101 protein-coding genes and 1 pseudogene are annotated in these 115,343 nt (G+C 44.0%); 54 read left to right on the top strand and 48 right to left on the bottom strand.

Annotation, left to right across the window (positions count from 1 at the left end; genetic code table 11):
• Positions 1-70 precede the first annotated feature (70 nt).
• Entirely contained in the window at positions 71-649 is a 579-nt protein-coding gene (locus tag C0J08_RS19940) for a DNA-J related domain-containing protein (RefSeq protein WP_212653639.1), read from the bottom strand.
• A gap of 110 nt (positions 650-759) precedes the next feature.
• Here C0J08_RS19940 and C0J08_RS19935 point away from each other — a divergent pair, with 110 nt between their 5' ends.
• Together C0J08_RS19935 and C0J08_RS19930 are read left to right on the top strand one after the other, a co-directional pair.
• Complete coding sequence (locus C0J08_RS19935) at positions 760-1,437, top strand: zinc metallopeptidase (RefSeq protein ID WP_212653638.1); 678 nt, start codon at positions 760-762, stop codon at positions 1,435-1,437.
• 227 nt (positions 1,438-1,664) lie between these two features.
• On the top strand, positions 1,665-3,599 hold the full coding sequence (locus tag C0J08_RS19930; RefSeq protein WP_212653637.1) for a bifunctional 2',3'-cyclic-nucleotide 2'-phosphodiesterase/3'-nucleotidase: 1,935 nt from the start codon (positions 1,665-1,667) through the stop codon (positions 3,597-3,599).
• 81 nt (positions 3,600-3,680) lie between these two features.
• On the opposite strand, the gene C0J08_RS19925 is transcribed toward C0J08_RS19930, so the two are convergent.
• From C0J08_RS19925 to C0J08_RS19910, 4 genes are all read right to left on the bottom strand, one after another.
• Entirely contained in the window at positions 3,681-4,556 is an 876-nt protein-coding gene (locus C0J08_RS19925; protein WP_212653636.1) for a hypothetical protein, read from the bottom strand.
• A gap of 193 nt (positions 4,557-4,749) precedes the next feature.
• On the bottom strand, positions 4,750-6,432 hold the full coding sequence (betA, locus tag C0J08_RS19920; RefSeq protein WP_212653635.1) for a choline dehydrogenase: 1,683 nt from the start codon (positions 6,430-6,432) through the stop codon (positions 4,750-4,752).
• 28 nt (positions 6,433-6,460) lie between these two features.
• Positions 6,461-7,918, bottom strand: a complete 1,458-nt coding sequence (gene betB / locus C0J08_RS19915) for a betaine-aldehyde dehydrogenase (RefSeq protein WP_212653634.1) — start codon at positions 7,916-7,918, stop codon at positions 6,461-6,463.
• A gap of 301 nt (positions 7,919-8,219) precedes the next feature.
• The gene (locus C0J08_RS19910; protein ID WP_212653633.1) at positions 8,220-8,525 is read right to left on the bottom strand and encodes an isoamylase early set domain-containing protein; all 306 of its coding nucleotides are present in this window, start codon (positions 8,523-8,525) and stop codon (positions 8,220-8,222) included.
• Positions 8,526-8,865: 340 nt separating this feature from the next.
• Between C0J08_RS19910 and C0J08_RS19905 the strand changes: the two genes are divergently transcribed.
• A complete protein-coding gene (locus tag C0J08_RS19905) occupies positions 8,866-9,024 on the top strand; it encodes a hypothetical protein (RefSeq protein WP_212653632.1) in 159 nt (52 codons plus the stop codon).
• 7 nt (positions 9,025-9,031) lie between these two features.
• On the opposite strand, the gene olsF is transcribed toward C0J08_RS19905, so the two are convergent.
• The 3 genes from olsF to C0J08_RS19890 form a co-directional block, all read right to left on the bottom strand.
• Positions 9,032-10,762 carry a bifunctional ornithine lipid synthase OlsF gene (gene olsF / locus C0J08_RS19900; protein WP_212653631.1) on the bottom strand — a complete coding sequence of 577 codons (1,731 nt, stop codon included), beginning with the start codon at positions 10,760-10,762 and terminating at the stop codon, positions 9,032-9,034.
• Between the two features lie 249 nt (positions 10,763-11,011).
• Positions 11,012-12,136, bottom strand: coding sequence for a histone deacetylase-like amidohydrolase (locus tag C0J08_RS19895; protein WP_212653630.1), 1,125 nt, complete (start codon positions 12,134-12,136; stop codon positions 11,012-11,014).
• A gap of 11 nt (positions 12,137-12,147) precedes the next feature.
• Positions 12,148-13,596, bottom strand: coding sequence for a Na+/H+ antiporter NhaC family protein (locus tag C0J08_RS19890; protein WP_212653629.1), 1,449 nt, complete (start codon positions 13,594-13,596; stop codon positions 12,148-12,150).
• 272 nt (positions 13,597-13,868) lie between these two features.
• Here C0J08_RS19890 and C0J08_RS19885 point away from each other — a divergent pair, with 272 nt between their 5' ends.
• Positions 13,869-14,690 carry a helix-turn-helix transcriptional regulator gene (locus tag C0J08_RS19885; RefSeq protein WP_212653628.1) on the top strand — a complete coding sequence of 274 codons (822 nt, stop codon included), beginning with the start codon at positions 13,869-13,871 and terminating at the stop codon, positions 14,688-14,690.
• Positions 14,691-14,872: 182 nt separating this feature from the next.
• On the opposite strand, the gene C0J08_RS19880 is transcribed toward C0J08_RS19885, so the two are convergent.
• The 5 genes from C0J08_RS19880 to C0J08_RS19860 all read right to left on the bottom strand — a co-directional run bounded on the left by C0J08_RS19880 (position 14,873) and on the right by C0J08_RS19860 (position 21,818).
• The gene (locus C0J08_RS19880) at positions 14,873-16,375 is read right to left on the bottom strand and encodes a CoA-acylating methylmalonate-semialdehyde dehydrogenase (RefSeq protein ID WP_212653627.1); all 1,503 of its coding nucleotides are present in this window, start codon (positions 16,373-16,375) and stop codon (positions 14,873-14,875) included.
• 82 nt (positions 16,376-16,457) lie between these two features.
• Entirely contained in the window at positions 16,458-17,357 is a 900-nt protein-coding gene (iolE, locus tag C0J08_RS19875; RefSeq protein WP_212653626.1) for a myo-inosose-2 dehydratase, read from the bottom strand.
• 109 nt (positions 17,358-17,466) lie between these two features.
• Positions 17,467-19,317: a 3D-(3,5/4)-trihydroxycyclohexane-1,2-dione acylhydrolase (decyclizing) gene (iolD, locus tag C0J08_RS19870; RefSeq protein ID WP_212653625.1), complete on the bottom strand. Its 1,851-nt coding sequence runs from the start codon at positions 19,315-19,317 to the stop codon at positions 17,467-17,469.
• A gap of 12 nt (positions 19,318-19,329) precedes the next feature.
• Positions 19,330-21,267 (bottom strand): bifunctional 5-dehydro-2-deoxygluconokinase/5-dehydro-2-deoxyphosphogluconate aldolase, encoded by a 1,938-nt coding sequence (locus tag C0J08_RS19865; RefSeq protein WP_212653624.1) that lies wholly within the window; start codon positions 21,265-21,267, stop codon positions 19,330-19,332.
• Positions 21,268-21,611: 344 nt separating this feature from the next.
• Positions 21,612-21,818, bottom strand: coding sequence for a hypothetical protein (locus tag C0J08_RS19860; protein WP_212653623.1), 207 nt, complete (start codon positions 21,816-21,818; stop codon positions 21,612-21,614).
• A gap of 201 nt (positions 21,819-22,019) precedes the next feature.
• Between C0J08_RS19860 and C0J08_RS19855 the strand changes: the two genes are divergently transcribed.
• Positions 22,020-22,862 carry a MurR/RpiR family transcriptional regulator gene (locus C0J08_RS19855; protein ID WP_212653622.1) on the top strand — a complete coding sequence of 281 codons (843 nt, stop codon included), beginning with the start codon at positions 22,020-22,022 and terminating at the stop codon, positions 22,860-22,862.
• Positions 22,863-22,944: 82 nt separating this feature from the next.
• On the opposite strand, the gene C0J08_RS19850 is transcribed toward C0J08_RS19855, so the two are convergent.
• The 3 genes from C0J08_RS19850 to C0J08_RS19840 form a co-directional block, all read right to left on the bottom strand.
• Positions 22,945-23,127: a PFL_1563 family small protein gene (locus C0J08_RS19850; protein ID WP_212653621.1), complete on the bottom strand. Its 183-nt coding sequence runs from the start codon at positions 23,125-23,127 to the stop codon at positions 22,945-22,947.
• Between the two features lie 129 nt (positions 23,128-23,256).
• Positions 23,257-23,949, bottom strand: a complete 693-nt coding sequence (locus C0J08_RS19845; protein ID WP_212653620.1) for a ChrR family anti-sigma-E factor — start codon at positions 23,947-23,949, stop codon at positions 23,257-23,259.
• Between the two features lie 5 nt (positions 23,950-23,954).
• Positions 23,955-24,530, bottom strand: a complete 576-nt coding sequence (locus tag C0J08_RS19840; protein ID WP_212653619.1) for an RNA polymerase sigma factor — start codon at positions 24,528-24,530, stop codon at positions 23,955-23,957.
• Between the two features lie 244 nt (positions 24,531-24,774).
• On the opposite strand from C0J08_RS19840, the gene C0J08_RS19835 reads away from it, so the two are divergent.
• The 10 genes from C0J08_RS19835 to C0J08_RS19790 all read left to right on the top strand — a co-directional run bounded on the left by C0J08_RS19835 (position 24,775) and on the right by C0J08_RS19790 (position 33,468).
• Positions 24,775-25,218 carry a nuclear transport factor 2 family protein gene (locus C0J08_RS19835; protein ID WP_249344395.1) on the top strand — a complete coding sequence of 148 codons (444 nt, stop codon included), beginning with the start codon at positions 24,775-24,777 and terminating at the stop codon, positions 25,216-25,218.
• Positions 25,219-25,228: 10 nt separating this feature from the next.
• A complete protein-coding gene (locus C0J08_RS19830) occupies positions 25,229-25,978 on the top strand; it encodes an SDR family NAD(P)-dependent oxidoreductase (RefSeq protein ID WP_212653618.1) in 750 nt (249 codons plus the stop codon).
• Between the two features lie 66 nt (positions 25,979-26,044).
• Entirely contained in the window at positions 26,045-27,295 is a 1,251-nt protein-coding gene (locus tag C0J08_RS19825; protein WP_212653617.1) for an NAD(P)/FAD-dependent oxidoreductase, read from the top strand.
• Complete coding sequence (locus C0J08_RS19820; protein WP_212653616.1) at positions 27,289-28,074, top strand: DUF1365 domain-containing protein; 786 nt, start codon at positions 27,289-27,291, stop codon at positions 28,072-28,074. Before C0J08_RS19825 ends, C0J08_RS19820 begins: the two co-directional genes overlap by 7 nt.
• 37 nt (positions 28,075-28,111) lie before the next feature.
• Positions 28,112-29,380, top strand: coding sequence for an SAM-dependent methyltransferase (locus C0J08_RS19815; protein WP_212653615.1), 1,269 nt, complete (start codon positions 28,112-28,114; stop codon positions 29,378-29,380).
• 13 nt (positions 29,381-29,393) lie between these two features.
• Positions 29,394-29,918, top strand: coding sequence for a DUF2878 domain-containing protein (locus tag C0J08_RS19810; RefSeq protein ID WP_212653614.1), 525 nt, complete (start codon positions 29,394-29,396; stop codon positions 29,916-29,918).
• Positions 29,918-30,646, top strand: coding sequence for a hypothetical protein (locus C0J08_RS19805; protein ID WP_212656362.1), 729 nt, complete (start codon positions 29,918-29,920; stop codon positions 30,644-30,646). The genes C0J08_RS19810 and C0J08_RS19805 overlap by 1 nt, the downstream gene beginning before the upstream one ends.
• Positions 30,647-30,676: 30 nt before the next feature.
• Positions 30,677-31,228 carry a DUF3833 domain-containing protein gene (locus tag C0J08_RS19800; RefSeq protein WP_212653613.1) on the top strand — a complete coding sequence of 184 codons (552 nt, stop codon included), beginning with the start codon at positions 30,677-30,679 and terminating at the stop codon, positions 31,226-31,228.
• Positions 31,229-31,477: 249 nt separating this feature from the next.
• Positions 31,478-33,031 carry an EAL domain-containing protein gene (locus C0J08_RS19795; RefSeq protein WP_212653612.1) on the top strand — a complete coding sequence of 518 codons (1,554 nt, stop codon included), beginning with the start codon at positions 31,478-31,480 and terminating at the stop codon, positions 33,029-33,031.
• An 86-nt stretch (positions 33,032-33,117) separates the two neighbouring features.
• Positions 33,118-33,468 (top strand): DUF6164 family protein, encoded by a 351-nt coding sequence (locus tag C0J08_RS19790; RefSeq protein ID WP_212653611.1) that lies wholly within the window; start codon positions 33,118-33,120, stop codon positions 33,466-33,468.
• A gap of 27 nt (positions 33,469-33,495) precedes the next feature.
• Here the strand turns inward: C0J08_RS19790 and C0J08_RS19785 are convergent, their stop codons facing one another.
• Entirely contained in the window at positions 33,496-34,461 is a 966-nt protein-coding gene (locus C0J08_RS19785; RefSeq protein ID WP_212653610.1) for a DMT family transporter, read from the bottom strand.
• Between the two features lie 112 nt (positions 34,462-34,573).
• Between C0J08_RS19785 and C0J08_RS19780 the strand changes: the two genes are divergently transcribed.
• From C0J08_RS19780 to C0J08_RS19765, 4 genes are all read left to right on the top strand, one after another.
• Positions 34,574-35,506, top strand: a complete 933-nt coding sequence (locus tag C0J08_RS19780) for a LysR family transcriptional regulator (RefSeq protein WP_212653609.1) — start codon at positions 34,574-34,576, stop codon at positions 35,504-35,506.
• Between the two features lie 88 nt (positions 35,507-35,594).
• Positions 35,595-36,578 (top strand): 23S rRNA (adenine(1618)-N(6))-methyltransferase RlmF, encoded by a 984-nt coding sequence (gene rlmF, locus C0J08_RS19775; RefSeq protein WP_212653608.1) that lies wholly within the window; start codon positions 35,595-35,597, stop codon positions 36,576-36,578.
• Positions 36,579-36,693: 115 nt separating this feature from the next.
• Positions 36,694-39,000 carry a putative bifunctional diguanylate cyclase/phosphodiesterase gene (locus C0J08_RS19770; RefSeq protein ID WP_212653607.1) on the top strand — a complete coding sequence of 769 codons (2,307 nt, stop codon included), beginning with the start codon at positions 36,694-36,696 and terminating at the stop codon, positions 38,998-39,000.
• A gap of 45 nt (positions 39,001-39,045) precedes the next feature.
• Positions 39,046-39,777: a 1-acylglycerol-3-phosphate O-acyltransferase gene (locus C0J08_RS19765; RefSeq protein WP_212653606.1), complete on the top strand. Its 732-nt coding sequence runs from the start codon at positions 39,046-39,048 to the stop codon at positions 39,775-39,777.
• Here the strand turns inward: C0J08_RS19765 and C0J08_RS19760 are convergent.
• Both C0J08_RS19760 and C0J08_RS19755 read right to left on the bottom strand, forming a co-directional pair.
• On the bottom strand, positions 39,774-41,132 hold the full coding sequence (locus C0J08_RS19760; protein ID WP_212653605.1) for a DUF3482 domain-containing protein: 1,359 nt from the start codon (positions 41,130-41,132) through the stop codon (positions 39,774-39,776). The two genes, C0J08_RS19765 and C0J08_RS19760, sit on opposite strands and share 4 nt — an antisense overlap.
• A 3-nt stretch (positions 41,133-41,135) precedes the next feature.
• The gene (locus tag C0J08_RS19755) at positions 41,136-42,458 is read right to left on the bottom strand and encodes a DUF2868 domain-containing protein (RefSeq protein WP_212653604.1); all 1,323 of its coding nucleotides are present in this window, start codon (positions 42,456-42,458) and stop codon (positions 41,136-41,138) included.
• Between the two features lie 338 nt (positions 42,459-42,796).
• Here C0J08_RS19755 and C0J08_RS19750 point away from each other — a divergent pair, with 338 nt between their 5' ends.
• Entirely contained in the window at positions 42,797-44,410 is a 1,614-nt protein-coding gene (locus C0J08_RS19750; protein ID WP_212653603.1) for a methyl-accepting chemotaxis protein, read from the top strand.
• A 75-nt stretch (positions 44,411-44,485) separates the two neighbouring features.
• Here the strand turns inward: C0J08_RS19750 and C0J08_RS19745 are convergent, their stop codons facing one another.
• The gene (locus tag C0J08_RS19745; protein ID WP_212653602.1) at positions 44,486-44,947 is read right to left on the bottom strand and encodes an Lrp/AsnC family transcriptional regulator; all 462 of its coding nucleotides are present in this window, start codon (positions 44,945-44,947) and stop codon (positions 44,486-44,488) included.
• A 137-nt stretch (positions 44,948-45,084) separates the two neighbouring features.
• Here C0J08_RS19745 and C0J08_RS19740 point away from each other — a divergent pair, with 137 nt between their 5' ends.
• The gene (locus C0J08_RS19740) at positions 45,085-46,041 is read left to right on the top strand and encodes a DMT family transporter (protein ID WP_212653601.1); all 957 of its coding nucleotides are present in this window, start codon (positions 45,085-45,087) and stop codon (positions 46,039-46,041) included.
• Positions 46,042-46,121: 80 nt separating this feature from the next.
• Here C0J08_RS19740 and ettA read toward each other — a convergent pair whose 3' ends face one another.
• The gene (gene ettA / locus C0J08_RS19735; protein WP_212653600.1) at positions 46,122-47,783 is read right to left on the bottom strand and encodes an energy-dependent translational throttle protein EttA; all 1,662 of its coding nucleotides are present in this window, start codon (positions 47,781-47,783) and stop codon (positions 46,122-46,124) included.
• Between the two features lie 201 nt (positions 47,784-47,984).
• Positions 47,985-48,890, bottom strand: a complete 906-nt coding sequence (locus tag C0J08_RS19730) for a DMT family transporter (RefSeq protein ID WP_212653599.1) — start codon at positions 48,888-48,890, stop codon at positions 47,985-47,987.
• 162 nt (positions 48,891-49,052) lie between these two features.
• Between C0J08_RS19730 and nrdR the strand changes: the two genes are divergently transcribed.
• The 6 genes from nrdR (at position 49,053) to C0J08_RS19700 (ending at position 53,658) form a co-directional block, all read left to right on the top strand.
• A complete protein-coding gene (nrdR, locus tag C0J08_RS19725) occupies positions 49,053-49,541 on the top strand; it encodes a transcriptional regulator NrdR (protein WP_212653598.1) in 489 nt (162 codons plus the stop codon).
• Complete coding sequence (gene ribD, locus C0J08_RS19720) at positions 49,538-50,692, top strand: bifunctional diaminohydroxyphosphoribosylaminopyrimidine deaminase/5-amino-6-(5-phosphoribosylamino)uracil reductase RibD (protein ID WP_212653597.1); 1,155 nt, start codon at positions 49,538-49,540, stop codon at positions 50,690-50,692. Before nrdR ends, ribD begins: the two co-directional genes overlap by 4 nt.
• Before the next feature lie 275 nt (positions 50,693-50,967).
• On the top strand, positions 50,968-51,492 hold the full coding sequence (gene nusB, locus C0J08_RS19715) for a transcription antitermination factor NusB (RefSeq protein WP_212653596.1): 525 nt from the start codon (positions 50,968-50,970) through the stop codon (positions 51,490-51,492).
• A gap of 202 nt (positions 51,493-51,694) precedes the next feature.
• Positions 51,695-51,988 (top strand): DUF6172 family protein, encoded by a 294-nt coding sequence (locus C0J08_RS19710; RefSeq protein ID WP_212653595.1) that lies wholly within the window; start codon positions 51,695-51,697, stop codon positions 51,986-51,988.
• Positions 51,989-52,166: 178 nt separating this feature from the next.
• Positions 52,167-53,117: a thiamine-phosphate kinase gene (gene thiL, locus C0J08_RS19705; protein WP_212653594.1), complete on the top strand. Its 951-nt coding sequence runs from the start codon at positions 52,167-52,169 to the stop codon at positions 53,115-53,117.
• A 58-nt stretch (positions 53,118-53,175) separates the two neighbouring features.
• Positions 53,176-53,658: a phosphatidylglycerophosphatase A family protein gene (locus C0J08_RS19700; RefSeq protein ID WP_212653593.1), complete on the top strand. Its 483-nt coding sequence runs from the start codon at positions 53,176-53,178 to the stop codon at positions 53,656-53,658.
• 71 nt (positions 53,659-53,729) lie between these two features.
• Here C0J08_RS19700 and C0J08_RS19695 read toward each other — a convergent pair whose 3' ends face one another.
• The 4 genes from C0J08_RS19695 to C0J08_RS19680 form a co-directional block, all read right to left on the bottom strand.
• A complete protein-coding gene (locus C0J08_RS19695) occupies positions 53,730-54,629 on the bottom strand; it encodes a LysR substrate-binding domain-containing protein (RefSeq protein ID WP_212653592.1) in 900 nt (299 codons plus the stop codon).
• A gap of 211 nt (positions 54,630-54,840) precedes the next feature.
• Entirely contained in the window at positions 54,841-56,337 is a 1,497-nt protein-coding gene (locus C0J08_RS19690; RefSeq protein WP_212653591.1) for a CoA-acylating methylmalonate-semialdehyde dehydrogenase, read from the bottom strand.
• 54 nt (positions 56,338-56,391) lie between these two features.
• Positions 56,392-57,552 (bottom strand): iron-containing alcohol dehydrogenase, encoded by a 1,161-nt coding sequence (locus C0J08_RS19685; RefSeq protein WP_212653590.1) that lies wholly within the window; start codon positions 57,550-57,552, stop codon positions 56,392-56,394.
• Between the two features lie 112 nt (positions 57,553-57,664).
• Positions 57,665-59,245, bottom strand: coding sequence for a BCCT family transporter (locus C0J08_RS19680; RefSeq protein ID WP_212656361.1), 1,581 nt, complete (start codon positions 59,243-59,245; stop codon positions 57,665-57,667).
• 506 nt (positions 59,246-59,751) lie between these two features.
• On the opposite strand from C0J08_RS19680, the gene C0J08_RS19675 reads away from it, so the two are divergent.
• Positions 59,752-62,265, top strand: a complete 2,514-nt coding sequence (locus C0J08_RS19675; protein WP_212653589.1) for a CoA transferase — start codon at positions 59,752-59,754, stop codon at positions 62,263-62,265.
• Between the two features lie 147 nt (positions 62,266-62,412).
• Here the strand turns inward: C0J08_RS19675 and hydA are convergent, their stop codons facing one another.
• The 3 genes from hydA to C0J08_RS19660 form a co-directional block, all read right to left on the bottom strand.
• On the bottom strand, positions 62,413-63,852 hold the full coding sequence (hydA, locus tag C0J08_RS19670; RefSeq protein WP_212653588.1) for a dihydropyrimidinase: 1,440 nt from the start codon (positions 63,850-63,852) through the stop codon (positions 62,413-62,415).
• Between the two features lie 118 nt (positions 63,853-63,970).
• A complete protein-coding gene (locus C0J08_RS19665; protein WP_212653587.1) occupies positions 63,971-65,455 on the bottom strand; it encodes an NCS1 family nucleobase:cation symporter-1 in 1,485 nt (494 codons plus the stop codon).
• A 78-nt stretch (positions 65,456-65,533) separates the two neighbouring features.
• The gene (locus C0J08_RS19660; protein WP_212653586.1) at positions 65,534-66,775 is read right to left on the bottom strand and encodes a Zn-dependent hydrolase; all 1,242 of its coding nucleotides are present in this window, start codon (positions 66,773-66,775) and stop codon (positions 65,534-65,536) included.
• Between the two features lie 249 nt (positions 66,776-67,024).
• On the opposite strand from C0J08_RS19660, the gene C0J08_RS19655 reads away from it, so the two are divergent.
• From C0J08_RS19655 to C0J08_RS19615, 9 genes are all read left to right on the top strand, one after another.
• Positions 67,025-67,672, top strand: a complete 648-nt coding sequence (locus C0J08_RS19655) for a TetR/AcrR family transcriptional regulator (protein ID WP_212653585.1) — start codon at positions 67,025-67,027, stop codon at positions 67,670-67,672.
• A gap of 271 nt (positions 67,673-67,943) precedes the next feature.
• On the top strand, positions 67,944-69,074 hold the full coding sequence (gene cofG, locus C0J08_RS19650) for a 7,8-didemethyl-8-hydroxy-5-deazariboflavin synthase CofG (protein WP_212653584.1): 1,131 nt from the start codon (positions 67,944-67,946) through the stop codon (positions 69,072-69,074).
• Complete coding sequence (gene cofH, locus C0J08_RS19645; protein WP_212653583.1) at positions 69,071-70,276, top strand: 5-amino-6-(D-ribitylamino)uracil--L-tyrosine 4-hydroxyphenyl transferase CofH; 1,206 nt, start codon at positions 69,071-69,073, stop codon at positions 70,274-70,276. The genes cofG and cofH overlap by 4 nt, the downstream gene beginning before the upstream one ends.
• Positions 70,276-71,235 (top strand): 2-phospho-L-lactate transferase, encoded by a 960-nt coding sequence (cofD, locus tag C0J08_RS19640; protein WP_212653582.1) that lies wholly within the window; start codon positions 70,276-70,278, stop codon positions 71,233-71,235. Before cofH ends, cofD begins: the two co-directional genes overlap by 1 nt.
• Positions 71,235-71,951, top strand: a complete 717-nt coding sequence (gene cofC / locus C0J08_RS19635; protein ID WP_212653581.1) for a 2-phospho-L-lactate guanylyltransferase — start codon at positions 71,235-71,237, stop codon at positions 71,949-71,951. The genes cofD and cofC overlap by 1 nt, the downstream gene beginning before the upstream one ends.
• The gene (gene cofE / locus C0J08_RS19630) at positions 71,944-72,717 is read left to right on the top strand and encodes a coenzyme F420-0:L-glutamate ligase (RefSeq protein WP_212653580.1); all 774 of its coding nucleotides are present in this window, start codon (positions 71,944-71,946) and stop codon (positions 72,715-72,717) included. Before cofC ends, cofE begins: the two co-directional genes overlap by 8 nt.
• Positions 72,718-72,758: 41 nt before the next feature.
• A complete protein-coding gene (npdG, locus tag C0J08_RS19625; protein WP_212653579.1) occupies positions 72,759-73,451 on the top strand; it encodes an NADPH-dependent F420 reductase in 693 nt (230 codons plus the stop codon).
• Between the two features lie 90 nt (positions 73,452-73,541).
• On the top strand, positions 73,542-74,546 hold the full coding sequence (locus tag C0J08_RS19620; protein ID WP_212653578.1) for a TIGR03842 family LLM class F420-dependent oxidoreductase: 1,005 nt from the start codon (positions 73,542-73,544) through the stop codon (positions 74,544-74,546).
• A 303-nt stretch (positions 74,547-74,849) separates the two neighbouring features.
• Positions 74,850-75,794 (top strand): hypothetical protein, encoded by a 945-nt coding sequence (locus tag C0J08_RS19615; RefSeq protein ID WP_212653577.1) that lies wholly within the window; start codon positions 74,850-74,852, stop codon positions 75,792-75,794.
• Here the strand turns inward: C0J08_RS19615 and C0J08_RS19610 are convergent, their stop codons facing one another.
• Positions 75,795-76,601 (bottom strand): amino acid ABC transporter permease, encoded by an 807-nt coding sequence (locus C0J08_RS19610; protein ID WP_212653576.1) that lies wholly within the window; start codon positions 76,599-76,601, stop codon positions 75,795-75,797.
• Between the two features lie 111 nt (positions 76,602-76,712).
• The gene (locus C0J08_RS19605) at positions 76,713-77,501 is read right to left on the bottom strand and encodes a transporter substrate-binding domain-containing protein (protein ID WP_212653575.1); all 789 of its coding nucleotides are present in this window, start codon (positions 77,499-77,501) and stop codon (positions 76,713-76,715) included.
• Positions 77,502-77,687: 186 nt separating this feature from the next.
• On the opposite strand from C0J08_RS19605, the gene C0J08_RS19600 reads away from it, so the two are divergent.
• The 8 genes from C0J08_RS19600 (at position 77,688) to lplA (ending at position 87,415) form a co-directional block, all read left to right on the top strand.
• Positions 77,688-78,509, top strand: coding sequence for a hypothetical protein (locus C0J08_RS19600; protein WP_212653574.1), 822 nt, complete (start codon positions 77,688-77,690; stop codon positions 78,507-78,509).
• Between the two features lie 32 nt (positions 78,510-78,541).
• Positions 78,542-79,003 (top strand): ribosomal protein S18-alanine N-acetyltransferase, encoded by a 462-nt coding sequence (rimI, locus tag C0J08_RS19595; protein ID WP_212653573.1) that lies wholly within the window; start codon positions 78,542-78,544, stop codon positions 79,001-79,003.
• 51 nt (positions 79,004-79,054) lie between these two features.
• Positions 79,055-79,606 (top strand): DJ-1 family glyoxalase III, encoded by a 552-nt coding sequence (locus tag C0J08_RS19590; protein ID WP_212653572.1) that lies wholly within the window; start codon positions 79,055-79,057, stop codon positions 79,604-79,606.
• A 260-nt stretch (positions 79,607-79,866) separates the two neighbouring features.
• A complete protein-coding gene (gene carA, locus C0J08_RS19585) occupies positions 79,867-80,997 on the top strand; it encodes a glutamine-hydrolyzing carbamoyl-phosphate synthase small subunit (protein ID WP_212653571.1) in 1,131 nt (376 codons plus the stop codon).
• A 23-nt stretch (positions 80,998-81,020) separates the two neighbouring features.
• Positions 81,021-84,236: a carbamoyl-phosphate synthase large subunit gene (carB, locus tag C0J08_RS19580; RefSeq protein ID WP_212653570.1), complete on the top strand. Its 3,216-nt coding sequence runs from the start codon at positions 81,021-81,023 to the stop codon at positions 84,234-84,236.
• The gene (greA, locus tag C0J08_RS19575) at positions 84,236-84,712 is read left to right on the top strand and encodes a transcription elongation factor GreA (RefSeq protein WP_212653569.1); all 477 of its coding nucleotides are present in this window, start codon (positions 84,236-84,238) and stop codon (positions 84,710-84,712) included. Before carB ends, greA begins: the two co-directional genes overlap by 1 nt.
• Positions 84,713-85,266: 554 nt before the next feature.
• Positions 85,267-86,208 carry a tripartite tricarboxylate transporter substrate binding protein gene (locus C0J08_RS19570; RefSeq protein ID WP_212653568.1) on the top strand — a complete coding sequence of 314 codons (942 nt, stop codon included), beginning with the start codon at positions 85,267-85,269 and terminating at the stop codon, positions 86,206-86,208.
• 193 nt (positions 86,209-86,401) lie between these two features.
• Positions 86,402-87,415: a lipoate--protein ligase gene (gene lplA, locus C0J08_RS19565; RefSeq protein WP_212653567.1), complete on the top strand. Its 1,014-nt coding sequence runs from the start codon at positions 86,402-86,404 to the stop codon at positions 87,413-87,415.
• Positions 87,416-87,651: 236 nt separating this feature from the next.
• Here the strand turns inward: lplA and C0J08_RS22775 are convergent, their stop codons facing one another.
• From C0J08_RS22775 to C0J08_RS19555, 3 genes are all read right to left on the bottom strand, one after another.
• On the bottom strand, positions 87,652-87,777 hold the full coding sequence (locus C0J08_RS22775) for a hypothetical protein (RefSeq protein WP_283247123.1): 126 nt from the start codon (positions 87,775-87,777) through the stop codon (positions 87,652-87,654).
• Between the two features lie 43 nt (positions 87,778-87,820).
• Positions 87,821-88,156, bottom strand: a complete 336-nt coding sequence (locus tag C0J08_RS19560; protein WP_212653566.1) for a hypothetical protein — start codon at positions 88,154-88,156, stop codon at positions 87,821-87,823.
• Between the two features lie 88 nt (positions 88,157-88,244).
• Positions 88,245-88,508 carry a DUF7709 family protein gene (locus C0J08_RS19555; protein ID WP_249344391.1) on the bottom strand — a complete coding sequence of 88 codons (264 nt, stop codon included), beginning with the start codon at positions 88,506-88,508 and terminating at the stop codon, positions 88,245-88,247.
• A gap of 99 nt (positions 88,509-88,607) precedes the next feature.
• Between C0J08_RS19555 and C0J08_RS19550 the strand changes: the two genes are divergently transcribed.
• Together C0J08_RS19550 and C0J08_RS19545 are read left to right on the top strand one after the other, a co-directional pair.
• Complete coding sequence (locus C0J08_RS19550; protein WP_249344389.1) at positions 88,608-89,390, top strand: AraC family transcriptional regulator; 783 nt, start codon at positions 88,608-88,610, stop codon at positions 89,388-89,390.
• 20 nt (positions 89,391-89,410) lie between these two features.
• Positions 89,411-89,591, top strand: a pseudogene (locus C0J08_RS19545) (Txe/YoeB family addiction module toxin); the annotation flags it as partial.
• 27 nt (positions 89,592-89,618) lie between these two features.
• Here the strand turns inward: C0J08_RS19545 and C0J08_RS19540 are convergent.
• The 11 genes from C0J08_RS19540 to dksA all read right to left on the bottom strand — a co-directional run bounded on the left by C0J08_RS19540 (position 89,619) and on the right by dksA (position 100,560).
• Positions 89,619-89,849, bottom strand: coding sequence for a type II toxin-antitoxin system RelE/ParE family toxin (locus tag C0J08_RS19540; RefSeq protein WP_349304793.1), 231 nt, complete (start codon positions 89,847-89,849; stop codon positions 89,619-89,621).
• A gap of 63 nt (positions 89,850-89,912) precedes the next feature.
• The gene (locus C0J08_RS19535; RefSeq protein WP_212653565.1) at positions 89,913-90,128 is read right to left on the bottom strand and encodes an addiction module protein; all 216 of its coding nucleotides are present in this window, start codon (positions 90,126-90,128) and stop codon (positions 89,913-89,915) included.
• Between the two features lie 335 nt (positions 90,129-90,463).
• On the bottom strand, positions 90,464-91,525 hold the full coding sequence (locus C0J08_RS19530; protein WP_212653564.1) for a hypothetical protein: 1,062 nt from the start codon (positions 91,523-91,525) through the stop codon (positions 90,464-90,466).
• 320 nt (positions 91,526-91,845) lie between these two features.
• Complete coding sequence (pgi, locus tag C0J08_RS19525; RefSeq protein WP_212653563.1) at positions 91,846-93,492, bottom strand: glucose-6-phosphate isomerase; 1,647 nt, start codon at positions 93,490-93,492, stop codon at positions 91,846-91,848.
• A gap of 25 nt (positions 93,493-93,517) precedes the next feature.
• Positions 93,518-94,366 (bottom strand): pantoate--beta-alanine ligase, encoded by an 849-nt coding sequence (panC, locus tag C0J08_RS19520; RefSeq protein ID WP_212653562.1) that lies wholly within the window; start codon positions 94,364-94,366, stop codon positions 93,518-93,520.
• Entirely contained in the window at positions 94,366-95,190 is an 825-nt protein-coding gene (gene panB / locus C0J08_RS19515) for a 3-methyl-2-oxobutanoate hydroxymethyltransferase (RefSeq protein ID WP_212653561.1), read from the bottom strand. Before panB ends, panC begins: the two co-directional genes overlap by 1 nt.
• Positions 95,191-95,193: 3 nt before the next feature.
• Entirely contained in the window at positions 95,194-95,676 is a 483-nt protein-coding gene (folK, locus tag C0J08_RS19510) for a 2-amino-4-hydroxy-6-hydroxymethyldihydropteridine diphosphokinase (RefSeq protein ID WP_212656357.1), read from the bottom strand.
• Positions 95,677-95,690: 14 nt separating this feature from the next.
• Positions 95,691-97,136, bottom strand: coding sequence for a polynucleotide adenylyltransferase PcnB (pcnB, locus tag C0J08_RS19505; RefSeq protein ID WP_212653560.1), 1,446 nt, complete (start codon positions 97,134-97,136; stop codon positions 95,691-95,693).
• A gap of 561 nt (positions 97,137-97,697) precedes the next feature.
• A complete protein-coding gene (locus tag C0J08_RS19500) occupies positions 97,698-99,098 on the bottom strand; it encodes a sigma-54-dependent transcriptional regulator (protein WP_212653559.1) in 1,401 nt (466 codons plus the stop codon).
• A gap of 92 nt (positions 99,099-99,190) precedes the next feature.
• Complete coding sequence (gene gluQRS / locus C0J08_RS19495) at positions 99,191-100,093, bottom strand: tRNA glutamyl-Q(34) synthetase GluQRS (protein ID WP_212653558.1); 903 nt, start codon at positions 100,091-100,093, stop codon at positions 99,191-99,193.
• A 32-nt stretch (positions 100,094-100,125) separates the two neighbouring features.
• Positions 100,126-100,560 carry an RNA polymerase-binding protein DksA gene (dksA, locus tag C0J08_RS19490; protein WP_502711638.1) on the bottom strand — a complete coding sequence of 145 codons (435 nt, stop codon included), beginning with the start codon at positions 100,558-100,560 and terminating at the stop codon, positions 100,126-100,128.
• A 171-nt stretch (positions 100,561-100,731) separates the two neighbouring features.
• Here dksA and C0J08_RS19485 point away from each other — a divergent pair, with 171 nt between their 5' ends.
• Positions 100,732-101,901 carry an aminotransferase class I/II-fold pyridoxal phosphate-dependent enzyme gene (locus C0J08_RS19485; RefSeq protein ID WP_212653557.1) on the top strand — a complete coding sequence of 390 codons (1,170 nt, stop codon included), beginning with the start codon at positions 100,732-100,734 and terminating at the stop codon, positions 101,899-101,901.
• Positions 101,902-101,922: 21 nt separating this feature from the next.
• Here C0J08_RS19485 and lptG read toward each other — a convergent pair whose 3' ends face one another.
• Both lptG and lptF read right to left on the bottom strand, forming a co-directional pair.
• Positions 101,923-102,984, bottom strand: coding sequence for an LPS export ABC transporter permease LptG (gene lptG / locus C0J08_RS19480; protein WP_212653556.1), 1,062 nt, complete (start codon positions 102,982-102,984; stop codon positions 101,923-101,925).
• Positions 102,985-102,991: 7 nt separating this feature from the next.
• On the bottom strand, positions 102,992-104,110 hold the full coding sequence (lptF, locus tag C0J08_RS19475) for an LPS export ABC transporter permease LptF (RefSeq protein ID WP_249344385.1): 1,119 nt from the start codon (positions 104,108-104,110) through the stop codon (positions 102,992-102,994).
• A 267-nt stretch (positions 104,111-104,377) separates the two neighbouring features.
• Between lptF and C0J08_RS19470 the strand changes: the two genes are divergently transcribed.
• The 4 genes from C0J08_RS19470 (at position 104,378) to C0J08_RS19455 (ending at position 109,803) form a co-directional block, all read left to right on the top strand.
• Entirely contained in the window at positions 104,378-105,838 is a 1,461-nt protein-coding gene (locus C0J08_RS19470; RefSeq protein ID WP_212653554.1) for a leucyl aminopeptidase, read from the top strand.
• A 264-nt stretch (positions 105,839-106,102) separates the two neighbouring features.
• Positions 106,103-106,531, top strand: a complete 429-nt coding sequence (locus C0J08_RS19465) for a hypothetical protein (RefSeq protein ID WP_212653553.1) — start codon at positions 106,103-106,105, stop codon at positions 106,529-106,531.
• A gap of 140 nt (positions 106,532-106,671) precedes the next feature.
• The gene (locus tag C0J08_RS19460; protein WP_212653552.1) at positions 106,672-109,455 is read left to right on the top strand and encodes a valine--tRNA ligase; all 2,784 of its coding nucleotides are present in this window, start codon (positions 106,672-106,674) and stop codon (positions 109,453-109,455) included.
• A gap of 90 nt (positions 109,456-109,545) precedes the next feature.
• Complete coding sequence (locus C0J08_RS19455) at positions 109,546-109,803, top strand: cold-shock protein (protein ID WP_212653551.1); 258 nt, start codon at positions 109,546-109,548, stop codon at positions 109,801-109,803.
• Position 109,804: 1 nt separating this feature from the next.
• On the opposite strand, the gene C0J08_RS19450 is transcribed toward C0J08_RS19455, so the two are convergent.
• A complete protein-coding gene (locus C0J08_RS19450; protein ID WP_212653550.1) occupies positions 109,805-110,227 on the bottom strand; it encodes a CBS domain-containing protein in 423 nt (140 codons plus the stop codon).
• Between the two features lie 94 nt (positions 110,228-110,321).
• Between C0J08_RS19450 and tadA the strand changes: the two genes are divergently transcribed.
• Together tadA and purL are read left to right on the top strand one after the other, a co-directional pair.
• On the top strand, positions 110,322-110,810 hold the full coding sequence (tadA, locus tag C0J08_RS19445) for a tRNA adenosine(34) deaminase TadA (RefSeq protein ID WP_212653549.1): 489 nt from the start codon (positions 110,322-110,324) through the stop codon (positions 110,808-110,810).
• 117 nt (positions 110,811-110,927) lie between these two features.
• Positions 110,928-114,827: a phosphoribosylformylglycinamidine synthase gene (purL, locus tag C0J08_RS19440; RefSeq protein ID WP_212653548.1), complete on the top strand. Its 3,900-nt coding sequence runs from the start codon at positions 110,928-110,930 to the stop codon at positions 114,825-114,827.
• The last annotated feature ends 516 nt before the right edge of the window (positions 114,828-115,343 follow it).

The following is a 115,343-nucleotide window of genomic DNA, read 5'->3' as shown; positions in this document are numbered from 1 at the left end:
ATCTTGAGTTTTTATAGAAATGAAAGCAACGATAGAGTAATAGTTTTACACTTTGACAATATCAAAGCGATTAGAACATCAAGTATTCATAGGCTTCTCTGAGGCCAATGAAGACTTCTTGGTCACCACCTCTGTCTGGGTGATGTTTTTGAGCCAGTTTTCGGTATTGCTGCTTGATGATGGCTTTTGTTGGGTTAGTGTTATCAATTTGCAGGGTTTTGAGTGCCGAATCACGGTTGCCCGATAGGCTGATGCCTTTGTAAAAACTATTAAGAAGGCGGGATACTTCATCTGCATCGGTTTTTTCGTATTCTTCCCAGTCCAGATAGTAGGCCGCTAACTTGGCATCGACACTATCGTTTAAACTGGTGCTCTCTGACATACTAAATTGTGTGGTACTAAGAAGGTGAATACGCGTAGCGCTGATGTTTAGCAGCAAATTATCTTCTTGCCAAAGGCTGCTTTGTAATTGGTACAAAGCGTTCATAATAAGAAAGTGCTGACGAAATAGCTGTAAGTTTGGATCCTCTGCAAGCTGGCTAAATTCCGGCAGTTGGCTTTTTAGCTCTTTTAGTATGTCAAACTCACTCATACCATTTGGGTGGTTTTTTAGGATCGCGAGAATGGGGCCAACTAAAGGATTTTTCATATCTAGCTCGTATACTTGAGGCATATGTTTACAGTGTATGTGATGAACCTAAAAAGGGTCAAAGTTGAGCTGTATATTTTTGTTAACTTGGATAGTAGAAAGACAACGTTATGTTATGGATTGCTGGTATCGTCATTGCCTTGTTATTGCTGGTTGGGCCGAATGTATGGGTAAAGTTTACCCTTAAACGTTACGCCATAGAGCGTAAAGACTTGCCGGGAACGGGGGGCGAACTGGCGACTCATTTAGTAAAACGCTTTGAGCTAACAGAGGTAAAAGTAGAGCAAACCCAAGAAGGTAATGATCATTTTGACTTCGGCCAACATGCGGTGCGTCTGAGTCCGAGTGTTCTCAATGGACGATCGTTAACGGCGGTTGCTGTGGCCGCCCATGAAGTAGGGCACGCCATTGCGCACGAGAAGAAACAAAAGATTTCTCATTTAAGTTCCCGTTATTTGCCCTTGGCACATTTTGCTCGTCGAATTACCGCGGGTTTATTACTTGGTTGGCCAGCCTTGAGCCTGCTGCTGCATATTCCCTACGCCGTGCCTTTGCATGCCTTAGTGGTTGGTCTATCTGGTTTGTTAGCTGTTATTGTGCAATTGGCGATACTGCCAGAAGAATGGGACGCTAGCTTTAACAAAGCGCTCCCTATCCTGCGAGAAGGTAACTACATCCCACAGGAAGACCTACCCAAAGTGAAGAAAATCCTCACCGCCTGCGCCATGACCTATGTCGCGGCTGCGCTCATCAAAGTCTTGTTTGTTTGGCGCTGGTTTAAACGTTAGTTTTTTCAATTGTAAGGTCGGATTTAAAGGGGTCAGACCTCTTTAAAATAAGACTATCGTTGGTTTTCACACTTATTTTGATGTTTAAGGGATCTGACCCCTTTATGGACTTTCAAGATCTGTCATAAAAAAGGCATGAACTTAGCATAAAATCGTCTTACTATTGAAAGCTGACTTTTTGGTTAGTGTTTAGATTTAGCAGATGTTTGTATGAATGGAGTATTTGCATGACGTTTTTTGTTCCTAAGGGTGCGTCGATTTTCGCCTCTTCTTTGTTGTTTGCAGCGATGGCGCAGGCTTCTACTATTGACTTGCGAGTCATGGAAACCACGGATATCCACATGAATTTGGTGGATTACGATTACTACGGCGATAAGCAAAGCGATGCGGTGGGTTTATCCCGTGTGGCGACTTTGATTAAAGCCGCCCGTGGCGAAGTAACGAACTCTGTGTTGGTGGATAACGGTGACTTATTACAGGGCACGCCATTGGGCGATTATGTTGCCAAAGGTCGAGTGTTGCGTTTTGGTGAGACACACCCAGCGTTTAAAGCGATGAACTTGTTGGATTACGATGTGGGTAATATCGGTAATCACGAGTTTAACTATGGCTTAGACTTTTTAATGAAAAGTTTAAGTGGCGCGAATTTCCCATACATTAACTCGAATGTGTATGTGGACGATGGCGACAATGATGCGTCAAACGATCAGCCGTACTTCCAGCCTTACATTATTAAAGACAAAGTGTTTGTCGATTCTGACGGCAAACAACAAACGGTCAAAATCGGTTACATTGGTTTTGTACCGCCACAAATTATGACTTGGGATAAAGACAATTTAACCCATAAAGTCATTGCCAAAGACATTATCGAAAGTGCTAATAAATACGTGCCTGAAATGAAAGCCAAAGGCGCGGATGTGATTATTGCGATTCCACACAGTGGCATGATGAATTCGCCTTATTTGAAAGGCGAAGAAAACGCGTCTTACCATCTTGCAAAAGTAGAGGGTATCGATGCGATTCTATTTGGTCATTCTCATCGAATTTTCCCGGGTGATAAAGAATTAGATGCTTTTGAAGGAGTTGATGGCGAAAAGGGCACTGTCTTTGGTAAGCCTGCTACTATGCCTGGGTTCTGGGGATCTCATCTAGGGGTTGTTGATCTGACACTGGAGCCAGATGGTGATGGTTGGAAGGTCGCTGATGGTAAAGCCGAAGTACGTGCCATTGCTCGTCGTGAAGGCCGTAAGACTATTCCGTTAGTTGAAGCGGATGCTGCCGTAAATAAGGCCGTTGAAACCGAGCATGAAGGCACATTGGCTTATATGCGCCGCAAAGTGGGTGAGTCTACCTCTGATATCAATAGCTTCTTTGCTTTGGTTCAAGATGATCCTTCGATCCAGATCGTCAACAATGCGCAAATGTGGTACGTAGAAAATATTGTTCGTGGTACGTCTTATGAAGGTTTGCCAATATTGTCAGCGGCAGCCCCATTTAAAGCCGGTGGTCGTGGTGGCCCAGAGTATTACACAGATGTGCCAAAAGGCGATATCGCCCTGAAAAACGTCAGTGATTTGTACATTTACCCTAACGATTTAAAAGTGGTGAAATTGACAGGTGCGCAAGTGGTTGAATGGTTAGAAGCGGCGGCTGGGCAGTTTAACCAGATTGACCCTAACTCGACTGAGCCACAAAACTTGGTGAATGGATCTTTCCCAACTTATAACTTTGATGTGATCGATGGCATTTCTTATCGAATTGATGTGACACAGCCTGCTCGTTATAACGGGGAAGGGGAAGTAATCAATAAAGATGCCCATCGTATTACTAAGGCCATGTTTAACGGTGAGCCATTAAGAGCTAAAGACGAGTTTCTCGTGGCGACCAATAACTACCGAGCTGGCGGCGGCGGTCACTTCCCAAATCTGAATGGCGAAACGATCGTGATTGATGCTCCAGATAAAAACCGTGATGTGGTGGCAAACTATCTGCTTAGCCAGCAAACCATTAATCCAGCGGCGGATGGCAACTGGACATTCACTGGGTTTGGTAAAGCAAAAGTCTTGTTTACAAGCTCGCCAAAAGCCAAAGAGGCAGCGAGTAACAACATGCATTACCAATCTTTGGATGATAAAGGTTTTGCTGTCTTTGAATTGAAATAGCCATTCTTGAAATAGAATGAAGCCTCCAAACGAAAACGCCTGCTAGGATTTAGCAGGCGTTTTTTAGTGTTTTTTCTAAATCTAGATATTTCGCATGTAGTATTCTTCTTCAAGTGAATCGGTGTATTCTTCCATTTTTTGATTTTCGATATTTCTTTCAATCTCTATTGCGCAGTCTGCACAGGCATAATTAAAGTTGTAACCATATGAGTTATGTAGGTGAGCTAAACCCTCTGTAAAATCGATTTCAAAATGCTGGTGGATAGGAACCATATCGTGACTAAAATAGTAGTTATTGCAGTTTTCGCATTCTTGGAGTTTTTCTGAGAATGTGCAAGCGTAACAGCTATCAAAACCATCATGAATAACAAAAGTTTCTGACAAGCAGTTCGGACAATACAAAACTCCTTCTTCTGGGACTTCTTGCTCTTTAATTCTTTGGAGAGCATTTTTTACTAGAGCTTCTCTAGATTGTTCTATCTCAATAAGCTTTTCATGTGCTTCACTGGGAAGTATATCTTCAATTTGACGGTTAAAGTGAACCCTTTGTATTTTAATAAAGAGCAGGAGGACTTTTAGAAATTGTGCTTGTGCATGATCAATCGAAAGCTCAAAGTCAGAGTGAGTAATATTATTTCTTAACTTTATAGCAGAGTTCATTCCATCTATTTCATGTTTGGTTAAAACTATATTACCTATATTAGGGTCTACTAATCTTTGAATAGCTTTTGTAATACTGACTGTATTTTTAGGTGCGTCGATATTTTCATAGATTAAGACAGGATGGATGTTTTTTAGCATGACTTTAAGAGTTAGCTCTAAGGATTGAACTAAGCTCAAGATAGCAAATTGCCAGTGACGTACATCGTTTTCTGCACCAATCGCCTTCTCGATTGCTTCAATAAAAAATGAGTGACTATTCTCGAAAAGGTCTAATTTAATTGACTTAGTGTTCATCAGAAATCTCATGAAATAAACATGTAGCATTAGAGTAGTACCAATAATAGTGCCATTTCTAACTTTTTAGCGAATTAAGTTTCTATAAAGCTGTATATCTTTTGCTCATGATAAAACAGTTTTGCAGTTCGTCCCATGTGAAATACAAAAAAGGCCTCCGAAGAGGCCTTTAAAAGAATGGTAAGGTTTACGATTACCGCTGTTTCGTTTCAAATTCTGGATGAATCCAAACAGGTGCGTTTAGGCTCGGCAAGGCTGGTTTACCCAGTATCATGTCAGCGGCTTTTTCCGCCACCATGATGGTCGGTGCATTCAAATTACCGTTGGTTATGGTCGGGAAGATAGACGAATCCACCACCCGTAGATTGTGCAAACCGCGCACTTGGCACTGTTCGTTCAACACGGCCATGGGGTCCTTATCGTCGCCCATCTTACAAGTACAAGATGGATGATAGGCGCTTTCTACATTTTCTTTTACCCATTGGTCGATCTCTGCATCGCTCTGGATATTCATGCCCGGTTGGATTTCATCACCACGGTATTCGTCTAGCGCGGACTGTTGCAATACTTCACGGGTTAGGCGGATGGTATCGCGCCAGTCCTGCTTGTCTTGTTCCGTCGTAATGTAGTTAAACAAGATTCGCGGCTTAGCACTGGGATCGGAAGATTCAATCCAAATTTTACCGCGACTTTCTGGCTTGTTCGGCCCAACATGCACTTGGAAACCATGGCCTTTCACGGCGGCTTGTCCATCGTAGCGCATGGCGGCTGGCAAGAAGTGATACTGAATGTTGGGGGATTTCAGGCCAGCGCGCGAGCGAATAAAACCACAAGATTCAAAGTGGTTAGTCGCACCCAATCCGGTTTTAAATAACATCCAACGGGTACCTATCAAGCCTTTGCTGATCAAGCCAAGTTTGCTGTTTAGCGTCACGGGCTGTTTGCAATAGTATTGGAAGTAGACTTCCAAGTGGTCTTGTAGGTTTTCACCCACGCCCGGTAATTCATGAACCACAGGCACGCCGGCTTTTTCGAGCACATCTTTTGGACCCACTCCAGACAGCTGCAACAACTGTGGCGAACCAACGGAGCCAGCCGATAAAATGACTTCTTTGCTGGCGGTGGCTTGTTGGGTTTGACCGTTTTTACTGAATTCAATGCCCGTGGCGGTTTTGCCATCGGCCTTTCCATTTGCAAAGAGGACTTTATGGCTTAACACACCGGTTTTAAGCGTTAGGTTCGGGCGCTTCATTGCACGACGTAAGTAGGCGTTAGACGTAGAAGCTCGCACGCCATCTTTGACCGTCATGTGCATGGGGCCAAAACCTTCTTGGTGGAAGCCATTGTAATCTTCCGTTTTGCCATAACCGGCTTGTTCACCCGCGTCAATAAAGGCTTGGTAAAGTGGGTTGTAGGTCATGTCGTTGCCGTTATTGGTCGACAGTGGGCCTTCGCCACCACGATAGGTATCTGCTCCACCTTTCCATGTTTCGGCTTTTTTGAAATAGGGTAAACAGGTTTGGTAATTCCAACCTTTGGCACCATTTTCTTCCCATTGGTCGAAATCACAGGCGTGGCCACGAACATACACCATGCCATTAATAGACGAAGAACCGCCCAATACTTTGCCTCGTGGACAATGCATTTCACGGCCATCAAGACCGGGTTCTTTTTCCGTATGAAACTGCCAAGCGTATTTGTCGGTATTCATTGGGTAAGATAAAGCGGTGGGCATCTGGATAAAGATGCTTTTATCTGAGCCACCCATTTCCAGCAACAGCACTTTGTGTTCGCCACTTTCGGTTAGTCGATCGGCTAGCACGCAGCCAGCAGAGCCAGCGCCGACAATGATGTAATCGTACGTTTCGTTTGCCATGACTTCTCCTGTTTACTCTGTGTTTCGCTTAGTAAGGGCTTTCAATGTCGTTCAGATCAACAAACACACTTTTGTTTTGTGTGTAGTGGTACAGAGTCTCAATGCCGTTTTCACGACCGATACCAGATTGTTTGTAGCCGCCTACTGGCATTTCTGCGGGTGAAGCGCCCCATGAGTTGATCCAGCAAATACCGGCCTGCAATTGATTGATAACACGATGAGCGCGAGCGAAGTCTTTGGTGAATACGCCAGCCGCCAAGCCAAGCTTGGTATCGTTAGCGCGGGCAACCACTTCGTCTTCATCTGTGAAGCTGAGTACGGACATGACAGGACCAAAGATTTCATCACGTACTTGTGGCATGTCGTCTGTGCAATCGGTAAAGACCGTTGGTGCCACAAATGCGCCTTTGTCTAAGCCGTTATCCGTTACTTGGTAACCGCCACATAGCAGGGTGGCACCCGCGTCTTTCGCCGCTTGAATATAACCCAGTACTTTTTGCATGTGATCTTTAGAGATCAGCGCGCCAACTTGTGTGTCCATGTCCATTGGGTCTCCAATGATCATAGCTTCAGTGCGTTCTTTTAGTTCTTTGGTAAACGCGTCTAGCATGTCCGCATGAACGAATACGCGAGTACCGTTGGTGCAGACTTCCCCTTGGGTGTAGAAGTTAGCCAACATGGCAGCAGAAACGGCTTGATCCACTGGCATATCAGGGAAGATGATCATAGGGGATTTGCCACCTAGTTCCATGGTTACCTGTTTCAACGACTGTGAAGAGGCGGCCATGACTTTTTTACCTGTGCCGACTTCGCCAGTAAAGGAGACCTTGTCGATGTCTGGGTGGTTGGTAATCAATTGGCCTGTCCGCGCATCACCCTGAATGACGTTAAAAACACCATCAGGCAAACCTGCTTCAGTGAAGATCTCCGCCAATTTTAAGGCGGTTAATGGTGTTTCTTCTGACGGTTTGAAAATCATTGCATTGCCCGCGGCGAGTGCAGGGCCTGATTTCCACATGGCGATTTGAATCGGGTAGTTCCATGCACCAATACCAGCACAAATACCGAGAGGCTCGCGGCGTGTGTAGAAGAAGTTGCCATTGCCAAGGTCTTGATAATCGCCTTGGATTTTATCGGTTAGCCCTGCGTAGTACTCGATCACATCGGCACCAGTTTGGATATCAACCACAATGGCTTCTTGAAGGGGCTTGCCGGTATCCAGTACTTCTAGGCGAGCAAGCTCTTCGTTTCTTTCTCGTAAAAGATCGGCAGCTTTTTTCAAGATGCGGCCACGCTCAACGGGACTCATTGCCGCCCATACTTTTTGGCCTTGTTTAGCCGATTCAACAGCAGCATCAAGTTCAGCTTGTCCTGCGTGTTCGATTGTCGCAATTACTTCGCCATTGGCTGGGTTAATTGTTTCAAAATGTTCACCGCTGGTGGATGCTTGGTAGCGGCCATGAATGTATTGCTGCTGTTGTGCCATCTTGTACCTCTTTTCGGTTGGGGCCGTGTCCATTAATAGGGCACTGACGTCTTGTTTTTTATTAAATGCGCATTTAATAAAAAACAATTGTACAGATTTTGACTGTCAATTGCAGCTTGAATCCATGAATTCGTATTTTTGGAACAAAAAATGACGTTATCTTGAAAAGAGTTGAATGGTTGCAAAAAGGAAAATAGAGAGCAGAAGAGTACGCGAAGCAGGAGGCTAAGAGAGGTTAGCGTCTCTGTTTAAGGTTTTAAAAGAGACGCATATCGGTGAACGTTAATGGATCAAAATATTATCAAATACTAATGACGCCATTAGTGTCGTAGCTGATTGGGCTTGGGACATAGGCGTCCGCCATGTCGTCGTTTAGCCACTCTTTCCCATCTAAAACATAACGAAACTGATAAGAGGTTTCGATATTTAGGTTAAGAGTCGAGGCAAAAACACCAGACTTTTGTTTTTTCATTGGATTAGCTGTGCTGTCCCAGTTATTAAAATCGCCTACCACAGCAACAGTTTTGGCATCGCCAATGACCTCAGCCGGTAAGGCGAATTTTACTTTGCATTCGGGTTTGGTTTTTAAGTAGGTTTTTTCGATCATTTCCAGCTCCGTAGTCTATTGATAGACAAATGTGTAAGGCTACCGCAAAAGCCCGAGGTAGTTGTTGAACTCAGCTAGTAAAAAGCTTTTTAAATCGGTCCGTTAAAAAAGATACAAGCAAAGCCTACGCCATATTTTCTAACTCATTAATTTTCAGACGAAAAGCCCGTCGCACTAGAATTTGGAGCGGATTTTTAGAACCATTTTAGTGTCGAAGGCCATACTGAATGCGCTATTTCTGGGCTTATTCTGTTGGTAGAAATGCAAGATGTAAATTCACATTTTAAACCTTCTTGTGTTCTATACTGAAGTTACACCAACAAAAATAACGAGGTGTTTTATGGATCTTCAAATGGTCGTTCTTATTGTATTAAGTGTGTTGCTGGTCATTAAGATTGTTTATCTGGTTGTCTTTAAACGCTCCGAACAGCGAGAGGACGACCACTACCCCCATAAACATCATAAGCATCACTATCATGGGCATCATCATGATTCCTGATAATTGACTAGGCGTGAGAGCCATCATTGTGGCCTCGGTAACGTTTATTTTTCGCTTCTTTGACTGTATTTAGGTCTACTAGGACCAAACCGTCCACACAGTAACCAAAGTCGGCATCGACACCAAAGTCTAAGAAGCGAACCCCTCCCTTCTCACACAACTCACTGTATTGCTTAAATAAAGTTGGCACACTGGCGCCAAAGTGACTGAGTTGTTCTTTTAGTATTTTAAAATCTTCTTCGTAATCATTGCCGCTGAACATAGCTGAAATAATGTCAGAATGTTCCGCGTTAACCTGATAAGGGGTGAAAGAGCGAGCTAAATGTTCGTTGTCAGCAAAATAGAGTTTGTAAAATGAAACAATGAAATCCTTTGCGGCTTGTGGGTAGTTATTACTGAGACTCACTGGGCCGAACATATAACGTATGTCAGGATGTCTGTCTAAGTAAGCACCAATGCCATACCACAAATAATCCAAGCTACGTTTGCCCCAGTATTTAGGCTGGATAAAACTACGGCCCAACTCAATCCCTTGTTCGAAGTAAGGCTCCATATCACAAGAGTATTGGAACAATTCTGAGCTGTAGATACGGTTTGGCGTCTCAGATTTCATATAACGAGCGACTTCGCCAATGCGATAAGCGCCGACAATTTCAAGTTCTTCTTCGTCCCATAGAATCAGGTGACGATAGTACTGATCGAACTTATCCAAATCAGAGCGTTCCCCTGTGCCTTCCCCCACTTTTCGGAAGGCCACTTCCCGTAAACGTCCAATCTCTTTCATAGTGACTGACATGGGATCGTAATCAAACAGATAAATCTGTTTGTTATCCTTGGTGCTGCCAAGGTGCTCAGCGATTTTAAGCTCTTGTTTGATCATCTGTCTGTTTTGTGGATGCTCAACGGTCTTTTCGGTTTTGAGCAGCGGTTTTTTTCCCTTTGCAATTCGGTACAAGTGGCGTTTCACCAGTTTGTTTTTTTCTTTATCACTTAAAGGCAGTTGAGCCAGTTCTTGAATGGGAATGGCTTGGCCTACTTGCATTGGGATTTTACGATTGCGCTGGCGGAACATCTCGTTTGCTAGCTGTATGGTAGACAGTGGGCGATACAAAATCGAGCTAGTGTAAAACAACATGGAGTTACGTCCGCCAATATGAACCGGCAGTAACGGGCTGTTGGTTTTTTGCGCCAGTTTCAAATAGTTTTGATTCCACTTTTGATCTTTGATGCCGCTGGGTGACATACGCGACACTTCACCAGCCGGGAAAATAATCACGGCTTCTTCGTTGTGCAAGCAGCTCATAATGGCTTTTAATTGCTGACGAGCTGTTTTGCCACCAAGGTTATCGACTGGAAGAACCAGCTGTTTTAAACCATCAAACCCCATTAACAAATCATTCGCGACGATTTTTACATCAGGTCGAATCTCACCAATCAAGCGCAGTAATGCTAAGCCATCTAAAGCGCCAAGAGGGTGATTGGCGATGATCATCACACGTCCACTGGCAGGAATGTTTCGTCGATCAACTTGACTGACTTGATAGCTAAAGTTGAAGTGATCCAGCACACGATCAATAAATTCGAAGCCGACACAGCCGTCGTTTTTTTCCAGGAATTGGTTTACTTCACTTTCGTGGAATAAGCGTTTTAACACGCTTAACGTCGGGCGAGTGATAAGAGGGCTTTTGTCGAAAAACTGAGGTGATTTATTGGCAATCATTTGCTCGACTTGAATCACAGTGGTGCTCCGCTCTAATAAGGTTTGGTTATCTTATTAATCAGAGTAGAACGTCAATATGACAGCGTCGTGACGTTTATGTGGCGAAAATATGACCAGTTAATGAGTTGTTTTGTAATTGTTGTTGAAGGGGAGTAGATCTTGAAGCTCGAACAAATATTATTGTTTCAATTAATTAAGCCGGCAAGATTATGGAACCTTACCGGCTTAGTTTGTCAGAGAAAAACTAATTAGTATTTTCTGACCTTGTTAGATATCTTGTAAATAAGGTGTCAGTTCGCTAAGCAAAGTTTGTTGATGTGGCATTAATTCTTGCTGTCCCCATGCTCGAATCTCTTCGCCAACATAGTCTTTTACCGAGCTTGTTTGGCCACTCATTGCTTCTATCAAAGCAAGCGCACAAATGGGAACATAGGTTTCAGAATAACCTCCTTCATGCACCACGACTACCTTGTCTTCGCACAATTTAGCTGCTACTTCCATTATTTTCAGCATCATCTCTCGATAAGCTTCACTGTCTAAAATCATTGGACCAAGAGGGTCTAATGCTGCCGCATCATAACCACAAGCGACCACTATTAGATCTGGCTGGAAACGTTCTAGGGCTGGTATAACCAATTGATCAAGCGTCGCCATGTATGCGCCAATACCGCTGCCAGCAGGGAGCGGGATATTTAAGTTATAACCATGACCTTTACCCGCTCCTCGTTCCGTGTGCGCACCAGAGTCCAAAGGAAAATTATTATCATGGTGAATGGAAATGGTCAGAACTTCATCATTCTCGTAAAAGGCATCTTGCGTCCCATTACCATGGTGCACGTCCCAGTCAATAACCGCTACCTTGGAGACTAAGGATTGGGTTCTAGCAGACTCAATCGCAATCGCAATATTGCCTAGCAAACAAAAGCCACAGCCGCCATCCCGTTTAGCGTGATGGCCCGGAGGGCGAGTTAGTACGTAAGCATTTTTGAGCTCGCCCTTCATAACTTGCTCTACGGCTGATTTTGCAAGCCCTGCTGAAAGCTTAGCAATATCATAGGCGCCCTTTGAATAGGGAGCTCCGTCGCTGATATTACTGGGGGAAGCCGCATCTCCGGGGCCTTGTTCGCTGTCATGAGCCAAGCGTTTGATATACTCGGCACTATGGACATTCAGTATGTCTGCCTCAGTTGCAGGCTCAGCACTTCGACATTCAAGTGTTTTTATAACCCCACTAACTTCTAATAGGTTTCTTATACGTCGTTTTGTCTCAGGGTTTTCAAAAGAAGTAAAAGGTTGAAAATAAAGCCCCATGGCGTCGAACATGCCGCGATTACCTGGGTCATGCCACATACAAAGCTCATCATAAAAGAAACCTGTTTTACGGTTAAACATCTTGAGTGCTCCTAAGCTAAGACAAGAAATAGAATGGTTGAGAAAAAGGCTGCGATTAGTGCATACGGCAATTGGGTAATAGCGTGTTGGAAGGGTTCGCAACCCGCGCCTTTTGCCGTAATAACCGTGGCATCACCAAAGAAACAAGCGTGGCTACCAAAGACTCCGGCGGAAACAAACGCACCAATGGTAAGCGGAATGTTGGCGTCCAATGCCTGTGCCAAAGGAAATATAACAGGGAGAGCAATGGCATAGATTCCCCAAAATGATCCTGTGGCAAATGCCAAAGCAGAAAGAATGATAAAAGTCATAGCCGGCAGCAACGCGGCATTCATGTATGGCGTGACTGATGTGATGATAAATTCGGAGAAGCCCAACTCCGAGTTAAAACGCTGAAGCACAAATGCTGTAATAACAATCAAGACGGGCTGCATCATGGTGTTAAATCCATCGATGGCCGTTTCCGTGATGTGAGAAAGAGAACCTGCTTTTTGCAACCAAAGCAACGCAAATGTGACGATAAATGCGACAACAACTCCATTAAGCGTGTCATTTTCAAAGTAAAGTGTCGCGACCATAAATACAGCAAGGGGTAATAAAAAATTAATGAGTCGTGGTCGAATATGACTTTCGTGAATGGCTTTTTCAACAGGGCGATCCATGGATTGAGCATTCTTTTCCGCGGCCTTCATGGCACCGAGTACGGGGATCCACCCTTTACTAACAAGAGGTACCAGAAGAATGGCAAACCAAGCATAAAACATGTAGGGAATTATACTGAGGTAGCCACTAAATCCTTGTCCTTCAGGGAATACTTGTAGTGACTCAAATAGACCAATAAGAAAGATTGCCCACGTAGAGATTGGCACCAACACACACATTGGAGCGGCTGTCGAGTCAACAACATAGGCAAACATTTCTCGCGAGATACGATATTTGTCTATTAAAGGCTTCATCGTCGAACTTACGGCTAAAGCATTCATATAATCATCGATAAAAATGATCAGCCCCATCACCCAAGATGCGAGTAATGTGCGGGAGCGATTATTAGAGAACCCACTGATGCTTGAACAGAATGCCTTAGCACCGCCTGAAAAATTAATCAGTGCGATCAGCCCGCCAATTAGAAAGCTAATCATCGCAACCCATCCAGTTACGCCGTCACTCAAAACTGCCAAATTAGTGTTAATCATGGTCTGGATAATGGTGTCAGGACTGATTAAAACGACTGCGACAAGACAACCAAAAACCAGTGATTCTATGGAACGGTGAGTACACAAGGCAAAACTGAGTACTGAGACTACAGGCAACAAAGAGAACCATTGGTATTGTTGGTTTTGCACACTGATATGTCCATATAGGGCTAGCACCAAAGCCCCTATAATCAACGTGGCATTAATAATGGTTCTGCTAACGCTTAACTTTCTTGGTTTATAAGACAGTGTCATATCACTTTTCATGTCGGTTCCCTCCGTGATAAATGCCTGTATTGTTCAATAGCGGGGATTGCGTTCGTTGACGATTATTTTTTCGTTGATGGCAAATGAGGGTTGTCATGTTGGTAATGTTCCTTGAGGTTTTAGTTTTAGTTATTGAACACTAATAGTTTCAGTGACGGGCTTTACTTCCTATACCCCTTTTTCATTAGCTGAGGAGGTAGAAGTCAAAAGAAGCTGGGGAGAGTTAGATGTTTACTGTATTCTGAAGAGAATGCATAAGGTGGGTAATGCGTGTGAATAATCAATGGGCTAAAGACTCAGCAGGACTGGTCGAAGCGATTGGTTGTGACGAGTTCGCAACAACGCTCTTAATGGCCTTAAAACATCAGTTTCATTTCGATCAAGCCGTTATCTTTGGCTTTGAGGGTAGTTTGCCTCCCACTGAGCTAATATCTTTAGTACCCAGCCATAAGAAAATATGTGTCGTCGATAATTATGTCAGCGGGTGTTACCAACTGGACCCTTGGTTTCATGCACATATTAATAAGCAACTAGTGGATGGTTTTTATTTTTTACATGAATTTGCCCCAGATAACTTTTATCAAAGTCAGTACTTCTATGAGTATTATCAACGGCTAGAAATTGAAGAAGAGGTGGTGATTGTGATCAATCTTGATGCCTGGCAGCAAATTCAAATTTCGATAGGTTTGCTAAATGCTCAGGTCAATCCCGCGCTCTATAAAATGTTACGCTTCATTTACCCTTTGCTCAGGGCAACAGTCAAACAACATTGGGGAGAAAATCAGCCTTTCTTAAGACAGACCTCAGAGAAAAATCACAAGCTGATTGTGCATGACCATATGTCTCAAGTGTTAAAGCAATTTGGCTGTCACACACTGACAGAAAGAGAACGCGACGTCGCGTTATTGATCATTCGTGGTTATTCCTTGAAGGCCATATCCGAGCTGCTTGGCATTGCATTTGGAACCAGCAAGGTTCATTGTAAAAACTTATACAAGAAACTTGGTATCAACTCTCAGGCGGAGCTATTTGCCATTTTTTTAGATGAAATATTGATAACCAGTACACCTCAATCTGGCGAGAGGGAATCATAAACCTTGACCGGTAAGGTTCGCTCTCATATCAAGCGGATGTCTCTGTCGTAAATGTTATTCCCATTCTACTCCCGTAATGATGAAAAGGTGCGATTGATATAAAACAAAAACCCTCCAATTAGGAGGGTTTTGAAAGTATTTGATTGCTTTTCCGCTAGTTATGAAACGGCAAGGAAAGTGAGTTACTTCATTGTTGGCATGGAAAACTCTGCTCCAGCGCGAAGGCCTGTTGGCCAGCGTGCTGTGATGGTTTTCATGCGTGTATAGAAACGCACACCATCAGGACCATGCATGTGTAATGGTCCAAATAAAGAACGTTTCCAGCCGCCAAAGCTGTGGAAGGCCATTGGGACAGGAATGGGGACGTTTACGCCGACCATGCCGACTTGAACTTCTTCACAGAATTGACGTGCAGTGTCACCATCACGGGTGAAAATCGATGTGCCATTGCCATATTCATGGGCATTAATCATATCTAATGCTTCTTGGTAGCTGTTAGCACGTACCACACATAATACCGGTCCAAAGATTTCTTCGTTATGAATTCTCATACCTTGTTTCACGTTGTCGAATAGGGTGGGTCCAACAAAGTAACCATTTTCGTGGCCTGGGTAGACAAAATCACGACCATCGCGAACCAAAGTCGCGCCTTCTTCGACTCCGATACCAATATACTCTTTGATTTTTGCGCAATGTTCTTTTGAGATGACAGGCCCCATATGGGCTTCATCGGGTAAACCAACACCTGGGCCAACGCGCATTGCGTCAATCTCTGTGTTGAGTTTTTCGATTAAATTATCAGCAACCTCATCACCCACACAGACCGCTACAGAAATCGCCATGCAGCGTTCGCCTGCTGAGCCGTAGGCGGCCCCCATGAGTGAACCAACCACTTGGTTTGGGTCGGCATCTGGCATGACGATCATGTGATTTTTTGCGCCACCAAGTGCTTGCACTCGTTTGCCATGAGCAGACGCGGTGGCGTAAATGTATTCGGCTATGGGTGTTGAACCAACAAAGCTAACGGCTTGCACGCGTTCATCGGTTAGCAGAACATCCACGGCTTCTTTATCGCCATTAACGATATTGAAAACGCCATCAGGAAGGCCAGCTTCAGACAGTAGCTCAGCTAAGCGTAGTGGCACAGAAGGGTCTTTTTCTGATGGTTTCATTACAAATGTATTGCCGCAGGCGATAGCAACAGGGAACATCCACATAGGCACCATAGCCGGGAAGTTAAACGGTGAAATACCGGCACAAACGCCAAGTGGCTGCATCAAAGACATGCTGTCTACCCCACGACCCACGTTTAGGCTGTGCTCGCCTTTTTGTAGGTGTGGAATACCACAGGCAAATTCAACAACCTCTAGGCCGCGAGTTAATTCGCCTTGAGCATCGGAAAATACTTTGCCGTGTTCGCTGGTGATTAGCTCGGCGATTTCGTCAGCGTGTTGTTCTAACAAGGCCTTAAATTTAAACATAACACGAGCGCGGTTAAGTGGTGTGACCTTGCTCCAGGTGTTGAATGCTTCTTGAGCCGATTCAATCGCGGTACGAGTTTCATCTGCACTAGAGAGTGCAACGCTAAGACTTTGAACCCCGGTTGCTGGGTTGTAAACAGGGCCTGTGCGACCACTTTGGCTAGCCACTTGCTGGCCGTTAATGTAGTTACCTAATGTTTTCATGACAATACCTGACATTTGTAAGTGTTTTTGTTGAAGCGAATACCGTCAATAAGTACTCGCTTCATGACTATAAAGTGGGTGATTATTTTTGGATGTCTAACCCAGCTTCGGCGCAGAACGCTTGTAGGTTATTTGCCCCAAGAGTGGCGTAAGTTAACGGGTGTGCAACGGCGGGATCTTGTTCCGCTTCTACCACCAACCAGCCAGAATAGTGACTGGCTCTAAGTTGTTTGAATAAGCTGCCGTAATCGATAAAACCATCGCCAGGCACGGTAAATACACCATTCAACATGGCGTTTAAGAAACTCAAATCGCGATTCTTGGCGTCGTTTAAAATTTCAGGGCGAAGATCCTTGCAGTGCACATGAATAATACGGTCTGCATGCTTTGTCTGAACTTCTAGTGGATTACCGCCTGCAAATGTCATATGGCCAGTATCCAAAAGCAAACCAACAGAAGGCCCCGTGTGTTTCATCAGTAAGTCAACTTCGTGTTGGCTTTCTATGACGGTTCCCATGTGATGGTGGTAAGCAATTTGTACCCCTTCGGAGAGACAGTAATCTGCCACTTGAGTGAGCTTTTTACTCATTTCAGCGATGTCTGCTTCACTTATCGTTGGACGGTGCGACAGAGGGGTTTCTATTTGACCATGGATACAGCCTGTTACTTCGCAGTAAACCATGACTTTTGCACCAAGTGTTTTGAGCAAGTGTAAGTGAGGTTTTATGGCCTCGATTTCTTCTTCTACACTGCGAGTCAAGAGTTCGCCACTGAACCAGCCTGAAACCAAGTCCAAATCGTGGGCCTTTAGGATTGGGCCAAGCACTTCTGGTGTTCGAGGGAATTTCTGACCCAATTCAAAGCCACTAAATCCTGCTTGTTTGCCTTCTGTCAAACAGGTTTCTAGGGAAGTTTCTGCTCCCAATGTTGGCAGGTCGTCGTTGGTCCATGTTAATGGGTTGATGCCGATTCTGACGCTCATGTTATTGTTCTCCGATCGGTAAATTAGGCTGTGACCTTTGCGCGACGACCGTGCTTGCCATTACTGAGTTCTGGCTGCGTTGGTAATGTCGTGCAAAGGTCTCGTTGTATTACAAGTGTTTAAATTGAGCCGCTTTGCGTTGTTCGTATTCTTTTCGAGCGTCGTTGACTTGTTTGCGCTCGGACACTTCAGGCAATGCCACATCCCACCAATTACCGCCTTCCTCTGTGGTTTTAAGAGGGTCGGTATCTAAGGTAATGACATAACTAATAGGGGAGTGTTTAGCGCGCACAAGGGCTTGTTCTAATTCGGCAATGTTAGCGACTTTTTCTGAATTCGCGCCGAGTGCTTTAGCGTGTGCGGCAAAGTCTGTTTTTGGTGCGCCTTCGGGCGCCGTTAAACAATCTTCTAACAAGTTATTAAAGCCAGCGCCTCCGCCTGCTTGTTGTAAGCGGTTGATGCACCCAAAACCACGATTATCGAGAACGACGGCAATGATTTTTTTGCCGAGCATTACTGAGGTAGCAATTTCGGAGTTGAGCATCAGATAAGAGCCATCACCCACCATGACAAACACTTCGGATTCTGGATTCGCCATTTTGGCTCCTAAACCACCAGCCAGTTCGTAGCCCATGCAAGAGTAGCCGTATTCCATGTGGTAGCCACGGCTATAGCGAGTTCGCCATAGCTTTTGTAGTTCTCCTGGCAAACCGCCAGCCGCACACACTACCATGTCTTTTTCACCCGCCGAACGGTTTACGGCTCCAATTACTTCGCCATCGCTTGGTAAATTTGTGCCTTGGTCCGTTGTTACTCTGTCGACAACTTGTTGCCAATTAACGCGTTCTTCTTCGGCTTTTTCGATCCAGCTAGGGTCTATTTTCCAGCCTTGCAGTGCTTTGCTTAGGAGTGGCAGTGTGGCTCTTGCGTCCCCAACCAGTGCTTGGCTTTTATGTTTGATTGCATCAAATGAGGCGACATTTAAGCTGACTATTTTGGCGTTTGAGTTGATGAGGGAGCGTGAGCCTGAAGTGAAATCACCAAGCCGTGTGCCTACCGCAATAATTAAGTCTGCCTCATGACATAGGTTATTGGTTGATGACGCGCCAGTTACACCTACGCTGCCCATGTTTTGCTTATGGTCCCAAGGCAGAGCACCTTTGCCTGCTTGTGTTTCGCCGACCGGTAATTGGAATTGGCTGACAAAGTCATCGAACTCTTTAAGGGCATCAGAATAATGAAGGCCACCACCAGCAATAACGACAGGCTTTTTAGCTTGTCGAATAAGTTTTAGAGCATCGTTTAGTTCATAAAAATCAGGTGTTTGACGACGTAGGCGGTGAATTTTTTCATCGAAGAAATGAATAGGGTAGTCGAACGCCATAGTTTGAACATCTTGTGGTAATCCGAGTGTTGCTGGCCCGCACTCAATGGGGTCGGTCAATACACGCATGGCTTGCGGTAAGGCTGTGAGCAATTGTTCAGGTCGAGTAATGCGGTCAAAGAATCGGCTGACTGGGCGGAAGCAATCATTGGACGTGATGGTCATATCTTGAAAGCTTTCAACTTGCTGTAATACTGGGTCAGGCATACGAGTGGCAAATGTATCACCAGGAAGAAACAAGACCGGAATGCGATTCACGTGTGCCACCGCCGCGGCCGTGACCATGTTAACGGCACCTGGACCGGCTGAAGCAGTACAAGCCATCATTTGTTGGCGATTTTTGGTTTTTGCGTAAGCAATAGCGGCGTGTGCCATGCTTTGTTCGTTGTGCGCACGATAAGTGGGAAATTGTTCTTTGACCTGATAAAGCGCTTCGCCGAGTCCCGCGACGTTGCCATGGCCAAAAATTCCCCAGACACCTGCAAACATAGGCTGGATGCCGTTATCGGTTTCTATTTTTTGTGCCATCAAGAAGCGGACGACGGCTTGGGCCATGGTGAGTTTTATTGTTGTCATGCTATTTTCCTTTTAAGCCTGTTTCTGTTGTAGCTGAGTGTTGTGGCGTTCTTTCCAGTAGGATACTAACTCCAAATAGTTAGCGACGATGGCGTCGATAAGTTGTTGATCACTCATGCGATTTCCCAGCCATTCTCGGCTTGGCTCACTAAAAATGGAGCGTCCAACGGCAAAGCCTTTGCAGATATCGAATCCAGCACTGTTGGCAAAACCTTCTTTGAGCTCATTCATTGGTGCATCCAATCCTAGCATTACGACACCACGACAGTGTTTATCATGATGATGGATAATGTCGCTAATCGCTTGCCAGTTTGCTTTCGACTGCGGAGGCAGTTTCCACCAATCGGGGCGCACATCTAGATGATAGAATCGCTTGATTGAGTTAGTGAATAGACTATCGTCAAAGTCTTTGTCTCGCGGTGGAATAATTTCCAGTAACAGTTCATGCCCTGAAGAGCAGCATGCTTTATAGAGCTCTATAATTTGGCGCTCTTGAGTGGTACGCATTTCAATATCATCTTGGGAATGATAAAAAACTAGGCATTTTACAATGTGTTCTTTAGGCCAATTTTTGAGCCGTGAGCCCACGCTGCGTCCGCCTTCCAATTCAATGGGGCGAGAGCTTGGCAGTTCGACAGGCCGACCAATCCAAAGACCGCGCCCCGTAACCGCATTAAGTGCATCTTGACCGTAAGTGTCGTCAATGAGGACACCGTATTGACTGCCGCCTAACTCGCGAGCCCCTATGTCTAATGCATCAACTAATAGGCGTTTGAGTTTTTTAATACGTGAAGGATCTGCCCCTTCTTCACGAGCCATATCAAAGAGTTGTTTACGATGATCAAAGGCAAAAATACATAGATCTTGCCAGTCATATGGCAATCTTTCCGTGGTGACTCTGTGTAGATGGTTCAATTCTCGGTCTAAATCTGGACGTTTAATGTCGGCAGCGCGTGCAATGTAATTGTCCAGTTCTTCGGCACTCGGAATTGCCGGTGCACAACCATGACGAGATACGACAAGCGCACCACAAGCATTGGCATAAGCACAAGACTGCTCTGCTGACTCACCTCGAATCCAGCCGCGTAAGAAACCACTCATGAAGGCATCGCCGGCACCAAGTACATTGAGTACATCGACTTGAACACCAACATGCAGCTCAAATTCATCCATAGAATTAGGAATCTCACCTTCAAGTACCGTACAGCCTTGAGAACCAAGCTTAAGTACAATAGTTGCCTTGCTTAGCTCGCGGATTTTTTTCAAGGCTTCAATTGTGTCTGTGCTTCCACCTGCAATATGAATTTCTTCTTCGGTACCAACAATTAGGTCAAAATCAGCCAAAATACTTTGTAAATGGGCAGAGACTTTTTCATTCGAAATGAAGCGTGTTTCACCGTCTCCTGGATTTGTTAATCCCCACAGGACAGGACGATAGTCGATGTCTAAAGCGCACTTTGTGCCCGCTTTCTTGGCATAGGCGATGGCCTGTTTACTGGTTTCATAGGTGTTTTCTGTCGAGAAGTGAGTGCCGGTAATAACGAGAGCTTTGGCCGAGCCAATAAAGTCAGCGTCAAAGTCTTCTTTACTCACAGCCATGTCGGCACAATCATTACGGTAGAAGATTAATGGAAAAGTGTCTTGGTCTTTGATGCCTAAAATTACTAACGCGGTTAAGCGTTCTGGGTCCGTGATAACGTGGCTGGTATCGACACCAGCACGAGCCAATTCCTCTTTCACGAAACGCCCCATGTGCTCATTGCCAACGCGAGTTAACATTGCGCTTTTTAAGCCAAGGCGGGCCGTTCCAAATGCCATATTTCCAGAAGACCCACCGAGATATTTTGCAAAACTACTAACGTCTTCTAAACGGCTGCCTATTTGTTCTGAATACATATCGACTGCTGCGCGTCCAAGACAAATAAGATCTAACGTTTTATCTTTGAGCATGGTTCTTCATCTCCCATATCAGCCGAAATGACAACAAGGTGAGTTAGTACTTTGTCGAAAAGGAAGTGGCTGTTTTTTTATTGTTTAATATATTTGAGATGATAATAGAATATATATTCCATACATTCAATCTATTGGAATGAAAATTTCTTTGGCGTTTTTTTTCTAGCATTATGCCGTTACAAAATGCCGCTTTATGGGACGTTACTCAGTGATTAACGATAGATAGACTTTGTTTTGGATAGAAGTGAGTGTGTGTACAGGGGAAAAGTACTTGGTAACAACATGGCTATTGTTACCTGTTTTTATATCGAACGTGGCTTAGTAGCGAGAGGCGTCGCGCCTTATTTAGAGGAATCTTGCTCTTGGATTTGCTCTTCATCAAACTTATAGAAAAAGTTCCATAGGCAATAAAAAGTAATGCCCGCCGCCATTACTGCCCATAATGTCTCCCCTGATCGCCATTCGAGCAATGTCCAGCCCACACAGAAAATCGTGGCGGCAACGCGGCGCCATTTAGGACGAAAAAATTTGCGGTCTGCTTCGTTCAAAGTAAATATCCTGTTTTTATGGTTTTTCTTGAATAAGAGCCTTTATCTAGTGATTTTGCTACTAGACATGTTAGTAATCACTAAGTTAGAATTTTTATTCCAAAATTGCAATAACTACTTCTCTCTTGATGAACTCACCGGTTTGATTATGCCACTGTGTTTTATGTTTTTGGAGAGGACTTTGAGTATAGAGAACATCTCATGGCAGACGTCGCTCCAGAATCATTAACTGATTTAAAAGAAACAATTAAACAGGATTATTCGAAGTTAAGTAAACGGCTTCGGCAAGTGGCTGAATTTGTATTAGACGCGCCTAGTGAAGTGGCGTTTGGGACTGTAGCCGTTTTGTCAAAAGATGCTGGTGTACATCCTTCTACTTGGGTGCGTTTTGCAAATGCGTTTGGCTTTAGTGGTTTTAGCGAAATGCAGAAATTGTTCCAACAAAATTTGATGGAAGAAGCACCGAGTTATCAAGATCGGATTCGCATGGCAAGAGACGCATTTGGTGATGAAAGCAATGAACAATCGCCTTCTCAACTGTTAACTCGTTTTACACATGCTAATGCTGTTGCGCTCGGACATTTGGGGGAAACCACATCGGCCGAAGACTTAGATAGGGCAATACAAATCTTGTCTCAAGCACATGCCGCTCATATTGTTGGTGTTAGGCGGGCATTTGTCGTAGCGAGTTATTTTGCTTATGCGTTACGTCATATTGATCGAAAAGCGTATTTGATTGATGGTGTTGGAGGGATGTACAAGGAACAAGCGAGTGCTTTAAGTGAAAACGATGCATTGATCGCCGTAAGTTTTCATCCTTACGCACAAGAAACACAAGCTGTCGCGAAAGCGGCCGCAGAAAAAAATGTGCCACTTATTGTGATTACAGATAATCAAATAAGTCCGCTAGCTTCAATTGCTTCGGTCTGCTTTGTGGTTAAGGAAGCCGAAATACAATCTTTTCGCTCTTTGTCTTCGTCGCTTTGCTTAGCACAATCTTTGTCGATTGGTTTGGCTCATGCTTTAGAAAAGAGCGCTAGATAAGCTTGAATTCTCTATGCTTGTGTACTTTGAGAATTCATTTTCTAACGCGTTTCTAGTCTTCTGTCAGACAATTTGGAAAGACCTATTGGGCTTTCGTTTTGCTATTTCCAAGGGAAATGTGACGTGATCCTGTTAGCTGAGATTGTCCACTAACTCCTGAATCGATTTTATCTATGTGTCCACCGCGAGCTAGAAACTCTTGCATCTGCTTTTCAATGGATTCCGAAGTTTCCGTAGCAGCCGGCTGTTTCTTCTTAGTTGCCATGATAAATAGTCCTTGTTTGTAGTTTGAACAAGGACTATACCAGATTTTCACAAAATTTGCTTGTTGTTGGCTAACGTCTGCAATCGTGTGCTCATCTTCGATTCAGAAGATAGGCACAGACTGCTGCCATTACCCCGAATAAGGGTGGTATCGGCGAAGGATAGGATTCAATAAACGTGTCAACCATCCGGTAAATTCAATCGGTGCATCTAGCACGGTTAAACAGATGCATTCCGCGTCTTTGGTCACAATCGGTTTGTGTTTGTGACTGGCATCGCGGTTGATAAAATCCCCTTGACGATAAACACCACTTTCGTCAGAAAAAGCCCCTTCTAATACAAGGGTAATTTCATCCCCAGTATGAGTGTGAGTTGGCATATGAGCGCCTGCTTTTACTCTGGTTAGAGCAATTTGTGCACCACCTTCTTCGTTGTACAAGGTGGCGATTTTAAATGAGGGAGAGAGGCGCATCCAATTTAAATCGTCGTAGTTCTTTTTAATAAACTGACGAAGACTTCTTGGAACGGTGTAATTATCCCACTCCAAAGTGGCAGACTCTTCTTCTTTCTCCTGACTCTTGGGTTCCTGCTCGATTTGGGTATTTAGCTTTTGGAAAAAGCTGTCTTTTAAATCGCTTAGCTGACGACTGTCTGTTTTCGTCTGCTCGAACAGGTGTGAACCAAGCATTTCCAGTTTGCGAATTTGCTGTTGGCATTCATGGCAACGCTCTAGATGTGTAGAAACACATAAAGAGTGCGCTAATGGCAACGAACCGGCCGCGTAGTCGGTCAGGATTTCAATCGATGGATGGTAGTGAATCATCGATACTACCTCTTAACGTAAATAGTGAGTTTGTGCAAAGCAAGACGGACTCGGGACTTAATGGTTCCGAGAGGGAGCGATAGCTCCTCCGCTGCTTCTTTGTGGGTTTTGCCTTCTAAATAGACTTTGGCCAAAACCTGTTTTTGATCCGCAGGCAATTTATCTAAGCCTTGCTGAATCCGTTCTTGATCTCTTTTTTGTTGCGCATCTTTAAATGGGTCGGCATTTTCATCAACCACATTTTGCCAGAGGTACTCTGGGTCAATGTCTGATTGATGGCGACTGTTCTTACGCAAATAATCAATACGTGCGTTTCTGGCTAGGGTAAAAACCCAAGTATTGAGAGACGCCGACTCGGGTTTATAAGTGTGCGCTTTATTCCAAATACGAATCATGACTTCTTGAGCAATGTCATCGGCCATTAAATTGGCGCCAGGCTGTGCCGCAAGACAGAAAGCTCTTACCTTTGGAACATAGTGATCGAACAAGCGCACAAGCGCCTCTTGGTCTCTTTTTTCCGCAATGGCAAAAATGTCTGCTAAGCGTTTTTCATCTGGTTCTGTTTGTATTGCGCGTTCCATTCATTGCTCCAAAAGGAAAGCTTGCATGTGATTATCAACTATACGCGGTGATTAGAAGGATGGATCACATTCTTTATTTTAAACAGTAAAAAATAATTAGGAGGGCAAAAAAATATTGTGCTTGCGTCAAGCTTTAAAAAAAAGAGTGATCCATTATTGTGTTGTGTGCGTTTAATTGAGGGAAGTGAAGCGAATTGGCTTTGATTAATTATTCATATCAAGATGACTAAGGTAAGTGATGGACATGGCGGACTCTCAGATGGATCCCAATTCTTTGCTAATAGAGCGTTTTAAAGCGTTTTATCTTGATGTAAAGCACCCTAAGCTCGACAAAATAGATGAAATATATACCGAAGATGTGCTCTTCAAAGACCCTGTCCATGAATTGCGTGGTAAGGAAAATTTGCACGCCTATTTGTCTGAGATGTGCGAAAACGTTCAAACAGGGCGTTTTGAATACCTAGATCAAGTCGTTTCGGAAGATACCGCATACATAAAATGGAACATGCATTTTAAACATCCCAAATTAGGTAATAAGACCATTACCGTGCGCGGTATCAGTCAGGTGCAATTTAACGACCTTATCTATTTTCATGAAGATGTATATGACTTGGGCCAATTACTCTATGAGCATGTCCCTTTATTGGGGATAGCGGTGAAAGGTTTAAAGAAACGTCTAGCGAAATAAGGAGGCTGTAATGGAAGAGGCAAAAGATAAGAAGGTTGTTTGGATAACAGGCGCAACCTCTGGCATAGGGCTTGCCTTGACTAAGCGCTATTTGAACGATGGTTGGCGAGTACTGGCAAGTGCGAGAAAACCTGGAGAGCTTGAGCCTTTGTTAGGCTCTTCTGATCATTTAACGTTTGTGCCTTTTGATATGACGGATGACAGCCAAATAGTCTCTGTTCAGGAGGTTCTTAGTTCGCATTCTGCTCATTTAGATTGTGCCATTTTAAACGCGGGCACTTGTGAATATTTGGATATTAACGAGCCTGATTGGAAAATGATGGACCGCGTTATGTCGATCAACTTTTTTGGTTTGGTGAACTGTGTCGATGTGTGTTTGCCCTTGCTAAAAAAAGCGTCACAGCCTCATTTGGTCGGTGTCAGTTCACAAGCTGTGCAAGCGGCTTTTCCTCAAAATGAAGCCTATGGTGCCAGTAAAGCCGCCATTCGGTATTTTTTGTCTTCTTTGCGTGTAGACGTGAAGCAATTCAATATTGATGTGAGCTGTTTGTTGCCGGGTTTTGTGGATACGCCTTTGACGCAAAAGAACGATTTTTCTATGCCTTTTTTAATGTCAGCGGAAGAGGCGGCAAAACGTATGTATGACGCTTTAAAATCTCGTCCTTACGAATACGCTTTTCCAAAACGTTTAAGCGCGGCTTTGTGGATCGGTCGACACTTGCCGAAATTATGGTTGTCCAAGTTAGCGCCAAAGACATAAAGAGAAGAATGAAATATAAACATCAGCTTGGCTGGTCATAATAAACATGTTTTAAGGGGACAATGAGTGAAAATTGCCATTATTGGATCAGGGATTTCCGGATTAACCAGCGCGTATCTTCTACAGCAACAACATGATGTCTCCGTATTTGAGTCGGCTGAGCGCATTGGTGGTCATACAGCGACCGTGCAAGTAGAAGAAGGCGGAAATACTCGGGCAATTGATACCGGCTTTATTGTCTTCAATGATTGGACCTACCCAAACTTTATTCGCTTAATGGATGAGCTGGGCGTGACATCGAAAGCCACAGAAATGAGTTTTAGTGTCAGCTGTCAGCGTACCGGGTTGGAGTACGGTGGTAATAACCTTAATACCTTGTTTGCTCAGCGCCGGAACCTACTAAATTTTTCTTTTATTGGTATGTTGAAAGACATTTTACGATTCAACAAAGAGGCCATCCAAGACCTTGAAGGCGGCCAACTAAAAGAAGGCGTGACGCTGGGGGAATATCTAAAAGAAAAGGGTTACGGCAGCCGTTTTGCGAGTCATTATTTGATCCCCATGGGCAGTGCAATTTGGTCATCTACCTTAGATGAAATGATGGACTTTCCCTTGGTGTTTTTTGTTCGTTTCTTTAAAAACCACGGATTGTTAAGCGTGAATGATCGCCCACAATGGCGTGTCATCGAAGGGGGATCATCGGCCTACTTACAGCCTTTGGTGGCTAAGTTTGAAGATCGTATTCAATTGGGTGCTGATATTGCCAAGGTCCAACGCGCTGAAAATGAGGTAATTATTCATTTTGGCGATGGCTCTACACAGACTTTTGATCAAGTTGTCTTTGCCTGTCACAGTGATGAAGCCTTGGCTTTGTTGGCTGATCCTTCTGCACAAGAGCAGGCTATCTTGGGGGCGATTCCGTATCGCAACAATGACGTCGTACTTCACACAGATACACGACTTTTGCCTAAGAAAAAGCTGGCATGGTCGAGCTGGAATTACCATTTAGGTACGGACAGCACCAAGCCTGCGACGCTTAGCTATAACATGAATATTCTGCAGCACTTTTCCAGTGATACAACCTATGTGGTGACCTTGAATCAAACGGACATGATCGCCGAAGACAAAATTGTTGGACGTTTTCAGTATTCCCATCCTACTTTTACGTTAGAGGGTATTAAGGCTCAGGATAGATGGGCTGAGATTAATGGCGTCAATAAGACTTGGTTCTGTGGTGCTTACTGGCGAAATGGTTTCCATGAAGACGGCTGTTGGAGTGGTGTGCGTGTTGCTAATGGACTTGGTGTTTCATGGTAGATTTTGTTCCTAAACACAGTGCGATTTATCAGGGAATAGTGCGGCATCGTCGTTTTACGCCGCGCTCCCATGCATTCCGCTATCGTGTTTTTATGATGTACTTCGACCTAGACGAGTTGGACGAGGTGTTGGCCATGAGTTCTTGGTGGTCCATGAAGAGCTGGTCTCTTGCTCGTTTCGCGCGAAAGGATTATTTCGGGGAAAATGCCCTGCCTATCAAGCAAGCGGTGTTGTCGGAAGTGAATACGCGTCTGGGGCTGAATCTTTCAGGGCCCGTTCGTATGCTGACCAATTGCCGTTATTTCGGCTTCATTATTAATCCTATCACTATCTATTACTGCTTTGATGAAGAGGAGCAACTGCAAGCCATGTTGCTCGAAGTGACCAACACGCCTTGGAACGAAAAAATTCCTTATGTTTTAAAGTGTGATCCAAGTAATCAAACGCAGCGTATTAAATTTAACAAAGAGATGCATGTATCGCCTTTTCATCCAATGGAACACTTTTATGATTGGCGTAGCAATGTTCCGCACCAAAAGTTAGCGGTACACATGCAGAACAAAGAATTAAAAGGTGAACAATGTGTATTTGATGCCACTTTATCGCTAAATCGCATGGCTCTAACGTCAAGCTCAATGGCTAGGGTGTTGTTTACTTACCCTGTGATGACAATGAAAGTGGCGTTTGGGATTTATTGGCAAGCACTTAAGCTTTGGATGAAAAAGGTACCTTTTTATTCGCATCCGAATTCATCGTCAGTTACTACTAAATCTAAATAATAAGTTAAGTATAAAACGCATTAGGAGAGTAACCAGTATGAACTCCGTCAGTATGGATAACCAAAAAGTGAGAAAAAATCGTACAACAACATGGTTTGATAATCTTGCCCGTAAAATGGTGTTTACCATGTTAGGAAAATTGGAAGTGGGTCACCTAACTCTAGAAGAAAATGGTGAAGTTTATTCTTTTGGTGAAGCGAAAGAAGACACTCAATACATTGCTCATATTCATGTTCATGATATTCATGCTTATCGTGATGTTTTTCAAAACAGCAGTATCGGTGCTGGCGAAGCCTACATGAAGGGCTGGTGGTCGTCTTCCGACGTGGTGGCGGTGATTCGTTTGATGGTCGCTAACTTGAACTTGATCAACAAAATGGACGCGAAGCGCCCAATCTGGAGCCGTATTGGTGCCAAGATTATTCACAAGTTAAATGCCAATACCAAGAAAGGTTCTAAAGATAACATCTCAGCCCATTATGATTTGGGGAACGATTTCTTCTCCTTGTTTTTGGATCCGACCATGATGTATTCGTCGGCCGTTTATCCTCAGGTTGATGCGTCTTTAGAAGAAGCATCGGTGAATAAGTTAGATCGCATCTGTCAAAAGCTACAACTCAATAAAGACGATCACTTGCTAGAAATTGGCACGGGCTGGGGTGGTATGGCGATTCATGCCGCGAAGCATTACGGTTGCCAAGTAACGACGACCACCATCTCGAAAGAGCAATACGAGTTTGCTAAAGCGCGAGTAGAGGCGGAAGGTTTACAAGATAGAATCACTCTATTGCTGGAAGATTATCGAGACTTACAAGGTCAATATGACAAGCTAGTATCGATTGAGATGATCGAAGCGGTCGGTCACGAATATTACGACAGTTATTTTTCCAAGTGCAGTGCGCTTTTGAAGCCTCATGGGGTAATGGTGATTCAAGCGATTACCATTGCGGATCAGCGATACGATTATGCGCGCAGCTCGGTAGACTTTATTCAGCGCTATATTTTCCCTGGCGGTTGCCTTCCTTCCAATCAGGTTATTGCCCATAAAATTGCGTCTAAGACGGACATGCAAATCGTCGGTTTAGAAGACATCACAGAGCATTATGCCAAGACACTTGCGGACTGGCGTACACGTTTTCATGCGGCTCGCCGAGAAGTCGCCGAGATGGGCTTTGATGATGTGTTTTGTCGCATGTGGGACTTTTACCTCGCTTATTGTGAAGGTGGCTTCAAAGAACGTGCGATCAGTACTGGACAATTTATTTTTGCCAAGCCTGATCACCGTTTATCTATCGTGCAAGGGTAAGAGGGTGAATGGCATGAAATCTTTGATGAATGCCATTTTGTTTCAAACCGTATGGTTTGTCTGTTTGTTGGCTGGCAGCGTATGGGCGCTGGTCGCCACGGCTTTGTATTTGTTTTTGCATGATCGCTACTTTATGGCTTCACGGCGTGAGTGGCGATTACTGCTGTTTTTTTTTCTGCTTGGCGTTGTGATTGATGGCGCCATGTTTCAATTTGGTATTTTTACCGCCAATCAAAGTGAAATAGGTGAGTTAAATTTGCCACCTGTTTGGCTACTTTGTCTTTGGGTAAGTGTGGGGACTTTGTTTGCCCACAGTTTAACTTTTCTACGCTCACGTTATGTATTTGCGGCTTTACTCGGTGCAATAGGGCCTACCATGAGTTACTTCGCTGGAGCAAATTTGGCCGGTATTACACTAGCGACTCCCATTATGTTGAGCCTGTTTATTGTTGCTCTTGTTTGGTCAATGGTATTGCCGTTAGGCGTATGGCTTTGTGAAAAATGGGCATTATTTCCAACAGAAGGAGACAGAAGGTGATGAAAGGTATGGTTCATGAACTATTTCCAAAGCGATATTTTATGGTGGCTGTGCTGGCATTTTTATTTAGTTCTTCCAGTATGGCAGAAGAGGGTTTTTCTAAGCTAGTTGGCAGTGCGTATAGTGTGGAAACGGGCACTCTGTTATACCGAGAAACTCATCAAAAAGTGAGTGAAGATATTTATAAAGTTGAATACTCAGAGCCAGATGGGCAGATTTTTGCGAATAAAACCTTAGATTTTTCTAAGTCTCGAATCACACCCAGTTTCTCACAAGTGAATGAGCGCAATGGCGAAAAAATAAGTGTCACCCAGTCAGGCGACTTACTAAAAATAAGTTATCAAGAAAACAATACGGCTAAGGTTGAAAAAGATTCCGTTAAATTAGTGGCTGGTATGGTCGTCGATGCGGGTTTTGATGCCTTTGTAAAACAGTACTGGAATACCTTGATCACTGGGAAGGAGATGGACATTGAGTACTTAGTGCCAAGCAGGCAAACAACGTATAGCTTTCGTGTCAGTCAAATAACATGTGTTGATGGCACAAAAGAGGGAGCGATGTGTTTTGCCCTTAAGCCTGTTTCTTGGTTTGTCCGGTTGGCGCTAGATCCCATTGTCGTAGCATACGATCCAGCAGATAAAAGGTTATTGAGATTTACAGGGCGAGCAAACATTTGTGATGAGCAAGGCAAATATCAAACTGTCGACATTCAATATCATTATATGTAGTTGTTTTTATAGGTTCTTAAAGGAGTGGGTATGAATCATTTACGGCGAGCGATTTTAGCGAAGGTTTCTATTATTTTATGTTTGTTTTTCATGACGGCTTGTTCTACACCAGAAGTCTCTTTGTATTCTAAAAATGAGCCTAAGTTCGAGTTACAAACGTTTTTTTCGGGCCCTTTAACCGCTCATGGTATTTTGAAAAATCGCAGTGGTGAAGTGATTCGCTATTTCAACGCCACCCTTGAAGGTAGTTGGGAGAATGGGGTTGGTACTCTTGAAGAAGAGTTTTTATTTGACGACGGTGAGGTCCAAAAACGCACTTGGGTGATGACGCCTGACGCTAATGGTCAGTATACAGCAACAGCCAATGATGTGATTGGAGAAGGTGTGGTGAAAACATCGGGCAATGCCTTGTTTATGAAGTATGTCTTACAGGTTCCCTATGATGGTGATTTGATTGAAGTTAATGTAGATGATCGAATGTATATGGTTGATGAGGGGATTGTGATGAACGAATCCATCATGACGAAATTTGGTTTTGAAGTGGGTTACTTGTCCATTGTGATTAAAAAAACACTTGAGTAATAGGATAAAGTAGCCATTATCCTGACTATTTGGATAGGAAAAGATAGTGTTAAAGGTACATTATTACTTTGCTTGATATAGGATAAGGTTAACGCGATTTCTTTTCTATTATTTAAAAAAGACTGCCTTTTGGCGGTCTTTTTTATTGGTACATTTGAATATCTATGTAATTATCAACATATAGTATTCGATATTTTTGCACAAAGTGCTTTTTAGAACTGAGAATAAACACATAAGGAGGTAGACTTAGTGTTTAAAAATATCACTGAAATAGTTCCTTCGAGAAAAAGAGTGATCTTTTTTTATAGCCTCCTTTCGTTGTTTGTTATCCTCACTATTTTTGCTATCTGCTTATATTTCTCTTTATTGCAGGATTTAGATAATCGTACTGTGGCTGCGAAACAGGCTTTGTCTAAGCAAATGGATGGGATTTTTACTGAATTAAAACAGGTTGTAGATGAAAGCAGTTTGTCTTGTGAAAAGCCTGATTTAAAGCGTTTACGACGCGTTACTTTTTACTCCCCAACCTTGAAAGAAATTGGTTTATTCAATTCTGATTTTATTGTTTATTGTTCGAGCCTAGGTCCCGCTAATATCAAGATATATGATTCGATAGTCGGTCGAATTAAAGACAGTGTGGACCGAAAGACGGTATCTTTAGTGAGTTCTAATACACTAGGGGAATCGACCTTTTTTGCCTTTTATCAACGGCCTGATGGTCTTGGCGTGAATGGACTCGCACCACCGGAAAGTATCGCAGTGAGTGTCGATCAAGTTCTATTGCCTGATTATTTTTATCAGTTGACGATTGGAAAGAAAATATTTTCTTCCAATAGAGATGGCATCGATTCCAAAGTACTTGCTAAACACCAAGAGACTTTAAGTCATTGGGCAATGACGTTGGTTGTCTTCCTACCTTCTAGTTTGTATTGGCGTCACCTATGGTCACTTTTGCCTTTTATTTTAGTGAGTTGGGTATTCTTGTTTGTTGTCTTTTATATTAGTCATTTAGTACTGATTTATTACCGACGTTCTTTACGACACTGCATTAAACGAGCAATTAAGAATAATGCTATGGATGTACATTTCCAGCCCATTGTTTCATTAAAAGAGGGTGGCGCTCATGAAATGGAAGCGCTCATCCGGTGGCGATCATTTCGCCATGGACAGGTGTCGCCACTGGTCATTGTGGATATGGCAGACCGTCTTGGCTTGATTGATGAGCTGACGTGGATGGTGATTCGCAAAGTTGGGGATTTTTACCGAGAGTATCCAGAACAACTCAGGGATATTAAAATTTCCGTGAATGTGGATAGGCATAGTCTGCTGAAAGAATGTTTTGCGCCGCACTTATCTTGTATTTTAGATGAGTATCCTGAGTTAAAAGGTCGACTTAACCTCGAAGTGACAGAAACGAGTGTGCTAGATTCTGTTGAACTGCCTTTAATGGTGAGTCGCTTTGAACACATTAAAAGTTTGGGAATTGGGTTGTCGGTTGATGATTTTGGTACTGGTTATGCGGGGTTAGACTTCCTTCGTCGTTTCCCATATGACACATTGAAGCTGGATCAAATTTTTATTGCTAGCTTGAGGGATGATCAGTTTACTCGGCAGATACTCACCTCAGTCACAAAACTAGCAAAAGAGTTGAATATGGAGTTGGTGGCTGAAGGGGTTGAGCGAGAAGATCAATTAAGTGCGGTTCGAGAGCTAGGTGTTGATAGAGTGCAAGGTTACTATTTCTGCCGCCCTCTACCGAAAGAACAAGTTATCGCTTGGCTTGAAGAACGACTTACCTTTTAAAAAAACGACTCAAAATACGAGATTGTATTATTGCCTTGCTTCTCTTACTCTCTACCGCTTAATTTCTAAGTTCAAGGTTTTATCGTATGGCAACTCTGGTTTTTCGGCTGAAATATGTTCCTGATGAAGAAGCGGATGAGATCCGTCAGTTATTGGCCGATCATGATATTGCCTTTTATGAAACCTCCGCTGGTCGTTGGCAGATTTCAATGGCAGGTCTGTGGGTGAAGGATAAAGAGCAAGCCATCAAAGCACGGGAATTGATTCGAGAAGATCAAATGGCCCGCGCCCAAACCATGCGTCCTATCTCTTTCGGTCAGTGGGTATTAGGTTATTTACAACACGCCCGCCAAAACCCATCCGAAGCTTTTTTTACTCTGATTGCCGTGCTGCTAATTTTAGGCATTTCCATTATTCCCTTTACTTTGTGGTTGTGACCGCCGCCGATCCCCTTGATGATTAACTTAAGCCGTTTTACTTGCTGATTTTGTTAATAATTCGGCTTTACGTTGTACTCTTGCACTAATCAATTGCACATTAATCGCACTGACAATGACGATGAACATACCAAACAAACTGAGTAAGTCAGCATGAGATGAACTGATGCTGCCAGTCCACCATCCCAGTGCCACGCAAAGTTCGGTTAATAGGAAAGCCATGACAGGGGCTAATGCAACAGATGCACTGACTTGTACGGTTTGCCAATAACGCATGGCTTGAGCAAATGCACCATATGCGACCAGTGTATTAAGGCAGCAGAATGCTGCTACCCATATGTCGTCAGGAGACATAGTGAGTAGTTCGCTTGGCGATGAAAATGGCAACATAACAAACAAGGCATAAACATAAATTGCCAGCAAAATATTGGTCGGTGCTAGATGTTTGAATAGGGATTTTTGGAGTAACGCATACAGAGACCAAGCAGCAGCGGACAATTGAATAATAGCAAAACCAACCCACAATGATCCTTGACCATCTTGCCCAATAACAGGGTGAAAGAAGACCAACATGCCTAGGCCAATTCCCACAAAACAAAGCCATTGTTGCCAGTTAATGCGTTCTTTTAAAAAGAATAATCCACCTAAAGCGAGGAAAAGCGGTGCGATTTGAAAACTTAATTGTGCAGAACCGGGTAATAAAAAGTCGAGGCTCCATGCGAAACTGGTGTAATTAACAATTAAAAAGCTGCCAGCGGCAAAAAGACGCAACCAATCATTTTTCGTTAATGATTTAAACTCGCCCAGTTTTCCACGTTGCCATTGCCATAATCCTAAAATGATGCCAGCGACAGAGAAGCGTAACCATGTGAGCGTGATTGGGTCGGAAAAGTGGCCAGAGAGCTTTAATGCAATCGGTAGCATTCCCCAAAACATGACAGTAATAGAGCTAAAAAAGAGGCCATATAGAAAAGTCTGTTTTGCAGTTGGCATTAAATCAACCTTGTTAAAGCGGGGTGAATAAGTGTTGTGATAATGACTTTCCCTCTGAATTAAATCCAATGCATAATGGTTCTAATTATTATGCGTAAAACGAGATTTGGTCATGATTCCTAATTCGTTACAACACTTGGATCTAAAGTCTTTAACAGGGCTTTTGTTCTTATTGGAAGAGCGTCATGTTGGTCGGGCTGCGGAGCGCCTTTATTTGAGTCAATCGGCCATGAGTCGGCTGCTTAATCGATTACGTGATGCGTTTGATGACCCTTTATTCATTCGTACTTCGAAAGGCATGGTGCCAACATCAAAAGCATTGACCCTAGAAGCGCCATTAAAGCAGATGTTAGAGCAAATGGCCGGACTGGAATCCCTTCCAGATTTTCAACCACAAAGTAGTAACCGAGTTTTTCGATTACAAACGACTCATTACCAAGCGCAAGCTTATGTGCCAGCTATAGCTGAACGTTTTTACCAAGAAGCACCTTTTGCCTCATTAGAAACGACGACCATTACGGAAACCAGTTTAGTGAGTCAGGCAGAACACTCAGTTGATGTCGTGCTATGCAGTGAGTACATTGAAATTCCTAACACATATCGCAAAGTGCTGTTGGGACATGAGAAATTTCGTTGCATCATGTCGAACAATCATCCCCTTGCGAAGCAAGATAAGATTAGCCTAGATGAGTATTTAAGCTTTTCCCATGTATTGGTAAGTATGGGGGGAACACGCCGTGTAGTGAGTGATCTTGTTTTAGCCGATAGAGCCCATGAGCGGCGTTTTGCCTTTCGTACACCGTATTTCTTATCTGCTCTGGAAACCGTAGGGCGTACGTCTTTGCTTATCAGCACAAGCGGTCTATTAGCCGAGCGATTCTGCGAACAATTTAATCTTACTATGAAGCCGTTACCCGTTGAGTTTCCTGATTCCAAATACTTTTTAAGTTGGCCTAAAAGTATTGAACGAGACCCTGCTGTAGAATGGTTTAGAAAACTGACGGAAGACGTGGTGAAAAGCTTAATTCCTTATCCTGAGTTTTGACTATTGAAGAGCGTAACACTCGGCACATTTAGTCCCTGTAGAGGAATTCGGTTATACTCGCATTTTGGTTTAAAACAATGGCATCCCTGTGGTCTTAAAAAGCAAGAATACGAAAAGCAAACGCACTAATAAGCTAGAGCTTCATCCTCGTAACCCGCATCGTGCGCGTTATGACTTTGCTTTATTGGCGGATTCTTGTCCTGAACTCTCTCGTTTTATCCAGTTGAATCAATACGGCAATGAATCGGTAGACTTTGCTAATCCCGAGGCGGTGAAAACCTTGAACCGCGCCTTACTGAGTCATTTTTATGGAGTGGCTTTTTGGGATATTCCACCAGGCTATCTTTGCCCGCCCATTCCGGGTCGAGCAGACTACATTCATTACCTTGCCGATCTATTAGCCGCCAGTAATAAAGGCGTTATTCCACGTGGTAAAGGTATTAAAGTGTTGGATGTGGGTGTGGGAGCAAACTGTGTGTATCCGATCATTGGTCATCAAGAATATGGTTGGCAGTTTGTTGGATCAGATGTGAACCCTGTTGCCGTGGCAACCTGTGACACCATAGTGAAATCCAATGCCTGTTTAAAAGGTGCCATTACGGCACGATTGCAGACTCAACCAGCAAAGCTGTTTGATGGGGTCTGGAAGGAAAAAGACCGTTTCGATTTGACCTTATGTAACCCGCCTTTCCATACCAGTGAGTCGGCGATGATCGATGAGTCTCAGCGTAAGTGGCGTGGTGTAAAAGATAACACCGCCAAAAATGATAAACCTGTGCTGAATTTTGGTGGCAAGGCTGCAGAATTATGGTGTGATGGTGGTGAGGCTGGCTTTATTTCGCGTATGGTAAAAGAAAGTGTGCAGTATGCAGATCGTTGTTTTTGGTTTACATCGTTAGTGGCTCGACAAAGCAATTTAGAGGCTATCTATCGCGCACTCAAAGCCGTCGGCGCTCGGCAAGTAAAAACCATTGAAATGGCGCAAGGTCAGAAGATTAGTCGATTTGTCGCATGGAGTTTTCTTGGTGATGATCAAATTGACTATTGGCAAGATAATTACTGGCAACATTAGAAAGCGTGTTAGATGTGGCATAAAAATGGGATAACCCCTATTATTCTTGACCATGAGTGGTTTTTTGGAATTTAAGCTAAGCAGCCTAGGTGATTAGCATTAAAGAGGTTTTAAAGTGTTAAAGAGCTTTCAAGCACGACTCATTATGTTTGTCTTAGTGCTGCTTGCGTTGGTTCAGTTAGGAACCGCGTTGGCGGTGTTATCTTCTTTAAAAGAAGATAACTACAAGCAGGGAGTTCATTCCATTGATGTCTCACGTAATGTTTTTGATTTATTTTTAGAGTCACGTGCCGAGCAGCTCACCAAAGGGGTTGAAATTCTGACCTCTGACTTTGGTTTTAAGCAAGCGGTTGCGACCAGAGAAACCGGCACAATTAAATCTGTTCTACAAAATCATGGCGCACGAATTAACGCCGACATCTCTCTTATAGTCTCTCCTAGAGGCGAACTTATTACCGCTACCCAAGATCTAAACATCAACACCACGATTGCAGACCTAGTTTTTGCTGCGCGTCGTTCTGGTGGTTCGTCAATTAGCACCATGATTGCGTTTGATAATCGCGCCTATCAGTTGGTATTGGTGCCAATTAGAGTGCCTAATGTGGTGGCATGGGTCGGCATGGCGTTTTTGCTAGATCGAGCTTTGGCGGAACAAATCAAAAATGTCACTGGTTTGGACATCAGTTTTGTTTATGAATCGTCTGATGACCATCTTATTGCGGGTGGGTCAACCTTGCCTGAGCATGAAAAGGATGTCCTTTTAAAAGACATTGGCAGTATTGAAAGTATTCTTACCACTCCCGCTTTTTCCAACGATGAAAAATACTTATCGCTTGGTGTTGACTTGGGCATGCCAAATCAATGGGGGATTATCCATTTACCTTATGGTCCATGGTTGCAGAGTTACAACAATACCCGCAACCAATTGATTTTGATTTTCACAGGGGCCTTGTCGTTAGCCTTGTTATTTGGTTTTGCTCTTGCTCGTAATATGACTAAGCCAATAGGGCGTCTGGTGGATTATGCCAAAGAGATTGGACTTGGTGGCAAGAAGGATAAGGTACATGCACCGGATGTCGGCGGCGAGTTTGGTGTTTTGTCTCATACCATGAAGACGATGCAAGATTCTATTATTAGCAGGGAAGAAGAGCTAACCTATCGCGCTTCTCATGATCAACTTACCGGTTTATTCAATCAGAGTGCTGTAGAGCATTATTTAAGCGATACCTTACCCAAAGAACAGGGTGGATTAGTGTTAGTTAATATCCGCCATTTTAAAGATATTAATAATATGTTGGGTTTTGATGTGGGGAACGCATTGCTTTCGAAAGTGGCTGAACGTCTGCAACAATGGGGACACGATGCCAACATGTTAGCTAGATTGAATGCGGATAAGTTTTTACTGATTTTTGATCGCTCCATTACTCAGCAAGATTGTAATGATTTAAAAAGCTGTTTTGCTGATGAGTTTGAAGTAGAGAAAGGCTCTAGCATTCGTCTTGATATCAGCATTGCTGTCCTTCCGTTTGAACATGCTTCTGCTAGCGTTAATAGCGCGATGCGACGTTTGGATATTGTGACCGATGAAGCCAGAGAAGCCAGCGATTTATATGTTTTCTATAAAGTGGGTCAGGATGAAAACCACCGCCGTCAGTTGACCATTATCCGTGACTTGCCTGCGGCCTTGAAGGGCGGACAGCTGTTTGTTGTTTATCAACCTAAAGTGGGTTTAGCTGGCGATGATTGCCATGAAGCAGAAGCTTTAATTCGCTGGATTCATCCAGAACTTGGCTTTTTGCCGCCGGATGAGTTTATTTCGTTATTAGAACACGCAGGTAGTATTCAGCAGTTAACCAAGTGGGTGTTGAATACTGTGTTATCTCAATTGAGTAAATGGTGGGAACAAGGTCAAGAAATACGTGTCGCGGTAAACTTATCAGCCCATGATCTGTTAGATGAGCAGTTGCCATTTATTGTATCTGAAGCCCTGTTGGCGAACCGTTTACCGACACGCGCGCTGGCGTTAGAGGTAACAGAAAGTGCGGTGATGAAGGATAGAGCGAAAGTCATCCGTGTATTAAAAGCATTGCAAGAGATGGGGGTTCATCTTGCTATTGATGATTTTGGCACGGGACAATCTTCATTGGCTTATTTACGCGAGTTGCCTGTCAATGAGGTGAAGATAGACCGAGCTTTCATTCAGTATATCGATACCAATAAAGGTGATGAATTTATTACTAAGGCCACCATAGAGCTATCCCATAGCTTAGGTTTTCAGGTCACTGCCGAAGGAGCCGAAAATGCCGAGGGCACAGCGCTTTTAAGGCATTATCATTGTGATAAAATACAAGGCTACTTCTTTTCTAAACCCTTGGTTGCAGAAGAGTTTTTTCAATGGCGTGAGGAGTTCCATTCACGTTAAACCATAATCAATCTTACACGCTGTTATTGTGAGGTTTATTCCAATATGTTGCTTTTGATACGGATGGCATTGCTATTATTGTTGGTTGTAGGTGTAACACTTCTGGGGATTGTGTTTTGCTTGCTTACCTTGTGGTCAAAGAACCGCGTGTATTATCTGGGGCGTGTGTTTGCCCAAGTAGGCCCTTTGTTTGGCTTATCGGTTGAAGGGCGTGTCGCTGAATCTGCGAAGAATATACCTCAAGCGGTTTATGTGGCGAACCATCAAAATAATTTCGATTTGTTCACCCTCGCGGTGGTTGTCCCGAAAGGCGTGGTGACCGTAGGAAAAACTAGCCTGCGATGGATTCCTTTCTTTGGGGCGTTGTATTGGGCCAGTGGTAACTTCTTAATTAATCGAGAAAACCGCAAGCAGGCCATTGCCACCATTGACCAAATTGTCTCCAAAATGAAAAAAACCGGCTTATCTATTTGGATGTTTCCAGAAGGAACCCGAAGCCGTGGGCGTGGTTTGTTGCCCTTTAAACGAGGCGCATTCCATGCTGCTGTTCAAGCTGGGGTGCCCGTGGTGCCTGTGGTTTGCAGCAGCACACATGGTCAAATAAGCCTGAACCGTTGGAATAATGGTAAAGTGATCGTTGAAATGCTGCCGCCCATAGACACAGCAGGGCTGCACGAGACAGATGTGATAAAGCTGCTCAAGTCCTGTGAACAACAAATGCACGAAACACAGCAGCGCCTAGATCAAGAGCTGTTAAATCAAAACAAAGCGTCTTAACTTTTATTTGAGCTAAGCGCTTTTTCTAACACACTCTGCAATGCCAATTTGCTTGGATGGGAATCAGACAAGGTCTGGTTTTCCCATTCTGGATGTTGCTGAGCTTGTTTCCAATAGGGTTTTATCTGATCAATCAGTTCATCGTCCTGCGCTTGATTTGCTAGCTCGTAGGCTTGCTGAGATGCGTGACCTCGTTGGTGCAAATGGTGAATCGCTGTTAAGCCACGAAGGCACAACAGCGTCAAAGTGGCTTTATCAAGACACAGATAATAACGCTTGGTGAGTTTGCTTTTTAGGGTGTCCTTGTAGCGTTGTCCCGTTTTCCATGTGGCACCTAAAATAGCGCCAATGGTCGTAGCCGTGCCTAATGTTAATCCCGCAGACATGACATCAATGCCCGCCCCAATCGCCGCCCCCGTTAAGGCGCTGGTACTGGTTTCAACGCCCCATTCTTTTAGCGTCTCTGCATCAAAAATGTCTTGCTGCCAACGGTCATTCTTAATGGCGAGGGGAGTGGCTTTTAAGTCTTCCGCTTGGAACTCATAAAGTCGCAGCAAGTTTTTAATGTAGTGACTTTCTAGAACGCGTATTTTGTCTTCGAAAACGGAGGATTCCTCAGGTTTTGGCGGGTAGCTTGAGCATTCAAGACGAGTGCTGGCGGCTTTTAGTATCAATTCAGCTAATTGGTTAGCCGCCATGGTCTGGCGTAGTTGCGCCGCTTCTTCTCGGGACTCAATAAGGTGTTTGATGGCGTCATATTGTTCTGGCATCAGGCTCTGAATGCTCTGGTATAAACGCTTTTCGTCTTCGAAATAAAAGGCCACCGTGTCGTATTTGATGACGGCGTGCAAATGGCGCTCAGCCAGAACATGACGCCATGCCTCTAAATGCGCGCTGGGTGAGGCGCTGAAATTCAAAATAGGAATGATGGGTTTATTTGCACTGGCCAGTAACGCCAGCTCATCTAAATATTTACCCAGAGGGGCTTGGCGAATGTCTATCACGTATAAAATGATATCGGCTTTTGTGAGTTGCTTAAGTATCTTCGCCTCTTGTTCAAACTCATCTTGGGCAAAGTGGCTTTCACAAAATGGCTGTAGCCAGTCTGCGCCTTGATAAGCGCGGAATGCCTCTGAATGGCGAATGTCCCAAAGGCCGATTGAATCTTCAAACCCAGGTGTGTCGGTTAACGTGATAATGGCTTCTTGGCCAATATTGATCTTCACGCTTTCTACATGACGAGTGGTTCCCGCTCTATCACTGACTTCGCCAAAGTCTTGTTTGCGCAACAGGGTGCGGATCAAAGAGGTTTTGCCTGTGTTTGCGTGGCCAACGACCAAGAGAGATATCGACACGGCTTAGTCCTTCTGCTTGAGTTGGGTAGAGTAAATATGGGCTTCTTTGGCTAGACGTTGCCAGTCTTCGGCGAATTTAGCTTGGCCTTGCTCTGCAATCACCATGGTTAAAACCGAGTACATCTTGCTGGCTTGGGTGAAAAATCGTCGTGTGCCACGATCTGGACTTTGTTCTGCATTGACCAAAATATACATGGGCTCGTCATTCGCCGACGCGAGAAACCGATCTTGTTCCTCGCGACTATTTAATAAGGAAACTGAGCGCGTGGCGTGTAGGTAATCCGGTCGCGCCTGGCTCCATTCAAACAAGGCCCAATGTTGCGAAAAAGCACCCTCTGCCAGTGTGTTGCTATGTGTGTCATTTGCAGGAGCCGACGAACCAGAGCGATGATGATCGGCATCTAAGATATGTCGGCTTTGCTTTTCTTGTTGGCGGTAACGATTCTGAATGATTTTCTCTTGTGTACTGAGTGGCTGAGCCGCTCTTTTAAGGTGATATATAGCCACACAGACGATGGTTAACATTGCCCTTGGTAAGACGCCATAAAGGAAAATACTCGCGAGCAAGAAATTTGCCCAGTGTTGTCGAGTGGAAGCGGTCTGAGAAACAAGATCGACACGACTAGCCAGAATATCGACTTGGTTGGGAAGGGCAATACCCAACCATTGTGGAATCGCGCTGAGTGTTTGTGTTAGTTGAACAAAGGCGTCGTCGCTTAATAATGTGGTTTCCCAAGCAAAGTTGACTTGGTTGGTTAGTAACAGCAGTAGCGTCATGACCCAACCAGCGAATAAATAACACCCCCAAGCCCCATGAGAAATACTGCTGACCAGCCATTTATTGGCATGGTTAGGGCACTGCCAATGCAAATAAGCTGTACTCACTTCCGTATTGATATGTAAGTGCTTACCTACTTTCTTATTAAGGAAAATCAATAGGCTGAGCAAGAAACCTTGATGATTGTTGGACTGCCTCATGGTTGCCAACATGGTGACACACCAGACGATAAAGTTCAGCGCATGGAACCCCAATAAAATAATGAACAGCCAGAAAATATTGACCTGATTGGATTGGCTGGTGGCAAAGGCAGGCGGCACTGCCATAAAACCCAACAACAAAGAAACCAGCAGCAAGCCTAAAATGGCACGATTAAAATAGCGTTTTAGTTGCGTAAACTGCGCAAGATAGCTTTTGGGTTGTGGTGAGCGGTCTAGCTCATTAAGTGCTGTCGGTAAGTCGCTCGCATGAGTTGGCAGTCGAAACTCGGTATGAGCTTCTAACCAAGCTGCTAGAGAAAGTTTTGCGCTGTGAGTCGGGAAAGGCATGTTATCGCGTTACTCTTTTTTATGTGCTGTAAAGTGTAATGTTAGGAACAAAGAAAGTCTTTTTTTATTGGTTTTGTTTTATTAAATGCTGTTGAGAAACACTTCAATGACAGGATGAGTTTTACCTGTTTTCACATTTTTATTTAAAACTATCCTTGTCAATCAATTACTTAATTTTGTTTTCTGTCATTGCGCAACATCAAGGTGAGCGTGTTTATAAGTTATTTAGTTCTGTATATATGTAGGTAATTGTTAAGCCTTATTGATTCATGGTACAGGCTCGCCCTACTATGCTCTGACAGGCCGTAGACACGGCACTTTTGTTTGGAGATAAAATTATGCGTTTGAATTCCATTAGGGTAAAAAGTTCTTTGCCTGTTCTTGTGATGAGTATCACTTTTGTTGTTGCCTTGGTTTCAATGGGATACATAATTAATCAATTAAATATCGCATTGCATGCTCAAGCTGATGCATATGGTAAAGCTTCTGCCGTTATTCTGAATGCTGATAGAGACCTTTATCAAGCAAAACTTGCCGAACAACGTATTGTGGCAAATGTTGGCAATGTTCAAGAGGAAGAGAAAGATCGATTAGAGAATGCGCAACAAGTTAAGGATCGTTTTAACCTGTTTCGTGAGTTTTTGTCTGATGAGCCAGAAATCTATAAGCCGTTTGGTGGTTTTGATAAAGCTTTTACTACTTGGCTTAATGCTTCCAATGCCTTTGTTGTATTAGATAAAGAGGCTCCTACTTTTGCGGCTGCAGAGAAAAAAGCCAACGCCGAATTTGGTGCCCTTCGAGGTATTCTTGATCAAGCTGGCGAAGCCATTAATAGCCATGCTAGTGCCGCGAAAAAGAGTGTTATTGAAAAAGAAGAAGAGTTGCAACAGCTCGCTATTATTGTTGTGTTAATTGGTTTAATTATTGCCTCTTGGTTTAGTTACAAAACGCCTAAAACCCTTACTAACCAAGTCCGTTATTTAGGAATGCGTATTCGCGAAATATCAGAAGGTGATGGTGACTTAACTCAGCGCATCGAGTTTTCTACTAAGGATGAACTTGGGGACTTGGCCGATGAGTTTAACGGATTTGTTGATCGTCTAAGAGGCATTATCAGTAACATTCATAAACAATCCAGTGCGTTAGGGAACATGACTGGCCAGCTAAATAATGCGGCTTCGAAAACGTCTGATATTACAGCAGCTTTAGCCAATGCGTCAGCTTCTATTGTTAGTGCTGGCCATGAAATGGATATGTCCAATCAGCAAATGGCAACAGTAGCGCAAGATACAGCAGATGAAGCCAAAAACTCTAACAGCTTGACACAAAGTGGCATGTCGGCGGTAAATAAATCTCAACATGCCATTTCTGAATTAGTATCTGATATCGAGCTTGCGTTGGGACGTTCTGGTGAATTACAGAAGAGTTCAGAAAATATTGCTTCCGTTTTAGAAGTTATTCGTAACATCGCTGAGCAAACAAATTTGTTAGCATTGAACGCAGCAATCGAAGCGGCACGTGCTGGCGAGCAAGGGCGTGGTTTCGCTGTGGTGGCAGATGAGGTTCGTACCTTAGCAACACGCACCCAAGACAGTACCAATGAAATTGAAGCCATGATTGAGCAGCTTAAAGTGAACGTGGCAGAGTCGTCTAAAGCGATTCAAAATAGCCGTGATAATGCCGAATCTACTGTGAGTAACTTTGGTGAAGTAACCAGTATTTTTAATAGTTTGCAGGAATCTTTCGCAAAAGTTCAGGACATGGCGGCTCATACTGCCCAAGCGACACAGGAGCAGTCGATCGTTTCTAATGATATCAACCGCAACATGGTCTCTTTGAAGGATCAAACGGATTCTGTTCAGTCTGTATCTGATTTAATTCAGCAGCAATCAGAAGACATCACTAAGCTGTACAAAGTGTTGGATCAACAAGTGGGCAGTTTTAAAGTGTAAGTTCGATATAGGTCTATTATCTAAACCGCTTATTGAGAGATAAGCGGTTTTTTCGTTTATAACTTTTGTTTAGGTCTACAATATCCTTTTTAAAGGTAATGGCGCAGCGGTTTTAACGGAGCGAATTGCAAAATGACTTTGAATGTCTTTCACATGAGGCAAGGACTGAAGGGTTTTAAGAATACGCTCATAATCTTGTAGGTCCATTGCCACCACTTCGAGGCGATAATCGGCAATCCCCGAGACAAGGTGTGCGCTGATGATGTCTTCCATTGCCAAAATCGCATTTTCAAACACAATATGTTTGTCATCGGCATGGCTTTTTAAACGCACCTCTACGAATACCGTCATGGAAAAGCCCGCTTTTTGGCGATCAATGCGAGCGTGATAGCCCTCGATCACCCCTGCCTCTTCTAAATGCTTCACACGGCGTAAACAAGGTGAAGGCGACAAATGAATTTCTTCTGCTAAAGCCACGTTAGTGAGACGTCCATCGGACTGTAAGTGAGTAAGAATATCTAGGTCTGTTTTATCCATATTGGCACACTTGGTAATTTAAAAAGAATATATGAGTGTTCTATGCCAAAAAGTAGCCTTTATTGAGGGTAAATAGCAAGGACATGCTCGCGAATGAGAGCAGATAATAATGTTATCGATTTTCTTGCGAGGTAGGTATGTCCCAAACCGCTACACAGCACACATCATCCAATCCTGCTCAAGCGCTACCAAAGTACAAACAATACGCCACGGGTTGGGGCTTTCGTCTTGGCTTAATTGCGGCGTTTGTGAGCATTCTTATTTGGGCTTCTTGGCTGGTCAGTATGCGTGCTGGCATGACCAATACTTTGACCGCGTTTGATCTGGGGATTTTGCGTTTTTCTCCACCGGCTTTGTTGTTGTTTCCTTTCTTGTGGCGAGCCAGAGCACAGGTCAAAGCCGTATCGCCCCTATTATTAATGGGGATTGTTTGTGGAGCAGGGGTGCCATTTTTTTACCTGAGTGCCACCGGTTTGAAATACGCGCCTGCGTCTCACGCTGGCTTATTGATTCTGGGGGCGTTTCCCTTTTTTGTTACCTTATTAGCCGTGCTCTTTTATCAAGAAAAAGTCAGCCGTGAGCGAAAGCTGGGTTTGAGCTTGGTTTGTATCGGTGTCGTGGTGTTGTTTGTTTTGTCATTATTCACGGCCCCTGTTGATACGTGGAAAGGGGATTTATTGCTGCTGGCGGCCAGTTTTTTCTGGGCCGTTTACACAGTGAGTTTACGCATTGCTGGATTACCGCCCTTGGTCTCTACCGCTTTAATGGGCGGCGTTTCTTTACTCGTTTTATTGCTTCTTTGGGCAACAGGGCTTGCGTCCAGCGGCTTGGCCGAAGCGTCTTGGGATATGTTGGCAGGGCAGATCCTTGTGCAGAGTGTGCTCGTGGGCTTGATGACAGGGTTCTGTTATGGCTACGCTATCCAAAAATTGGGCGCTGAAAACATGGCCGCCATCGGGGCTTTTACCCCAGTTCTCGCCGCGCTCATCGCCATCCCCGTTCTTGGCGAACACCTAGAAGGCTACTCCATCGCTGGACTCCTCTTCGTCAGCGTTGGTGTTGTCATCGCGAGTGGGATCTTGAAGAAGCGGTAGCTTCTAAATGGTCATAAAAAAACCGCTTCCATTTCTGAAAGCGGTTTTCCATTCAATCCAACCAATTCTAGTAAATAGAATTACGCATCAATACGTTTGTATTTGATACGAGTTGGTGTGGCTTCGTTGCCAGTACGTTTTTTGTAGTCGGCTTCGTATTCTGCGTAGTTACCTTCGAAGAAGACGGCTTTAGAATCGCCTTCGTACGCTAGGATGTGTGTCGCGATACGGTCTAGGAACCAACGGTCGTGGGAAATAACAATCGCCGCACCTGGGAAGGCCAGTAGTGCGTCTTCCAGTGCACGTAATGTTTCTACGTCAAGGTCGTTGGTTGGCTCATCCAGTAGCAATACGTTGCCACCTTCTTTAAGCAATTTCGCAAGGTGCAAACGGTTACGCTCACCACCAGACAAATGCTTAACCAATTTTTGTTGATCCGACCCTTTGAAGTTAAAGCGACCAATGTAGGCGCGAGACGGCACTTTGTAGTTGTGCACCGTGATCATGTCTTGGCCATCTGCGATTTCTTCAAAGACGGTTTTGTCGCCATCTAGTTCACGCATTTGGTCAACGTAAGCAAGTTGTACTGTTTCGCCTAATGTGACTGTGCCAGTATCTGGTTGCTCGATGCCTGCGATCATTTTGAATAAGGTCGATTTACCGGCACCGTTACCACCAACAACTCCGACGATTGCGCCTTGTGGCACGACCATGTTGAAGTCTTCAAGTAGCATCTTGTGTTCGAAGCTTTTGCTAACACCTTCGATTTCGATGACTTTGTTACCAAGACGTGGTCCTGGTGGAATGTACAACTCGTTGGTTTCGTTACGATCTTGGAACTCTTGTGAGTTCATTTCTTCGAATCGAGCCAAACGGGCTTTGGATTTAGACTGACGGCCTTTGGCGTTTTGGCGAACCCACTCAAGCTCCGATTTAATGGCTTTTTGGTGAGACGCTTGTTGCTTCGCTTCTTGTTCTAGACGAGCATTTTTTTGCTCCAACCAAGAAGAGTAGTTGCCTTCGTATGGAATACCATGGCCACGGTCCAATTCCAGAATCCAGCCCGCTGCGTTATCTAGGAAGTAACGGTCGTGGGTAATCGCCACAACAGTACCTGGGTAATCTTTTAAGAAGCGCTCTAGCCAAGCAACGGATTCGGCATCCAAATGGTTGGTTGGTTCGTCTAGAAGAATCATGTCTGGTTTGTCTAGCAATAGACGACACAGAGCCACACGACGACGTTCACCACCAGAAAGGTGCTCAACTTTGGCATCCCAGTGTGGAAGGCGAAGTGCGTCAGCGGCGACTTCAAGGGCACGCTCTAAGTTGTGGCCTTCTTTGGCTTCGATCAAGGCTTCAAGTTGGCCTTGTTCTTTTGCTAGGGCATCAAAGTCTGCATCGGGTTCTGCGTATGCGGCATACACGGCATCTAAACGAGCCATGGCTTCAATCACGTCGCTGAAAGCTTCTTCAACAATACCGCGAACGTTTTTTTCTGGATCAAGGTGAGGCTCTTGTTCCAAGTAGCCGATTTTGATGCCCGGCATTGGGCGTGCTTCACCATTATGCTCGGTATCAACACCCGCCATGATGCGTAGTAGAGTCGATTTACCAGAACCGTTAAGACCCAATACACCGATCTTAGCGCCAGGGAAGAATGAAAGAGAAATGTCTTTTAGAATCTCGCGCTTAGGTGGAACAACCTTTCCAACGCGGTTCATGCTGTATACGAATTGAGCCATAAATAGTCAACTTATCCTATGATTAGAAATCTAAGCACGATGAATACATTTACCAATACGTTGTTAAAACTGACGCCTTGGTTTTGCTGGTAACGTCGTGAATACATTTCGTTAAAACGCTCCATGGGCTTGTTAAAAAAACGTCGCCAAGTCGATGGAGAGCCAAATGCAATGAGTGGGCTAAGGATAGCACAGGCAAGGCTATTTCAGAATAATCAAAGCCGCACCGGTTACAACGAAAATAGCCCCAAGCCAAGCGCCAAATGCGGGACGTTGGCCGGTGGTGATCCACAAACCGGGTAAAATTAACACAGGCACAACCGCTGATAGGGTGGTGACAATCCCAACGTTGGCGTTGCCCACACCCCAGACTAAAACGCTCATACCAATCACCATGCCAATGGTGGCAAGGGCTGCAATGCCCATGAAGTCAAAACGTGTGAGCTGAGTAAATGGAATGGCATCGCTAGGCTGTTTGTGTCGATAGTACAAACTGTAAGCCAAAACCAGCGCAAGTGCGCCAGTACCCACACGTAAAGCGGATACCGCAATAGGGTCTGCTCCATCGATTAACGCAGGTTTGCTGAGTAAGGCACCACTGGCTTGACCCAGTGCCGCTCCGAGGGCGAGAAGAATCCCAACGCTTAGCTTACCTTTGGTTTGCTCCCAAGCATGAAGGTTAGTTTTACGACCAAAAAGAATGGCAATAACCACGCCGATTAATACCAAAGCGCAGGCAAAAAGTTGATGGAATGACAGATTTTCTCCTAAAAACAACCAACCTAATAGAATCGACATAGGTGCATTGGTGGCAAAGAGAACCCCTGTGCGTCGAGGGCCAAGACGATGCACTGCTGTGAATAGCATGGTGTCACCGATAAAAATCCCTAACAGACCTGAGATCATGACTATTTCAGTATGCTGCCATAAAGCCGAGTTAAAGCGTTGGCCGATTACGCAAATCGCTAATAGAATTGTACTGGCAATCACAATGCGGAAGGTGTTGAAGCGCATAGTGCCAAAACGTTGGATTAGGTTTGGCGCCATTAAACTTGAAATGGTCCAACATAAGGCCGCAACCAAGCCTGATAATTCTGCGAATGGCATATAAATCCTTATAAAGTCATTCATTTTCTAAATTAGAAGAATGATAAAAGCGCACATCGTCGCTTGGTAGCTATATTATGGCGGGGTTGATATTATTCCACTCATCATGCGATGGCCTAGTGACAGGCATTCTTACACCAAATTAGCGATATTGGAAGCACCATGCGATGCCCTTTTTGTGGAACTCAAGATACTAAAGTTGTGGACTCTCGATTGGTTTCCGAAGGCGCACAAGTTCGTCGCCGTCGTACCTGTATTCATTGCCAAGAGCGCTTTACTACTTTTGAAGTGGCCGAATTACAAATGCCAAAACTGATCAAAAGCGATGGCAGTAGAGAGGTCTTTGATGAAGACAAATTGCGCAACGGCATTATCAAAGCGATTGAAAAGCGTCCCGTTAGTATTGAAGCGGTAGAAACCGCAATCAGTCGAATCAAAGAAAAAATGCAAGCGACTGGCGAACGTGAATTGCCATCTCGCTGGACAGGTGAAGCCGTGATGGATGAGTTACAGCGCCTTGATCAAGTGGCTTATGTGCGTTTTGCCTCTGTATACCGAAGTTTTAAAGACATCAGTGAATTCCGTGAGGCGATTGATCGCCTAGAAAGTCATGCCACGGACCCAGAACCTAAAAAAGAAGACGAAATATGACTGCTTATAACCATGAGCATTGGATGGCAAAAGCTATTCAATTAGCAAAGAAAGGCCGTTACACCACGCATCCTAACCCTCGTGTTGGATGTGTCTTGGTCAAAGATCAGCAAATTATCGGTCAAGGCTTTCATGTTAAAGCTGGAGAAGGGCACGCGGAAGTCAATGCGCTAGCAGACGCAAAACAAGATGCCGTTGGTGCTACGGCGTATGTGACTTTGGAGCCATGCAGTCACCAAGGCAAAACCCCGCCTTGTGCTGACGCCTTGATCAAAGCCGGTGTGGCGCGGGTAGTTTATGGCATGCAGGATCCCAACCCTGAAGTGTCTGGAAATGGTCTGGCCAAAATCAAAAAAGCGGGCATTGAAGTTATTGGTCCTGTGTTAGAAGACGACTGCGAAGCGCTTAATCCTGGTTTTATTAAACGCATGCGTGAAGGCCTTCCTTATGTGCGAGTGAAACTGGCCATGAGTATGGACGGCCGCACGGCGATGGAGTCAGGCGAAAGTCAATGGATCACTGACTCCGCGGCACGTCTTGATGTTCAGCGTTTACGTGCCCAAAGCGATGCGATAGTGACGGGTATTGGTTCGGTTTTGGCGGATAATCCCAGCATGACAGTGCGTATTGATAACGATGATCAAGAAGCCGATCCGAAAAGTGTTCGTCAGCCGATTCGCGTTATTATGGATACGGCCTTGTCGATTCTTCCTGAAGCCAAAATTCTTTATCCAACCAATCAAGCTTGGGTCTTTTCAGTTGAAGACGAAGTGGAAGATGAGCATCTCGACGTACTGGCAAAAAAAGGCGTCACCGTGCGCTTTGCACCTCGTGGTGAAGATGGCCGACTGGATTTGTTGGATGCCATGGAACAGCTTGCCGACGCGGGCATTAATGAAGTCTTGTTAGAAGCAGGCGCGGAACTGGCTGGTGGTTTTTTGGAAGCGGGTTTGATCGACGAAATCGTGGTTTACATGGCGCCAAAACTGTTGGGCTCCAATGCTCGGCCGTTATTCAAATTGCCTTTAGATACAATGAATGAAGCGGTTGATCTAACGCTCAAATCGGTTCGTCAAGTTGGACAAGATGTGCGTTTGGTGTATGTGCCAAAATACCTAGACGAAGATTTTGAAGATGGTTTTGACGACTAGCTAAGGCCTGAGTCATTGCTTTTTCAGGCTTTTTTTGCGGAATTTCTGAAAATTGTTTTTTCTTGCAGATATTTCGCTAACTTTGCCGAGAAACCTAGAATAAATGTTGCTATAATCGCCGCCCAAGACAACCCATATATTCGTACCTTTGGTCGATATGACTCAGACGCTGTCTAAATGCAGTGTTTAATAGCTCTTTAACAACCAAGGGTACTTTCAAACAGACAAAAGCGTCAGCCCACAAGGCGGCGTAGTCTGGACAATTGAGGCAAAAAATGAGCGAAGTGGAAACAACAAACGATCAAACTCCAGCACCAAAACGTAAGGATAAAAAGCCTTCACGTTCGCAATTGCGCAGTGCTTCACGTCGTTTGGCATTACAAGCGGTCTACCAATGGCAGATGAACCAAACTGCGGTTAGTGAGATCGAAACTCAATTCGTGATGAACCAAGATCAAGAAATGGATTCTTGTGACAAAATCTACTTCCGCGAATTACTTCAAGGCGTAACGGCCAGTGCTAAAAAACTGGACGTATTGTTTGAAGAGTTACTAGATCGTCCTTTGAGCGAACTAGACCCTATCGAATTAGCAGTTATGCGTATTGGGGCATTTGAACTGTCACAACGTTTGGATGTGCCATACCGTGTTGCGATCAACGAAAGTGTTGAGTTGGCAAAAGGCTTCGGCGCGACAGAAAGCCATAAATACGTAAATGGTATTATGGACAAATTAGCGCAGCGTGTACGCCGCGAAGAAATCGCTGCTCGACGAGAAGCGAATAAAGAATCAAACAAGTAATAGTACCTATTACGAAAAGATACCTAAGAGCCCCGTTATTACTGGTTAATAACGGGGCTTTTTTATGTCTTTAGATTTGCCTTGGCTGGAGCATAAAAAGAATGCTTTGTTTCGTTATATTGATGGCTGCTTACTTGGGAACCCGTTATCATGCGCGGTATTAAGGTGGCTATGTAAGCTCACCAATAGGTCTAGGATCATAATGAAAAAGAACTTTGTTTTATCTCACCCCAAAAAACCATACCAGCGCCTGATTGAAGAAGCGAAAAACGAAGTTAAGCAATACATTAAAGCCGAGCGCAATAAAGTGTTACCCGAGGGGGCGGATTTTTGGGGATTTAGCTGCAAGTTTGGTCAAACGGCAGATAAAGCAAGAGCGATCCACGAAGGTGATATCAATATGAATATTAGCTCGGCGCAAAGCCAACATTGGAAAACCTTCTACCTAGAAGTGATTCCAACACCTAAAACACGTACTAAGCGAGCAGATGGTTAACGCTGGGTATTAAGACTGAATTTTTCTTAAAAGGGCAGGTTGTATTAGACGATCTGCCCTTTTTGTTTCTGACATCTTGCCGACAATACGGTATCCTCTGTGCCAGTAAATAAGCTTACCTTTATTTACTGGGCGAATGCCTTGGTTGGTTTTTTAATCGAGTTTGAAAGGATCTTTTTTGAAAGAATTCGAGTTGATACAAAACATCTTTCAAGCGTCTGTGATGGCGGGTACGCAAGGGCGTAGCGATCTTTTATTAGGTATTGGCGATGATTGTGCTCAGGTGCAAGTGCCACAAGGTCAGAGTTTGGTGTTTTCTATGGATACCTTGGTCGAAGGGCGGCATTTTCCTTTCGATGCGGACCCGGTAGATATCGGTTATCGCGCGGTGGCCAGCTGTGTGAGTGATTTGGCTGCCATGGGGGCAAAGCCTGCTTTTTTTACCTTGGGTTTAACGATTCCACATTCTGATCCGCAATGGTTGGCTGGTCTAGCACAAGGTATGGCAGAACTGGCGGAACCCATTGGTTTGGCGTTAGTGGGCGGCGATACGACCAAAGGGCCGTTAACCATTACACTGCAAGTGCACGGTTATGTGGAACCCGATATGGCCGTGAAGCGCAGCGGGGCTAAAGTCGGTGATGATATATACGTGACGGGATTACTGGGCGATGCCGCTGCCGCCGTACCTATCGTTACCGGTGAGTTGCAAGTTTCCAGTGAGCGATTTGATTATTTCTACGATCGTTTTTGGCGCCCACAGCCAAGGCTGATCGCTGGGATGGCATTGAAGCGTGTGGTGCATGCCATGATGGATATTTCAGATGGTCTTGCCCAAGATGTCCAACATATACTAAAAGCGTCTGGTGTGGGTGCCCATATCGATGCCAGCCGTCTTCCTATTTCCGCTGAGTTATTGCGATGGCAACCTGAGTCTGCTGTGGCTCTGGCGTTAACTGGCGGTGACGACTACGAGTTATGTTTTGCCGCTCCGAAGGCGCAAGCCGCAGAAATAGCGTTAATTACCCAAACTTTGAGTTTACCTTGCACCAAGGTCGGGGAAATTGTTGCAGAAGGTTTTAGTATCCAAGGTTATGATGGCGAAATAATAGGCTGGCAACATTTTTAGGGGCGACTATTGCGCTCACAAAGTATGTTTAGATTTTAATTTTAAAGGTAATAGTTTCATGGTGAATTCTGCCCCAGCGTCGGTATGGCGTAATCCGATACATTTTTTGGCATTTGGCCTTGGCTCTGGTGCTGCACCAAAAGCGCCCGGAACCTTTGGTACATTGGCGGCTGTACCTTTGTTTATTTGGTTTCTACAAGATTTAACCGCGACAGCGTACTTCATTGTGCTGGTGGTGACTTCGTTACTGGGAGTGTATTTGTGTGGTAAAACCTCCAAAGACATGGGGGTGCATGATCATGCTGGTATCGTTTGGGATGAGTTTGTAGGGTTTTGGATCACCATGTGGCTGGCACCTGCCGGTTGGTTTTATATCGTGCTGGGCTTTGTATTGTTTCGCCTCTTCGATATCTTGAAACCTTGGCCAATCTCTTGGGTTGATAAGAATATTCATGGCGGCTTCGGTATTATGCTGGATGATATTTTGGCGGGTGTGATGTCTTTTATTGTGCTGCAAGCCTTGGTCGCTTTTGTTTTTTAAGTCTTTTTTCTGCTGATTCGTCTGACTATGACAAACTGGTCTAAGTTTGTCATAGTGCATTTCTCACTGGCTTAGGCGCGTTGCGCTTGTGCCATTTCCAATAGCCATTGTTTGAATATTTCTGCATTTGGGTGCAAGTATTTTTGTGCTTGATGGGTCAGAAAAAAGGCTTCTGATGTTTCGACTCTTTGTGTAAAGGGTTCAATTAGGCTGCCTTCTTTCAACATTTCAGATACCAGTGACGTTCGGCCAATCGCGAAGCCTTGTCCCAGTTTTGCCATTTCTAGTGCCGAAATGAGGGTGTCAAACTGGATGCCTAAACCATTGTCTTTGTGTTCAGTGCCGGTTTGATTCAGCCAATAGCCCCAACCTTCTTCATACCCTAATACATGCAACAGTCTATGTTCTGACAGCATGTCGGTGTGTGGTTGCTCTGAGTAACCTTGTATTAAGCTGGGGCTGCAAACAGGAAAGAGTTCGTCCCAAGTCAGTCGCTCGGCTTTCACATCGGACCATATGCCACGGCCATAGCGAATGTTTAAGTCGGTTTCACGTTCTTTTTCTGCTCCGTCTTGCCATATATTGCTGGTAAAGCATATGCGAATGTCTGGATGTTGCTCATAAAAAAGTGGCAACTTTGGGGCAAGCCAAGTGGTAAAAAAGACCAAACTGACGCGGATAGTGACTTGTTTACTGGGTCCTTGACCAAATAACTCATTTGTTACGGCAGATAAGCGATTAATGGATTCATGAATCGCTGGAACATAGGCTAATCCTGCATCGGTTAAGGCTAAACCTCTTGGTAAGCGTTTAAACAATGAAGTGCCCAATTGAGATTCTAGGCTTTTCACTTGTTGGCTAATAGCTGCTTGGGTGAGGTTGAGCTCATTGGCCGCTTGAGTGAAGTTTAGGTGACGGGCTGAAGCTTCAAAGGAGCGAAGCCAGTTGAGTGGGGGTAATCTTTTTTTCATGTTTTCTATCTCAACAAAAGTGCCAACATTGGCTATCTATCTGCCACAATCCGATCTCAAAATGTTTGAAACATTGCCCAGAGTGAGTAGGTTTGTCGGTGGTACAAGTTTTTATATTTATTGAGTGCCAAAATAACTGTTTTTCAAAAAAAAGCTATAGAAAAAAGGAGGTTAACGAGTGTTAACCTCCTTTTTTATTAAACGCTACTGGTTATTTCATGGTTGGCATAGAAAATTCCACACCTTCTCGTACGCCTGCAGAAGGCCAGCGCTGAGTCACGGTTTTACGTTTGGTGTAAAAACGAACGCCATCTGGGCCATAAGCATGTAGGTCACCGAAAAGTGAGCGTTTCCAACCACCAAAACTGTGGTAAGCCACAGGCACTGGCAGTGGAACGTTTATGCCCACCATGCCCACTTGGATGTTATCAGAGAAGTAGCGTGCGGCTTCCCCATCACGAGTGAAGATACACGTGCCGTTACCGTACTCATGAGCATCGATCAGGTCCATGGCTTCTTGCATTGTGTTCACTCGAACAATTTGCAAAACAGGGCCAAAAATCTCTTCTTGGTAGCTAACCATATCAGGACGAACGTTATCGATTAATGTCGCACCAACAAAGAAGCCGTTTTCATAGCCTTTTATTTCGACGTTACGTCCATCTACAACGATTTTCGCACCTTGTTGTTCTGCGCTATTGATGTAACCAAGGACTTTTTCTTGATGAGCTTTGGTGATAACAGGACCAAAATCATTGCTCGCATCAGAGTAAGGGCCCACATTCAGTGATTGCATCGCGGCTTGCATCTTTTCGGCAAGTGCGTCTCCTGCGGCATCGCCAACCGTCACCGCAACAGAAAGCGCCATACAGCGTTCGCCAGAGGAACCAAAGGCCGCGCCAACCAGTTGGTTCACGGCATTGTCCATATCCGCATCAGGCATCACGATGGCGTGGTTTTTTGCGCCACCTAGGGCTTGGCAGCGTTTGCCGTTGGCATTCGCTGTGGTGTAAATGTATTCCGCAATCGGAGTCGAGCCAACGAAACTGACGGCTTTAATGCGGTCATCATTCAACAGTGTATCAACGGCTTCTTTGTCACCGTTCACCACATTCATCACGCCATCTGGAAGGCCTGCTTCTTTTAATAGTTGCGCAATAAACAAGGTGGAGCTTGGGTCACGCTCAGAAGGCTTAAGAATAAAGCAGTTGCCACATACCAAAGCCATTGGGAACATCCATAAAGGCACCATAGCTGGGAAGTTAAATGGTGTGATACCTGCAACAACACCGATAGGCTGAAATTCACTCCATGAGTCGATGTTTGGGCCGACATTTTTACTGTGCTCGCCTTTTAAAAGTTCAGGTGCGCCACACGCGTATTCTACGTTTTCAATACCACGTTGTAGTTCGCCCGCCGCATCATGAGTGATTTTACCATGCTCTTCGCCAATCATTTTACAGATGGTATCAGCGTGTTTTTCTAGCAGGGCTTTGAAGTTAAACATGATACGAGCACGTTTAATCGGTGGTGTATTGCGCCATGCAGGGTAGGCGGCTTGTGCCACCGCAATGGCTTCTTCTACTGTTTTTTTAGAAGCCAAATCGACTTGTTTACTTACCTCACCAGTAGAAGGATTGAATATATCTTGCTGGCGAGTGCCTTCGATGACGATGTTGCCGTTAATTAGCTGTCCAACTGTGTTCATTTTTATTTTTCCTATGATTAACGTTTAACTATTGATGTTTTTATATTGGCTTATTTAGTCCCATAGCTTTTTATAGAGCTCAATCACTTCATCGGCACTGGGAACTCGTGGGTTGTTATTTGGAGAGCCGGACGCTAATGCTTGTTCTGCCATTGTGTTTAAAAGCCCCATGAAGTGGTCTTTTTCAATACCAAACTCTTCTGGAGTGGGGACTTTCAATTCTTCATTAAGTGCTTTTAATTCTTCAATGAGTTTGGCATTTGCACTGTCATCACTGTCTTGATTGGAAGCAATACCCATGGCTCGCGCGCAATCCGCATAACGCTCAGGAGCGGCGGGAATGGAGTACTCTGTTACGGTAGGCAATAACATAGCGTTGGATAAACCATGTGGAACATGAAAAGCGGCACCGATAGGTCGACTCATACCGTGAACTAGGGCAACAGAGGCGTTAGAGAAGGCGACACCCGCGAGGGTAGAACCCAACATCATAGATTCACGTGCCGCTTCATCTGAACCGTTGTGATAGACACGACGCAGGTTTGGTGCAATAAGGCGCATGGCTTCTAATGCTTGTGTGTCACTGTAAAGGCTTGCTTTTTTACTGACGTAAGCTTCCATGGCATGAGTTAACGCATCGATTCCTGTGTCCGCCGTGGTTCTTGCTGGCAGGGACAAGGTTAAGTTGAAATCGACTAATGCCGCTATCGGCATAAAGCCCACACCCATGCAGAGCATTTTTTCGTCAGTTTTTTCATCCGTAATGATGGTGACTTTTGTGACCTCAGAGCCTGTCCCTGCTGTCGTCGGGATCGCAATGATAGGTAGCCCCGATTCGGTAACAACACGAGGGAATTTGTAATCACGCATTTCGCCGCCAAATTTACCCAAAATACTAATGGCTTTTGCGCTGTCTATTGGGCTACCACCGCCTAATGCAATGATACTGTCGTAATCGCCTTGTTGAATTTTCTCAACTCCCGCTTGAATCGACGCGACGGTTGGTTCGGGTAAAGTGTCGTCAAAGATATCAGCCTTGATGCCTTTTTCAGCAAGAACGGCCTGAACTTTATCGGCATAACCCAGTTGCACCATCATCTTATCTGTGATGATGAGTGGGCTACGGCAGTCCAGACTTTCTAGGATTGATGGCGTAGCATGGCTGGCATCTTTGCCGACTTGTAACATGCGTGGAAGAATAATCTGAGTAGACATGTCGTCTCCTAGTGTTAAGTGTTTTAACAAAATTGATTGAGTCTGTGACTAGGTTTTAGCGATTTGAAACGTATTGTTCATCGGTCTCAAATCGCTGTTTTTATCCTACTGGCTAAGTATGTTCAGTAGCTGGTTTGAGTTTTTTGGATGGCTTGTCTTGGAATTCTTCCCTTAGAGATTTCATCAACCCATAAGTCGCCATTATGACGATGAAAGAGAAAGGCAATGCGGCGACAATGGACGCTGTTTGCAAGGCTTTTAATCCACCGGCGTATAGTAGGACGGCTGCCACAGCACCAATAGCCGCGCCCCAAAAGACTCGGAATTTTGCAGGTGGATGCTCATCACCGAAAGACACAATGGTACAAATTACTAGAGTGGCGGAGTCTGCTGACGTTACAAAGTAGGTCACCAACATCACGGTACATAGACTCGAAATAATGATGGTTACAATGTTACCGGCGTTCATACTTTCAATGGTTGTGAACAACGCCATAGTGGTGTCGGCATTTACGGCTTCTGTGATACCACCTGCGCCAAACAATTCAACAAACATCGCGGTGTTACCAAAAATCGAAATCCAGAATGCTGCCAATAATGTTGGAGCAATGAGCACCCCGAAGACGAATTCACGAATGGTACGGCCTTTAGAGATACGTGCGATGAAGATACCGCAGAAAGGCGCCCAAGCAATCCACCAACCCCAGTAGAAAATAGTCCACCAGCTTTGCCATTGACGTTCAGGATCTGGATCAACCCAAAAACCCAATCCAACGACGTTGGTAATATAGTCACCTAGGTTAGTCACAAACGCGCCGAGTACATAAACTGTTGGCCCAAAGACAATAAAGAGTAAAAGGATCACGATCGTTAAGTGCATATTCCACTCACTTAAAATCTTGATACCTTTATTCAAGCCAGTTAAAACGGAACCTGTTGCAATCACAGACAAGATAGCGATGAGGGTTATTTGATTTGCAGTCGAGATCTCGAAACCAAACAAATAAGACAGGCCAGCATTCATCTGCTGTGCCCCCAAGCCTAGTGAGGTTGCAATACCAAATACGGTACCGAATACGGCGAGTAAATCGGCAGCGTGGCCGATTGGACCATAGATTCGATCGCCAAAAATAGGGTGTAAACTAGAGCGAATAGAAAGAGGTAGTCCTTTTCTATAAGAAAAATAAGCTAGGGCCAAACCAATTACGGCAAATAATGCCCAGCCATGAAGTCCCCAATGGAAGATAGCCACTCGCATTGCAACTTGCGCGGCGGCAACTGTGCCAACTTGGGCATCCGTAATAAAAGGGTTGCCTTGGAAGTAATAAATAGGCTCAGCGATACTCCAAAAGAGAATACCAATACCAATCCCCGCACTAAACAGCATTGAAAACCAAGCATAGTTACTGAATTCTGGTCGATCTGAGTCTTTTCCTAAGCGAATATCTCCGTATTTACTGAAGCTAATCCAGACAGCAAAAAAGAGAAAGAAGCTCATCAAACCGATGTAGTACCAATCTAAGTTTGACGAGATGAAGTTATTAGCAGAACTGTAAACTTCGTTTGCAACGGTTGGGTCCAGTACGGTAAACAACACAAATGCAATTACTAGAAGGGCGGAACCAACCGCTAGAATAGGGTGGGTACCGGAAAACAATCCTTTTTTGGGAAGAACATAAGATTTGTCGTTCATCTTCATCGTGTAACCCTCTCTGTGGCGTTATTGCGCTTCGATACCATTAAATTTAATAACGCTTTAATGGGGTGGTCTAAACGGATGAACTTAGAAGTCGTTATATTATTCATATTGCCATTCTCACTATTATTTTTATTTTATAGTTAAGACATTTTCAGCCAGTCTTATTCTTTCTTTATTTCGAAAAACATTGTTATGAATCTTGTTGAAAGAGAGAAGCAATAAAATATCTATCTAAGCCCCTATAAAATTTATAGCTCCATAGTCTTTTCCTTCTTAGTAATAAAAAAAACGACCTCTTAGGGTGATTTTATTTTGCTGGTTCGTTATTTAATTCGCTCCTAATATTCTGCTTTCGAGAAATGGTTAAATTGGATGAACTCAAAAGTTACCAATTATTTCGTCTAATAAAAGCAGCCGGGATTCCGGTATAAAAATAAATAAACCAGTCTATGCCCTCTCTTTATAAAGGGTTGGATCAGGTGAATTAGGATGAAGTAGATATGAATAAACAGAATCAATTACCGCTAGCAGGTGTTCGAGTCGCTGATTTCGGCCAGCAAATTGCGGGTCCTGCTGTTGCTATGGTATTGGCCGATTTAGGCGCTACGGTTGTACACATAGATCCGCCTGGCGGTCCAAGCTGGAAGCATCCTGCCAACGCTATATTGAATCGTAACAAAGCATCTCTTTGTATCGATCTCAAGACTCCATCAGGTTTAGAGCAGGCGTTAGAGTTGATTGATAATGTTGATATTGTGATCGAAAGCTTTCGTCCTGACGTGATGAAAAGATTGGGAATTGATTTCATTAAACTGCGTGAATCTCGTCCTGAATTAATTACACTATCTATGCCTGGTTTTGCGAGCAATGACGAACTGCGCCGTGATTGGAAAGCGACGGAAGCCGTGGTTGCGGCCATGTCTGGCGCCTTTACTGATATGGGCTTTAACCGTGTTTTAATGGGGCTAAATCCAAGCTTCTCGCCTTTGCCATTGGGCTCGTCTTATTCCATTACACTAGCAGCCAGCTCCATTGCGCTTGCCTTGTTTGAAAGAGAAAAAACTGGTCGCGGGGACAATATTGAAGTGCCTATTGCGGCCGCGCTAATGGAAGGTCTGTCATATAATTCCTATTTAGTGGATCAATTACCAGAGCGCTATAAAACGATGCGTGAGCTTGAAATAGAGCATCGTAAGCTTAATCGTATAAAAATGGATCTTAGTTATGAGCAATTACAAGAATATTTAGATCCATTTTACCGAACATACATGTGTGCGGATGGACGTCAGTTTTACTGTGTTTGTCCTTCCCATCGCAATCACGCCAAAAGAGCGTTAAAAGCACTGGGTATTTATGATGAACTGATGGCGGAAGGCTTGCCTGATGTGAAAGATCTACACGTGCCAATTAGTGAATGGGACGGAGAAACTTCGATCGGTGTTTATCCGTTGCCGAAAAAATGGGCAGACATCATTTCAGAGAAGATGAAAAAAGCGTTTCTTCAGAAAACGTCTGCTGAGTGGGGCGTTATCTTTGGTGAAGGGCAGATTCCTGGCGCTCCTCACCGCACGACTCAAGAGTGGGTGAATAGTAAGCATTGTAATGACTCTGGCTTAATCGTAGAGGTGGAAAATACCGAATTCGGTACGATGAAGCAGCCAGGGCCGATTGTTTGGTTCGAAAATGAATCGGAAGCGATGCTACACCCTAAAGCGGAACAAAAGGTGAGCTTTGAAGAGGCTTTAGTACGCTTGAAAGAGGGGGCGAAATTGGAAGATATCTCTCGCCCAACAGGAAAAAACATACTGCCTAAAAGTGGCGCTGGTTGGCTTGATGGGGTGAAAATATTAGATCTAACCAATGTGATAGCAGGCCCTCACTCTACCGCCTTTATGGCTCGTTTTGGTGCTGAGATCACGAAGTTAGACCCTGTGACTCCCTTGTATGATCCTCTAATAGGGATTTTATTTTCCTTCCAAACAGGCGTTGGTAAAAAAAGCGCCTTGGTCAATATTATGACCAAAGAAGGTCGCGAAGTGTTTGATCGTTTGGTGAGGAGTGTGGATATTGTGGTCATTAATGCACCAGACCGACAAATGAAACCTCTAGGGTTGGATCAAGACAGCTTGAGTGCGATCAACCCAGATGTGCTTTTCTGTCGTCTTGACTGCTTTGGTGGGCCACGTCCGGGCAGCAAAACAAACTACATTGGGTATGACGATATTATTCAGGCCAATAGCGGAATAATGAGCCGCTTTGGCAAACCAGAAACGCCAGAAGAACACGCCCATTTAGGTACGCTAGATGTGAACTGTGGTTTTGCCGGCGCGCTAGGTATGGCGATTGCACTGTATCAAAAGCGTAAAACAGGCAAAGTGACTCGAGTAAGAACGTCTCTGTCTGCGGTGACCAATATTGCGCAGATACCGTTTGCCTTTGATTATGAAGGTCGAGGGCCATTTGATGAAGCGTCTGGTCGAGATGTATTGGGGAATCATGCCTTGTCACACTTTTATCAAACGAGTGATGGTTGGGTATTATTAGACTCGCATCAAGATGAGTTGGCGAAGATGGAGGAGATTCAAGGTTTAGGTGGCATTCAAGAAAGCCATGATGTTGGTCGTTTTTTACGTGAAAACCTCATAAATGAATCGTCAGAGTACTGGATCAAAGAATTTGCTATCGCTGATATTGCCTGTGCAGAAACGGTTTCTATTGCGTTTTTACGTCAGCACAACAGTCGAGTAGCAGATCAAGAGGTAGGGATTGACCGAGGGAGTTATGCCTTCTCGATTTTCCCAGACCATCCAAGTGGTCATTGTCTTACGCAGGTAGACCCATACGCTATTCGTCCATTAGAAGCTAAAATTAAAGCTGTGACGCCAACGGAAAAATTTGGTACATCAACGGTAGACGTCTTGCAGGGCTTGGGCTACGAGGAAGATGATATTAATGTGATGCTAGAGAAAAGAATTGCTGCTACTGGATGGGGGAGAGAATTTTTACCAAGTTAAGTGACACAGGAAAGCGGTAACTGAAAAAAGAATCTAATGTAAAGCCCCTTGCTCGTTGAATGATCAGCGTAAGGGGCTTTAATTTTGCTGTTTTTAAATGACTAGGTTGAGATTTGAATAGGTCGCTGCATTTCTATTAATACAATTCTAACGCACAACCGCTTTAGGTTTATTAAGCTCTTCACGCTTTTTCAGTGCTTCATAATAGGGGGCATAAGTCGGACGATCTATATAGTGTCCATCACCAGATGCCGCAAGAAGCACATTATCATGCCATGCAAGTTTGCCATTACAAATCGTGGTTTCAGGAACACCGTGGATGTCCATACCTTCAAAAATGCTGTGTTCGATTTTCGAATGATGTGTTTTGGCAGAAATCGTTTTGCTCGCAGCAGGGTTCCAAATCACCAAATCGGCGTCCGCACCGACGCGAATACAGCCTTTATTTGGGTACATGTTAAATATTTTGGCTGTATTAGTGGAAGTTAAGGCGACGAACTTATTCATGGTGATTTTTCCTTCGTTTACCCCTTTTTCCCAGAGTACCATCATGCGCTCTTCTACCCCCGCTGTGCCATTAGGTATTTGTGCAAAGTTGTCTTTGCCCATGGCCTTTTGTTCGGCGCAAAAAGCGCAATGGTCGGTGGCTGTGGTTTGCAATGCGCCGCCTTGTACGCCTTTCCATAACGCATCTTGATGATGTTTGGGTCTAAATGGAGGGCTCATAACATGGGCTGCTGCAGTGGCCCAATCTGTGTTTTGATAGACACTTTCGTCAACCGTAAGATGACCCGCTAACACTTCACCAAACACAGTTTGGCCGTGATCTTTGGCATAACGAATGGCGTCGACGGCCTCTTCCGTGGAGACATGAACAAGATAAATCGGCGCGCCCAGAGTATTGGCAATGCTAATTGCACGGTTCGCCGCTTCGCCCTCGACAGAAGAGGGGCGAGATAACGGATGCGCTTCCGGTCCCGTCATGCCCTCCGCTATGAGTTTGTTTTGTAAGTGATAAACTAATTCACCATTTTCTGCGTGAACGGTTGGAATGGCGCCGAGCTCTAGGCATTTTGTGAAGCTCGCTACCAGAATATCATCGGTAGCCATGATGGCATTCTTGTAAGCCATAAAGTGTTTGAAGCTGTTCACACCATGATCTTTAACCAGTATTTTCATTTCCTCGGCGACAGAATCATCCCACCAAGTAATAGCGACATGGAAGGTGTAGTTAGAATGGGCTTTTTTCGCCCAGTCGCGCCATTGGTGGTAGGCATCTAATAACGACTGTTGAGGGTTGGGAATCACAAAATCGATAATGGTCGTGGTGCCACCCGCTAGAGCCGCAACAGTACCAGAAGCAAAGTCATCTTTTGCTACGGTTCCCATGAAAGGCAATTGCATGTGAGTATGTGGATCAATGCCGCCGGGCATGATGAGCTTGCCTGTGGCATCGATGGTTTCAACATCTTTAGGAAGTACGCTGATGTCACCGATTTCAATGATTTTATTGTCCTTGCATAGAATGTCTGCTTTAAAGGTTTCTTCGTGGGTGACAATGGTGCCACCTTTGATTAGTAAGGTCATATATCATCCTTTTTGAGAGAATACTTTGCTTGTTTCCAGATGAAGGGAAGCGAACAAAGGCTGATGTATTAAAAATATCGACGATACTCGAAAGCACCGCCGACAAAACAGATTTGGATTAAGACGGCAATGCGTCAGTTTGAGCGGTAGAAGAGGTTTGCATGTTACCCAATACGAAATACACGATGGCCCCCGTGAATGCTCCTGTGAACCAGCCGTAGTCATAGAACCAACCAAGAGCTGGCACATTCAGCGCCACTAAGGTAATCACAACGGGGATAGCAAAAGAGATTAGGCCCGCATTATTAAAAGCAGGATAAAGACTATTCGGTGTATAAAGTGCAACCAAATCTAAATGCTGACGTTTGATTAAAAAATAATCGACAATCATAATGCCGGCAATTGGGCCAAGTAGGCTTGAGTAACCCAATAACCAGTTTGAATACATGCCTTCTACGCTGACATCTGATTCCAATAAGCCTAATTTTTTGAGCAGTTCCCACCCCATTAGCAGAATACCAATGAAGCCAGTTAGCAAAGCACCACGAGTATGATTAATCAGTTTTGGCGCAATGTTTTGGAAATCGTTGGTTGGAGAAACCACGTTGGCTGCCGTATTTGTCGAAAGCGTGGCAATGACGATCAAGATCATCGCAATGGCCACCCAAAATGGACTGTCAATTTTACCAATTAACGAAATAGGGTCCGAAATGGTTTCGCCAACCAATGTAGTCGATGCCGCTGTCAGTACCACACCTAATGCTGCGAAGAAGAACATGGTGACAGGCAGGCCAACGATTTGTCCTATGACCTGATCTTTCTGAGATTTTGCATAACGGCTGAAGTCAGGAATATTCAAGGATAAGGTTGCCCAAAAACCCACCATGGCGGTTAGGCCACCAAGGAAGTAACCCATGAAACCAGCGTCTGCTGGGCGGCTTGCTGGAGTCGTCAGAATTTCGGTAAAAGAGACTTTACCGCCAGCCCAAATCATTAGACCAATGGCAACGATTAATAGTAATGGTGCGGATAAAGTTTCCATCCATTTGATGGATTCTGCGCCGCGAATTACCACGTACATGTTCAGTGCCCAGAAAATAAAGAAGCCAATGACTTCACCAATGCCACCTAAACTAGCCCATCCGTCTGATACAGCGGACAAGAATAGATGAATTGCCAAGCCTCCAAACATGGTTTGAATACCAAACCAACCACAGGCAACGAGAGCACGGATTAAACACGGAATGTTTGATCCAATCATGCCGAATGAGGAGCGTAATAGGACAGGGAAAGGAATACCGAATTTAGTACCGGGGTACGCATTCAGTGTTAATGGAACCAGCAAGATAATATTAGCAACAAGAATGGTAAATAGTGCTTCCATCACCGACAAACCAAAGTAGGCCGTCAACACGCCACCTAGCGTATAAGTCGGTACACAAATTGACATACCGACCCATAACGCGGCGATATTCCATTTGCTCCAAGTGCGGTCTTGAACTTTGGTTGGCGCTAAATCGTCGTTATATGCTGAACTTTGTTGCAGGTCGCTATCAACCTCCAACTCATAGAACTCACCTTGTTTAACAGACTTGCTGGTCATGTTGCCACCTCTTCTATTTTCAATTATTTATCGGTTTCATTCACGGATTGTGTGTTTTCTACATTTAGTCATCATGAGTTATTGATGTTCTTTCGCGATGCGCTCACTGGCCTCTAGCATGGCGTGCAGTAGCACATTGGCTCCGGCGGCACATTCTTCTGGTGAGCTGTATTCCGCTTCGTTATGGCTGATACCATTCAAACAAGGTGTAAAGATCATTCCGGTTGGTACAAGATCTGCCATATAACAGGCGTCATGCCCTGCACCTGCATAAATATCCATATGGCTATAACCGAGTTTTTCTGTAGCGGCTTTCACGTCGTCGGAAGCATTAAACTCAACTGGGGCGAAATACCAAAAAGGATCGAGATTGACTTCTACGCCGTGTTCTTCGGCAATTTTTTCACAGAAGGACACCAGCTCTTCGTGCATAGTAAGCAGTACATCGGGTTTCGGATTACGAAGATCGGCGCTGAATTTCACATTGCCTGGGATGGTATTGCGGGAGTTTGGCCAAACTTGCATAAAGCCTACTGTACCTAAGCCATTTTCATGGCGAAGCGCAATGGCATTCATTTCTGTGACAATGGCTGACGCCGCTAACATGGCGTCTTTGCGCAGATGCATTGGGGTGGTGCCAGAGTGAGAAGGACGACCAACGACTTCTACGTTGTACCAGCGAATACCTTGACCGAGTCGTACTATGCCAATGGCTTTTTCTTCATCTTCAAGAATCGGGCCTTGCTCAATATGTGCTTCGAAAAAGGCCCCCATGTGTCGACTACCAAGTTCCATTTCACCTAAGTAGCCGATGCGTTCTAATTCGTCGCCGAGACGAATACCATTCACATCGGTTTTGTTTAGTTCCGTTTCTAGGTCGAAGCGACCCACATAGGTTCCAGAACCTTGCATTGCAGGTTGAAAACGTGAGCCTTCTTCGTTGGTCCAAACGGAAAATTCCATGGCTGTTGGTGTTTGGATGTTGTTTTCATGCAGTGTTCGCAATACTTCAACACCTGAAAGAACGCCAAAAACACCATCGAATTTGCCGCCAGTAGGTTGAGTATCAAGATGGCTTCCTGTACCGACAGCAGGTAAATCATTATTTATGCCAGCGCGACGAGCAAAGATGTTGCCGATTTTATCGACTTCAACGGTACAGTCGCAGGCTTCACACCAAGCAACAAAAAGGTCGCGGGCTTGTTTATCCAAATCTGTTCCTGCTAAGCGGTTACAACCGCCTTTTTCAGTACCGCCAATGTCGCCCATCTCCATCAATGTGTCCCAAAGGCGCTGCTGGTTGATACGAAGGTCTTGCATAGCTTGCTCCTACTTCTGCTTTCAATACCTTTACCAAAAGGTAAAAAACGTCGATAAAAAAACACCGACAACTTGTCTTTCTGGTCAGCAATAAGTAGGCCAAGTCTTAATCAAGTTTATTGAGAAAGACTCGTTAGAGTCACTGAGCTGTGCTATTTTAAAACCTGAAAAAAAAGATAATGTTTAATAAAAACAGCGTCTTATAAGATTGAAAAAAAGAATGATTTTTTATTTAGGGCGGATTGAATTTTGATTGAAAAAAAAGCGAAACGCACAAAACAATCAATTAATAGAGAAGAGTTGGAGTCACGTATATTGCGTTCTGCTGAAGTGTTGTTTGCCGAAAAAGGTTACAGCGGTTCATCGATGGAAGCGATTGCCATGACGGCAAATATTTCTAAGCAAAATTTGATTTATTACTTTCCAAACAAAGAGTTACTGTATAAACGTGTGTTAAAAGAGATGCTTGATATCTGGATAGAAAAGCTGTCTTTTCTTGAAACTCAGGGTGAAACACCTGAGGCCGTTATTCGTCGTTATGTTCATGAGAAAATGCAACTTTCCCGTATGTATCCGAATGGTTCTAAGGTCTTCGCTCATGAAATTATTAGCGGTGCGCCTGTCTTAAAAGAATACCTGATTAGTCATTTAAAACCCCAGTTCGAGCGTGATGTTATATTGGTTAAGTCTTGGATAAATAAAGGATTAGTGGATGAAATAGATCCTGAACATTTGTTTTTCACTATTTGGGCGGCAACACAAACTTACGCGGATTTTTCGGTTCAAATGGAAGTGCTATTAGGAAAACATCGTTTGGATGAAGAAGATTTTGAACGAGCCGAATTAGCCGTGACTGACTTTGTTGTGCGCGCTCTTGGTGCCAAAAAAAATAATTAAAAATAATTTTATAAATTTTCTCCTCAGTGATTTCAATAAAAGGCGTTTTTTTAGCAGGATTAAAATGTGCAAAAAAACGCCAATTTTCATTGCCTTAACCTTTTGGTTAACTTTTTACTTAACTAAACTTTAGAGCGCTAGCCCTTTATCGGTGCGCGTTTTGCACTAATAAAAACAATTTACTCCTCACAAAATGATTGCTATTAATTTTTATACCAAATGGTAAAAAAGTTAATTTTACCTTGTTCAATTACTAACGTGTGGAGTGAATATGATCTCTGATAATGAAGCCATATCTTATGAGTTTGCCACTGGGCCAGACTTGTTCTCACTCTGCCAAGCCGCAGCGGAAACGCGTGATAACGCTTGGGGTAAACAGCTCACTTATTCGAAAAAGATTTTTATTCCTTTGACCAATATGTGCCGTGATTCTTGTGGTTACTGCACCTTTGTGCAATCGCCGGACTCCATTCACGCAAACTACATGACGCCAGAGCAAGTATTAAAAACGGCACGTGAAGGCGCCGTATTAGAATGTAAAGAAGCACTGTTTAGTTTAGGCGAACGTCCAGAAGAACGTCATCAGAAAGCCCGCGACATGTTGGCTCATTTAGGTTATGTCAGCACTCTGGATTATCTGCATGATCAGTGTGAAAGTGTGCTGGCTCACACCCCCTTATTACCGCATGTAAACGCGGGGGCTTTATCTTTTGATGAATTAAAACGCCTAAAATCCGTCGCAGCTAGCATGGGAATGATGCTAGAAAATGTGTCAAATACGTTACTTAAAAAAGGCCAAGCTCACTACGCTTGTCCAGATAAAACGCCGAAACGTCGACTCGATACCATTGAACAAGCTGGCCGCCTTGATATTGCCTTTACCACAGGAATCTTGATTGGTATCGGTGAAAGCTGGGCGGATCGAATTCGCAGTCTTATCGCTATTCGTGAGCGGCACCTTACCTATGGTCATATTCAAGAAGTCATCATTCAGAACTTTCGCGCGAAAGCTGGCACCGCCATGGCTAACTATCAAGAGCCTGATTTAGACGATATGAAACGCACTATCGCCATTGCCCGTTTGATCTTGCCAGTTGATATCAGCATACAAGCACCACCGAATTTGGAAGTGGAATACGGCAGTTATATTGGCGCTGGTATTAACGATTGGGGGGGGATTTCGCCCCTAACCAAAGATTTTATTAACCCAGAACGAGCGTGGCCGCAGATTAGTAGCGTGGCGCAAGCTTGTGAAGGTCTGGGTTATTCGTTGGCTGAACGTTTGACTATTTATGAGCGATTCCAACATCAAGAGCACAAATATCTAACACCTAATTTAACACAACGAGTTGCGTCGCTGGCTAGCCGTGCTGCTCAAGTGAGTGGAGGAGTGATCGTATGAACCTATTTCCTTTAACAGCAAATAATGCTCAGGTGAGCGAATCGATTCGAACCATTTTGGCTAAGTCCTTATTGGGAGAAGAGCTGAGTGTCGAAGACGCTTGTGTGCTATTTGCCACACAAGGCGCCGAAGCCCAAGCTGTGTTAGACACCGCCGATAAAGTACGCGAAAAGCGTGTTGGCAATGTTGGCACTTTTGTGATTACACGTAATATCAACTTTACCAATGTGTGTTACATGGGCTGTCGATTTTGTAACTTCGCCAAAGAGAAAAGTGATAAAGAAGCGGAGTTTTTAACCGTCGAGCAAGTCGCTGATCGAGCAGAGGAAGCTTGGAATCGTGGTGCAACAGAGGTTTGTATTCAAGGTGGATTGCATCCTGACATAGGTGCGGATTATTACCGAAACCTCATCATGGCTGTAAAAAAACGTGTGCCCGAGATTCATATCCACGCGTTCTCTCCTTTTGAAATTTGGTATGGCTGCAAAAAAGGTCGTCTTGAACCTGAAGCTTTTTTGAGTGAGTTAAAAGACCTAGGTTTAGGTTCAATGCCGGGCACCGCAGCCGAGATTTTAGACACCGAAGTTCGCAAACAACTGACTAAAAATAAGCTCACCACAGAAGAGTGGGTGCGCATTATCAAAGCGGCCCACTCGGTTGGAGTACCGACAACCTCTACCATTATGTACGGTCATGTGGATCAGCCTATTCATTGGGCAAATCACCTTAAATTATTGCGCGATATTCAAAAAGAAACCGGTGGGTTTACTGAATTTGTCCCGTTAGGTTTTATCCACTATGAGACTCGTTTGTATAACGACAATCCTGATAAGGTTCGACCCGGCCCGACCCAAGCTGAACATTTTAAAATGCACGCCATTGCTCGTCTGATGCTGCAAGGTCATATCGATAACATTCAGGCTTCATGGGTGAAAATGGGACCGGATGTAGCCGCTAAAATGTTGCGCTCAGGAGCCAACGATTTGGGGGGCACTTTGATGAATGAAAGCATTTCCCGTGCGGCAGGAGCGACTCACGGTCAGGAGGTTTTTCCAGAAGACATGGTCGCCAACATTCAAGCGGCGGGCTTGCAAGCGGTGCAGCGTAGTACCAAATATGACCTAGTCAGAGCCTATTCCGAAGCAGAACATAAGGTCAGCACGCCTTTATTGAATCGCATAGCGATTCAAGGAGTAGCGTAATGACAGGTTTAAATATCACATTGCTAGCGGGCGGCGTGGGTGGTGCGAAAGCCGCCGAAGGCTTGGCGAAAAGTCAGTACGCTAACTCGACGAAGATCATTGGCAATATTGCCGATGATGATGAATTTCATGGTCTTTGGGTGTCACCAGATATCGATACGCTGATTTATTCTTTGGGCGATCAAATAGATCGTCAACAAGGTTGGGGGCGCAAGAACGAAACGCACCAAGTGCTGACAGAGTTGAAAGCATTAGGGCAAGACACTTGGATGACCTTGGGAGATTTGGATTTAGCCACGCATATTTACCGTACGAATTTAAAACACCAAGGCGTCAGCGCCAGTGAGATTACTCAACTCTTGGCGAAGCGTCATGGTGTCAGTGTGCCTATTTTGTTGCCGACCAACGATGTAGTGCAAACCCGAGTGAAGACACCCCAAGGCTGGTTGTCTTTCCAAGAATTCTTTGTGCGCGAGCATTGTCAGTCCGACGTGCTAGATATTGAATATCAAGGTATCGCAAACGCCAAGCCGACTCCTGAAGCCTTAGAGCAAATTGCTAACAGCGATCTGATTATCATCGCGCCGAGCAATCCTATCGTCAGTATTGGTGCCATTCTCGCGGTGCCAGAAATTCAGCAAGCGGTGGAAAAAAGCGGCGCTTATGTGATTGCCATTTCGCCCTTAATTGGTGGCAGAACGGTAAAAGGCCCTGCGGATAAAATGCTTGAAAGTGCAGGGAAAAGCATTGATTCAACGGGAATCTATGATTGTTATCGCTCTTTTTTGCATGGAATGGTGATTGATGATGTTGATCAGCAAGACTCGGCATGGTTGCAAGAGCAAGGTTTGGATGTGCTGATGACGCCCACGTTGATGAAAACGCCTGAGGAAAAAACTGCCTTGCTCACTCAAGTGGTTGAGTTCGCCTTGTCTTATAAAAAGCAGAGGGCGGCCTAATGACACAGTACTCAGCACAATATTCGCCAAACGTTTATCAATTAATCGATAAGCTTTGCGTGGTGATTCCAATGAAATCCCCTAAGCGTTCTAAACAAAGGTTAGTGGGGAGTTTGTCGAATGCTGCCCGCGAAAGTTTGTCGCTGACATTGTTTGAAAACACCTTGGCGTTTTTTCAGCAACATTTCCCCATGTTAGATGTGCTGGTGGTAAGCGAATCCCTTGAGGTACTTTCTCTTGCCCAGTCTTATAAAGCTAATACTTTGTTCGATGATGGCGAAAAGGGGCTAAATGGTGCGCTGGATTTTGCCTGTGATTGGGTAAAAAAATCTGGATACCAGAGTCAACTTATCATCCCTAGTGATATTGCGGCGTTGGATCCAGAGGAAATCCTCACCTTGATGGAGGCGGCTCATGATGCCTCTGTGGTGATGGCCGTTGCCAAGGATGGTGGTACAAATGCCTTACTCACTTCGCCACCCGATGCGATTACGTTTGAATATGGTCAAGATTCCGCATCCGTTCATAGAGCAGATGCGATCAATAATCGACTGATTTGCCGTAGTTTACATCTGGCTAATCTCGCCTTAGATATTGATCAAAGTGAAGATCTAGAAACCGCTGTAACTCGTCAACCTGAACGCTTTAACGCGTGGCGTGACTCAGGTTCCTCATTGATGAAAAAAGCCTTCATTAAGGAGCGTCATTATGCCTGACTCTATGAGTATGTTTCGTGTGATGGGCTTGCCGAATTTTCAACAGGGAGACGATTTAGCGCAAATTATTATTGATACCTTAAGCGCACAAAATCAAACCTTAACCGCTGGCGATATTTTAGTGATTGCCCATAAAGTGGTGTCTAAAAGCGAAGGGGCTTGTGCGTATTTAGAAGAGATTACGCCCAGTGAGGAAGCGGTCGAACTGGCAAGAACGGTTAATAAAGATCCGCGAAAAGTGGAAGTCATTCTTTCTCAATCCAATCGTATTGTTCGTGCGATGAAGCGGCCAGATCAAGAAGAGGGCGTGTTAATTGCCGAGCATAAAAATGGCTACATCTGTGCGAATGCGGCAGTGGATGAGTCCAATGCCGACCATCCCGGTCAACTGATTTTATTACCCGAAGACCCAGACAAAAGCGCCCGACATCTTTGCCAAAGATTAGAAGCGCATTTTGGCTGCGATTTGGGTGTAGTGATCAGCGATACCTTTGGTCGTCCTTGGCGATTGGGCCAAACCAATGTGGCTATTGGTTTGGCAAATGTGCCGGGGATGATGCATATGTTGGGTGAAGAAGACGCCTTTGGAAGACCTTTAAGTGTGACCGCGCCAGCTTTTGCGGATGAATTAGCGGCGGCGTCAGGCTTATTGATGGAGAAAAGCGCTAAATCTCCAGTGATTGTGTTTCGTGGCCTCTGTTGGCCAAAAACCGACAGTTCAAGTCGAGACCTTATTCGAGCTCACAGTGAAGATCTCTTTAGATGACAAATCGATAACCGAATAAATGAAAAGATGGTGAATAAACGATGAATAACTCTACAAATAAAGTCGCCATTATTGGCGGAACCGGCCCGCAAGGGAAAGGCTTGGCGTTACGTCTTGCGCAAGCGGGCGTGAGTGTGGTGTTGGGCTCTCGAGATCCAGTGAAAGCAGAAGATACCGCTAAAGAATTAGTGGCTTTGTTAGCGGACAAAAATTGTCAGGCCGACATTAGTGGCTTATCGATGGAAGACGCGGCTAAGGCGGCCAGTGAACTGGTGATCTTGTCTGTTCCTTACAGCGGCCACGATACCACTTTAAAAGCATTAACCCCTTTATTAACCGGTAAGGTGTTGGTGGATATCGTTGTGCCGCTGGCGCCTGGCAACCCTAAAGCCGTAGTGATGCCGGAAGCCGGCTCGGTAACAGAATCGGCTCAGTTGTTATTGGGTGAGGAGATCCCTGTTGTTGGCGCATTACATAATGTATCAGCGGTGACATTGAACGATTTATCTCGTGGCATCAACTGCGACATTTTAGTGTGTGGTAATGACCTTGAGGCGAAGAAAAAAGTGATGGCGTTAATCGAAAAAATGGGAACCAAAGCTTATAACGCAGGACTTGCGGAAAGCGCCCGTTGTATCGAAGCCTTAACGCCAATTTTGATTCGTTTGAATATTTCGAAAGAGGTGCCTTTTTCGCACGCGGGAGTTCGTATCTGCCCACCAGATGGACACTAGTTTATAGCGGCTGTGCTCATCAATACTTGGTTAAACACGGTTTCAAATTTTTAAAAATATTAAAAAGCATAATCACAAGAGGAACACATTATGGAATTTGGCATTACGTTTAAAGGCTTCGTCAGCCCAGATCGCGCACGAAATCTTGTTCGTCAGGCGGAGGAAGCGGGTTTTACTTACTGTTGGTTTTACGATTCTCATATACTTTGGCGTGAATCATTCGTGGCCATGGCCATGTGTATGGAACACACCAAGAATATGCGATTCGGTCCATGCGTGACCAACCCAAATATTCGTGACTGGTCTTTGTCTGCCAGCTTGTATGCGAGCTTGGCACATCAAAGTAATGGACGTTTTGACATTGGACTAGGTCGTGGTGACTCCTCTATGCGAGTTATGGGAAAAAAACCAGCGACTTTGGCGCGACTTGCTGAATTCACCACCAAGGTAAAAGCCATGGTGCGTGGCGAAGAAGTGGAATATGGCGAATGTCCTGAGCCCGTAAAATTGCCTTGGGCGACGGGCTATGAATTGCCGGTTTGGATTGGTGCTTATGGCCCGAAAGCTTTAGCTACTGCTGGGGAAGTCGGTGATGGTTTAATTTTGCAAATCGGTGATCCAGACTTGGTGAAATGGTTTAAAGATCAATCCATTGCCGCAGGTGAAGCGGCGGGTCGTGATATGTCTAATTTTAAGGTTCAAGCTGCGGCGCCTGCTTACTTTGGAGATATGGATTATTGTATTGAGCATACCAAATGGTTCCCTGCCATGGTGGGGAATCATGTGGCCGATATCGTAGAAAAATACGGCAGCGACTCTGGTTTAGTGCCAAAAAGTTTAACGGATTACATCGAAAAACGCCGTGGTTATGATTATTCGAAACATGGTCAAAGCGACAACCCATTCTTGGACTTTATCACTGAAGATATTGTTAAAAGCTTCTGTGTATTGGGGACACCGGAAGAGCACATTGCCAAGATCAAAGATCTAGAAGCGGCGGGAACCACGCAATTCAACATCTACCTAGACAGCGGCGATGAAGAAGAAATTATCGCCAAATATGGCAGAGAGATTATCCCTGTGTTTAATGGCTAAGTCTTTGTCTCTGTTCCTTCCCCTTTTGTCTTCCAAGGGGAAGGCTAGGATGGGATGGGGTTATTTCTTATTACTCGAACTGCGTTGATTCCCACCGACCGAATAACATTCCTCCTCGAAACTACCGCCTCCCTCGTCGAAATGTTATTCGCTCATGACTTCGGATTATTCTTGCATCCATGTAAAGTATTCAAAAGCCAACTTCGCGTTGGCTTTTTTACGTGAAATTCAGGCGTGTTTTACATTGTAATAAAGCAGAAGCGTACCTTAGTATCTATTAACTCTTAAAAGGATATATAAATAATGAGTACTAATGCTTGGTTTGCAGCCATTATTATCTGGTTGTTTGCGTTTGGTTTTACCAATAATGGTTTTATCGCTGTATTGCTCTCACTATTAACGATAGGAGTACCTTTGATCAGGGGGTCAATAAAACGAACTAGATATAAGACTGAGGATTTTGACGATGAAAGGTTAAAAGTGATTGAAAAAAACATGAAAGAGCCGAAAGGGATTGCAATAACCGATTATGAAGAGCGTATTCGAAGAAATTTATTAGTTACTGCTTTTTTTACTCTAGCGTTTGTATGCTTAGACCTACAGATCAGCCAAGGGGATTCTGGTTCTTTTTTCGGGATAAAAATATCCAACCTGACAACAGACAAAATTTATATATTACTTATTTTTATAATTAGTTATGAATTCCTTCATTATTTGTGGAATTTGAAAGTCAGCTTTATACATTGGCGAATTCGTTTGACAGGTATAACTCATTCGGAACGAAGAGGCGGTAGTGGAGCAACATTTGGCACTATAAAGAGTTCTCCGCTTGATTATTCGGGTAAAGATGAGAACTCTAGTCTATATGTATGGATGTTTGAAAATCTACAAACTTCTCAGGATCTAGGTACAAGTCTAAAAGCAACGGCTGAAACATTGGAGAAAACATTAGAAGAAATAGAAAACAGTGACAAAATTACTAGTAACAATACTCATCTTCAACAATTAAAAGATAATACTCAAACTCTTTCTAGTGACACTGCAAAGCTCATTGAGTTAGTTGAAAATGTGCGTATTGATGGATCTTTGCTACGTTTTGATCAATGGTTTCGATTGTTGATCGTAAGCCAAAATATACGATGGTTATTCTTAGATGTTATTCTTCCAATTTCAGTAGGACTACTAGCTATTACTTCCCTAATAGTAGCCCTCAATGATGTGACTGTGGCGGTAGGAGCCAGTCTCTAGTCAATGATGATCATTGCGTCTTAGATGCGCTTCAAAGGCGCGTATCATCAGCGATAAGCTGAGTGTAAGTACAAGGTACATGAAAGCGACGACGTTGTAGGTTTCGAAGAATTGGAAGGTGGAGGAGCTGAATACTTTGCCAAGTTGGGTAATGTCTTGTACACCTAATACTGAGACGAGTGCGGAGTCTTTGATCATGGCGACGAGGTCGTTGCCAAGGGGCGGTAAGATTTTGCGCATGGCTTGGGGCAGGGTGATAAGGCGGAAGCGGTGCCAGTTGGATAAGCCTAATGCTTTTGCGGCTTCTATTTGTCCTTTGCCTACTTCTTGAATACCGGCGCGGAAGACCTCGGCAATAAAAGCGCTGTAGCTGATGGCTAGGGCGATAATAGCGCGCCACAGTAGGGAAAAATCTCTTGTGCGGGCTTTTTCTATCCAGCCCGCTTCGATCGGCATTTGTAATGCCCAGTTGTAGAGTTTTACCATTTCCGGTGCGCCGACAAAGGCGATGTAGAACAGTAGAACGAGCACTGGAATACCGCGGAAGATTTCTACATAAAAACGGGCGAATTCGCGAAGAAGGCGATAACGCGAAAATCCAGCCAGTGCGATTAATAACCCAAGTAAGCTGGCTAATATGAATGCCGTGAAGGTGACGCCGATGGTGGTCAGCAATCCTGCACTTAAGGCCCCCGCGATACGTTGGTAACTTTCATCAGCCACCATGTTCCATAATAGAACCAGAGCGATAATGATGATGGTGACAAGCCACCAAGGTGTGCGTTCTACGGTTTTTTTAAAGGGCATAATCTATTCGTAGCAGGACCACTCCTTGGTCGTCTTTAATAAAAAACGGACAGTCTCAAAAAGTAGACAATCCGTTACTGTGGGTGAGTTTCTATTTTACTGGGCTTTGGTTTACTGGTTATAGTCAAAAAACCATTTTTTATTTAATGCTTCTAAGGTGCCATCATCTTTCATACTTTTTATTGCCGCGTTGATTGGCGCTAAAAGATCTGATCCTGGCGTTAGTATGAAGCCAAAATCTTCTGAGCCCAATGGACCGCCGACTATTTTAAATGCCCCAGGATTGGCGCCAATATAACCGCGAGCGGACGCCGCATCCATTAATACGCTATCCACATCGCCAGATTTTAATGCTTGAACGGAAGCGCCAAAGGTTTCCAATAAGGTAATGCGAGGGTTATCTTCGTTACCATCTAATACATCGTATACGGCGACATAAAAGTTTGTTGTTCCGGCTTGGGCGCCAAATTGTAAATCTGGATTGGCCGCAAAAGATTTAGCATCATCAAAACGATCTTCATCGGCGCGAACCAGCATGAACTGTTGAGACGTCATATAAGGAATGGTGAAGTCGATTTGCTCAGCACGTTCTTTATTGATCGTGATGCCATCCATACCAACATCGTACTGGCCTTGTTTAACGGCTTGGATCATGGTGTCCCAGCTGCTTAAGTGCCACTCGATTTTGGCATTTAAGCGTTTGCCAATTTCGTTCATGGCATCGTATTCCCAACCAATACCTTGGCCTGTGGCTGGGTCGACAAAGTTAAGTGGCGTGTAGGCGTTTTCGGTGACAGCCAAAATTGTACGACCTTTAAGGTCAGGTAAGCTGTCTGCAAAGCTGAAGCTGCTAATCGAAACCGCAGCGATAACCATCAAACGAGATAACAAAGACACCATTTTTTCATACCTTTAGGAGTTTGTTGAAAGTTGGTTGCGATTATACATAGGAAAGAATGTATAGACTATGCAATCTTCTGGCCAGCAAGTGGCATGTCACCTCGTAAACGAGTATATTTGTGGCCGAGTATTCAAATGATTGAATGCGAGCAAATACCCAGTTTTATACTGTCACGAAAGGTTATTATGTCCCGCGAATTACCACCTCAACAGGCTTTTCAGACACATTGCTTAGCGCAAATGGGGGTAGTGTCTTGGTTATCATCTACGGATACGGTTTCTGGTACGGTTTTTATGCCGCCTCAACCTTGGCCAATTGATGCGGTTGCGCAGCAAAGTGTTCCTGCTGATTCGTTCGATTCTTATTCGACTGGTTTTCGATCTGCAGAACCTGCAGCGGTTCCGGCACCTAAATTATCGCCAGAAGAAAAAGATCCCTTGGTTCATAACCTTCGTGAACAGTTAAATGCAGGCCCCGAAATTATTGTCGAAGATTTACAGCCTATTGAAGAGTTGGCTGTTGATATTGTGGTTGAGCCTGATCCTGCACTCAATACTCAAATTACGCGATTGAATATCCACGCTTACTCATTATCTAATAAGTTGTTGATTCTAAGTGATGTACCACAGGCGTTTTCTCAAGCGGAAGAGATTGAGCGATTGGCTTTAAAAATGGGACAGGCGCTTTTAAAACACCCTATTGATGAGTGGCAAAGTAGTGCGTTTTCATGGCCAGGACCATTGCGCAATCCGTATTTTTTAAACCGTACAGACTGGTTGTTTGGTGCACTAGAAAGCTATGTGGGGCGCTTGGTAAAAGAGTTTGTAGACACGCCGATGTTGGTGTTGGCTGGGGCTCAAATTACTCAACTGGTGGCGGATTTACCAATAGACAGTCCAATGAAACAATATCCTACGGCCTGTATCGTAAGTTTGTCTGAGTTATATCGCATTCCAGAACTGCGCAAAGAGGCGTGGCAGGTGATGCAGTCGAGCTTTTTTCGTTAATCCTTCTGCCTTTATATGAGGCTCTCGTTTATATGATTCCTTCTCTTTCTATTCGTCTGGCTAATGAGTCAGATTTACTTTTTCTTATTCAACTTGATGCTTTATCTAACCCTTATCCATGGGGTGAAGGTTTGCTCGAAGAAGCCTTACAGACACGTCAAAATTGGGTCGTTGAATTGGGTGATGCCACGCAAAAATCCATAGTGGGTTGGTTAACGGCATCGGTGGTGCTTGATCAATCCGAATTAGAATTAATTGTGATTGATTCTTCTGTGCGTAGACAGGGGCTAGCCAGACAGTTGATGATAGCTTGGTTGAATGCTTCAAAGCAGCAAGGTGTGAATGAGTTATTGCTGGAAGTACGAGAATCTAATGTTGGGGCGATTGCCTTGTATGAATCCTTAGGGTTTACGCAGGTCGGTTGTCGTAAAAACTATTATCAAACAGAGCAGGGTTTTGAAGCCGCGTGTCTGTTTACGTTAAGTATTCTCTAAAAAGTGAATCTGACAGAAATGAGATCTAACTTATTTAAAGGAGACCAAATTATGAGCAAGGTATTAGTGACTGTTGCTAATGGTAGTGAAGACATTGAAGCGATTACTATTATTGATGTGTTACGACGTGGCGGTTTGGATGTCACTGTAGCGAGTGTGCATGATGCTAAACAAGTTGAGTTTGCCCATGGCTCTAAATTTGAAGCCGATGCCTTGTTGGTTGATGTGGCGGATCAACAATTTGAAGCCATTGTACTTCCTGGTGGTATGCCAGGTGCGGAACATTTGCGTGATTGTGAATTGTTGGTTGATATGCTGGAGAAGCATGATATCCAAGATGCGTTATTAGCGGCTATTTGTGCGTCTCCCGCGGTGGTGTTTGGTACCCATGGTTTTGTGGTAGACAAGCAAGCAACTTGTTATCCAGGCTTTGAAGATGGTTTGACGGGAGCGGAGTTTATCGCCAATGAGCCTGTGGTAATGGATGGCAATATTTTAACCAGTAAAGGCCCAGCTACGGCCATGGTGTTTGCTTTGACCGTTTTAGGAAATTTAAAAGGCTATGAGGCCGCGCAGAATGTGGCAGATGGTTTGTTGTGTTGATGGGATAAAGTGTTAATTATATTCCTGACTAATAAGTCAAGAAAAATTGCATGTAAATCCAGTATTTTTGCTTGTTTTCGCGGCAATTCGGTGGACGCTAAAGGCGTATAAGAGTAGAATTAGGCAGATTTTTTGAACGCGAGATTCATTGGCTATCGATCAATGAATGAACGGCAAAAACGCAATTTCTTAAAAGCGAGATGGGCCGCCGGTTTATCTCGCTTTTTTGCAACCTGATAGTCTCTAAATGGGAGGTTCCTTTGGCAACATCAGCGATTCTGGCTCTGGAAGACGGCACGATTTTTAAAGGGGTGTCGATCGGAGCAGATGGCTCCTCAACAGCCGAGGTAGTGTTCAATACCTCGATGACTGGTTATCAAGAAATTCTTACTGATCCTTCCTATGCTCGACAAATGGTCACTCTGACCTATCCCCACATCGGGAATACAGGCGTTAACTCTGAAGATGAAGAATCTAATAATGTTTGGTGTGAAGGCTTGATCATTCGCGATCTTCCTTTGGTGGCTAGCAGCTGGCGCTCAGAAGAATCTCTAGATTCTTACTTGAAACGCAAAGGTGTTGTTGGTATTGCCGACATTGATACACGTAAATTGACGCGTATTCTTCGCGAAAAAGGCGCGCAAGCGGGTTGCATCATGGCAGGTGAGAATCTGGATGAAGCGGCGGCTGTTGCCGCAGCGAAAGCGTTTCCTGGCTTGAAAGGCATGGATTTAGCGAAAGAAGTGACTGTCGAAAAGGCTTATGAGTGGACGGAGTCTACTTGGGACCTTGTGAAAGGTCATACGACGCCAGAATCTTCTGATTTCCATGTGGTTGCTTATGACTATGGTGTGAAACGTAATATTTTACGTATGTTGGTCGAGCGTGGTTGCCGTTTGACTGTTGTACCTGCAAAAACGCCTGCAAGTGACGTATTGGCGCTGAATCCAGATGGTGTGTTCCTATCTAATGGACCTGGTGACCCAGAGCCATGTGATTACGCAATTCAAGCCATTAAAGAAATTCTAGAAACCGAGATTCCAGTGTTTGGTATCTGTCTTGGTCATCAGCTTTTGGCTTTGGCTTCTGGCGCGAAAACGAAAAAAATGAAGTTTGGTCACCACGGTGCAAACCATCCGGTACAAGCAATTGAAAAAGGCACAGTAATGATCACCAGCCAAAACCACGGTTTTGCGGTGGATGAAGATACTTTGCCAGCTAACCTTGTGATGACTCACAAATCTTTGTTCGATGGCTCTTTGCAAGGCATCGCTCGTACTGATAAGAGTGCATTCAGCTTCCAAGGTCACCCTGAAGCGAGCCCAGGTCCACATGATGTGGCGCCTTTGTTCGATCAGTTCATTGAAAACATCAAAGCCACTAAAGCCTAAAAGTAGGAGCGGAGCGAAATATTATGCCAAAACGTACTGACATAAAAAGCGTCTTAATTTTAGGTGCAGGCCCTATTGTTATCGGTCAGGCTTGTGAGTTTGACTATTCTGGTGCGCAAGCGTGTAAAGCGCTTCGTGAAGAAGGTTTTCGCGTTATTCTAGTGAACTCCAACCCAGCCACCATCATGACAGATCCTGTTATGGCCGATGCGACTTACATCGAGCCAATTGAATGGAAAACGGTTAAGAAAATCATCGAGAAAGAACGTCCAGATGCGGTTCTGCCTACTATGGGTGGTCAAACCGCATTGAACTGTGCGTTGGATCTTGAGCGCCATGGTGTATTGGAAAAATACAATGTGGAAATGATCGGTGCGACCGCTGACGCAATTGATAAAGCGGAAGACCGTCATCGTTTCGACGAGGCGATGAAAGCGATTGGTCTTGAGTGTCCTCGTGCAGGCATTGCACACAATATGGAAGAAGCTCTGAAAGTACAAAGTGAAGTCGGCTTCCCTTGTATCATTCGTCCTTCTTTCACCATGGGCGGCACCGGTGGTGGTATCGCCTACAACATGGAAGAGTTTGACGAAATCTGTACTCGTGGTTTGGACTTGTCGCCAACCAACGAATTGCTAATCGATGAATCTTTGATCGGTTGGAAAGAGTACGAGATGGAAGTTGTCCGCGACAAAAAAGACAACTGTATCATTGTTTGTGCGATTGAAAACTTCGACGCAATGGGTGTTCACACTGGTGACTCCATTACTGTTGCGCCTGCGCAAACTCTGACTGACAAAGAATATCAAATCATGCGTAACGCTTCTTTAGCGGTATTGCGTGAGATCGGTGTAGAGACTGGTGGTTCCAACGTACAGTTTGGTATGGACCCTAAAACTGGCCGTCTTGTGGTGATCGAGATGAACCCTCGTGTATCTCGTTCTTCTGCTTTAGCATCGAAAGCAACGGGCTTCCCTATTGCAAAAATCGCGGCGAAATTGGCCATCGGTTACACGCTAGATGAGTTGCAAAACGATATTACTGGTGGTCAAACGCCAGCGAGTTTCGAGCCGGCAATCGACTATGTTGTGACTAAAATTCCTCGCTTCACTTTCGAGAAGTTCCCTACGGCTAACGATCGTCTAACGACCCAGATGAAATCTGTGGGTGAAGTCATGGCGATTGGTCGTACTTTCCAAGAGTCTTTGCAAAAAGCATTGCGTGGCCTAGAAACAGGTTCTGATGGCTTTAACCCTCAGTTAGATTTCTCTGAAGAGAACAGCAAAGAAAAACTGGCTTACGAACTTCAATCCCCAGGTGCTGATCGCATTTGGTACATTGGTGATGCGTTCCGTTCTGGTATGACGGTTGATGAAGTATACGCAGCAACGGGTGTTGATCACTGGTTCTTGGTGCAAATCGAAGATTTGATCAAAGAAGAGTTAGCGTTGGCAGACAAAGGTCTGGTCGACATGACGTATGACGTGATTCGTCGCCTGAAACGCAAAGGTTTCTCTGATGCGCGTCTTGCTAACCTGTTGAATGTGACAGAAAAATCGTTGCGCGAACGTCGTTATTTGATGAATGTGCATCCAGTCTACAAACGTGTGGATACTTGTGCGGCTGAATTTGCGACTAACACGGCATACATGTATTCAACATACGAAGAAGAATGTGAAGCCGCACCAACAGATCGTGAGAAAGTGATCATCCTTGGTGGTGGTCCAAACCGTATCGGTCAAGGTATCGAATTCGACTACTGTTGTGTTCATGCCGCGCTAGGTCTACGTGAAGACGGTTACGAAACCATCATGGTTAACTGTAACCCTGAAACGGTATCGACTGACTACGACACTTCTGATCGTTTGTACTTCGAGCCAGTAACCCTTGAAGACGTTCTAGAGATCGTTCGCAAAGAGAAGCCAAAAGGTGTGATCGTGCAGTTTGGTGGTCAAACACCACTGAAAATTGCTCGTGCACTACAAAACGAAGGCGTACCAATCATTGGTACAACGCCTGAGTCTATTGACCGTGCAGAAGACCGTGAGCGCTTCCAGAGCATGATTCAGCGTTTGGGTTACAAACAGCCACACAATGCAACGGTTCGCAGTATTGAGCAAGCCGCAGCGAAAGCGGCTGACATCGGTTATCCGCTTGTTGTTCGTCCATCTTATGTATTAGGTGGCCGTGCGATGGAAATCGTGTACAACGAGAAAGAATTGATGCGTTACATGACAAGTGCTGTGAAAGTGTCTAACGACAGCCCAGTATTGCTTGATCACTTCTTGAATGCGGCGATTGAGATTGATATCGACTGTATCAGTGATGGTCATCAAGTGGTAATCGGCGGCATCATGCAGCACATCGAACAAGCGGGTGTTCACTCTGGTGACTCTGCATGTTCATTGCCACCATACTCTTTATCAAAAGAAGTGCAGGACGACATTCGTGAGATGATCAAAAACATGGCGCTAGAACTTGGCGTTGTCGGTTTGATGAACACTCAGCTTGCGGTTCAGGATGGCGAAATTTATGTGATCGAGGTGAACCCTCGTGCATCACGTACTGTGCCTTTCGTTTCTAAGTGTATTGGTCGTTCTTTGGCGCAAGTTGCCGCTTTGGTAATGGCAGGTAAAACGCTTGAAGAACTTGGTTTCACGAAAGAGATTATCCCTTCTTACTACAGTGTGAAAGAAGCGGTTTTCCCATTCAATAAGTTCCAGGGTGTCGATCCGATTCTTGGGCCTGAAATGAAATCCACAGGTGAAGTAATGGGCGTAGGTGATACCTTCGCAGAAGCATTCGGTAAAGCGGTTCTTGGTGGTGGTACGGAATTGCCAACATCTGGCTGTGCATTTATCAGTGTCCGTGACATGGATAAAGAGGGTGCGGTTGACGTTGCTCGCCGTCTGGCGGAGCTGGGCTTTGATCTTGTGGGTACGGAAGGCACAGCGAAGTATTTAACAGAGCGTGGTGTTGATGTTCGTAAAGTGAACAAGGTGAATGAAGGTCGTCCACATATTGTTGATATGATGAAGAATGGCGAAATTGATTACATCATCAATACGACATCTGGTACGCAAGCGATTGCCGATTCTTCTGTTATTCGTCGTACAGCATTACAGCGCAAGGTTTGTTACACTACAACATTGGCTGGTGCTGAAGCGACGAGTATGGCGATTAGCCTAACAGGTGAAACGAAAGTTAGAAGACTGCAAGATTTGCACTTGGGGAAATAATGAAAAAAGTACCAATGACAGTAGAAGGTGAAGCTCGTCTTAGAGAAGAGTTGAGTCACTTGAAGACTGTCGTCCGTCCTCGCGTGATTGCGGATATCGCAACGGCGCGTGAGCATGGCGACTTAAAAGAAAATGCTGAGTATCATGCTGCTCGTGAAGAGCAAGGATTTACTGAAGGTCGTATCAAAGAGATCGAAGGTAAATTGGCTGACTCGCAAGTGATTGATGTGAAAGCTTTGCCAGCATCCGGTAAGGTGATTTTTGGAACGACAGTAACTTTGTTTAATGTTGATACTGAAGATACAGTCACTTATAAGATTGTGGGTGACGATGAGGCAGAGGTAAAAGAGAAAAAAATTTCTTATGCTTCGCCTATTGCAAAAGCTATTATAGGGAAAGAAGAAGGCGACGAAGTTGTCGTTAAAATCCCGAGCGGTGAAGCTACATACGAAGTTGAGAAAGTAGAATACATTTAATGTATTAGACCTTTTTCTAAAAAGCCACGATGTGAAAGCATCGTGGCTTTTTTTATGCTCGAAATATATGGCGTACTCGATTTGCTCTTCTAGAGCTTGAAAAAGTTATTTTGACTTTACGTGTTTTGTTAAACTTATTATCAATTACTGTAACTATTAGTTAATGAAAGGCTAATGGTTTTAAAAAGAGGAATTTTATTCTCTTAAAATATAACAATAATAACAAATAGAGCATGCATTAGACGTGGTCGAATCGACGGATTGATATTATGAAAAACTATTCTTTGCGTAAGAAAATTCTCATATTTTGGTTATGGATAAAGAGACATTGTTTTCTCCAGTTCGTAGTTTTTTATCTGTAATTAGTTGGCTTGTTCTGTAATAAAAAAATGGTGGAAGGCTGCCTTTTGTTTTGAAAAGTAATGAATGGTTAAGGCTGCAGGGATTTGTTTGCGATATGGCTTTTTGTCTATTAGGTTCAATTAAAGATTCTTAATTTAGATTTGAATTTTTGACCTTTGACTCATTTAGCGCATTTTTTTAAGGAGAAAAACGTGAATAAATTAACAAGCATAATTGGGTGTAGTTTATTAGCCGCCCTAATCGTGTTGCCTCAGGTGGCTAAGGCTGAATATCCTCAAGCACCAGTGACATTTGTTGTACCTTTTCCTCCGGGGGATTTGGAAGATGTATTAACTAAAATTATTGCAGAGGAAATGACGAAAGAGACTGGTCATTCTGCGACAGTAAAAAACATCGCGGGGAATAGTGGTATCGTTGGGGGAGTAGAAGTATGGAACGCACCTGCTGATGGTTCGGTGATTGGATCTTTTGTAAATGATTTGGTCACAATGAACGTGCTGACAAAGAGTGTTCCATGGGATGAAAATGGATTTGAGCCTTTAGGTATCTTTTTAGATTACCCTTTTGTTATCGCTGTGAGTTCGAAAGCGCCTTACAATACGTTGAAGGAACTTGCGACGTATTCGCAGTCTAACAGCGTGACTTTAGGGCATTTCGGTCGTCAAGCTTTACCAACAGCCATGACTTTTCAAGCCGCCGATCGTCTTGGTATTAAGTTTTCTTCAGACTCCGGGTTTGATGCAACAGATTGTTCAATTTTAGAAAGTGGTCAGGTTGATGTGATCAACACGACTACACAGCTGGTGATGGATTGTTTGCAATCTGGTGATATTAAAATTCTTGCCAGCTTCACTTCCTCTCGAATTAGTTTGTCGCCTAATAGTCAAACAATGGATGAAGCTGCAGGTATTCCGATATCTATTTGGAATGGTCTGTTTGTTCGTGCGGGCACTCCAGATGAAGTGAAGCAGCGTATTACTGAGATTGCTAAAAAAGCCCTTCGCTCGGATGAGGTGAAGAAAATTGCCAATGAAACCGGAGCAGGTATTTATTGGCAAGATGCTGGAAGTGCCAAAATGCGTATCCAAGAAGAGCTTTTCCTATCGCAACAATTACTTAAGTACTTGCAATAATAAAACGGTGGATGTACGGATTGCGCCTAATATAAGCGACCCCATATTAGCCTGTCTTAATGATAAAAAGCGCAATCCTATGGATTACGCTTTTTTATTTTCGTTGAGGTAATTCAATAGAGTAAATCATTGTAAGTAAGAATGTATATTATTAACATGAAGTACATTTAATGTACTTTAAAGAGATACTGTTATGGCGAGCCGAATTTTACTGTCCCATTCTAATAATCCTCACTTTAACCTTGCTGTGGAAGATTGTATTTTCCGCTCTATGCCAGCCGATCAGCGTGTATTATTTCTATGGAGAAACGCTGATACTGTGGTTATTGGTCGCTTTCAGAACCCTTGGAAGGAATGCAATATCAGTAGGATGGAGCAAGATAAAATTCATCTTGCTCGTCGTCAAAGTGGAGGTGGTGCTGTCTTTCATGATTTAGGAAATACTAACTTCACCTTTATGGCTGGCAAACCCGAATACAATAAAGAAGTATCTACTAAGATTGTGTTAAATGGTTTGAAAAAATTAGGTATTGAAGGTTACGCGAATGGCCGCAATGACTTTGTTGTGGGGGAAGGGGATGAAATGCGCAAATTCTCTGGTTCAGCCTACAAAGAAACTAAAGAACGCGGTTTTCATCATGGCACTTTATTGTTGCATGCAGATTTGAATCGTCTAGCCAATTATCTCAATCCCGACCCCAAAAAGCTGCAATCGAAGGGCATCACGTCTGTTCGGTCTCGGGTGACTAATTTGAATAACTTGTATCCGACTATTGATCATCAACTAGTGTGTGATGCCATTATAGAGTCATTTTGTGAATACTTTGGCGAAGTGCCCGTTATCGAAGAAATCTCTCCAGATGCCTTGCCTGATTTGCCTGGTTTTGTTGAAAAATTTGAACAGCAGCAAAGTTGGGATTGGAACTTTGGTAAATCCCCACAATTTACTTACACACTCGATGAGCGTTTTAAATGGGGGGGCGTTGAGGTTCATCTTGATCTGCAAAACGCGAAAATTACCGCAGCGCAGACTTTCACCGATAGCTTGTTTCCTGACCCCATTGCACAACTCGCGACAAGCTTGATTGGTGTCAGTTATCGTCCAGACGCCATTGCTGCGTGTGTCGACTCGCTAATTAGCCGTTATCCGGATCATAAGGCAGACTTAGAAGAGATGAAGGATTGGTTGGTTAAGGCGGTTGTCTAGTTAAACCCTAGTTATTTTTATGATTAGGAAAACTTGAACGTCTCATTAATAATATTGCCAAGATAAAGTCCATTTCTGTTCTTTATCTTGTGCGGTTCTTTTACCAAATACCCTACACCATTATCGTCCCACATCCAGTTCCCTTTTTCTGTGGTATCAATTTGAAAAATGTATTCAGGATAAGTGTCATGCTCATTTTATGGCGACCAAGATATTCCGGATTGAATCAATGTAGGTTAGCCACCAAACTTAAAGCCATTTATATTCTCGAATATATCGTGATAATCATCATCAATCTTCTCCGTACATTCAAGCGCAATCTTTTCCCAGTAGAGATAGTCTTCTTCAATTGCTTCATCCATGATGGATTTTCTTTGCCATAGATGGCTTCAAACATTGGAAGCATTATAGGGGATTTAAACTTTGTTCCTGCTGGATATTGTACCGTCCTGATTTAAGCATAAATGCTAAAATTTTATTCATTAAGGCTTTATTTTCAGAATGTAAGGTTGCACCAGCAAATTCATCAAACTCTTCACGAAGACGAAAAATACCTGCTTTGGTATGAATATCATCCGTATATTCAGCGGGGCCGAATGATTGATGAACTCTTAGGCAGTCGACAATATCTAGTGGCTTTAATATTTCGAGTAATTCCGACGAATTAAACCCTTGGTCGCCATCAATCCAAAAATAAAAGCCACCATCCTTTGTTGCTATTTTTATTACTTTGATTTTCATGGGTACTCAATATTTGATTCAGTTGTTGGGCCAGTGTTCGTTGAGCCGTTAAGGTCAGTGATTTAACGGCTCTTACCTTTTAGGCTGATTAACACTCTTCACTTAAAGTTCTTAGAACCTTATTTTGAAACTGAAACACCTCAAACATGCCTAATACTTGCAGAGCAGGAAGTGTCTCTTTAATCGCCTCGAAGAGTTTTGCTTTTTCTTCCTCTGTGGTATTGGGATCTTGCCAGAGTTTAGCATTTTGTAAAAATGCGGCTACTGTTCCTTTGCGAATGTGAATGCCGTCAAGATTTGCTTGGTTAACATCTTCGGGCAAAATGTCTTCGGGTTTGATAATGGATGTCATGAGTAGGCCTCTTAAACTAATAAATGAGTGCTCAGTATAGTGCGGGGATTTTGGCTATACTCCATTAATTGAGACAACTAATACTGAGAAATTGCCAAAGTGAAAACATCTTTACTGCTTGTGGATATTATTGATCAATCTGATGCTGACTTAATTTTGTCGGTGGAATTAGTTGAAAATCAGATAAGAGAAACAGAGTTGCATCAACATGCATTTGGCCAGTTGGTTGGTAGTTTAGAAGGACTTTTGTCAGTGCAAACCGAATTCGGTTGGTGGGTTGTTCCCGCCACCCATACTGTGTGGGTTCCACCAAATACATTGCATGGCGCGAAATCCCATGGCCATTTTAAAGGTTGGAGTGTTTACCTTGACCCAAAAAGAAGCCAGTTACTTAATGGCTCCCCAAAAACTTTTCAAACAACACCACTACTAAAAGAACTTGTGCATCGAGCAGCCAGTTGGTCAGACGATACGTCTCAAGCCGTGAAAAACCGTTTATCCGAAGTACTGTTTGATGAAATCGTGAACTTGCCAGAAACTTTGTTTGGTTTGGTGCAGCCTGAATTACCATCTCTTAAAAAGATGACTGATGGGCTACTATCGAACCTTGCTGATAATCGAAGTTTAGAGGAATGGGCGAGAACGATAGGTTTGTCTTCGAGAACCCTAGCACGACGTTTTAACGAGCAAACAGGGCTGGGTTTTTCTGAATGGCGGCAGCGAGCAAGGGTGTTGAGCGCTATCGAAATGTTGGCCGACAACATCCCCGTCACCAATATTGCGTTCACCTTGGGCTATGAAAATGTCAGCGCCTTTATTGCCATGTTTCGTCGTGTGATGGGAGTAACACCGGGGCAATATATTCAGTTCAATATCGATTAATTCATTGCTTGAGCTGAAAGCGTATCAACTTGCTGATAAAGGATATTCAGCTTGAGCCATTATGAATGGATTGGTAAACCTGAACCTTTAAGGCATGGCCTTGCTGGTTATTGGTCTCGTCGCATCAATGATGAACACCGAATTGTTTATAAATATCAAGACGATTTCATCTTGATAGCGCAGCTACGATATCACTATTAAGTTTTTGTTTTTGTCATGTTTATCGTTCTAGCTACTCGTTCGATTAGCCCAGTAGTTAGGTCTTTGGTGGCTAGAGGCAATAGCCACGACCAGTAACAAGTCGCCTTTAATTTGATAAATAATTGAATATGGGAATCGGTTAAGTAAGCACTTATGCGTGACTGAGCTGGCTTTTTGCCAAGCAGCTGGGTGTAATTTAATTCGTTCTATCGGCGACTCTAGTTCAGCAATGAATCTCAACCCTAGGCCTTTATAAATACCATCATAGTATTTGAAGGCATCATCGAGTTCCCTTTCGGCGATGTCTAAAAAATTCTACGTTCATTTATATTTACTTAACACTTCAGACAAGGGCTTGGAGGTTAGCTGTTTTTTTTCATACGCTTCAATGCGAGCATCTGCCTCTCGTGCCCAAATAGCGTTTAGCTCAGCATTCGGTGCGTCTAAGCTTTCAAGAAGCTTTTCGACAAGCTCTACCCGTTCGCTCGTTGAGAGTGATAACGCATCTTCAACGATGTTTCTGTTTATTTGAGTCATTGTATATCCTCCTCGATTGAGTAAAAGAATAGCACTGAAAAGAGGAGAGTTGTATCTACCTTGATGCTGAGGAAAAAGGGTTGAACTGAATGTTGAATTTATTCTGCTCAAGAGTTTTCATATGTAAAGTCGAATAAATCGCGTAATTCGCTTAACATTGATAAAAATACATTGGCATCATCAGAAGCTCTAAAGTCATCGTAATTCGATGATCTCGGAGACTTTGTTGAGAAAAATGCATGTATCGCTTGGTGGGTGGTGGCAGGAATGAGATATATGGATTGAGGCTTTGATATTTACAGATTTTTCCCAGGAAAAGAGTGGTTGTAGTTTAATTATTTGCTAGTTTTATTCTGGTAAAGCCAATTAATTTTAGCAAGCTCGTTATCAATTGTTGAATGACAAAGCTGTTGTGACCCATGTTGAAACCATGAGAAATTTGCGCGAAACCTATGAAGTTGAGATATTTTTTTCTTAATACTTTCTTCAAGTGGTGTGGATGTCCATGGGTTTTCAAAAAAAATAATGCCGTCTTTGGTCAGCAAGATTGCACCATGTAACTGACTGCGTAGCCTAAATAAACCTTCTTTCTGCTGCTTGTAGAAACCAGAGTTAAAGTCAGAGTATTTAAGTATCGTTCTCTCTGGAGAAAATGTACTCACATTTAGTTTTCCATAGAATGCATGCCAAATACCAAAATTACCAGTATAAGCAGTACCTGCATGTAGGATTGTTTTTAGTGGCTGTGTATCATCACAACCTACATTAAACCCATGAGTTAAATCTAACCACAGTAGGTTTGTAGATTCAGGCTTACTCTGATCATTTTCACGTTTATGATTTATTATACGATCAATTATTTTATTTGCTGGGTAGCTTTTAGCTCCTTGAGTTTGTCCAGTTAGCGGCCGAGAGAAGGCAATAACAACATCTCTACCTTTTTGGGATTCTTGTTGTTCCCTCACAGCAGTTATATTTTGCTCTGAAGTTTGAGGACAATATACTTCCGCATAACCAGAATTAAAGAGTTTAAAATCAGGTGTTTTAGATTTTTTAGCTTCAGGTAAAGGTTCTAATTCATTGAAAACCTCTGAGAGAAGTCCGCCTGCTATTACTTCGGCAGCAACTTTTGAATTCAGATGAATAGTGTTTTTCAAGTAAGGTAATCTTGATAGCTCTTCGAGGTTATTTTTTAGCCATGGTATGTGTTTGCCGCGATTAATCAATGTCTCAGCAGCAACAGAAATGTTAAGTAAATTCGAATAATTATCAGCTAAAACTCCTTTTCCATTGTTTTCTGACATCATATGTCCAAGATAGCTATCAGCTAAGATTGATATATGATTTTCATTCAAAAAAGTATCCAAATAATGGTAACCAAATTCACTTAATTTCATAATTGCTCATTTTTGGTAATATGCATGGCTTTTAATATTTGTCATATGGGTTTTTATGTATCGATACTAAAACGCTTTTTCTATTTACGCTAGATATCTATTTAGAAAGCCAAGCGGCGTTTCGATGAGGTAGGCGATAGTTTCGAGAGAGAAACGCCGCTTGGCTTGGTGTCATGCACAAAAGTTTGTGTCGGGTAGATGATCGGGCTGAGGCCGCGACTTACAATAATAGGCTCTTTAGATAGGGAAGGGGCAAAAACAAAAACACCAGCCGAGGCTGGTGTTTTTAGTAGCGCTGTACAATACAAGAAGCTAAATGGTTAAGATTGAGCTTTCTTGAACGCTTTGATCAGTGCTTGGGTTGAAGCATCTAAGGTGCTGTTGTCGCTGTCGCTCACAAGGCGGTTGTAGATGTCGGTGCCCAGTACTTTGCCGAGTTCCACGCCCCATTGGTCGAATGAGTTGATGCCCCAAATCGTGCCTTGTACAAAAGTACGGTGCTCGTAGAGGGCGATCAAGGCACCAACGGTGGCTGGTGTCATTTTATCGGTCAGTAGGGTGTTACTTGGGCGATTGCCTTTGATCACTTTGTGAGGAGCAATCGCTTCCACTTGATCTGTACTAGCGCCTGCATCACGAAGTTCTTGTTTCGCTTGTTCTAGTGTTTTACCAACCATTAAGGCTTGCGACTGGCTTAAGCAGTTAGCAAACAATTGTGTGTGGTGTTCGCCAATTGGGTTGTGAGATGCCAATGGAGCGATAAAGTCCACAGGTACAAGGCGTGTACCTTGATGCAGTAGTTGGTGATAAGCGTGTTGGCCGTTCGTGCCCGCGCCACCCCAAATGATAGGGCCGGTATCGGTTTCTACACCATCGCCATTCAATAGGTTGGCTTTACCGTTACTTTCCATATCCAGCTGCTGGATGTGAGCAGGCATAGCACGTAAGTAATGGTCGTAAGGAATCAAAGCGTGTGTTTGAGCGTTGTGGAAGTTGATGTACCACACGCCAAGAGCGCCCATGATAACCGGTAAGTTTTCTTCAAATGGCGCTGTGCGGAAATGCTCGTCCATTTGGTGAGCACCGTCTAGCAGGGCGTAGAAGTTGTCCATGCCAACGGCAATCGCAACGGGCAAACCAATTGCAGACCACAGTGAGTAGCGTCCGCCAACCCAATCCCACATTGGGAAAATGTTTTCTTCCGCCATGCCGAACTCGACAGCTTTTTTGACATTGGAGCTAACGGCTGCAAAGTGTTTGCTGATATCACTTTGTGTGCCACCATTGTTTAGGAACCAGTCTCGCGCGGCGTTAGCATTCGATAAGGTTTCTAGCGTGCCGAATGTCTTTGAGGAAATCACAAAAACGGTGGTTTCTGGGTTCACTTGTTTTAATTTGCCAGTGATGTCTGAGCCATCGATGTTCGCGACAAAATGAACCTTGATATCGTCTTTTTTGTAAGGAGTGAGCGCTTCAGCAACGACTTTAGGCCCGAGGTAAGAGCCACCGATACCGATTGAGATGACATCAGTAATGCGTTTGCCTGTGTAGCCTTTCCATTCGCCGCTATGAAGTTGCGCAACAAACGCTTCCATTTGCTTCAGTGTGGCACGTACTTCGGCCAAGACGTTCACGCCATCCACCATTAAGGTTTCTTGTGCTTGGCTAGCACGAAGAGCAATGTGCAACACAGAACGATCTTCCGTGTTGTTAATGTGGTCGCCACTGAACATGCCTTTGATTGCGCTTTCAAGACCGGCTTCTTTTGCTAGGTCAGTAAGCAGTGAAAGCGTTTCGTCATTGGCTCGGTTTTTTGCGTAATCTAATGTCCAGCCAGCGGCTTGTGTCGTGTATTTCTCGGCACGGTTTGGGTCTGCGTCAAACAAGGACTTGATGCTAACAGATGCGATGGTTTGTTTGTGCTCTGTTAACTTCTTCCAAGCGGTTAATTCTGTGGGTGAACCCATTACAATCTCCCTAGAAATCAAAGTTTTATAGCTCTACACGCAGGTTATCGATCAAGCGTGCACTGCCTAAGTGTGCCGCAGCCAAAATGACTAGGCGTTTCTCTTCCTCTGACGGTGTTTGTAAATTGTCTTGTGCGCGTATTTCGAAATAATCACGACGGAAACCAGCCGCTTCAAGCTTCTGTTGAGCTTGTTCGCGAATGTCCTCGTGACTCGCACTGTTTGCTAGGAGCGCCTCTTTCGCCCATAGCAGGGTTTGATACATTGCAGGTGCAATGCGTCTTTCTTCTTCTGTTAGGTAGCCATTACGAGAACTCATCGCGAGTCCGTCGTCATTGCGTGCGGTATCAATGCCAATAACGCGAACGTTAGAGCTGAGATCGCGTACCATGTCTTCAATAACTTTAAGTTGTTGAAAGTCCTTGTTGCCAAATATGGCACAGTCTGGCTGAACAATGTTAAACAATTTTGTCACGACTGTGGCAACACCCACAAAATGTCCAGGGCGTGAAGCACCACAAAGAATATCGGACAGTCCCATGACTTCAATTTGTGTTTGGCTACGCTTGCCATCAGGGTACATTTCCAACGCATCAGGGGCGAATAGGTAATGGCAGCCGTTGGCTTCTAAGACTTTTTTGTCTTCTTCTAGTGTTTTTGGGTAGCGTTCTAAATCTTCGTTAGCCGAGAATTGCATCGGGTTAACAAAAATAGAGGATACAACGACATCGCCTTCTTCGCTTGCGCGACGAATTAATGACATATGGCCGTCGTGTAAGTTGCCCATTGTTGGTACAAAAATAATGCTTTTGTCTTGTAGGCGCTCAATTTTTAGCGCAGCACGAAGTTCGGCAATTGTATGGAAAGTTTTCATTATTTGAATCCGTGCTCAGGTCCTGGGAATGTCATGTCTTTAACTTCTTTCACATAAGCTTCAAAGGCTTCTGTTACATTCCGACCATCGGTTAAAAAGTTTTTAACGAATTTAGGAGTGTGGCCAAGGTTTATGCCAAGCATATCGTGCATGACCAGCACTTGGCCGTCGGTATGGTGTCCTGCACCAATACCAATAGTGGGTACAGGAACCGCATCGGTTAAGGTCTTGCCAAGCTCTGTGGGGATGCATTCATATAAAAGAATGTCAGCGCCCGCCGCCACCAAGTCTAACGACTCTTGTAGTAATAGGTCGGCGGCATCTTGGCTTTTGCCTTGTACTTTATAGCCACCAAATTTATGCACAGATTGCGGTGTGAGACCTAAATGCGCACACACCGGAATGCCACGTTGGCTGAGCAGTTTTATTGTGTCTGCTAACCAGCTGCCGCCTTCAAGCTTGACCATATTAGCGCCAGCTTGCATAAGCTTTGCCGCGTTGTCTAGCGCTTGCTCAGGTTTGCTGTAACTCATAAAAGACATATCAGCTAGGATGAAGGCGTTGGTGTTGCCTCGTTTTACTGCTGCAGTGTGATAGCACATATCTTCGATGGTAACGGGTAATGTACTGTCTTGGCCTTGTACGACCATGCCAAGAGAATCCCCAACCAATATTGTTTCTACGCCCGCAACATTCATGACATTGGTAAAAGAGGCGTCATAGCTTGTTAAGCAGGTGATTTTCTCTTTATCCGCTTTCATTTTTTTCAGTGTGGATAGAGTAACTGGCTTGGTGAGTTTTCTTTGTGAGTTATCTGAATACATAATTTATTCTTCTTTGATAAAGACCAAATCGCTGGTATCAAGTTGTTGAAGCTGCTCAGTAACGGTGTTTCCATTCGCCAAAACTCGGTCAGGAGCAAGGTCGCTAAGCGGCTTGATGACAAACCCTCGTTCTAGCATGAACGAATGTGGAACGGTGAGTCGTGGTGTCTGTATTGTCTCTTGTCCATACAATAACAGATCTAAGTCTAGGGTGCGCGGCCCCCAATGCCGTTCTCTGACTCGACGTTGCGAATGTTCAATGCTTTGCAATAAGTCGAGTAATTCAATAGGAGAGAGGTGGGTATCAAACTCGGCAACCGCATTAATATAGTCTGGTTGATCCTGTGGACCAACAGGTTTGCTGCCATAAATAGAAGAAACACGAAGATTTTTTAGATCGTCGTGTTTCTTTAAGGTTTCAATGGCGCGATCGATTTGCGCCATTGGATTTTCAAGATTGCTGCCGAGGCCAATATAAGCGTGTATCAAAACGCACCCTCTTATTCGTTATAAGTTTCGCTTTGTGACGTGGTTTTAGTCGTATTGCTTTTTCTACGGCGACGTGGACGGCGCTTTTTAGGGCCGTCTTTGTCTTTAACGAATGAATCTATACTTTTGATCAATTCTCTTTGTTGGCTTTCGGTGCCATGCTGGAATTTCTCCCACCAATCACCCAAGCCATCCAAATTGGTACCGCTGAGTTCACGAATCAGTAAAAAGTCGAAACCTGCGCGGAAACGAGGATGTTCCAGCAATAAGAAAGCGCGCTTACCGTAGCGTTTAGGTAAACGGAATTGCATATCCCATATTTCGCGCATCGGTGTTGAAAAGCGGCGTGGAATGGCTGTTGAGGCAACTTGGTTGTCTAACACCATATTGGCAGCTTGGTGCAATGCTGGTGTGACTGGCATGCCCTGCGCTTGGAATTCTTCGTGTCGCAGAGCCACGCTAGGCCATAGTAGAACCGCGTATAAGAAATATGGTGCCGTTGTTTTACCGCTCTGGATGCGGCTATCTGTATTTCTTAGACCTTGAAGGATAAAAGCTTCAGGGTCTATGTCATCACGCTTCCAGCCACTTTGAAGTAGTGCTTCTGTATCTGGAAACAGGTAACGGAACAGGCCGTATTGGCGAAGTAAGTGGAAGGTATCAATACCATTGCCACTACCGAGAAGTTTAAGCACTTCTTCGAATAATCGAGCTGGTGGTATGTGGTCCAAAAGATGAGCCATTTCTTTGATTGGCGCAGCGGTTTCGGCTTCTATTTCGAATCCTAACTTACCAGCAAAGCGAATAGCGCGCAGCATACGCACAGGATCTTCCTGATAGCGTTGGCGTGCATCGCCAATGATGCGAATTTGTTTGTTTTCAATGTCTTTTAGGCCGCCGCAGTAATCATGGATACTGAAGTCCTGAACATTGTAATACAAGGCATTAAAAGTGAAGTCGCGACGCTCAGCGTCTTCCTCAATGCTGCCGTAAACATTGTCTCTTAAAACAATGCCGTGGGCAGATCGGGCCGAGTCTTTGCCTTTTAGTGATGTGTTCTTTGTATCGTCTTCATTGTCTTCTTGGGCTGTTCCGGCTCTAAAGGTCGAAACTTCAATAATTTCTCGGCCAAATGTGACATGGACTAATTTGAATCGGCGGCCTATGAGTCTTGAGTTTGAAAATATGTTGTGGACTTCTTCTGGTGTGGCATTGGTTACCACGTCAAAGTCTTTTGGCTCAATACCGATTAAGTGATCTCGTATACAGCCGCCAACAAGAAAAGCGTCGTAGCCTGCTTTGTTGAGGCGATATAGTACTTTGACGGCATTTGGACTTAAATCTTGTCGAGATAAGCTGTGATCGCTGCGTGGAATGATAATTGGGTAAGTCTGAGCCTTTGACGAGGCAAGCAGAGAGGTAGCTTTACGTACCAGAGATTTTAATCCTGTAAGCATTAGACAACAAATTTAAAAGTTAACGAAAAATAGCATTCTACACGTGAAAGCACAGATTTACACTGATAATGGTGTTGTTCGAGTAAAATGGGTAAGTCTATAAAGAAGAGGATATTAAAGCGATTGAACATTTACTAATCAGTAAATAAAATAATCGCTTTGGATACATGAAGATACTAGTTCCGAAAACAAAGTGGGTGCTGCTTCTGCAGTTCTACTCAGGTTTTATTTTTATTTTTGCATTGTTTTCATTGCCCTAAGGCTTGTATATCTAAAAAAATCAATTATCCAAAGCGATTTTCCATCCATGACCTCAAATTTTTATTTTTATTTGAAGAGGTCACGGTGTTCTTAGATTTTATTTTTATTTTTAAGAACCTACATACGACGATTAACTTATTTTTATTCTTGGTCAATCTTCTTATCGTTGTGATCTATATAAGGCATTTGTTGTGCCAAAAATAATAAAGTGCTGATTTTGTTGGTTTTTACGATTTATTTGTACACTTTTTTTACAATTTGTTTAATGTTTTCTGGGTGTTTTGGTAACAAGTGTTACCTTTATTCTGTTACTTTTTTGGGTATGCCTAGTTTTTGGCGTCTTTCCCACAAGCTTTTTCTTGATATGCCCAAGGAATGTGCAAGCTGAGTTTCGGTCATCTTTTGTTGGTGCGAGAGAACGAAGTGCTTAAAGTAATCGTCTAATGTTGTGCCAATTAAAGTGCTACTTTCACCAGAAAGTGAGTGTTTTGTTGCGACATTTTGTATTTGTTGGTTGGCTAGTTTTAGGTTGGCGGCTTCAACCCTTTCTGGTGGGCTTAGAATAACAGCCCTTTCTATCGCGTTTTCTAACTCTCGAACATTGCCAGGCCAATGATGTGATCGAATTGCTCTATCGAACGCTTGGTTGTATTTGTAAATGGGTTTGTTGTGTTTTAGACAAGCCTTTTCTAAGAGAATTTTTGCCAACATAGAAATATCGTCTTCTCTTTCTCTAAGGGGGGGGAGAAGAAGTTCCATAACATAAAGTCGGTAATATAAATCTTCTCGAAATAGGCCATTTTTAACCATATCAATCAGGTTGCGGTGTGTGGCAGTAATGAGTCGAATGTTAACTTTGGTTGATTGCGTTGCGCCGACTTTCCGAATTTCCCCTTCTTGTAAGACTCGTAGCAGTCTGGCTTGCGCTTCTAGTGGTAATTCCCCTATTTCATCTAAGAATAGAGTCCCTTTATCGGCCGCGTAAATGAGACCATCATGAGAGGAATTTGCACCAGTGAAGGCGCCTTTTTCATGACCGAAAAGCTCTGATTCTATTAGGTTTTCTGGAATGGCGGCACAGTTTACGCTGATGATTGGATGGTTGTGGCGTCTACTTAAATTATGCAATGCTTTGGCGACAAGTTCTTTACCTGTCCCTGATTCTCCGCGAATGAGTACGGTGACATCTGTGCCGGCAATTTTCCTCATATCATTGAATAATTCTTCCATTGGAGGGCATTGACCGATAATGCCGCTGGCTGGTGTGCCAAGTGTTAAAGCTTCATTTTTGGGGACATTGGAGAGGCTTACAGTCGCGTCATTTTTTGGGGACGGTTTTGACTGATTCTGATCTTCTAGCTCCAGTGCGTTTACGACATGTTTTAGTAGTGTTTCTGAGTCGGTTGGCAGTGGAAGATAGTATAGAGCTCCCTGAGCCATGCTGTTGACGCCGGTGCTTAAACTGGCTTTGCTATCTAAGACAATGCGGTTAGGCGGGCTAGGGAGTTCTATGTGAGGTTCTTTGAGGTGATTAATCGCTTCCTGGTCAATTAGTAGAAGGTGAAATTCTGTTAGTTCATAGTACTTGTTGGCTTGTTCTAGGCTGTTGCTGGTGTTTACCTGAAAGCCGTATCTAGAAAGCCATTTTTCAGATTCTTTGAGTGGAGAGTGGTCAGGACAAATAATCATAATGCTGTGCATAAAATGTCACCTCTTGTAACTAGTGTAACGATTATACACATGGGGTATTTCAGGTCGAGAGGTGCTAGATAGAAACTAAGCCGTTTGTGTCGTTAGATTAAATGACGATCTTGGCTTTCTATGGGGAGGTATTTAATGTCTTTTAGTTTGTTTGGGTTCCACATGTTGATCGCTTGAGTTAATGCTTCAATAATAGATGAGGCATTATCTGCATTAATTTGTAGATAATGTAAGGCGCGCAGGAGTGTGGGTAAGTGGGCGTTCTCAATGGCTTTTGCGTGATTTTGTTTGCTTATTTTGTCTCCAGAAGGGTTGATGATAAGTGGGATGTGGCAAATGTCTGGTGGCGTCCAGCCAAGTACATCATAGAGGTGTAGTTGTTGAGCGGTTGTTTCGATTAAGTCTGCCCCTCTTACCAAATGGCTAATGTTTTGTAGGTGATCATCAACCACGACCGCTAGCTGGTAGGAGAAATATCCGTCCTTTCTTTTGAGAACAGGGCAATTATTTTTTAAGTCGTCAGTGAAAGTTAAGAGACCTTGGATTTTATCTCGACATTGGTAAATGTTTGGACTGGCTTTGAGGCGCCAGGAATGAGATGCTTCAACTGTGCTTGAGCATTCGGATGGATGGTTGCCATTGAATTGGGTTAGCGATTGGCGTGTGCAGTTACACGGAAATACAAGCTTTTGTCGTTTTAATTCGGACAAATATTCTTCGTAAGTTTCGCTGTGCTGGCTTTGTGTTCGAACGGGTTCGTCGGAATGTAGCTGGTAGCTTGTGAGGGTGTCGATAATTTGTTCGGAAAAGCTAGGTTTGCAGCGCGTGCCATCAACATCTTCTATGCGGATGATCCAACTGCCTTGCTGTTTTTTTGCATCCAGATAGCTCGCTAGTGCGCTGACTAGCGAGCCAAAATGGAGGGGGCCAGTTGGCGAAGGTGCAAAACGCCCCCGATAGTGCTTTGTATCGGTCTTAACGTGACTATTAGACACAGCAGTTAAACGCCGTTGTTAAACGTCAAGGCTTAGCCGCCGATTTGTTTCTCTTTGATTTCGGCCAACGTTTTGCAATCAATGCACATGGTTGCTGTTGGGCGCGCTTCTAGGCGACGAATACCGATTTCAATCCCGCACTCTTCACAAAAACCGTAGTCATCTGCGTCGATAAGCTCAATAGTTTGAGAGATTTTTTTAACCAGTTTACGCTCACGATCTCGTGCGCGAAGCTCTAGGCTAAATTCTTCTTCTTGGCTGGCGCGGTCATTTGGGTCCGCATAGTTTACCGCCTCTTCTTTAAGGTGGTGAACCGTACGGTCAACCTCCTCCATAAGGTTTTGCTTCCAGTTGAGCAGGATGCTTTTAAAGTGCGCCAACTGTTTCTCGTTCATGTATTCTTCGCCATCCTTAGCAACATAAGGAGTGAAGTCTTTCATTAATGACTCAGGGTTCATTTTTGGCATACGCATTGCCTCACTTCGCAGGTTTCCATTGTGGTAGCCTGTAACCGATAAAATTGGGGGTGATTTATTTTCGGCCGGAAACTTACCAGATAATGTGTCGGTTAACCACATTTTTTGCGCAAATTGTCGCGATATTTTTTAAACGAGTAGATAAAAGGTTGAGAAGGTGTAATGAAAGGGAGTCATAAATTAGCACATAGAGTGGAGCAAATCGCGCCGTTTCAGGTTATGGCTTTGTTGTCTCGGGCGAAACAATTAGAAGCGCGGGGAGAAAAGGTTATTCATCTTGAAATTGGGGAGCCCGATTTTGTTGCTGTGAAAGCGGTTGGTGAAGCTGGTGTTTTGGCGATTAAAGAAGGTAAGACAGGTTATACGTCGGCGACAGGTTTACCTGAGCTCAAAAAAGCGATTAGTGATTACTATCAATCTCGTTATGGCGCAACTGTGTCGCCTGAAAGGATTATTGTTACGCCGGGAGCATCTGGTGCATTATTATTAATGGCATCTCTGATGGTTGATTCTGGTGATGAAGTCGTTATGCCCGATCCTTGCTATCCCTGTAATCGCCATTTTTTAGTACAAGCGGGTGCGAAAGCTAATTTGATCAAAACCAGAGCAGAGCAGGGCTTTGAGCTAGAGTTGAGTACGTTAGCTGAGCATTGGACAGAAAAAACTTCTGGACTTTGGTTGGCCTCACCTTCGAACCCTACTGGAGCAGTACTGAGTAAAGCCTATTTATCGGAAGCTTGGCAAAAAGTCAGTGATTTAGGCGGGCATTTATTGGTGGATGAAATTTATCAAGGCCTAGTTTATGAAGGTGATGACTTTTCGGCCCTTTCGATCTCTGATGATATTTTTGTTATTAATAGTTTTTCAAAATATTTTGCGATGACAGGCTGGCGCTTGGGATGGCTGGTTGTGCCTGAATGGGCGATTGAAGGGGCAACAAAGTTAGCTCAAAACTTATTTATTTCTGCACCGACGGTTTCTCAGTATGCTGCTGTTCGGGCTTTTTCATCTGATGTATTGGCTGAATGTGAAATGCGGCGTCAAACATTGAATGCGCGTCGTTTGCTCTTACTGGCTGGTCTGAAAACGATTGGCTTGCCTGTGGTTGCACCGGCCCATGGCGCTTTTTATGTTTATGTGGATGTATCCAGTGTGACACAAGATGCGAAAGCCTGGTGTTTGGCATTATTAGAAAAAGAAAAAGTAGCGCTTACTCCTGGGGCAGATTTTGGCGTTAGCGATGCGCATAAGTATGTGCGTTTTGCTTACACTTGTAGCGAGCAAAAGCTAGAAGACGCGCTGGAAAGAATTGCTAGATTTATCAATGATTAAGGATTGAGTAAGGCGCAATTTTTACCCTCTGCGCCTTACCAATATGATGCCAGCCAGTAAGCAAATGATAATAGGGATGCTGACCCCAACAATAGGTGGAAAGCTTATTGCGACACTCATGCGGCCAAAAAGATTGAGTGCATTCTGGAAAGCTAAGCCAATAATAACGCCAGAAAAAATTCGTCCGCCCATGGTAGATGATCTAAGTGGACCGAAGACGCTTGAAAGTGCAACCAAAACTAAAGATAGGGCGGCGGCGGGTCGTAAGACCGTAATCCAAAACTCTAGCTCGTACTGTGCTGCGTCAAGCTTCTGTTGTTTTAGGTAGTGTTGATAGCTGTTAAGTTGACTAAGTGATAAAGAGTCGGGTTCCTGAGAAGCTAAGAATAAATGTTCAGGTTTTATACTGACTTTCCACTCTGAATGCTTCATGCTTTTTTTCTCTATATGGTCTCCTGCAAATGTGGTTTCTGTAACATCATTAAGTTGCCACTCTGTATCATTCGTGTGCTCTGCACTGGCGGCGGTTTTGATGTATTTTAATTGCTGTCCTTGAGGTGCAAAAATTTGTATGTTGTAAAGTTTTCCTTTGCTGTCGGCGGCATCAATATAAACAAAGTTGTTGTCGGCTTTTAACCAGACGCCACCAGTTAGAGAGAAGTTGCCTGTTTCTTGGTTTTGAAATTTCTCGATCAAATTTGCTTTCTGTTGAGCAACTGGAGCGATAAATTCAGAAATCCCCATCCCAATTAAGGAAACGAGTAGAATGGGTTGGCAAGCCGCTACACCAATTCGCCAAATAGGCATACCAGCAGCACGCATTACCGTTAATTCTGATGTCGCGGCCAGTGTCCCTAGTCCCATGAGGGAGCCGATTAATGAAGCAACTGGAATATATTCAGCTAATTTTCCGGGCATTCTATAAAGAATGACCTGTAACAAAGATTGGACAGTGTAATTGTCATTAACGTTTTTTATTTGATCTATAAAGGTTAGCGCAAAATCCAGTCCGAGCAAGACGACTGCGACAACCAAAAAGGCCCATAAAACACTGCTTGCAATGTATTTATCTATTTTGTTCATATGAGAGTTACTCGCCTGAGCCTTGTTCTAGAGGTGGTCTTGCTTTGTGACGCTCAAAAAATTGATTGAACTGAATAAATAGAAGCGCAGCAATGAGTATGAAAATACCATGTATCCACCATAAACCAAATTGGATAGGAAGATTCCCTTTTTCCAGAGCGGTTCTTCCCCAAATGAGCATGGCGATGTAGGTAATCATCAAGATAATCGCGGGTAGCATTTTGAAGAACCTTCCTTGTCTTGGGTTAACTTGGCTTAGTGATAGGCCAATAATTGCAAGAATAGGGATGATGAGAACTAAAGATATTCGCCATTGTAGTTCTACTTTGTCTAATAGATCTGAACTGTTGATCAAATATAGTGTGCTTTGAATATAGGGTTCTTCATCTATGTCTGTGCTACTGCTTTCCATTCGAACGGCGTAGGTGTCGAATTGGGTTACTCGGTAATTGGCGGTTCCGGGTTTGCCCTCATATCGAGTGCCATTTTTGAAAACCAAATAGTTTTTGTCGCCTTCTGAGCTGATGCGAATTTGTTCTGCATAATCGGCAAAGGTTTGCACAGGAATATTGGTGTTGTTTTTGCGAATAAAGTCGGAAAGAAAAATATTTTTCATCCAACCTTCATTGGGGGTGAAACTGTCGATGTAGGTTGTTCTTTGCCCTCTGCCTTCAAACCGCCCGGGTTTTAAAAAGTCAAATGTAGATAATTGATCTTTAGCTTGTGAGGCTTCTACTGCGCGATGTTCGCTAAATGGCGCTAGCCATAGATTAATGCCAGCACTGATAAGGCTAACAATTAGGGCAATACCTAATGTATAACCAGCAAGCTTGACTTTACTGATGCCGCTCGAAAAAAGTACTGACATTTCGTTTTCGATATAAAGTCGGCCAAAAGCAAGTAAAAGTGATAAGAAAAAAGCCAAGGGTAAGATCATCTGAACGAAGCTAGGGATATGGTAGCCAAGAATTATAAATAAAAACTTGAAGGTCATATTGCCGTCTGCAATTTGGCCTAAATAAAAGGAGAATCGGCCACTTAAAATAACGAGTAGCAAAATTAGCGTGACGCCAGCTGTTGACACCAGCACTTCTTTCGCTAAATATCTAAATAGTCTCAAGGTCACCTCTGGATGGATTCTGCTTTTTTAGCAAAGAGTTGATTACACATCTAAAGCCCCCATTATCTCGTGGTAAGAAGTATATTATCCAGTTTTTTTTAAAATGAGGCTTTTACACAGTAAATCTGCCTGCAAATGCAGTGTCAAGAATCTCTTAAAATACACAGTTGTCTGCTATAAAAGTGTGTTTTTATTCGTTTTTTGATCATGTGTGTTTTTGGCTCGGTGATTTCTTGTGTGAATGTCTAAATGTTATTTTGCCGAGGTTTTTTCATGAATATGGCGTTATTTGATCGCTTATCCGCAGTGCAGGCTGATTTGCTTGTTGCTTTTGTTCCGAGTGAAGGAGATTTTTCAGAGTCAACGGCATGGGTTGACGAAAATGCCAACGGACAAGTTTCTCAACTGCGTGAAACAGGCGTCTTCAAAGGTGCAGTGGCGCAAACTTTGTTGTTGCCAGCTGTGTCTCAAGATTTTGCTCAAGCTGTTTTGTTGGTTGGTGTTGGTAAAGAAGCTAAATTGAGCGACATGCAAGCTCGTAAGGTAGTTGCAGCGGTTGCGGCTCAAATTAAAGGCTTGCCATTTGCCTCTGTTGCCGTTGCTAGCGAAGGATTGGTTTTGAAAAACCGTTCCGCTTCAGATGTCTTGGCTTTAGTGGCTCAGTGGCTAAATGAAGGCTTCTACAATTTTATTGGCTTCAAAAAAGACGATGCTGAAAAAGCGACAAAAGTAACTTCTTTGCATTTACAGGGTACAGATGAAGCCGCTTTGGCAATTGGTACGGCGACAGCGAAAGGTTCGGCCTTTGCGCGTCAACTAGGAAACCTGCCTGGTAACGTTTGTACGCCAAGCTATTTGGCGTCTAAAGCTCAGCAGTTGGGTGAAGAGTACAGTATTGGTGTTGAATTGCTGGACGAAACGAAAATGGACGAGCTCGGCATGCATTGCTTGTTGTCTGTGGGTCGTGGCAGTGATCAGCCAAGTTACTTGATTGTGATGAATTACCGCGGTGGTAAAGAAGATGAAGCGCCGCATGTTTTGCTTGGTAAAGGCATTACCTTTGATACTGGTGGTATTTCTTTAAAACCTGGTCCAAAAATGGACGAGATGAAATACGACATGTGTGGTGCGGCGAGTGTGTTCGGTACGATGAAAGCGATTTGTGAGCTTAAGCCAAAACTTAACTTCACCGCCGTGATTGCTGCGGCAGAGAATATGCCAAGTGGTCGTGCTACTAAGCCTGGTGATATCGTTAAGACTATGTCTGGTCAGACGGTAGAGATTTTGAATACCGATGCAGAAGGTCGCTTAGTGCTTTGTGATGCATTGACTTATATCGAGCGCTTCAAACCGCAGTCGGTTGTGGATATTGCGACATTAACGGGCGCTTGTGTGGTTGCTTTGGGTAGCGTCAATTCTGGTATGTACGCGAACAATGATGAGCTTGCGTCTGAGTTGAAAACGGCAAGCCAAGCTTCTGCCGATAAAATTTGGCAAATGCCTCTTGATGAAGAGTATCAGCAGCAGCTAGATAGCAACTTTGCGGATATTGCTAATATTGGTGGCCCTGAAGCAGGTTCAGTGACAGCAGCGTGCTTCTTGTCACGCTTTACTGAGTCATACCCATGGGCACATTTGGATATCGCTGGTACTGCATGGGCTGGTGGTGCGACCAAAGGCGCAAGTGGCCGTCCAGTTGCTTTGTTGACGCACTATTTGCTAAGCAAAGTGTAAATAACTCGCTTTAGTACATAACATATGGTGTTTAAGGCAGTAATCGTTAGAGGTTGCTGCCTTTTTATTTATTTTTCAGTGAAAAAGCCTATCTAATCAAAGTGTTGTTTTTATACTTGTTGTATCAATTTTTTGTTCTGGTCTGTGGGAGGGTGGACTTTTGCTTTTTTCAGTGCGAAAGTTGAGCGTTGTAATTGATAAGTTAAACGATTTATCACGTTTGGCGTTTCTATTCTTGTTTCTTTAATTATTATTGGTTTTTTTATGTCAGATTTCGCTGCTCAGCATGATGATGGTTTTTTTGAACCAGATGAAGAGACTTTGATTTCGGCTTTGCGAAATCAAGATGATATTCCTATTTTGATGGATGTGGTTTCTGAATCGGTTGCTTCTTCTGTCAGTCAAGAAGCGCATTTGGCGCAGTCTTTTGATGAAGCTAAACATCAGGCAGAGACTTCCTCTAGCGAGGTTAAAAGTGACGAGCATAAGCAAGCTGACTCTGCTGAAATACCGCAATCTCATGACTTAGATGACATTATTACACTGGACGATGTGGTTAATGAGCCAGCTTTGTCTCACGCAGTGATTAGTAAAGCTATTGCAGATGTACTCGAAAAGCGTCTTCCTGAGTTGGTATCTGAAGTAATGCAGGCCTTGCAGGCTTCTAGTACTGACTCAAATAATAAAGACTAACTACAGACCATTCGGTTGACGGATTGTTAAGCGTTGATTGACAGCTTAATTTAGTGGCATGTTATTCTTTATCTTGTTATGACACGTTATAATTCCCCAACTTAAAATTTACCGCTATATAAGAGCCTTAAGACATCATAATGGAAAAGACCTACCAACCTCAGAGTATTGAACAGCCTATTTATAAACGTTGGGAAGAGGGTGGATATTTCTCCCCTCAAGGCAACGGTTCTCCATTCTCTATCATGATCCCACCGCCAAACGTGACTGGCAGCTTGCACATGGGGCATGCATTTCAACATACCTTGATGGATGCCATGATTCGCCGTGAGCGTATGAAAGGCAGCCGTACTTTATGGCAGCCGGGTTCTGACCATGCTGGTATCGCCACGCAAATGGTCGTTGAGCGTCAATTGGCCGCTCAGAATATTACTCGCCATGACCTTGGACGTGAAAAATTTCTTGAGAAAGTTTGGGAATGGAAAGGTCAGTCTGGTGGTACGATTTCTGATCAGATGCGAGTGTTAGGTGATTCTGTTGCCTGGGATAAAGAACGCTTTACTATGGACCCAGGTATGTCTGCTGCGGTGCAAGAAGTGTTTGTGCGTTTATTTGATGAAGGCATCATTTATCGTGGTCAGCGCCTTGTAAACTGGGATCCTGTTTTGCATACCGCTATTTCCGACTTAGAAGTAATTTCGGAAGAAGAAAACGGCTTCATGTGGTATTGCCGTTACCCGCTTGCTGATGGCGTGAAAACGGCGGACGGCAAAGATCACATTGTAGTCGCAACCACGCGTCCTGAAACTATGTTTGGTGATGCGGCGGTAGCGGTTGCCTTCGATGATGAGCGTTTCAAGGATCTTGTTGGTAAGTTTGTTGAATTGCCATTGGTCGGACGTCGTATTCCTATCGTTGCTGACGAATATGTAGATAAAGAATTTGGTACTGGCTGCGTGAAAATCACACCGGCTCACGATTTTAATGACTATGAAGTGGGTAAGCGCCACGACATGCCATTAATTAATATTTTCACTGATGATGCGGCGATTAATGACGTAGCACCAGAAAAATACCGTGGCATGGATCGTTTCGACGCTCGTAAAGCAGTAGTTGCCGATTTTGATGCGCTTGGCTTGTTAGAGAAAGTGGTTGATCACAAACTAAAAGTGCCACGAGGCGAACGCGGTAATACCGTCATCGAACCATACCTAACACAGCAGTGGTATGTGGCGGTTGAGTCATTGGCGAAGCCAGCGATAGAAGCCGTTGAAAACGGCGATATTCAGTTTGTCCCTAAACAGTGGGAAAACACGTATTTTGCTTGGATGCGTGACCTACAAGATTGGTGTATTTCTCGTCAGCTTTGGTGGGGGCATCAAATCCCTGCTTGGTACGATGCGGAAGGCAAACACTACGTTGGTAAAAATGAAGAGGAAGTTCGTGCTAAATACGGCTTGGCGGCCGATGTCGAATTGACTCAAGATGAAGACGTTTTAGACACTTGGTTCTCATCTGCGCTTTGGACGTTTGCAACCCAAGGTTGGCCTGAAGAAACACAAGACTTTAAGGAGTTTAGTGAGTCGGATGTTTTGGTAACTGGCTTCGATATCATCTTCTTCTGGGTCGCTAGAATGATCATGATGACGCTGAAGTTTACCAATAAAGTGCCGTTCAAAACCGTTTACATCACCGGCCTAATTCGTGATGAGCGCGGCGATAAAATGTCTAAGTCTAAAGGGAATGTTATTGATCCATTGGACTTGATTAATGGTATTGATATTGAATCTTTGGTTGCGAAGCGTACATACGGCATGATGCAACCACGCTTGGCTGAAAAAGTCGAAAAGAATACGCGTGAAACTTATCCTGAAGGCATTCAAGCCTATGGTACAGATGCTCTGCGTTTTACGCTTTGTTCCTTGGCATCCGGTGGCCGCGATATTAAATTCGATCTTAATCGTCTTGAAGGTTACCGTAACTTCTGTAACAAAATCTGGAATGCAACTCGCTATGTTTTGATGAACACAGAAGATCAGGACTGTGGTCAAAATGGTGCTGAGGTGGAACTGTCTCTTGCCGATAAATGGATTATTTCACGTTTGCAACATGCTGAAGAAGCCGTTAATCGCGCTTTTGATACGCACCGCTTTGATTTGGCATCCCAAGCCTTATATGAATTTATGTGGCACGAATACTGTGACTGGTATTTGGAATTGTCTAAGCCTGTATTGTGGGATGAAAATGCGACGGCTGCACAATTGACGGGTACTCGTCGCACCTTGGTTCGTGTGTTGGAAGCCTTTCTTCGCCTTGCCCATCCGATGATGCCTTTCTTGACTGAAGAGATTTGGCAGCGTGTTGCTCCACTTGCTGGTATCGAAGGTGAAACAGTCATGATGGGTGAATACCCAATGGCTAATGATGAGAAAAAAGACGCGCAAGCCGAAGCGGATGTGGAATGGTTAAAAGGCGTTATTGAAGGAGTTCGTAATATTCGTGGTGAAATGAATATTTCTCCTTCTAAGCCACTGACGGTTTTGTTCCGCAATGGCTCAGATCAAGATAAAGCACGTTTGGAGGCAAATTTAACTTTCTTGCAAACCTTGGCTAAATTAGACACTGTAACTTGGTTGAATTCCGGTGATGAAGCGCCAATGTCTGCTACCGCGTTAGTGGGTGATATGGAAGTGCTTGTTCCAATGGCGGGTTTGATTGATAAAGAGGCTGAGCTTGCGCGCTTGCAAAAAGAAATTGATAAAGCGTCAAAAGATTTGCAGCGTATACAAGGTAAGCTTTCTAATGACAGCTTTGTTGCAAAAGCACCAGCGGCGGTGGTTGAGAAAGAGCGTGCTAAGTGTGATGACTTGCAATTAACAGTGAGTAAACTGGAAGAGCAAAAGATCAGCATCGAATCTTTGTAAAAACGTGCTTTAAAAACATAAGGTAAGAAGTCTATTTTGACTTCTTACCTTACGCTTACTTAATAAAAATAAAAAAGAGGCGAGATGGTAATGGAAAGATTGAGTGGCAAAGTTAAGTGGTTTAACGACGCGAAAGGTGTTGGGTTTATTCAGCGAGAAGGTGAGAGTGACGTGTTCGTTCACTATAAATCTATTGCTTGTGATGGCCATAAGACTTTAAGAAAAGGCCAGTCTGTCAGCTTTTATTTGTCCACTACAGATTTTGGAGTGCAGGCGATGGATGTTTGTCTAGAAAAAGAGGCGCAAGTTGCATCCTCTGTTTCTAATCCGCCGCTCGAGAGTGCTTAGTTTACGCTGATTCTGTTAGCATTTTATGGGCAAGTTTGACAAAGTCGACAGGTGTTAAAATACCGATGAGCTTGTTGTCCTGAGTGACCGGTAGGCATCCATATTTATTTTCGATGAAGAATTCTGCCGCCACATCTAAGTCTGTGCTGGGTGTAATGGTTAGAATGTCGGTGTTCATTGCTTTTGCAACGGGTGTTTGTTCTTCTTTATGGCTTAGTTGCTGGGTTCCAAATTGGCTGACAAGATAAAAGGCATGACGTAAATACTCTCGTTGTGTGAGTAAGCCGATACATTCGCCTTCATCATTTACGATAGGTAGGTTGCGAATGTTTTTATCATTCATTAGTGCTTTGGCTTTCGCTAAAGAGTCGTTTTCTTTCAATGTAATTAAATTCGTAATCATCAAATCGGCTACGGTACGCATGAATAAGTCTCCTTATGTTTATTTCAGCGCTAATGCCCAGTGTAGAGCGGATCGTGTACTAAATGCAATGTGGCTGTTTTGAGGTAAATTAAGAATGAAAGATCAAGATTGGATGAAGTGTGCGCTGGAGCTGGCAGCAAAAGCGGCATCAGAAAATGAAATTCCAGTTGGCGCGATCGTCGTTCTCAATGATGAAATTATCGGTGAAGGCTACAATTCGCCAATCTCACTATGTGATCCTACTGCTCATGCAGAAATACAGGCTATTCGCATGGCTTGTAAAAAGATGAATAACTATCGACTCCCTGGTGCAACCTTGTATGTGACACTCGAACCTTGCTCTATGTGTGCAGGTGCTATGGTTCATGCGCGTATAGAAAGAGTGGTTTATGCGGCAACGGAGCCTAAAAGTGGGGTGGCAGAAAGTCAGGGACAGTTTTTTCAAGCACCATTTTTGAATCATAAGGTCAAAGTCGAGTCTGGTGTCTTAGCAGAAACGGCTTCAATTCAGCTTACTCAATTCTTCCAATACCGTCGTAAACAAAAAAAGCAGCTCAAGGAGCAGGCGAAAAACGCGATTTAGACGATTAATTTCGTCATTTTGTGTAGAAATTTCATACTCTGCTAGCCACTATTTGCTTCATTGATTTAAAATACCCGCACCATTTCCCCAAAACTACCAAGTGAGGCAATACTCAACATGCTAACTCTGCATGGTTCCGCAGCCCTATCAGCGTTTCGTAAGGCAAAGTTATTAGCCAATATGCAAGCATCTGTTCCATCGGTAACTGATGTGGATGCTCAATTTCTCCATTTTGTGGAGTTGGTCGATAATCAAACACTTACAACTGAGCAGGACGCTGTTCTTCAACGTGCTTTGGCCTACGGTCCTAAATCCTCCCAAGTCAGTTCATCTGATCAAAGTGTTTTAGTGGTTCCTCGTTTAGGAACGATTTCACCTTGGTCATCGAAAGCAACCGATATTCTTCATAATTGTGGCCTTGCGGCCGTATCCCGCGTAGAACGTGGTGTCGAATATTTTATTCATAGTTCGCAAGCGCTAACGCTTGAAGAGCTAGACCTGTTGTCTGCTATGTTGCATGACCGTATGACAGAAAGCGTGCTTCCGGCATTGAGTGACGCCTCTGACATGTTTTCTCATGCTGAGCCTGCACCAATGACCAGTGTCGATGTGTTAGGCGGTGGTCGAGCAGCGTTGGTTGAGGCAAACCAAACGCTAGGTCTTGCGCTTGCAGAAGACGAAATTGATTATCTTGTTGAGTCTTTCCTCGAATTAGGTCGTAACCCAATTGACGTAGAATTGATGATGTTTGCGCAAGCAAACTCAGAGCATTGTCGTCACAAAATTTTTAATGCGTCTTGGACTATTGATGGCGAAGAGCAAGAGCGCTCTTTGTTCAAAATGATCAAGAACACCCACGAACATAACCCTGATGGCACTTTGTCTGCTTATAAAGACAATGCGGCGGTAATGGAAGGTCACTTTGGTGGGCGCTTTTTCCCATCTTCAGATACTCGTGAATACGACTTTAGCCATGAAAACATCGATATTTTGATGAAAGTGGAAACTCACAACCACCCAACGGCCATTTCACCCTTCTCTGGTGCGGCTACGGGCTCTGGTGGTGAGATTCGTGATGAGGGTGCGACAGGTGTTGGCTCAAAACCAAAGGCAGGGTTGAGTGGATATACGGTGTCGGATCTTAAGATCCCAGGTTTTGAACAACCTTGGGAGAGCTACTATGGCAAACCATCTCGTATCGTAACGCCTTTGGATATTATGATCGAAGGTCCTATTGGTGGTGCCGCATTTAACAATGAGTTCGGTCGTCCAAACCTATTAGGTTATTTCCGTACTTATGAACAAAGCATCCAAGGTGCGTCTCAAGAAGAAGTACGTGGTTATCACAAGCCAATCATGTTGGCGGGCGGTATCGGTAATATTCGTCGTGAGCATGTTGAAAAACAAGAGATCAAAGTTGGCGCTAAGTTAATTGTACTGGGTGGCCCTGCGATGTTGATCGGTCTTGGTGGTGGTGCGGCATCTTCTATGGCGTCTGCCGATGGTAACGAAGATCTCGATTTTGCTTCTGTACAGCGTGGCAATCCAGAAATGGAGCGTCGTTGTCAGGAAGTGATTGACCGTTGTTGGCAGCTTGGCGATAAAAACCCAATCAGCTTCATTCACGATGTGGGTGCTGGTGGTTTGTCTAACGCCTTGCCTGAATTGGTAAAAGATGGCGAGCGCGGTGGTAACTTTGATTTGCGCAAGGTTCTGAATGATGAACCGGGTATGTCACCACTGGAAATCTGGTGTAACGAATCGCAAGAGCGTTATGTTATGGCGGTTTCTCCTGATCGTATTGAAGAGTTTACCGCAATTTGTGAGCGCGAACGTTGTCCTTTCGCTATTGTCGGTGATGCAAAAGAAGAAATGCACCTGCAAGTAGCCGATGAGCATTTTGATAACAAACCTGTTGATTTGCCAATGTCTGTCTTGTTCGGCAAGCCACCAAAAATGCATCGTGAAGCCAAAAAAGCAGTGATTGCAGGTGATGATTTTACTGCAATTGATGTGGATCTTGCTGATGCAGCAAAGCGTGTCTTAAGCTTGCCAACTGTGGCAAGCAAAAACTTCTTGATCACCATTGGCGACCGTTCGATTACTGGTATGGTGGCTCGTGATCAAATGGTGGGGCCATGGCAGGTACCTGTAGCGGATGTGGCGGTTACAACCTCTTCTTTAGAAAGTTATACTGGCGAAGCTATGACAATGGGCGAACGCACCCCAGTTGCTTTGCTTGATGCACCTGCCTCTGGTCGTATGGCAGTAGGTGAGGCATTGACTAACTTAGCGGCTGCGCACATTACTAAGCGTAAGCACATTAAGCTATCAGCAAACTGGATGGCAGCGGCGGGTCATGAAGGTGAAGATGAAAAACTTTATCAAACAGTAAAAGCAGTTGGTATGGAGTTGTGTCCTGCGTTGGATATTGCTATTCCAGTGGGTAAAGATTCCATGTCGATGAAGACTGTATGGAAAGAAGATGGCAAGGAAAAAGCCGTCACTTCTCCACTTTCTTTGGTGATCTCTGCTTTTGCGCCAGTCACAGATGTTCGTAAAACACTGACACCTGAACTACAAAATAAAGCGGATACGCGTTTGTTGTTAATCGATTTGGGTGCGGGTAAAAACCGTCTAGGCGGTTCTGTTATTGCTCAGGTTTACAATAAGTTGGGTCAGCAGGCGCCTGATGTGGATGATGCGGCTGTCTTGGCTGGCTTCTTCGATACGACACAAGCGCTTAATGCGGAAGGTAAATTGTTGGCTTACCATGACCGTTCTGATGGTGGTGTGTTTGCGACTTTGGTTGAAATGTCATTCGCTAGTCATCTAGGATTGGACATTGATCTGGATGAAACTATTATCAATCGTATGCAAGTGGCTCCTGCTTTATTCAACGAAGAATTAGGTGCAGTGGTTCAGGTGAATGAATCCGATGTGACTGAGGTGATTTCCGCTTATGCGAATGCGGGTGTCACGGTGACTCCGATTGCTACCTTATCGGGTGACGATAGCATCCGTGTTCGATTTGCAAGTGAAGTGATTCTTGAAGAATCGCGCATCAATTGGCAGCGAATTTGGTCTGAGGCTAGTTATCGTATTCAGGCTTTACGTGATAATCCAGAATCCGCACAGCAAGAGTTTGATAGTTTGTTAGACGCGAAAGATCCTGGTCTATCAGCAGAGCTAACTTTTGATATTAATGAAGATATTGCTGCCCTTTTTGCTAATAAAGGCAATAAACCTAAGATTGCTGTATTACGTGAGCAGGGTGTAAATGGTCAAGTTGAAATGGCTGCTGCTTTCCATAAAGCCGGTTTCACACCGGTTGATGTTCACATGAGTGATATCTTGTCTGGTCGTACAACACTAGATCAATTTAGTGGTTTGGTGGCTTGTGGTGGTTTCTCTTACGGTGACGTATTGGGTGCTGGTGAAGGTTGGGCGAAGTCTATCCTCTTTAATCCAATTGCTCGTGAGCAGTTTGAAGTCTTTTTCAACCGTCCTGATACTTTCACGCTTGGTGTGTGTAATGGCTGTCAGATGCTATCGAATTTGCATGAGCTTATTCCGGGTACAGATCACTGGCCTAAATTTGTTCGTAATGAGTCTGCGCAATTTGAAGCGCGTCTTGTGCAAGTAGAAGTTCAAAAGTCGAACTCTATCCTATTGGCTGGTATGGAAGGTTCTCGTATGCCAATCGCTGTGGCTCATGGTGAGGGGCAAACGGAATACCGAGATGAGCAAGATATTGCGGCATTGACATCTTCTGCTCAAATCGCGTTGCGTTATGTGGACAACTATGGTCAAGCGACCGAGCGTTACCCATTTAACCCAAATGGATCAGCACAAGGGATCACAGGGTTAACTTCTGAAGATGGTCGTGTGACTATTATGATGCCTCATCCTGAACGTGTTTATCGTACGGTTCAGCATAGCTGGCACCCAAGTGACTGGAAAGAACAAGCACCATGGTTACGCTTGTTCCAGAATGCGAGGAAGTGGTTAGGTTAATTTCTCCAGAAGGAATTGTTTGTTGTAAAAGCCCTCTAGTTGAACGACTAGGGGGCTTTTCAGTTTTATAGTAGTTCAACAAAATGTTAATGAAGTTTTGTTTTGCTAGAGGTGGGGGGTAAAAATTAGCCGTCTTGAACAATTAATGTGCAGAAAACATGTTTCTTGTATTTAATTTAACTTTATTTAAAAAAGTGCTTGCGCTAAAAGTTTTAGACGGTATTATACGCCCCCACTGACACGGACAACGAAGCAAACAAGAGTTTGCCACTTACTAAGGTAAGACGTTGAACGAAGGGTCAGACGCTCTTTAAAATAGATAATCAGATAATTTGTGTGGGCGCTCGCTGGAGGCTTCAGAAGATCCTTTTGGGATCAAAAAAATTGAAGTCTTGCGAAACGTCTAACACGTCAATTCGCTTTATGTTGGCTTGTTGTTCTTCGGGACAGTGAGTCGATTAAGTTATTGTTAGTGTAATAGATTTTGAGTAAGCAAACTTTTTAACTGAAGAGTTT

Source organism: Marinomonas sp. CT5 (assembly GCF_018336975.1).
In the GTDB taxonomy this organism is placed as follows: Bacteria; Pseudomonadota; Gammaproteobacteria; order Pseudomonadales; family Marinomonadaceae; genus Marinomonas.
Note: the sequence above shows the minus strand (reverse complement) of the source record. Positions and strands in the feature narration are given on the sequence as shown.

Coding starts and splice junctions, on each gene's coding strand:
- C0J08_RS19940 (WP_212653639.1), bottom strand. CDS start 649: ATGAAAAATCCTTTAGTTGGCCCCATTCTCGCGATCCTAAAAAACCAC.
- C0J08_RS19935 (WP_212653638.1), top strand. CDS start 760: ATGTTATGGATTGCTGGTATCGTCATTGCCTTGTTATTGCTGGTTGGG.
- C0J08_RS19930 (WP_212653637.1), top strand. CDS start 1,665: ATGACGTTTTTTGTTCCTAAGGGTGCGTCGATTTTCGCCTCTTCTTTG.
- C0J08_RS19925 (WP_212653636.1), bottom strand. CDS start 4,556: ATGAACACTAAGTCAATTAAATTAGACCTTTTCGAGAATAGTCACTCA.
- betA (WP_212653635.1), bottom strand. CDS start 6,432: ATGGCAAACGAAACGTACGATTACATCATTGTCGGCGCTGGCTCTGCT.
- betB (WP_212653634.1), bottom strand. CDS start 7,918: ATGGCACAACAGCAGCAATACATTCATGGCCGCTACCAAGCATCCACC.
- C0J08_RS19910 (WP_212653633.1), bottom strand. CDS start 8,525: ATGATCGAAAAAACCTACTTAAAAACCAAACCCGAATGCAAAGTAAAA.
- C0J08_RS19905 (WP_212653632.1), top strand. CDS start 8,866: ATGGATCTTCAAATGGTCGTTCTTATTGTATTAAGTGTGTTGCTGGTC.
- C0J08_RS19895 (WP_212653630.1), bottom strand. CDS start 12,136: ATGTTTAACCGTAAAACAGGTTTCTTTTATGATGAGCTTTGTATGTGG.
- C0J08_RS19890 (WP_212653629.1), bottom strand. CDS start 13,596: ATGAAAAGTGATATGACACTGTCTTATAAACCAAGAAAGTTAAGCGTT.
- C0J08_RS19880 (WP_212653627.1), bottom strand. CDS start 16,375: ATGAAAACATTAGGTAACTACATTAACGGCCAGCAAGTGGCTAGCCAA.
- iolE (WP_212653626.1), bottom strand. CDS start 17,357: ATGAGCGTCAGAATCGGCATCAACCCATTAACATGGACCAACGACGAC.
- iolD (WP_212653625.1), bottom strand. CDS start 19,317: ATGACAACAATAAAACTCACCATGGCCCAAGCCGTCGTCCGCTTCTTG.
- C0J08_RS19865 (WP_212653624.1), bottom strand. CDS start 21,267: ATGCTCAAAGATAAAACGTTAGATCTTATTTGTCTTGGACGCGCAGCA.
- C0J08_RS19855 (WP_212653622.1), top strand. CDS start 22,020: ATGGCAGACGTCGCTCCAGAATCATTAACTGATTTAAAAGAAACAATT.
- C0J08_RS19850 (WP_212653621.1), bottom strand. CDS start 23,127: ATGGCAACTAAGAAGAAACAGCCGGCTGCTACGGAAACTTCGGAATCC.
- C0J08_RS19845 (WP_212653620.1), bottom strand. CDS start 23,949: ATGATTCACTACCATCCATCGATTGAAATCCTGACCGACTACGCGGCC.
- C0J08_RS19840 (WP_212653619.1), bottom strand. CDS start 24,530: ATGGAACGCGCAATACAAACAGAACCAGATGAAAAACGCTTAGCAGAC.
- C0J08_RS19835 (WP_249344395.1), top strand. CDS start 24,775: ATGGCGGACTCTCAGATGGATCCCAATTCTTTGCTAATAGAGCGTTTT.
- C0J08_RS19830 (WP_212653618.1), top strand. CDS start 25,229: ATGGAAGAGGCAAAAGATAAGAAGGTTGTTTGGATAACAGGCGCAACC.
- C0J08_RS19820 (WP_212653616.1), top strand. CDS start 27,289: ATGGTAGATTTTGTTCCTAAACACAGTGCGATTTATCAGGGAATAGTG.
- C0J08_RS19815 (WP_212653615.1), top strand. CDS start 28,112: ATGAACTCCGTCAGTATGGATAACCAAAAAGTGAGAAAAAATCGTACA.
- C0J08_RS19810 (WP_212653614.1), top strand. CDS start 29,394: ATGAAATCTTTGATGAATGCCATTTTGTTTCAAACCGTATGGTTTGTC.
- C0J08_RS19805 (WP_212656362.1), top strand. CDS start 29,918: ATGAAAGGTATGGTTCATGAACTATTTCCAAAGCGATATTTTATGGTG.
- C0J08_RS19800 (WP_212653613.1), top strand. CDS start 30,677: ATGAATCATTTACGGCGAGCGATTTTAGCGAAGGTTTCTATTATTTTA.
- C0J08_RS19790 (WP_212653611.1), top strand. CDS start 33,118: ATGGCAACTCTGGTTTTTCGGCTGAAATATGTTCCTGATGAAGAAGCG.
- C0J08_RS19785 (WP_212653610.1), bottom strand. CDS start 34,461: ATGCCAACTGCAAAACAGACTTTTCTATATGGCCTCTTTTTTAGCTCT.
- C0J08_RS19780 (WP_212653609.1), top strand. CDS start 34,574: ATGATTCCTAATTCGTTACAACACTTGGATCTAAAGTCTTTAACAGGG.
- C0J08_RS19765 (WP_212653606.1), top strand. CDS start 39,046: ATGTTGCTTTTGATACGGATGGCATTGCTATTATTGTTGGTTGTAGGT.
- C0J08_RS19755 (WP_212653604.1), bottom strand. CDS start 42,458: ATGCCTTTCCCGACTCACAGCGCAAAACTTTCTCTAGCAGCTTGGTTA.
- C0J08_RS19750 (WP_212653603.1), top strand. CDS start 42,797: ATGCGTTTGAATTCCATTAGGGTAAAAAGTTCTTTGCCTGTTCTTGTG.
- C0J08_RS19745 (WP_212653602.1), bottom strand. CDS start 44,947: ATGGATAAAACAGACCTAGATATTCTTACTCACTTACAGTCCGATGGA.
- C0J08_RS19740 (WP_212653601.1), top strand. CDS start 45,085: ATGTCCCAAACCGCTACACAGCACACATCATCCAATCCTGCTCAAGCG.
- ettA (WP_212653600.1), bottom strand. CDS start 47,783: ATGGCTCAATTCGTATACAGCATGAACCGCGTTGGAAAGGTTGTTCCA.
- C0J08_RS19730 (WP_212653599.1), bottom strand. CDS start 48,890: ATGCCATTCGCAGAATTATCAGGCTTGGTTGCGGCCTTATGTTGGACC.
- nrdR (WP_212653598.1), top strand. CDS start 49,053: ATGCGATGCCCTTTTTGTGGAACTCAAGATACTAAAGTTGTGGACTCT.
- ribD (WP_212653597.1), top strand. CDS start 49,538: ATGACTGCTTATAACCATGAGCATTGGATGGCAAAAGCTATTCAATTA.
- nusB (WP_212653596.1), top strand. CDS start 50,968: ATGAGCGAAGTGGAAACAACAAACGATCAAACTCCAGCACCAAAACGT.
- C0J08_RS19710 (WP_212653595.1), top strand. CDS start 51,695: ATGAAAAAGAACTTTGTTTTATCTCACCCCAAAAAACCATACCAGCGC.
- C0J08_RS19700 (WP_212653593.1), top strand. CDS start 53,176: ATGGTGAATTCTGCCCCAGCGTCGGTATGGCGTAATCCGATACATTTT.
- C0J08_RS19695 (WP_212653592.1), bottom strand. CDS start 54,629: ATGAAAAAAAGATTACCCCCACTCAACTGGCTTCGCTCCTTTGAAGCT.
- C0J08_RS19690 (WP_212653591.1), bottom strand. CDS start 56,337: ATGAACACAGTTGGACAGCTAATTAACGGCAACATCGTCATCGAAGGC.
- C0J08_RS19685 (WP_212653590.1), bottom strand. CDS start 57,552: ATGTCTACTCAGATTATTCTTCCACGCATGTTACAAGTCGGCAAAGAT.
- C0J08_RS19680 (WP_212656361.1), bottom strand. CDS start 59,245: ATGAACGACAAATCTTATGTTCTTCCCAAAAAAGGATTGTTTTCCGGT.
- C0J08_RS19675 (WP_212653589.1), top strand. CDS start 59,752: ATGAATAAACAGAATCAATTACCGCTAGCAGGTGTTCGAGTCGCTGAT.
- hydA (WP_212653588.1), bottom strand. CDS start 63,852: ATGACCTTACTAATCAAAGGTGGCACCATTGTCACCCACGAAGAAACC.
- C0J08_RS19665 (WP_212653587.1), bottom strand. CDS start 65,455: ATGACCAGCAAGTCTGTTAAACAAGGTGAGTTCTATGAGTTGGAGGTT.
- C0J08_RS19660 (WP_212653586.1), bottom strand. CDS start 66,775: ATGCAAGACCTTCGTATCAACCAGCAGCGCCTTTGGGACACATTGATG.
- cofG (WP_212653584.1), top strand. CDS start 67,944: ATGATCTCTGATAATGAAGCCATATCTTATGAGTTTGCCACTGGGCCA.
- cofH (WP_212653583.1), top strand. CDS start 69,071: ATGAACCTATTTCCTTTAACAGCAAATAATGCTCAGGTGAGCGAATCG.
- cofD (WP_212653582.1), top strand. CDS start 70,276: ATGACAGGTTTAAATATCACATTGCTAGCGGGCGGCGTGGGTGGTGCG.
- cofC (WP_212653581.1), top strand. CDS start 71,235: ATGACACAGTACTCAGCACAATATTCGCCAAACGTTTATCAATTAATC.
- cofE (WP_212653580.1), top strand. CDS start 71,944: ATGCCTGACTCTATGAGTATGTTTCGTGTGATGGGCTTGCCGAATTTT.
- npdG (WP_212653579.1), top strand. CDS start 72,759: ATGAATAACTCTACAAATAAAGTCGCCATTATTGGCGGAACCGGCCCG.
- C0J08_RS19620 (WP_212653578.1), top strand. CDS start 73,542: ATGGAATTTGGCATTACGTTTAAAGGCTTCGTCAGCCCAGATCGCGCA.
- C0J08_RS19615 (WP_212653577.1), top strand. CDS start 74,850: ATGAGTACTAATGCTTGGTTTGCAGCCATTATTATCTGGTTGTTTGCG.
- C0J08_RS19610 (WP_212653576.1), bottom strand. CDS start 76,601: ATGCCCTTTAAAAAAACCGTAGAACGCACACCTTGGTGGCTTGTCACC.
- C0J08_RS19605 (WP_212653575.1), bottom strand. CDS start 77,501: ATGGTGTCTTTGTTATCTCGTTTGATGGTTATCGCTGCGGTTTCGATT.
- C0J08_RS19600 (WP_212653574.1), top strand. CDS start 77,688: ATGTCCCGCGAATTACCACCTCAACAGGCTTTTCAGACACATTGCTTA.
- rimI (WP_212653573.1), top strand. CDS start 78,542: ATGATTCCTTCTCTTTCTATTCGTCTGGCTAATGAGTCAGATTTACTT.
- C0J08_RS19590 (WP_212653572.1), top strand. CDS start 79,055: ATGAGCAAGGTATTAGTGACTGTTGCTAATGGTAGTGAAGACATTGAA.
- carB (WP_212653570.1), top strand. CDS start 81,021: ATGCCAAAACGTACTGACATAAAAAGCGTCTTAATTTTAGGTGCAGGC.
- greA (WP_212653569.1), top strand. CDS start 84,236: ATGAAAAAAGTACCAATGACAGTAGAAGGTGAAGCTCGTCTTAGAGAA.
- lplA (WP_212653567.1), top strand. CDS start 86,402: ATGGCGAGCCGAATTTTACTGTCCCATTCTAATAATCCTCACTTTAAC.
- C0J08_RS22775 (WP_283247123.1), bottom strand. CDS start 87,777: ATGGATGAAGCAATTGAAGAAGACTATCTCTACTGGGAAAAGATTGCG.
- C0J08_RS19560 (WP_212653566.1), bottom strand. CDS start 88,156: ATGAAAATCAAAGTAATAAAAATAGCAACAAAGGATGGTGGCTTTTAT.
- C0J08_RS19555 (WP_249344391.1), bottom strand. CDS start 88,508: ATGACATCCATTATCAAACCCGAAGACATTTTGCCCGAAGATGTTAAC.
- C0J08_RS19535 (WP_212653565.1), bottom strand. CDS start 90,128: ATGACTCAAATAAACAGAAACATCGTTGAAGATGCGTTATCACTCTCA.
- C0J08_RS19530 (WP_212653564.1), bottom strand. CDS start 91,525: ATGAAATTAAGTGAATTTGGTTACCATTATTTGGATACTTTTTTGAAT.
- pgi (WP_212653563.1), bottom strand. CDS start 93,492: ATGGGTTCACCCACAGAATTAACCGCTTGGAAGAAGTTAACAGAGCAC.
- panC (WP_212653562.1), bottom strand. CDS start 94,366: ATGAAAACTTTCCATACAATTGCCGAACTTCGTGCTGCGCTAAAAATT.
- panB (WP_212653561.1), bottom strand. CDS start 95,190: ATGTATTCAGATAACTCACAAAGAAAACTCACCAAGCCAGTTACTCTA.
- pcnB (WP_212653560.1), bottom strand. CDS start 97,136: ATGCTTACAGGATTAAAATCTCTGGTACGTAAAGCTACCTCTCTGCTT.
- C0J08_RS19500 (WP_212653559.1), bottom strand. CDS start 99,098: ATGCACAGCATTATGATTATTTGTCCTGACCACTCTCCACTCAAAGAA.
- dksA (WP_502711638.1), bottom strand. CDS start 100,560: ATGCCAAAAATGAACCCTGAGTCATTAATGAAAGACTTCACTCCTTAT.
- C0J08_RS19485 (WP_212653557.1), top strand. CDS start 100,732: ATGAAAGGGAGTCATAAATTAGCACATAGAGTGGAGCAAATCGCGCCG.
- lptG (WP_212653556.1), bottom strand. CDS start 102,984: ATGAACAAAATAGATAAATACATTGCAAGCAGTGTTTTATGGGCCTTT.
- C0J08_RS19470 (WP_212653554.1), top strand. CDS start 104,378: ATGAATATGGCGTTATTTGATCGCTTATCCGCAGTGCAGGCTGATTTG.
- C0J08_RS19465 (WP_212653553.1), top strand. CDS start 106,103: ATGTCAGATTTCGCTGCTCAGCATGATGATGGTTTTTTTGAACCAGAT.
- C0J08_RS19460 (WP_212653552.1), top strand. CDS start 106,672: ATGGAAAAGACCTACCAACCTCAGAGTATTGAACAGCCTATTTATAAA.
- C0J08_RS19455 (WP_212653551.1), top strand. CDS start 109,546: ATGGAAAGATTGAGTGGCAAAGTTAAGTGGTTTAACGACGCGAAAGGT.
- C0J08_RS19450 (WP_212653550.1), bottom strand. CDS start 110,227: ATGCGTACCGTAGCCGATTTGATGATTACGAATTTAATTACATTGAAA.
- tadA (WP_212653549.1), top strand. CDS start 110,322: ATGAAAGATCAAGATTGGATGAAGTGTGCGCTGGAGCTGGCAGCAAAA.
- purL (WP_212653548.1), top strand. CDS start 110,928: ATGCTAACTCTGCATGGTTCCGCAGCCCTATCAGCGTTTCGTAAGGCA.